Here is a 112583-nt window from a genome sequence, read left to right as displayed (position 1 = left end):
GGCTTCGAGTAGTCCGTAGGGGAATCGAACCCCTGTTGGTAGAATGAAAATCTACTGTCCTAACCCCTAGACGAACGGACCAAATACCCAAAGCCGGAGCGTGTTCCGTTTTGGTGATGCAAAGATAGACAGCCGAACATTCGGCGCAATACCTGGTTTTGAAAAAGAATCCTCGTTTCGGGTAAATAAGCTGATTTTCAGGCAAAAATTTTTTGCCTTTCCGAAAGCCGGCAGCAGGGAAGGGGCGAAAGGACCTGCCAAAAACCCCGGCTACGGCAGGGAGTTGTGGTTTGATTTGGCGAAGTACCCCCAGCCCGTTACCTTCGCTCCGCGTTTTCACCCGGCCCTCCCGGACCGATAAACCTCCCATTTCCCCAATCCACTATGGCTAAAATCAAAGTTGCCATCAACGGCTTCGGCCGCATCGGCCGGCTCACGTTCAAGGCGCTACTCCAGCGCGAGAACGTAGAAGTCGTGGCTATCAACGACCTGACGGATAACAAAACGCTGGCGCACCTGCTGAAGTACGACTCCGTACACGGCCGCTTCGACGGCACCGTAGCCTACGACGAGGAAAGCCTGACCGTAAACGGCAAGCGCATTGCTGCCTTGGCTGAGCGTGACCCCAAACTGCTGCCCTGGGGCGACATGGGCGTTGACGTAGTGCTGGAATCGACCGGCCGCTTCGTAGACGAGGCTGGCGCTGGTCAGCACCTCACCGCGGGTGCTAAAAAGGTTGTTATTTCGGCTCCCGCTACCGGCAACATTCCCACGGTAGTACTGGGCGTGAACGAAGACATTCTGACTGGCTCAGAAACCATTCTCTCCAACGCTTCGTGCACCACCAACTGCCTGGCCCCCATGGCCAAGGTGCTGGATGATGCTTTCGGTATCGAGAAAGGCTACATCACCACGGTGCACGCCTACACTTCCGACCAGAACCTGCAGGACGCGCCTCACAAAGACCTGCGCCGCGCCCGCGCCGCTGCTTACAGCATCATCCCCACTAGCACGGGTGCTGCCAAGGCTGTTGGCCTGGTGCTGCCCCAGCTGAAGGGCAAACTGGACGGTATTGCCATGCGCGTGCCCATTCCAGATGGCTCGACCACGGACCTGACCGTAATTCTGAAGCGGGAAGTAACCAAGGAGGAAATCAACGCCGCCGTGAAGGCTGCCGCTGAGGGCCCGCTGAAAGGCATCCTGGAGTACACCACCGACCCCATCGTGAGCATCGACATCGTGGGTAACCCCCACTCGTGCATTTTCGACTCGGAGCTGACTTCGGCCAACGGTACGCTGGTGAAAGTGGTAGGCTGGTACGACAACGAAACCGGCTACAGCACCCGCACCGCCGACCTCATCCAGAAACTGGGCGAGAAAATGAACGGCTAAGTCTTCAGACTTTTGCGTAAAGTAAAAAGCCGCCTGTTCGGGAAACCGGGCAGGCGGCTTGTATTTTGCGGCCTGAGGGAAGCGCCTTGGCTTTCCAGATGCTTAGGAACACGTTTGAGTGCTTAACTCACCATTTCACCACATCACCATTTCCCCGCCCGTGCGCATCTGCTTTATCCTGAACCCCACTTCCGGCACCAACCGCACCCAGGATGTGCCCGCGCTGCTCACGCGCTACGCCACGGCCGCCGGGGCCGACTTCGAGATTCAGCTAACCCAGCGCGCCGGCCACGCTACTGAGCTAGCCCGTGAGGCGGCGGTAGTGGGTTGCCGGGTAGTGGTGGCCGTGGGCGGTGATGGTACCGTGAACGAAGTGGCCCGGGGTCTGCTGGGCACTGAGGCGGCGCTGGGTATTGTGCCGCGGGGCTCTGGCAACGGCCTGGCCCGCCACCTGCGCCTGCCGCTGGATTTGCCGGGAGCTGTGCGCCGCGTGTGTCAGCCCACGTTTCAGCGCATGGATGCGGGCCGGATTAACGGGCACTGGTTTTTCTGCACGGCGGGGTTGGGGTTTGATGCCCACGTGAGCAAGCTGTTTGCCCAGGCCGGCACCCGCGGGCTGAGCACCTACGTGAAGGTAGCATTGCGCGAGTACCGCCGCTACCGCCCCACGCCCGTGCAGATGGAGCTGGAAAACCAGGTGCTCGTGGATACACACTGCTACGTGCTGGCCTTCGCCAACGCCGCCCAGTACGGCAACAACGCCTACATAGCCCCTCAGGCCAACATTCAGGATGGGTTGCTGGATGTGTGCCTGATTGATGCGCTGCCCATGCTGCGGGCCGTGCGGGTAGGGGTGGGGCTGGCCCTGGGCACCCTGGCTACTTCCAGCAGCGCCGCTTACCACACCAGCCGCCGCATCCGGGTGCACGCCGCTCAACCCCTGGGCTTCCACGTGGATGGCGACTACGTAACCGACGCCACCGACTTCGAAGTGGAACTGACGCCCCTGGCCTTGGAGGTAGCCGTTTGATAAAGGTGAAGTTGTGAAGGGTGAAATTGTGAGTGGAATGGCGGACCTGTCGCTCTCAATGGTGCTACAGGACCAGTTTGCCCTTGACAATTGTACTCTATCCAACTTCACCCTTCACAATTTCACCCTTCACAACTTCACCATATGAAAGCCGATAAAAACCGCCGGGAAGGTGTGGTGTACTCCACCAACCCCGATTTTGAGTACCAGGATACCCACGAGCCCGCCGCCGTTACGCTGCCCCCGCAGCAGCAGAACCTGCGCGTGCAGCTGGATAAAAAGTCGCGCGGCGGCAAGCAGGTGACGCTGGTGACGGGCTTCGTGGGCCAGGATGCTGATCTGCAGACGCTGGGCAAGCTGCTCAAAACCAAGTGCGCCGTGGGCGGTAACGCCAAAGACGGTGAAATCATCATCCAGGGCGACTTCCGCGACAAAGTGCTGGCCGTGCTTCTGGAGAAAGGCTACAAAGCCAAGAAAGCCGGCGGGTAGCCGGGCAGGATGCGCCGGTCCGGCGGGCGGAGCCCGTCGGGCCGGTTGTCGTTAGCTGACGCCTGAACATTAGCATACCAACGACGACGCCACAACCTCAGCACGCGGCAACCGGCCCGACGGCTTCCAGCCGCCGGACCGGCGCGCTGTCATTAAAATCAATACCGTGGGGGAATTGGGTAACGGCAGCGTAGCGGATTCAGTGGGAGAGTGGCAACTTGCGACGCATAACTCTTTCCCGGCCGCTGGGGCCGCTACGCACTTCTATTTCATCCGCATGAACCCACTCCGTAATTCTGTTTCCCGCCGCCGCCTGGGCTTGCTGGGGCTGCTGTGCCTGCTCTGGGGCACGCTCCGGGCCGAGGAAGTTAAGTCGCCCAACGGGCAGCTGACGCTCAACGTCACGCTGGCCGAGGGTGGCGTGCCCACCTATTCGCTCACCTACAAGGGCCGGCCGGTTATCAAACCCAGCAAGCTGGGCCTGGAGCTGAAGAACACCACCAGCCTGCAAACCGGCTTCACCCAGACCGACAAGCAAACCCGTTCCTTTGACGAAACGTGGACGCCGGTGTGGGGCGAGTCGAAAACCATTCGCAACCACTACAACGAGCTGGCCGTGACGCTCACGCAGGCCGCCACCCAGCGCACCATGCGCGTGCGGTTCCGGGTGTTCGATGACGGGCTGGGCTTCCGCTACGAGTTCCCGCGCCAGCCCAAGCTGGATTACTTCACCATCAAGGAAGAACGCACGCAGTTTGCTTTGGCCGGCGACCATAAGGCCTTCTGGCTACCCGGCGACTACGACACCCAGGAGTACAGCACCGTTACGTCCAAACTCTCGGAAGTGCGCGGGCTGATGAAGTCGGCCGTAACCGGCAACGCTTCCCAGACCACGTTTTCGCCTACCGGCGTGCAGACGCCGCTCATGCTCAAAAGCCAGGACGGCCTATACATCAACATCCACGAGGCCGCCCTCATCGATTACAGCTGCATGCACCTGGAGCTGGATGATAAGAGCATGGTGCTGGAAAGCCACCTGACGCCCGACGCCGTGGGCGACAAAGGCCTGATTCAAACCCCGGCCAACTCGCCCTGGCGCACCGTCATCGTGAGCGACAAAGCCGGGGATATTCTACTCTCCAAGCTGGTGCTCAACCTCAACGAACCCACCAAATTCCAGGACGTGAGCTGGATTAAGCCGGTGAAGTACGTGGGCGTGTGGTGGGAGATGATTACGGGCAAAAGCTCGTGGTCGTACACCAACCAGGACAACATCAAGCTCGATTCCATCGACTACAAAACCGTGAAGCCTAACGGCACCCACGGCGCCAACACGGCCCACGTGAAGGAGTACATCGACTTCGCCGCCAAACATGGGTTTGATGCCGTGCTGGTGGAAGGCTGGAACACGGGCTGGGAAGACTGGTTCGGCAAGCACAAGGACTACGTGTTCGACTTCGTGACCCCGTATCCGGACTTTGATGTGGTGGAACTGAACCGCTACGCCGCCTCCAAAGGCGTTAAGATCATCATGCACCACGAAACCTCGGGCTCAGTGCGCAACTACGAGCGGCACCTGGACTCGGCGTTTCAGTTCATGAACAAGTACGGCTACAACGCCGTGAAAACCGGCTACGTGGGCGACATCGTGCCCCTGGGCCACCACCACTACGACCAGTGGGTGAACAACCACTACCAGTTTGTGCTGGAAAAGGCCGCCGAGTACAAAATCATGGTGAACGGCCACGAGGCCGTGCGCCCCACCGGCCTGGCCCGCACTTTCCCCAACCTCATCGGCAATGAGGCCGCCCGCGGCACCGAGTACGAGTCGTTCGGGGGCAACAACGCCGACCACACCACCATTCTGCCCTTCACCCGCCTCATTGGCGGCCCGATGGACTACACGCCCGGCATCTTCCAGACCAAGGTAAGCGCCTATAATCCGCAGAACAACTCCTTCGTGCACAGCACCCTGGCCCGGCAGCTGGCCCTGTACGTGACCATGTACAGCCCCCTGCAAATGGCCGCCGACCTGCCCGAAACCTACAACAAGCACCTCGACGCCTTCCAGTTCATCAAGGACGTGGCCGTAGATTGGGACGACACCAAAGTGCTGGAAGCCGAGCCCGGCGACTACATCACCTTCGCCCGCAAAGCCAAAGGCAAGAGCAGCTGGTTCATCGGCAGCACCTGCGACGAAAACGGCCGCACCTCCAAAATCGACCTGAGTTTCCTGGAGCCCGGCAAAAAGTACACGGCCACTATCTACGCCGACGCCAAAAACGCTCACTACGAGAAAAATCCCCAGGCTTACGCCATCCGCAAGCAAACGGTAACCAGCAAAACCAAGCTGACCCAGCTCTGCGCCCCCGGCGGCGGCTACGCCATCAGCCTAATGGAGACGAAGTAGAAAGGCAACGCCCGTCATTGCGAGCATGTGGCGCATCAAGCCAGTGTCGAAGCAATCCTTCCTTTTCAGGGTGCGAATCCTTGACCTACAAAAAAGCCCCTGACGCCAGTACGGCCGTCAGGGGCTTTTCGCATTCCAGGGCTTTGCGCTTCGTGAAGGAAGGATTGCTTCGACACTGGCTTGATGCGCCACATGCTCGCAATGACAGGTTGGGCTTTTACTTTTTTCCTTCTACTTCACGCAAGTGCCGCAACGCCCGCTCCACATCCTCCGGCGTATCGATGCCGATGGTTTCCAGCTCGGTTTCGGCGGTTCGGATGCGGTAGCCGGCTTCCAGCCACCGCAGCTGCTCCAGGCTTTCGGCCAGCTCCAGCGGCGAGGGGGGGAGCTGGGTAATAGCGTGGAGCACGTCGGGGCGGTAGGCGTAGAGGCCAATGTGGCGCAGGTAGCGGTGGTGTTGCAGCCACTCAGCCTGCGGGTGCTGGCGCTGGTAGGGCAGGGGGTGGCGGCTGAAATACAGTGCCTCGGCCCGGGCGTTGAGCACCACCTTGGGCAGATGGGGGCTGAACAGCTCCTCCTCGCTCACCACCGGCTTCACCAGCGTAGCCAGCTGGGGCGGCTCGGGCGTGGCAAACAGCTGTACCAGCGCGTCAATCTGGGCGGGGTGGATGAAGGGTTCGTCGCCCTGAATGTTGATGATGCAGTCGGCCTGCACCTGCAGCTGCTCGTAGGCGTCGCGCACCCGGTCGGTGCCGCTGGGGTGGTCGGGGCTGGTCAGCACGGCCTCGCCCCCGAAGCCGAGTACGTGGTCCAGAATGCGCTGGTCGTCGGTGGCCACTACCACCCGGCTCAGGCTGGACTGCCGGGCCTGGCGCACCACCCGCTCAATCATCGACTGGCTGCCCAGGTCCACAAGAGGTTTGCCGGGCAGGCGGGTGGAGGCAAAACGGGCAGGAATGATACCGATGGCAAGCATGGCAGGCAGGAAATGGAGTGAGGGATGCGGCGCAAAAAACGGGAAAAACCCGCAGACCAACCGGCATTAGGACAGGCCCGAATGCCCGGCCGCTGGATTTCTCCCCGAAAATTACTGGGTAACTACTGCTACTGTCATAGAAAGGCGGTGGCTTCGGCCCGAATCCGTAACTTTCGGCCACTTGTATGCAAGCGGGGCATGTGGTACCGATAGTGTTCCGCGCCCGCTTTGCGTCTGCCGATTAGTATGTTCCGATTTCCGTTGCTGACTGCCGCGTTTGTTCTCACTGGTATTTCTGCCTGGGCGGCCCCCGGCCCCATTACCCCGCCCGACTCCATCGGCGTGGAGTACCGGGGTAACAAGCTGCTCATCAAACACCGCGTAACCCCCGGCGAAACGCTCTACGGCGTGGCCCGGCGCTACAAAGTGCCCGTGGAGGACATCGTGGAAGCCAATTCCGGGCAGAAAGGCGCGCTGGTAACCGGACAGGTTATTCTGGTACCCCGCAACCGGGTGGTGCTCACCCAGCCGGCCGCGCCCAAAGCCACGGCCGCCGCGCCGGCCGCTACCCGCGCCCTGGCCACCGATGCCCGCGGCAACAAAGTGTACAAAGTAGAGCCCGGCGTGACTCTGTTCGCCATTGCCCGCCGCTTCCAGACCACGCCCGCCGAACTGGCCCGCCTCAACGGTTTTGCGGCCAACTACAACGTGCGCGTGGGCGAATCGGTGATTGTGGCCGGCGCAGCCGTAGCAGCTCCGGCAACGCGGCCCAGCACGCCGGTGGCCGCCACGCGCCCGGCCCCCACGGCCCGCCCCGAGCGGGATGAGGAAGCCGAGCGGGACGCCCGCGAAGCCCGGGAAAAGGAAGCGCGCGAACGGGCCGCCCGGGAGCGGGCCCGCGACTCGGCCAACTCTCCGGCCGTAACGCCCACCACGCCAACGCCCACCACGCCGGCCCCCGAGCGGGAGAAAGCCCCCACCCGCGCCAGCGAAATCGTGCGGCGCGTGTCGGAAAGCGGCCTGGCCACGGCCATCCAGACGGACGCTTCCGACAAGTACCTGGCCCTGCACAAAACCGCGCCGGTGGGCACCATCATGGAGGTGAAAAACATCATGAATGGGCAGTCGGTGTACGTGCGCGTAATTGGGCAGCTGCCCGATACAGGCGAAAACACCAACATCCTGGTGCGCCTCTCCAAGCGGGCCGTGCAGCGCCTCGCCACCCCCGACCAGCGCTTCCGCGTCGAAACCAACTACGTACCGTAACGGTGAAATAGTGAGGTGGTGAAATGGTGAGTTGGATGTTCAATTCGCACAAACTGCGCAACCAGAACGTCCAACTCACCATTTCACCACCTCACTATTTCACCTTATGAACCACGCCCAGGTTCGGGCTTTGCTCGACGAGAAGTACCGGCATTACGACCAGCCCGGCTTTATTACCCTGGACCCCATCAGCATTCCGCACCAGTTCACGCAGCGGGCCGATGTGGAAATCAGCGGGCTGTTTGCGGCCTTGCTGGCCTGGGGGCGGCGGCCCACCATCATCAACAAGTGCCGGGAGCTGCTCCAGCGCATGGATAACGCGCCCCACCAGTTCATCCTCCAACACCACGACGAGGACCTGAAGCGCCTGCTGGGCTTCTGCCACCGCACCTTCTGCGACACCGACCTGCTGTACTTCGTGCACTGGCTGCGCTGGTACTACACCCGCCACGATTCGCTGGAAGACGCTTTTTTGGTGGGTAGCACCCAGAAAGAGCGGCTGGAGAACTTCCACAACCTGTTCTTCAGCCTGGAAGATGCGCCCCAGCGCACCCGCAAGCACGTGGCTACCCCGGCCCGGGGCTCGGCCTGCAAGCGCGTGAACATGTACCTGCGCTGGATGGTGCGCCCCGACGCCCACGGCGTGGATTTCGGCCTCTGGACGCGCCTCTCGCCCGCCGACCTCATCTGCCCCTGCGACGTGCACGTGGAGCGCGTGGCCCGCCGCCTGGGCCTGCTGGAGCGCAAGCAAGTAGACTGGTTGGCCGCCGAAGACCTCACCGCCCACCTGCTCACCTTCGACCCCCAGGACCCCGTGAAGTACGATTTTGCCCTGTTCGGGCTGGGCGTGGAAGGGGAGATGTAGCGCGAAGCCTTTGCTTCGCGTATCGCTGCTAACGGTCGCCCAACTGCATATAGCTGCTACGCGAAGCAAAGGCTTCGCGCTACTGAATCTTTCCGGCCCCATCTACTGTTTATCTTCGCATCCCATTCCGATTTCCAAGACTCCCCGATTTGATTTTACCCCAGAATTTCGAGCAGAAAATTGGCTTCACGCAGCTGCGTGAGCTGCTGGACGGCCTGTGCCTGAGTGCGCTGGGCCGGCAGTTTGTGGCCAAGATGAGCTTCCTGACCAAGCACGACCAGCTGGAAAAGCTGCTCCTGCAAACCGATGAATTCCGGCAGCTGCTCAACAGCGGCGCCGAGTTTCCCGGCGCCCACTACCACGACGTAAACCAGCACCTGGTGCGGGCCAACCTGCCCGGTTCCTATCTGGAAGTGGCCGCGTTTTACGCCATCAAGATGAGCCTGCGTACCATCCGGGAGGCGCTCATGTTCTTTACCCGGGCCGAGGAAGAGCTGTATCCCACGCTGCGCCTCCTGGGTATTGGCGTGCAGGTAGACCGTAACCTGCTGGCCGCGCTGGACAAAGTGGTGGACGATGAAGGCTTGGTGCGCGACGATGCCTCGCCGCTGCTGCGCCAGATTCGGCAGGAGCTGATTGCCCGGCAGGTGCAGCTGCGCAAGCAGATTGCCGGCATCCTGCGCCACGCCCGCCAGGAAGGCTGGGTGCCCGAGGGCTCCGAGCCCACTATCCGGGGCGGGCGGCTGGTGCTGCCGGTTATTGCCGAGCACAAGCGTCGGGTAAAGGGCCTGATTCACGATGAGTCGGCCACGGGCCAGACGGTGTATATTGAGCCGGAAGCAGTTTTCGAGCTGAACAACGACATCAAGGACCTCGACAACGCCTACCACCGTGAGCTGGTGCGCATCCTCACCCAGCTCACGGCCCAGCTGCGCCCCCATATTCCGGATCTGCGTAAGGCATACCAGTACCTCGGATTGCTCGACTTCATCCGGGCCAAGGCCCAGCTGGCGCGCCGCCTCGAAGCCTCGCTGCCAGTGCTGAACCCGCGCCCGATGATGCGCTGGCAGCAGGTGCGCCACCCGCTGCTCTACCTTACCTTCCTCAGCCACGCCAAGGACGACCCCCGCGAAGTGGTGCCGCTGGATATTGAGCTGACGCCCGAGCAGCGCATTCTGCTGATTTCGGGACCCAACGCGGGCGGTAAATCGGTGAGTATGAAGACGGTGGGGCTGGTGCAGTACATGCTGCAGTGCGGCCTGCTGATTCCGGCCGGCGAAACTTCCGAGGCGGGCATGTTCGATGAGATTTTCCTCGACATCGGCGACGAGCAGAGCCTGGAAAACGACCTGAGTACCTACTCTTCGCACTTGCTGAGTATGAAGCAGTTCGTAACGCTGGCCGGCAAGCGCAGTCTGGTGCTGATTGACGAGTTTGGCACCGGCACCGAGCCTAGTCTGGGTGGGGCCATTGCCGAAGCCGTGCTGGAGCAGCTGAACCGGGCCCGGGCCTTCGGCGTCATCACCACCCACTACACCAACCTCAAGAACTACGCGGAGCGCACGCCCGGCATCGTGAACGGAGCCATGCGCTACGACCCCGACCAGCTGCAGCCGCTCTACCGGCTGGAAATTGGGAAGCCGGGCTCGTCGTTTGCCATCGAAATTGCCCGCAAAATCGGCTTGCCCAAGCAGTTGGTGGAGCGTGCCACTCAGCTCGTGGGCAAGGATAAAATCCGCTACGACCGGCTGCTGGAGGGCCTCGAAAAGGAGAAAACCGAGCTGGAGCAGCGCACCGCCGAAGCGGCCAAGGCCGAGCGGCGCATGAAGAAAGCCGCCCAGGAATACCAGGACCTCAAGAAGTATCTCGACGATACTACGCTGGAGGTGCTGCGTGACGCCAAAGCCAAGGCCAAGCTCATCCTCAAGGATACCAACCAGCAGATTGAGGCCACCATCCAGGAAATCCGCCTGGCTCAGGCCGAGAAGGAGCGCACCAAGGATGCCCGCGTGAAGCTGGATACCTTCGTGCGCGAAAAGCTGCAGATTGAGCCGCCCAAGCCCCGCGCCACCCGCGAAATGGCCGACCCCAACACCCTCAAGCCCGGCGACAAAGTAGCGCTGCTGGGCCAGGAGGGCCACGGCGAAATCATGAGCGTGAAGGGCAAAACGGCCGAGGTGAGTTTCGGGGGGCTGAAAACTATTGTGAAAGTCAGCCAGCTGGAAAAACTCACCCGCTCCGAAATTCGGGAGCGGGAGAAAACGGCCGCTCGCAAAGCCCCGGCCCAGCACGCCACCCTGGATATTACGGGCCGCATGGCCGGGTTCAACACTACTCTCGATTTGCGCGGGGAGCGGGCCGAAGATGCGCTTAATAAAATCATGGCTTACGTGGATGATGCCGTGATGCTAGGCGTGCCGGAAATCAAAATCCTGCACGGCCGCGGCAACGGCGTCCTGCGCCAGATTGCCCGCGACTACCTGCACCGTACTCGCGCCGTAGCCAGCGTAGCCGACGAGCACGCTGACCGGGGTGGCGACGGCGTCACCATTGCCGTGCTGAAATAAACAGTTTACTTACTTGTCATTCCGAGTGTGAGCGAGGAATCTGGAGTTGACCATCGGACGGCTATTCCAGATTTCTCGCTCACGCTCGGAATGACAGTTTTTACCAACGTATGCATCCTCGCAACCCCCATAACGCCCGCTACGATTTTCCCCAGTTGCTCAGCCACAGCCCCGAGCTGGCCGCCTTTCTGGTACCCAACCCCACCGGCGACCAGACCATCGACTTCAGCAACCCCGCTGCGGTGAAAGCCCTGAACCAGGCGCTGCTGCGGCAGTTTTATGGCGTGAGACACTGGGATATTCCGGCCGGCTACCTCTGCCCGCCCATCCCCGGCCGCGCCGATTACCTGCACTATGCTGCCGACCTGCTGGCTGAAACCAACGGCGGAGAGTTGCCCAAAGGCAAAGCGGTGCACGTGCTGGATGTGGGCGCGGGAGCCAACTGCATCTACCCCATTATCGGCTCCCAGGCCTATGGCTGGCGCTTTGCCGGCTCCGAAATTGATGCCGTGGCCCTGAAAGCGGCCCGCTCCATGGTGGCCGCCAACCCCGGGCTGGCCGGCCGCATCGACTTGCGTCTGCAAACCCACCAGGCCTTTATTTTCGAGGGTATCGTGAAAGCGCGGGAGGAGTTTGACCTAGTGGTGTGCAACCCGCCGTTTCACGCCTCGGCAGCGGCGGCGGCCGAGGGCAGCAAGCGTAAAAACCGCAACTTGGGCTACGCCAAAGCGCCGGAGCCGGTGCTCAACTTCGGGGGGCAGAATACCGAGCTGTGGTACGAAGGTGGGGAGGAGAACTTCCTCAAGCGTATGGTAGCCCAAAGCGTACCCCTGGGCTCGCAGGTGCTGTGGTTTACCACCTTGGTTTCCAAGAAAGAAACGCTGCCCAGCATCTACCACTTCCTAAAGCTGGCCGGCGCCGTGGAGCAGCAAACCCTCAGCATGGAGCAGGGCCAGAAAATCAGCCGCCTCGTGGCCTGGACCTTCCAGACGCCCGAGCAGCGCCAGGCTTGGGCCGCGCGGCGGTGGAAATGAAATACCATCGGCTTTTCATTGGGTATGATAAGCCCGGTTTTGAAACCTATGATGCTATAACCCAACTGCTGGGCGTAACGCCTGAGCCTTGGGAAAAGCACTGGTTTGGTCCTGATAAACCGGCTTCCTGGTCTTATCTGGTTGTCTCAGATGAGGAAGACCCTTATTTCGATTTCATCAATGTGTTTCTCGACCTGCTGGAACCAAAGCTCGACACGTTGTTGCAGTTGGGTGTCAAGAAGGAGAACATCAGCTTAGGCCTTGCTTATCTGTACACGCATCAGTGCGCTCTGGGATTCGATGCACAAGAGATGTTAAGGCTAGGTAATAGCGGCTTTGGCTTATCCATTGATTGTCACGAGGAACACAAGTAACCTTAGTAAAAGAGAAAGGCGGCTCCCGATATCGGGAGCCGCCTTTCTGCTGTATGAGAATTCTAACTTCTAGCTTCTCATATCTCACTTCTCAAAAAAAACTACTCCACCACTACGCGGCTAACCTGCGTGGCTTCGGCAGTTTCGATGTGTACCAAATACAGGCCGGCGCGGATGCCAGAGGCGTCTACGCTAACGTCTTGGCCGGTGAGGGGTTTGGTCTGGTCGAGCACTACACGGCCGGTGGCGTCGCGCAGGATAACGCGGGCCGTGCGGGCAGCACCCGACTGCACCCGCAGCTGGAACTTGCCGCTGGTGGGGTTGGGGTACACCTGCACGCTGCTCTGCTGCACCGTGAGGGCCTTGCTGCTCAGCACGAGGTTACACACCTGCACGCCGTTTTTCTGGTCGGCAATGCGCTGGGCGAATTCCTGGTAGTACTGGTTGGTCACGCGGGCATCGTGCACGATGAGCGTGTTTTCGTCATTTTCGGTGTTGGCCGAGAGGCTCCAGTTGTGCGAGCCCACGAATACCTGCGGGTCCGATTGGGCCGCGCCGGCGTCGATAATAGCGGTTTTGTGGTGCATCTGGCCCGAGACGTTATCCACCATGATGCGGTTGCCGAGCACGCCCTGAATGTTGTCGAAAATGCTCTGGGCGGCCGTGTTGGCGGTGATTTCGTCCAGCAGCACTTCCGAGCAGGTGGCTATGTTTTTAGCCTGAATCTGGTCCCGGATGGCACGGCCAATGTCGGTCTGGGTGATGAGCATGGTGGCAATGTGCAGGTCGTTGTCGGCGGTTTGCACGGCCTGAATCAGGCGGCCGTTTACGTTGTCCGTCGGCGAGAACCACGACTCCACCAGCTTGCCCCCAATGTTGAGGTAGTGGGGCGTGTTGTCGGTTTTGCGCGAGCCGAACAGGGCCGTGGCTTGGGTGCCGGAACCCCACATTTCGTTGAACTCAATGGCGTACACCTTGGCCAATGACTGGTCCTGGATGGCAATGGAGTTGTTCTGGTCGGTGCTGAGCTGGGCGGGCGTCCAGTTGGTGGAGCCGGTCCAGACCCAGGGCTGGTTGGGGTTGGTGCTGTTGGCGTCAATCACCACAAACTTGTTGTGCATGATGTTCTGCTGGGTCTGGCGGCCCAGGCTGGGGATGCCGGCGGCCAGGCCCGCAATGCTGGCGTTGGAGTTGTCGTTTTCGTAGAGTACCCGAATGGCTACGCCCCGGGCCTTGGCGGCGTTAACGGCCGTGAGAATAGACGGGCTGTTCCAGTTGTAGATGGCAATATCCAGCGTCTGCTGGGCGCGGCCGATGTAGCGGGCAATGGTGTCGGCTACGGCCCCGCCGGGCAGGTAAGTAGCGTTGTTGCCGGGGCTGGCCAGGGCCGTATTCACCGGGCGGGTGAAGTAGGTGCGCATCTTGCCCGTTGACTGGGAGGCCGTAATCATGGGTATCACCCGCGACTCGGAAAGGCCCGTGGCGTTGGTGCTGCTGGCCTTCACGTAGTAAATGGTGGCCGGCTGCAACCCAGTAATGGCGAGGCTGTGGCTGGTGCTGCTGGTGGCGTTGCTCACGGCCGTGAACGGGCCGGCAGCCGAGGTGGCGTACTCCAGCTTGGTGTCACCCGCGTTCTGGGTGGTGAAGTTTACCGTGAAGCCCGTGGTGCTGATGCCGGTAGGGTAAGGCGTGCTGGCCAGGTTGGGCGTGTTGCCCTGGCGAAAATCAGCGTAGAGGCGGGGCAGCAGCTGGTAGCCGGTGCCTGCGCCCGTAGGGGCCGTGTTGGTGAACTGGCTCATAATACCTACCACATCGAACGTGCCGGTTGGGGAGGGTTTGCCAATCAGGCCATCGGGGCCCGTGGAGGCCGCATTGACGTACAGCACGGTGGCCGCGTTGCCACTGATGCGGTACGTAGTGCTGGAAAACGCCGTAACGGCCGCGCCGGCCGTAGTAGTTACCGTGGTGGCATTAGCCAGTTTCACCAGCTGGCCTTCGTACTGCTCGGCATACGCGGCCGCGGCGTTGGCCGAGGGAAACGTTACCGGCGCGGGCAGCGGCCGGTTGCCCGCCAATACCGTCAGCGAAGCCACCGGATCCAGCTCCAGTAGGCCGCGGTAGTCCTTGAGTGTGCCGGTTACCTGAATAGAGTCGCCGGGGCGCACATTAGTCGTAAGCGTGGTGGAATACACGGCAATACCGGCCGTGCCATCCTGCATGTAGCGAATAACGCCCAGCTCGGGGCCGTTGGTAACCACCCCGCGCACCGTTACGGTAGCGCCGGAGGCATTGAAAGCCGGTGCCTGCGCCCGGGCCTGGGCAATGGTAATGGCGGTTTGGGCCTGGGCCGGCAACCATGCGGCCGCACCCAGCAGGGAAGCCAGCAAGAGTAATTTTTTCATCAAATGAGAGAAAGATTGGGGGGAAGGGGGGCAACTGAAAAACGGAGGTAAATATCCTGATTTTCAGTGGTAAGTTCTGCTTCCGGCAGGTGAAGAGTCGGTGATGCTCCGGCGTGGAGCCGTGGGTAACTTAGCGGCCCGCGGGCTTCTTTTTGTTATCGGTGAGCATGAGCACGGCGGGGGAGGAGGAGGTGCCGGCCGCGTTAGTGGATGATACCCGCACATAATAGCTGGTGCTGGGCTCAAGGTCGTTGATTTCGAGGGTGTGCTGACGGGTAGCGGCTTTGAGTTCCGCCACGCTGCCCAGTGCCGACGTTTTGCCGTACTCCACCTTAGTCGTGCCCGGGTTCAGGGTCTGAAAAACTACCGTGAAGCCGTTGCGGTAGATGTTGGTAGGCACAGGCTCTCCCTCAATAGCAGGCAGGCCCCCGGCCACCACAAAATCGGAGTAGAGGCGGGGCAGCAACTGGTAGCCGCCGGTGCCGTTCTGGGTAAACTGGCTGACGATGCCCAGCAAATCAAAGGAGCTGGAGGGGGGCGTTTTATCCAGCAGGCCTTTCTCCCCGGTGGAGGCCACGTGAATACGGATAGGCGTGGCGCGCTGCCCGTTAAGCAGGTAGTTGGTATTGCCCTTGAGTGCGTCAAGGGGCGTGCCGCTGGCCGTGGTAATGCCGCTGAGACCCTTCACCCGCACCAGTCGCCCTTCGTAGGTATCATTGAACACGGAGCTAAGGTCGGCGGCCGCTACTTCCACGGCTTGCACGGGCCGGCCGGCGGCCAGTTTCGTTACGCTGGCTACAGGGTCCATTTCCAGCAGCCCATTGTAGTTCTTGAGCGTACCGGTAATCTGCACACTGTCGCCGGGCACCAGGGAGTGCAGGTCGGTATTCGTGGTCGAAAATACAGCCAGGCCGGCCACCTTGTCCTGCACAAAGCGCAACTGGCCCAACTCGGCTCCATTGCTGACGGTGCCCCGAATGGTAACCGTAGCACCGGGGCCCGCTGCCCGGGCCGCCGTGATGGTGGGAGGCGCCGGAGCCGGAGCAGCGGAGGCCACAGCCGTTGGCGCTGTCTTGGGTCGGACCGCCTTACGCTGGGCCTGGGCAGTTAGGGCCGTAGAAAGTAAAAGTGCAGAAAGCAGAACGTGCTTCATGTAAAAGAGGGTGGTTGTGTGTGGGGGCTGAAAGAAAGCAAATCAGGTCGGGAAGCAGAACGGTAGAGCCGCCAACGAGGGCTAAAAATACGGGAATCGGCTGCGAGTTGGATGTGCTTTTTTTCCAGGGATGGGAAAAAATCCGTAAACAGGAAGGCCCGACTACCGTGGCGGTAACCGGGCCCGACAAACTGCTTACAGAATGTTGACTTCGGGATGCAGCTCAATGCCGAATTTCTCGCGCACGGAGGCAATAATATCGTAGGCCAGCTCCCGAATGTCCTGACCCTGGGCCCCGCCGTGGTTGACCAGCACCAGGGCCTGTTTATCGTGCACGCCGTGGGCCCCACGCCGCTGCCCTTTCCAGCCGCACTGCTCAATGAGCCAGCCAGCGGGTACCTTTACGCCGCCGGGCACCGGGTAACCCGGGATGCCCGGGTGCTGGGCCTGCAGCTCGTCAAATTTGGCCTGTGATACCTCGGGGTTTTTAAAGAAGGAGCCGGCATTGCCAATCTGGGTCGGGTCGGGGAGCTTGCTGCGGCGAATGTGCATCACGGCCTCGCTCACCTGCCGCGGGGTAGGTTCCCCGCCAATGCCCATATCCTCCAAGGTAGTCTGGATGGCGCCGTAGCTGACGTTGGGCTGGGCCCGGCGGTGCAGGCGCAGCACCAGGCCGGTTACTACGTACTGGTTTTTGAGCGGGCCTTTGAACACACTCTCGCGGTAGCCGAAGCCGCACTCCGTGGCCGTGAAGGTGCGCACGTGGCCGGTGGCCAGCTCCAGGGCCTCCAGGTGGTCGAAGGTATCCTTCAGCTCGGCTCCGTAGGCCCCGATGTTCTGGAGCGGCGCGGCCCCCACCGTGCCCGGAATCAGGGAGAGGTTTTCGATGCCGTTCAGCTCGTTGTCGAGGGTGAACTGTACCATCCCGTGCCACGACTCGCCGGCCCCGGCCCGCACCAGCGCTGAGTCGTCGTCCTGGCTTACTACCTCCAGCCCCCGGATTTCGTTTTTGAGCACTACGCCGTCGAAATCCTGGGTGAAGAGCAGGTTAGAGCCCCCGCCCAGAATCAGCTTCTCGGCCTGCTGCACCTCGGGCAGGGCCAGCAGGCCCCGCAGCTCATCAGTGGAAGCAAAGCGAGCAAACAGCCGGGCCTTTACATCGAGCCCGAAGGTGTTGAAGGGACGCAGGGAAACGGAGTGTTCAAGTTGGGGAGCCGAGGCCATAACGCAGGAAAACGGATGATGCAGGCGCAAAGGTAGCCGTTTGCCGCCTCGTTGAGGAGGTGCCTGCCACTCTTGCGCATCGGCCCCAAAAGCAAGCGGCCGGCTTCCTGCGAAACCGGCCGCGCCGCCATTAAAAAACGGAAGTAGTTACCGCACGCGGTAGCCGCTGAGGGAATAGTAGAGCAGGTAGGCATAGCAAAGCAACGGGATGCTGAACGCCACGCGCAAGCCCCCGCCATGGGTGGCCAGCCAGCCCATCAGGGGCGGAATTATGGCTCCGCCCACAATGGCCATAACCAAGTAGGAAGAACCCTGCTTGGTAAAGCGGCCCAGACCCGTAATGGCCAGCGGAAAAATCACCGGCCACATAATGGAGTTCATCAGCCCACAGAGCACAATAAGCCACAGCGCCGTTTCGCCCTGGCTGAGGATGGAGGCGCCCACCAATACCACCCCGGCCGCACAGACTGCTACCAGTAAGGCACGGTTATGAAACCTGAGTAGCAGTGGAATACCCACCACCCGGCCCACCAAAGAGCCGAACCAGTAAGAGGATACCAACACCGCACCGACTGCCTTGGTGAAACCCGCCGTGGTGTCGATGGGAGCGGGGCTTTGCCCGAATAGGACGCCCACGTAGTTCGTAGCCACATTGAGGCCCCGCACCAGGTTCTGGGTAAAAGCAGAGAGCTGCTGAATCCCCTGTGCCTCACCGTAGCGAATCAAAAACGACCCCAGGCCTACTTCCACGCCCACATATACAAAAATGGCCGCTATACCCAGCACCAAGTGCGGAAACTGCAGAGCGCTTTGGCGGCGACTGACCACCAGTTGGCCTTCCTCACTCCATTCAGCTCCGCGTACATCGTCCTCGGCCGGAATGCCTTCGATTTCCGGGAGCTTTACAAAAAAGAAGAACACGCCGGCCAGAACAACCAGAAAGGCGGCCAGCCCCAGATAAGGAGCTTTAACCAGTTGAGACTCTTCGCTTAGCCGCTGAGCCAGTGGCAAGGAAGCGAGGCGGGCCTTCAGAGCCACCGAACCGCCGAACAACACCAGTCCGCCTACCAGCGGCGACAACGCCCCGCCGAAGTTGTTGGCTACGCCCACAATGCTCACCCGCGCCGCCGCGGAGCGGGCCGGCCCCAGCACGCTCACATACGGATTAGCCGCCACCTGTAGCAGTGTAACGCCCGCCCCCAACACGCCCAGGCCCAGCAGGAACATGGCAAAAGCCCGCGAGTTGGCCGCCGGAATAAACAGCAATGCCCCCACTGCCATAATGAGCAGCCCGACTACAATACCGCGCTGGTAGCCGAGCTTTTTCAGCAGATAGCCGGCGGGCAACGACATCAGAAAATATGCCCCGAAAAAAGCCGACTGCACGGCCGACGACTGCAGATCGGTAAGCTGGCACACGTCCTTGAGATAGGGCATGAGCACGTCATTGAAGTTGGTAACGGCCCCGAACAGGAAAAACAGGCTTGTCATGGCCACCATGGGTAGCGCGTAACTCCGGGAGGTAGCCTCAGTGGTTACGGGAGAAGAGGAAGTTGGAATGGCCATAACAGGCGGGGGTGAGAGAAACAAAAAGCCGGCCCGAGAGGCCGGCTTGACAATGCTACGGAGTTTTTCCGGGAAAATGGCACTACCCAAATTGCTTAAACAGCCACAAATTGAGTGTTTGGTAACACTTGTTAACCCGCTGCTACTGACTTTGGGCGCTCTACAAAATAAAACAGGTCCCGCTCTAGGTCATTGACCATTTTCTGCATGCCACGACGTGCTTTGTAGTATGGCAAACCAACAAAGAAGATTCCCTGGAGCAGGAAGGCAAACAGCATTATACTAATGGAGAGCAAACTTATCTCCCCGATTTGCGAGACTAAGCTTGTCAGGCCAAGAAGCACGAATGCTGAATAGAAGAGTGCCGGTGCGAATACAAATAGAGAAACACCGTTCAGTTCTCCCTGTACTCGCACTCCCGAGGGTTCCGTGGAAAGAGTTGCTCGAAACGAGGGTGCGAAAGTCAGGTTTTCAGCTGCCCGGGGCTTTATGCGGATGGTATCGGCCGTAACCACCCCGGCGTAAGGTGCAACTTCGGGGGAAAAGATGCGGCCAAGTCGCCCGAATGGGTTGGTGTGAGGCGGTGCAACGTGCGGCTGTAGACGTTGTACAAACTGGCTTTTATCAATAGGGAAATGCAGAACGAGAGGAGTAATCAAGCGAACCTTTCGAAATAGCTCCTGCATGTAAGAATACGCTATGGTTATCTGGTAAAGAGGGGCACGAATATAGCAGCCGGAGCCGCCGCACCGTACCTTTGCACGACTTTTCGCGCTTACCAGCCCAACTTATGCCCCAGCCCAGCCGCCGCTCCATGCCGTTTTACATGACTGCCACCACCCAGTTCGGGCTGGAAGAGGTGCTGGCCGAGGAGCTGCGCCAGCTCGGGGCTAAGATTGAGAAAGTGGGCCAGCGGGCCATTGAGTTCGTGGGCGACACCCAGCTGCTCTACGAAGCCTGCCTGTGGTGCCGCACCGCCATGCGCATCCTGCGGCCCTTCGCCGGCTTCTACGCCCGCGACGAAAAAGCACTCTACCGGGAAGTTGGCCGCATCGACTGGAGCCGCTACATCCGGCCCGACCAGACGTTTGCCATTACGGCCGTGGTCAACAAATCCACCTTCGACCACTCCCTGTTCGTGGCCCAGCTCACCAAGGATGCCATTGTGGACCAGTTCCGCAACCGCACAGGCTCGCGCCCCAGCGTAGACGTGAAGAACCCCGATATCCGGCTGCACCTGCACATGATTGAGAACGACGTGGTGCTCAGCCTCGATGCCTCCGGCGAATCCCTGCACAAGCGTGGCTACCGGCAGCAAACCAATGTGGCCCCGCTCAATGAGGCCCTGGCCGCCGGCCTGCTGCTGCTGGCTGGCTGGGACGGCAAAAAGACACTCATCGACCCCATGTGCGGTTCGGGCACGCTGCTTACCGAGGCCGCCCTCATTGCCCAGCGCATTGCCCCCGGCCTCTACCACCAGGGTAAATTCGGGTTCGAGAACTGGGCCGATTTCGACGCCGCCCTTTGGGAATCGGTGCAGCTGGATGCCCGTCAGGCCCGCATCGAGGAGCCCCAGGCCTACCTGGCTGGCTCCGACCTCTCGCGCGAGTTCATCGAGCTGGCCCGCGAAAACGTGGCTGCCGCCGACCTGGAGGACTACATCCGCTTCGGGGTGCGCGACGTGAAGGAGGCCAAGGCCCCGGCCCGTGAGGAGCCCGGCATCGTCATTATGAACCCGCCCTACGGGGAGCGAATCGGGGAGGAGGCCGAAATGGATGCCCTCTACAAAACCATCGGCGACACGCTCAAATCGGGCTTCCAGGGCTACGACGCCTACATCTTCACCGGCAACTTGGCGGCCGCCAAGCGCATCGGCCTGAAAGCCAGCCGCCGCATCCCACTCTACAACGGCCCCATTGATTGCCGCTTGCTGAAATACGAGCTGTACCAGGGCACCCGCAAAGTAAGCAAGCCGGAGTAGTCGGTAGCATAATAGGGGAATGGCGTGCCGGTCCGGCGGCTGCAAGCCGTCGGGCCGGTTGTCGTTCGGGCAGTTAGCACGATGACGTTCCAACGTCAGCTACCTTAAACCGGCCCGACGGCTTGCAGCCGCCGGACCGGCAGATCCGCCATGATGTTCTTATTATCTCAGCGGCCCCGTATCTTCCGCTCCCCAATTTCCCTGCTATTATGAAAAAAACGCTCTATACGCTTCTACTGGCCGCCGCCCTGCCATTGACCGCCGCGGCCCAGTCCATCACCCGCCTGAACCCCACCAACTGGTGGGTGGGCATGAAGCACAACACCGTACAGGTGCTGGTGTACGGCCCCCAGGCCGGCACGCTCACCTATACCGTGAACTATCCCGGCGTGAAGCTGGTGAAAACCAACACCGTCGAGAACCCCAACTACGCCTTCCTCGACCTGGTAATTGCGCCCACGGCCAAACCCGGGCAGGTGGCGCTGGTGGGCAAGAAGGGCGCGAAAACCGTGACCCAGAACTGGGAACTTAAGGTCCGCGACAACGCCGTGAAGGCCCAGGGCGTCACGCAGGCCGACTTCATCTACCTGGCCATGCCCGACCGGTTTGCCAACGGTGACCCCTCGAACGACAAGTTTGCCGACATGGCTGACCCCAGCTCCGACCGCGCCAACCCCTTCCTGCGCCACGGCGGTGACCTGCAGGGGGCCGCGCAGCACCTCGATTACCTCAAAGAGCTGGGCGTGACGGCCGTGTGGTTTACGCCCGTCATCGAAAATAACCAAGGCCTCACCGACGAGGGCGGGGCCAAACGCTCGGCCTACCACGGCTACGGCTTCACCGACCACTACGCCGTGGATAAGCGCCTGGGCGGCAACGCTGCCTACAAGGCCTTCGTGCAGAAAGCCCACAGCATGGGCCTGAAAGTGGTGCAGGACGCCGTGTACAACCACATCGGCAACAACCATTGGTTTATCCAGGATTTGCCCATGAAAAGCTGGCTGCACCAGTGGCCCGTCTACACCAACACCAGCTACCGCCAGCAGCCCATCACCGACCCCCACGCCGCCCAGATTGACCGCAAGGTGACGCTGGATGGCTGGTTTGTGCCCTTCCTGCCCGACCTCAACCAGCAGAACCCGTACGTGGCCAACTTCCTCATCCAGCACGCGCTCTGGACGGTGGAGAACTTCGGGGTGGATGCCTGGCGCATCGACACCTACATGTACAACGACCAGCCCTTCATGAACCGCTGCAACGCGGCGCTGCTCACGGAGTACCCCAAGATTCACATTTTCGGGGAGTCGTCGGTGACTAGCATTGTGGACCAGGCCTACTACGTGCGCAACAAGATTAACTTCCCCTTCAAGTCCAACCAGCCCGGCGGCCTCGACTTCGTGCTGGAAAACGCCATGCTGGCTGGCCTGAAGGAAGTGGGCACGCCCGGCGCCACCGGCTGGGACAATGGCGCCCAGCGCGTGTACCAGGCCCTGGCCCAGGACGCCGTGTACCAGGACCCCACCAAGCTCGTGACCTTCATCGACAACCACGACCACAACCGCTTCCTCTCGGAAGTAGGCGAGGACGTGGCCAAGTATAAGATGGGCCTGACTTGGCTGCTGACCACCCGCGGCATCCCGAGCATGTACTACGGCACGGAAATCCTGATGAAGAACTTCAAAGACCCCTCCGACGCTGAAGTGCGCCGCGACTTCCCCGGCGGCTGGGCCGGAGACGCGCAGAACAAGTTTACGGCCGCCGGCCGCACCGAGGCCGAAAACGACGCTTTCCGCTTTGTGAGCACCCTAGCCAACTACCGCCGCACCCACCCAGTGCTCAGCTCTGGCCAATTGATGCAGTACCTGCCCGAAAACGGCCAGTACGTGTACTTCCGTTACGCCGACGCCGGTACCGTGATGGTGGCCTCGAACACCACCGACAAAGCCGCCAGCCTGCCCACCGTCCGCTTCTCCGAGCGCCTGACCGGCTTCACCAAAGCCCGCAACGTACTTACTGGTGAAACCTTGAATGACCTGAAAACCCTGCAGCTACCTGCCAAAACCGCCGTGGTGCTGGAGCTGATGAAGTAACCAAAAACCGTCATTGCGAGCGGAGCATTCCGCGCATCAAGCGGCGTCAATCCTTCCTCCACAAAGCGCGCAACCTCAGCCTATTCGAAAGCCCTTGGCGTATGCACGTCAGGGGCTTTTGTGTGTAGAGACGCGACACTTCGCGTCTCTGCTTGAACGGTAATGTATATCGTTCTGACGGGAGACGCGAAGTGTCGCGTCTCCCGTCTACGGTCGTTCTGATATCTAGGAAGGTTAACGTAGGTCAGCGCTGGGAGCACGGAAAAGGAAGGATTGACGCCGCTTGATGCGCGGAATGTCGCACCTCCTCGCAATGATACTTGGCTTACCCCGCAAACTCCCGGCACGCTTCAGCGCAGGCGCGGCAGGCGGCGGCGCACTGCTGGCAGTGGGGGTGGTTGTGCTTGGCGCACTCGGTGGCACACTTGGTACAAACCTCCATGCACTCTTTTATGAGGTGCCGGGCGTGCTCGGAACCCCGGGCTACTAAACGAGCGACCAAGGCGCAAATGTCGGCGCAGTCCCGGTCGAGGCGGATGCAGGCCGCCATGTGCTGCACATGTTCCTCGCCCAGGCAGGCGGTAGCGCAGTACTCACAGGCGGCTACGCAGCGGTTGAGGGCGTCGAGGATGGTTTGATTTTGAGTTGCGGAAGTAGGGTAGTCAGGCATGGGATGGAGTAGATGAGAAGGTGAACTGTTGAGCAGTTGTACGCGCCCGTCACCGGTCCCGGCCGTGTACGATTCGGGCCGACAGGGTGCACCATTTTCGCGTGGTCAAGGTTATGTTCCTGCTTTCACCCCGCCCGCTTTAGCCGTATCTTTACCCCATGTTATTTGCCGCCGAACCACTCGCTCCCACGCTCGAATCAGCCCGTAAAGTCCTTAAGCAGTACTACGGCTACGATTCCTTCCGGCCCATGCAGGAGGACATCATCAGCAACGTGCTGGCCGGGCAGGATACGGTGGTGCTCATGCCCACGGGCGGGGGCAAATCGGTGTGCTTTCAGGTGCCGGCCGTGGTGCAGGAGGGCACGTGCGTGGTCGTGTCGCCGCTCATTGCCCTGATGAAGGACCAGGTGGAAGCGCTGAAGGCCAACGGTATTTCGGCCGCCTACATCAACAGCAGCGTGGGCCAGAGCGAACAAAACAACATTGCCGCCGACTGCCTCAACGGCTACCTCAAGCTGCTCTACGTGAGTCCCGAGAAGCTGCTCTCGGAAGGTTTTATGTCGTTTCTCAAGCGGCTGCGCATCAGTATGTTTGCCATTGACGAGGCCCACTGTATTTCCAGCTGGGGCCACGACTTCCGGCCGGAGTATACCCAGCTGCGGGTGCTGCGCGAGCAGTTTCCACAGGTGCCCATCATTGCCCTCACCGCCACCGCCGACCGCCTCACCCAGCGCGACATCCAGACCCAGCTGCGCCTGAGTGAGCCCCGGGTGTTTCTCTCGTCCTTCGATAGGCCTAACCTCAACCTGATTGTGCGACCGGGCCAGGACCGGGTGGGAGGCATTCTGGAGTTTCTGGAGCGCCACCCCGGCGAGTCGGGTATCGTCTACTGCCTCTCGCGCAAGCAATGCGAAACCCTGGCCCAGAAAATTCAGGCCAAGGGCGTGAAGGCCGGTTTTTACCACGCCGGCATGACGCCCAACCAGCGCGCCAGCGTGCAGGAAGGTTTCCTCAAAGACGACTTGCAGGTGATTGTAGCCACCATTGCCTTCGGCATGGGCATCGACAAGAGCAATGTACGCTGGGTGATTCACTACAACCTGCCCAAGAACATTGAGGGTTACTACCAGGAAATCGGGCGGGCTGGCCGCGACGGGGCCCCGGGTACGGCCGTGCTGTTCTACAGCTTTGCTGATGTGATGAGCCTGCGCGACATGCTCACCAAGGAGAATCCCAACCTTACTCAGCTCAACCTCACCAAGCTGGAGCGCATGCAGCAGTTTGCCGAGGCCGCTGGCTGCCGCCGCAAAATCCTGCTCAACTATTTCGGCGAAACCCTGCCCCAGGACTGCGGCAACTGTGACATCTGCCGCAACCCACCCACTACTTTCGACGGCACCGAACTGGCCCAGAAGGCCTTGTCGGCCGTGGTGCGCGGGCGGGAGCGGATGAGCCTGACCCTGCTGATTGACGTGCTGCGCGGCATGCGCAACCAAGCCGTGCTCAGCCAGGGCCTCGACCAGATTAAAACCTACGGTGCCGGCCGCGACCTGCCGTACCTGGATTGGTATAGCTACGTGCACCAGATGCTGAATGACGGGCTGCTCTATATTGCCTATGAGGAGGGCTACGCGCTGAAGATGACTGATTTGGGCCGGGAAGTGCTGCAGGGCCAGCGCCCGGTATCCATGAAGAAATTCCAGCCCGCCGAAAAAGCCGAAAAGCCTACCCGGGGCCGCAAGGCTGCCGCGGCCAAAGCAGCTCCATCTACGCCCGAAGCGGGCTTGTTCGAGGCCCTGCGCGCCCTGCGCAAGCGCATTGCCGACGAGCAGGGCGTGCCGCCCTACGTTATCTTCACGGATACTACGCTGCAGGAAATGGCTGTGGAGCGCCCCGTCAACCGCAACGCCATGCTGGCTATTTCGGGGGTGGGTATGAAGAAGTTTGAGAATTACGGCGAGGCCTTTATCCGTGAGGTGCTGGCTCACGGCGGCAACCCCGCCGCTCAGGCCGAGCTGGACGAGGATGAGGATTTGCTAGTCGGTTTTGAGCCGAGTGGTGCGGCGTCTGCCCGTGCCCCGCGCAAGCGTGCCCCCAAAACCGCCTCGGAGCCCGTTACCGACGTGAATGGCACGATGGAAACCACGTTTCAGCTGCACCGCATGGGCCTGAGCGTGGAAGCCATTGCCGAGCGGCGCGACCTAGCCGTATCTACCGTGCAAACGCACCTTACTACCGGCTATACTAAAGGGTTGGAGCTGCGCCTGGAGGAATTTCTGAAGCCCCAGGAGTTAGCTGAAATTCAGACCGCCCAAGCTCAGTTGGGCGGTAGCCCTATGCTCCGGGACCTGTTCGACCACCTGCGGGAAAAGTATGATTACTTCCGACTGAGGCTGGCTTTGCTCTATTTCAAGCGCCTGAGAGGGGAGTAGGCAACCGAAGAGGCGCAAGGCTAGGGCAGGCCAAGGGCTGTTACTTGCTTTTCGATTTGATGAGTCGCCTAAAATATTAGTAAAAATTTCAGCTAATTGAATTAGTATTCGCGTAAACGGGTTCGTATCTTCGTGAGCCGGTACTTGCTTGCCGTCGCAGCCCTATTCCCCGGCTCCCCTGCGTTATGATTAACACCAACCTCAAATTCTGGCGGCGCGAGCTGAGCCTCACGCAGGCCCAGATGGCCGAAAAACTTGGCATTAAACGCTCCCTGGTAGGGGCTTACGAAGAAGGCCGAGCCGAACCTAAGCTAACTACGCTGGTAAACATGGCCCGCTTGTTCGGTATTACCCTGGACTCCTTGGTAACCACTGACTTCACCAAGAAAAAGAACGCCAAAACCGCCGCTCAACTGCAAGCCCAAACGGCGCAAACGGCCGCCGATGCCTCGGCTAACCGGGCCGGGGGGCTCCGCATTCTGGCCCTTACTGTTGACCGGGAGCAGAATGAGAATATTGAGCTGGTGCCCCAGAAGGCGGCGGCCGGCTACCTCAATGGCTACGCCGACCCCGAATACCTAGAGGAACTGCCCAAGTTCCGGCTGCCCATGCTGGGCACCACCGGCACCTACCGGGCCTTCGAAATTGCCGGCGACTCTATGCTCCCCATTGCCAGCGGAACCGTTATTGTGGGCCGCTACGTGGACGACTGGATGAGCATTAAGGATGGCACGCCTTGCATTGTGGTATCGGGTAAGGAAGGCATTGTGTTTAAGCGCGTGTACAACCGCCTGAAGGATGCCGCCCGCCTGACGCTGCACTCAGATAACACCTTGTACTCGCCCTACGAAATTGAGGTGGAAGACGTGGTGGAAATCTGGGAGGCCAAGGCCTATATCAGCAGCACCTTCCCTATTGCCGACCTTTCCCTGAACCGTTTGGCCAGCATTGTGCTGGACTTGCAGCAGCAGGTGAGCACCATGAAGAAAGTATAGATTCTCAGGTCACAGAACTCAGCACAAGAAAAAGCCTCCGCCTGCGGGGGCTTTTTTGCGTGTTGGCCCCTACCTGACTGCAGATAGAACGGCAGGCGGTATCAACCCCTGCCGCCCGGCTTGCGTAAGTCTCTGCTAAACCTAGCCTGACTCCCCGATGCTCAAACTTATTCCTGCAACCGACCGACATCATGCAGCCCCTGTGGCTTGGCTGAATAGCTACTTCCTGTTCAGCTTCGCCGACTATTATGACCCCGGAAACGTGCATTTTGGGCCACTACGAGTTTTCAATGATGATACGGTGCAAGGCAGCGCGGGCTTTCCGCAGCACCCGCACTCCGAAATGGAGATTGTAACGCTGGTGTTGGAGGGGGAGTTAACCCACGAAGACACCATGGGCAACCGCCGCACCATTACCAAGGGTGAAGTGCAGCGCATGACGGCGGGCACTGGCTTGGCGCACTCCGAGAAAAACGAAACTGATAAGCCGGTCCACCTGTACCAACTGTGGTTCCTGCCAAACCAGAAAAGCTTAGCCCCCAGCTACGAACAGAAGGACGTTAATTTCCTGGACACCAAAAATGAGCTGGTGCCGCTGGTTTCCGGACAGAAAGTGCTGGAAGACGTGGTGTACATGAACTCCAACAGTACAGTGTACTGGTGCAACTTGCGCGAAGGCAAAACGGTTTCGTTCAAAACGTTTCCCATTCGTAACACCTTTGTGTATGTGACGGAGGGCAAGCTGTACGTGAACGGCGTGGACATCGGGCCCAACGACCAAATCCGGGCTACGGATGAGCACGTACTGGAAATACAGGCTTCGATGGATGCCCAGTTCATCCTGATAGATTTGCCCGGCAGCGAAGCCAATTACTAACTCCGCCTCATGACCCAAGAATTCCCTGACAAGCTGGTACCCTCCGACGAAGCAGCCCGCTTACGGACGCTGCACGTGTACCAGATTGCCAACACCACGCCCGAGAAAATTTTCGATGAGTACGTGGCTTGGGCCGCCCAGTTGTTTGGTACGCCCATCTCCCTGATTTCGTTGGTAGATGAGGAGTACGTGTACTTCAAAGCGGTAGCTGGCGCCGAAGGCGTGCCCGGTTTGCCACGTGCGGAAAGCATGTGCTCGGCGGCCATTCTGGTTGATGCGCCCATCATTACCTCCGACTACAAAGCCGAAAGCTGCCGCCTTATTAAGCCAGATGTAGCTCAGGCGATGGGGCTGAACTTTTACGCTGGCTCCGCCCTTAAAATGCCCGATGGGGAGCGTATTGGCATGATGGCCGTTATCGGGCGGGAGTACCGTACGCTCTCGGCAGCGGAAGAGGACGTGCTGAAGCGGCTGGCGAACTTAGTGAGCCGCACAATTGAACTGCGCTTCCAATACATGAATGGTGATTTAGCCGAGCAGTGGGAAGCTGCCCAGCATGAGCTATCTGGTACCCTGGACGATAACGCCGCCCTGACCCGCTACTTAGCCACCCGTAACAACGGCATCAACCTCGACGACGATGAAATTCAGGACTTGGTGCTTCGCCGTTTGGTTGGGGTAGATAAAGTGCTGGACCGCCGCCTGAAGGGCCTTCCACAAGCAGCCTAAAAATCAGGCTGTATCTGAAATGTTGGGCTGCGCTGCTGATGAAGAACCAATGCTTATTCAACAGATAACCCCGCTTACTAATAAAAAAGAGCCGGACCCACCAGGGCCGGCTCTTTCTTGTTGTTGGCAGATATGTGTACCAGCACCTTCGGCTACATCGTGTACTTGCGGCCTTTGTTCTGCTGCTTGAGGTAGGTCATCAACGGCTGAAAATACTCCACCATAGCGCGGGCCGAAAGGTCCTCCCCGGTTTTCTCGCGGAGCACGGCGCGCCAGTCTTTGCTGGAGCCGGGGCGCATGATATCCGCCAGGAACGTGCCCACTTCCTTGTTGCCATAGTAGTTGGTGGCATGCGGGTCCTGCTTCAGGAATTTCTTGCTGATGTGGTCGTGCAATTGGAACAGGATAACGTACGACAGCGCGTAGTCATAATATTGCGCGGGGTCGTCATTGATGTGGGTTTTGGTAGCAGGGTCGAGGTACTGCTCGCCGCGGGTGGTGGGCGGCACAATGCCCTGGTACTGCTTAGCTAGCTGCCACCAACGGGCATTCAACTGGTCGGCGGGCAGCTTATCGGCGTAGAAGCTATTTTCCCATTCACTCATCACCCCGGAGGCAAACGGAATGAATACGGCGTAGTTCAGCGCCTCCTTCAGCAGCGTCTGGGTCTGGTCAGTTTGGGTTTTGGCATCTACCAAGCCCAGGCCAGCAAGGAAGGGCTTCTGGGTGGCCGCCAGACCCATAAGGGAGCCCATAGCCTCGTGATAGGCGCGGTTGGCCCCGCCGCGCAGCAGCGGCGGCACTTCGGGGTTGGTGTAGGTGAGGTAGTAGTAAATGTGGCCCAGCTCGTGGTGGGTGGTTTCATACCACTCGGTATTGCCCTCCACGCTCATCAGGCTGCGCACATCCTGGTTTAGGTCCATATGCCAGGCCGAGGCGTGGTTGTTCTTCTTGTAGGTAGCACCCTTGGGCAGCGGGTAGAGGCTGGATTTCTCCCAGAACACGGGCGGCAGTGCCTGGAACCCGAGGCTCTGGTAGAACCGCTCGGCCTGCTGTACCTGCCACTCCGGACCTTTTTTGGCCAGGATAGGGTCAATGTTCAGGCCTTTCACATCCACCATAGCACTCCAATCCTGGCCCCAGCGGTTGGGCAGCCAGGAGGCGGGCAGGTAGTCGGGCACCTGTTTCACGTTGTACTTTTTGGCCAGCTCGTAGCGGGCGTAGGTGTGCAGCTCCCGGTAGAGGGGCCGCAGTTCCTCGTTGATTTTGCGCACCAGCGTCATCATTTCCTCCCGACTCATGCCGTAGTCGGAGGCCTGGTAGCTGAAATAGTCGGGGTAGCCCAGGGCCTGTACCGTCTGGTTGCGCAGGTCGCGCAGGTGCAGGAGGCCGTCTTTCAGGGTAGGGCCGATGGCCTTGCTGGCTTCCCAGATTTGCTGGCGCTTCAGCGGGTTTTTCTCCTTGCGCAGCAGCTCGTCTAGGTCATTGGTGGTTACCGACTTGCCTTGGTACTTGTAGTCGAAGCCGTAGAGCTTTTCGGTTTGCTGGGTTTCGGCTTTGATGCGCTGCTTCACCACGTCGGCAATGGTCTGGGGCGAGTTGGCGGCGTTGTAGAGGGCCGTTTGCAGCTGCTTTACCTGAATTTCGGAAAGGTCGGCTTTGTGGTCCAGCAGCTCGCGCAGGCGCTGAATATTTTGGGTGGAACCCGCAAAGGCGGCCATCCGCTCATTGGCCCGGGCCGTGGCTCCGGAGTTGGCAGTATCACCGGCCACAATGCGCGTGTTGGAGCGCCACTCCGCCTCGCTCGACTGGGTATACAGACGCACATACTGCGCTGAGTACTCTTTCAGGAACGTATCGGCCTGCTCTGCCCAGGAGGGGGCAGCGGGTTGAGTGGCCGGTTCGGGTTGGGCTGTGGCGGGGGCAGTAGCTACGGGTGTGTTGGCCGTGGGGGCGCAGGAGGCCAACACGGCGGCCGTGAGGGCAGGCAGGAGGTAGTGCTTCATAGTACGGAAAAGTAAGCGGAACGACAGTAAAGATACACCGCCAGAATCTGACCAAAAGAGTAGGGCCTTACCACCCCAAACCTGCCCGAAGACGACGAAGCCTGGACCACGCTGCTGCGTTCAGCCTCGCCGAGACAGACAGAGCCGCGCCCCTTCTTTACCCGCCTCCAGGCCTGCCTGGCAGCTCCGCAGCCTCAACTACCTACTATGCCTACTTGGCTACGCCGCTCCGTCTTCGCCTTGTCCGTGGTGGCCCTAGGATTGGCTCTGAATGCAGATATTGCCTTGTACGGCGTGCGGTAAATCTGTGTAATCAGATAATTGATGGGTGCCTGTGGTGTACTTTATGCGGCTTCCTGCTGCAGTAGATGACACTCTTTATACTTTTTGCCGCTCCCGCAGGGACAGGGTGAGTTGCGGCCGAACTTCTGCCGGCTGCGCATTTCCTTGAGCCACTGCCGCGGGTCGGTGGCCCAGCGCTGAAAGCGGCTCTTGGGGTTCTGGCGAAATGCTAATAGCAGCAGGCCATACAGCTCAGGGTGGTGCTCCTGCAGCTTCTCGGGCTTCTCAAAGAAGTATTCCGTTACCACGGCAAAAAATTCGGCCTCGTTGGTGCCGGCGTAGTCGTTGATTTCGGAGTTGCCGGCCCGGATGGCTTCAATTTCGCGGTGCATCACGGCTTCCCACTCGGGGCGTAGGGCGGCGGGTAAAGCCAGGCCGGGTACCCCGTCAATCACGCCATCGGCCTCATCCAGGAGGTGGGCAAATTCATGAATTCCCACGTTCTGCCGGTCCATGGAATCCTGGAATCCCTGCTCCAACGACGACTTGGAAAGCCGCATGTAGTGGGACGTCTGGAAGCCTTGCACCGAGCCCAGCAGGGTGCCTTCCAGCCCCACAAACTCTTTGTTCGGGTCCCGTTTCAACGTCCAGGCGTCGGGTACTACCAGCACTTCGCTCAGGTTGCTGTACTCCCAATCGGGAAAGCCAAACACCGGAATAACCGCCGAGGCCGCCACCAGCACGCGGGTGGTATCGTCAATGTCCGTCTGGATGCCGGTAATGCGCGTTTGGGCCAGAAACACCTGCAAACGGCGCTCAAAGCGGGGCTTATCCGCGTCGGAAAGGGAGAGGTAGAAGGCCACGCGCTGCTGAAGGGTTTGGCGCCATTCTGCCGGAAATTCCGCCTCCAGGGCCTGCTGTTTCAGGCGGGCGTCGCGGGTGAGGTAGCGGTAAAAGAAAAAAGCAACTACCGCTACCAGCGCGGCAAACAAGAGGTACTGCATGGTGTGCCTCAACGCAGGGCGGCGGCGGAAGGTTGGTGCAAGCGGAGCAGCTCAGGCGGTTGGGTACGCAGGCTACTCCGCTTCACTTTCGCACTCAGGCCATTACCAGCCCGTCAGATTACCACGCAGGCTACCGACGGCGGCGCAACGCCAGATAATCCAGGTAGTACAGCACCTTCACGGAGAGGGAGTTATTGTGGGGCGTATTGATGGTGTTGTTGAAGTTCTCAAAATACAGCGGGGTAGCCTGCTCGCCCAACAGATAGGTGCTGCCGGCATTCTTCCACACAATGCTTACCTGCGAGCCGGGCGCAAACCACCACGAGTACACCGCGTCCACGTTGAAGGCATTGTAGGTGTTGTCCCGGTTGCGGCGGTAATCAGCCAGGGTTTCCTGTCCATCTGGCTGCAGCACCGCAAAATCCTGGTAGCGCACATTGCTGGTGTAGTGGCGCACCCGCAACGTAAATGACATGCGGTTGGTGAAGGTGTAGGCCACGGAGGCCACGTTGGTAACCGTGGCCACGTTGCGGCGGCCTAGTAGTATCTGGCCCATAAACGGCTGGTCTAGCACCTCCGCCGCGCTCAGCCCCCCGTTCACGTAGCCAATCTGGTGGCGCTGCAGGCTCCAGTCGAGGCTGTAGCGGAAGGTCAGGTGGTCGTTGACGCGGAAGCGGGGATAGAAGCCAGCCCGGTAGCGCAAGCGGCGGGGGCGGAGCAGGCGCTCATCCTCAGCGTAGTAGGTCAGGCCCGCATTTACCCCCAACGACAGGCGTTTGCGCGTATCGGAGTTCAGAAAGCCCAGCCAGTCGGCATTGGCCGGCACCCGCACAAAATACTCGCCCAACGGGTAGGTGCGGGGCTCAAAAAAATCATGCGTAGTGGGCGAGTACATAAAGTCGTAGCCCACCTGCAGGAAGTTCTTGGTGAAGGTGGTATTGAAGCCGTTGTAGAGGTACATGCTCTGGTAGCGGGTGGGCCGGTACAGCAGCGTGTGGCTTACTTCCGAGTAAAAACTCATGTTGTTTACCTTCCAGAACGGCTTGTAAATGCGGTAGTTGGCGTAGGCGTTCTGGGTGATGTTGTTGTTGCCGAACAGGATGCCCAGGTCGTTGGGGTTGTAGTGGTCCGACTCGATGCGGTGGTTGAGGCCCCAGGTGAAGTTGCCGCTGATTTTGCCTACGCCCAGGGTGTATTTGTAGCCGTTCTGGTCGTCGATAGCCTGCTCGGAGCCAAACACGTTGCCCCGCCGCCGCGAGTACACCGCGCTGCCATCCACGGCGTAGGAGTTTTTCTTATTGGCGAAGCGGAACAGCCCGCCCGTCACGTTGGCATCGTAGGTGCGGCCCCAGCGCGTGACGTTGGTGTTGATGAGCGACACGTAGCTGTTGTTCTTGAGGCTCTGATCCAGCACCGCAATGTTGTAGTTGCTAAAGGGTTGGGTCAGTACGGTGTGTTCCTGGCCGGTTTCGGTGTTGCGCACGGTGGCGTACACGTCATTGCTGAGGGCGTTGAATAGACCAATACCCAAGCCGTTCTTGGTACGACCCGAAATTTTGGTGGCGTTCAGCAGACGCGTTTCGGCCGGGTTGCGCACCACTTTTTCGTTTTCGGCCAGGCCCACCCCGTAGAAGCCGATGGGTGTGGCCCCCACCCGCCGGGAGTAAAACAGGTTGCCCTTGTTGAACAGCTCGGTGCCCTCGGTGAAGAACTGCCGGTTTTCCTGAAACTGTACCTCAAAGGGCGAGAGGTTGAGCACCTGGTTGTCGCTCTGCACCTGCCCGAAATCGGGTACCAAGGTAGCATCCAGGGTGAAGCTCTCGTTGATGCCCCATTTCACGTCGGCCCCGCCGTTGAAGCTGGTAGTGGTCCGGCGCGTGCCCTCGGCGTTCAGCGGGTTGTGGTTCACGTACCCCGACACGTAGGGCGTGAGGGAAAGGCGCAGCGGCGGTTTCAAACCTTTCAAGCCCGTTAGCTCGCCCCATTGGTTTACAAACCCATCCACCTCCGGCTTCACCTCGCTCCAGAAAAAATCCTGGCGTAGGGCCTGGCGGCGGCGCATAAACTGCAGGCCCCATTGCTGCACCTCGGCCGTGCTGAAACGGATGGCCGAGTACGGAATGCGCATCTCACACACCCAATCGGTGCCGCGCTGGGCGGTGCGAGCGTCCCACACGGCGTTCCAGGCGAAATCTTCACCGCTGGCCGGGGAGTAGCGGGCATCGGCCTGCACCCCGCCCGCCGTGACAATAAAGCCGTAGCCGTTCAGCTTGTCGTGGTACGTGTCCAGGAAGATGCCGAAGAAATCGGTGTTGGGCAGGTTGTCCCGGGCCGATAATTCCCGCTTGATGGAGTCGGCCGCCACGTCGTGCATCACGGCGCCCACGTACAGGGCGGCATCATCAAAGAGGATACGTACTTCGGTAGGATGCTGCTCGTGAGGGCCGGGTTTGGGGCGGTTCTGAATAAAATCAGTCGCCAGCGGGGCCTGCTGCCAAACGGCCTCATCCAACACCCCGTCCAGCTTAACGGCCTCCGTGATGCGAATGGCCTGCAGCTGACGTTTAGGGGCATTGGTAGCCGCCGGAGCCGGGCTGGGTTGGGCCTGAGCCACGGGCCGCAGCAACACCAGCTGGAGCAGGGTAACCACCAGAAGTAGAGAAGTTTTCATAGCGCACAAGTGGGAGGGCAGCGGAGAAACGAATAGGCAAGGCAGGGGCGGGCAGCCGCAACAGCAGCGCTATACCAGAAGCCAGAAAAGGGTGAGAAGTGCGTTGCTGCGCCCAGCCTGACCGGCAACCAGTCGGCGGGAGTCACTCACCACAGCTACCCGCATGGAGGCAGCCAGGGCTGGGCGCAGAGCGCACGCCGGTTACTTGGCCCGGCGGATGTAGATGTTGCCGTTCAGGGTTTTTACCATGAATTCAGGGCCGCCGCCGTTGATTTTACCGTAGGTCCAGGTGTCCTGGGCTACGCGGTAGAGGCCGTCTTTGGCCGTGCGCGTTACTTTGGCGGGCGTGCTATCCGCCGTCAGGTCAAAGTCGCTGTAGATTTCGCCGTGGTCCGATTTCAGCTTTACCGAGACTTTGGCCCGGGCCGGTAAAGTCACATCCACCTTGCCGTTGATAGTGGAAAAGGCCATGGGGGCCCCAGCAGTTACGTCTTTAAAGTCAGCAATCAGCTCCCCGTTCACCGTGTTTAGCACCGCTGAGCCCGCCACATCATTGAGGCGGATGGAGCCGTTTACGTTCGATATTTCCAGCTCGCCCGCTACGTTATCCACCGTAATGTCGCCGTTTTGCACGGTAGCCAGCTGCAGCGAGAACTGGCGCGGGACCTTGATGGTGAAATCCACCGGGGTTTGCCACGACTGAGTTTTGATGTACACATGGTTGGCACGCTCCTGAGCCGTCACATCCAGGCCGCTTACCTGGGAGATGCGGCGCATGCCGGAGGAGTTTTCGGCGGAGCTAGTTTCGCGCCGCTCGTTGCGGTTTAAGTAGCCATACAGAAGTAAGCGTATAGTGCGCAATTGGTAGCTTGCGGCATGCGACGACCTGCCACCGAGTTGAGTTCGGAAGAAGTGACGTGTTTGGAAGCGTGCAGTCAGCACGGACCGCACCCGCGCATGCGGCGGCGGGCGCTGGCCGTGCTGGGCCACCACCGGGGCCAGACGTTGCCGCAACTGGCCGCGCTGTTTGCCGTGCGTTACGCGACGGTACACGGGTGGGTGCAGGCCTGGCACCGGGCCGGCCTGGCGGGGCTAGCCGAGGGCCGGCGCGCCGGACGGCCGCCCAAACTGGCCCCGGCGGCGCAAAAAAAATAGTCGCCTGGCTCGGGTCGGCCACCCAGCAGCTACGCCGGCTCGTGCCCCGCGTGGCAGCCGACCTGCAGGTGCGCGTAAGCGTGGGCACGCTGCGCCGGCTGGCGCGGCGGGCGGGCTATAGCTGGAAGCGCACCCGGCGTAGTCTCAAGGCGCGGCGCGACGCGGTGCTGTTCGGTTTTTTTCAGCAGGAGGTCCAGGCCCTGCACGCGCTGGAAGCGGCCGGCGCGCTGCGGGTCGTGTACGTAGACGAGTGCCGCTTCTCACGCCTGGCGCCGGTGCCCTATGCCTGGCAGGTGCGCGGGCAGGCGCCGGTCGCGCTGCCGGCCGAGCGCGGCGGCGGGGGCCACACCGTGCTGGGCTTGTGGCAGGCCAAGGCCCCGGGCCAGCCGCTGACCAGCTACGTGCTGCCCGGCGCGCTGACGGCCGACCTATTCGTGGCCGCGCTGGACGAGTACAGCCAAGCGCTGTCCGGTCCGACCGTGCTCGTGCTCGACAACGCCTCGGTGCACCGCGCCGCCTGCGTGCAGGCCCGCCACGGGGTGTGGGCCGCTGCAAGCACTACTGGCTCACCCCGGACGACTATCGCACCGAGCAAACCCTACGCGACAAGCTCGACTACCTCATGCCCAGAGTCGGAACTGAGTATACGGTTACTTTTAGCTGACCACTTAGTGTGGCAGAATGTGGAGGAAAGGTGATAAAGGATTTTTCTCGGAAATAGATATGAAAAGGCCCGTTTTCCTACTGGAAAGCGGGCCTTTTCTTTGGGCTGATGAAAAAAGTGAAGCTATGTGTTCAGCGCATTACTCACAGTGCAACCACATTCTCCATAGTACCAATTAGTAGTCGTCGTAATCAGAGTTGCGGTTGCTATTGCGGGAGCTGCCGCTGCTGCCGTACTCGTCAGAGTCGTCGTCCGAGAATTCGTCGTCATCCAAGTCATCCAGGGAGCTGAAACCGCGGCTACCATCGGGGTCTTCGGCGGCTTCGGCGGTGGTGTATTCGTCCTCCGTCATGCTGGCCAGGTCCAGGGCCTCGTCGTGGGAGGAGCCGGTATCACGCCACATCAGGTAGTCGGCATACTTGGCCGAAAGCTGGTCTTCGAAGTTGCCGCGGGTAGCACTGCCGCCGGTAGCGGCAAAGTTGTCCAGCTCATCGTCATCGAAAAGGTCGTCGTCGAGGTCGTCGTGTTGTCTCATGGCCTTGCCAAGGTCAGAAAAGGTTGATAAAAAGCAGCGGAAAAAGCCAGAGTGCCGCTGCCGCAAAGATACGTAGTGAGGCTTTGCAAAGGTTCCCCTCACATAGCCAAGGCGCACATTTTGCCCCCGAAAATCTAGTGGGCGGCCTTTGCCCCGAAATCCGTAATGTTGATCTGCGCCGGACAAAAATCGTATTCCTCGGGCACGTTGCTGGATATCAGTACGGTGCGGCCGACCAGCGTGGCGTGTATGTGCTCCAGATACCACGCCACCCCAGTACGGTCGAGGTTGGTAGTGGGTTCATCCAGCAGCAGCAGGGGCGTATCGGCGTAAAGGGCCAGGGCCAGCTTCAGGCGCTGCTTCATACCGCTGGAAAAGTCGCGCACCAACTTGTGGCGGGATTTTTCCAGGTACATCAGCGTAATCAACTCCTCGGCCGAAACCCCTGGCCGCAGCGGCTTAAAGCGAGTATGAAACCGAATCAACTCCGTCAGGCTCAACTCCTCAATCAGCTCCAGGTAGGGTGCGGCGTAGGCCAGGCGGGCGGGTACGTCTTCCACAGCTACTGCCTGCCCCCGCAACTCGTACACCAGCGTACCCGCCGTGGGCAGAATCTGGCCCGACAGGGTGTTCAGCAGCGTACTTTTTCCGGCCCCGTTCGGCCCCAGAATAGCCGTGGCCGTACCCGCCTGAAACGTGTGCGTGAGGTCCCGAAAAATCCATTCCCGGGCAAACCGCTTGCTCAGGCCCGTGGCGGTAATCTGCATGGTAATTAAGCTGTTGGCTGATGGCTATTGGCTGTTAGCTTTTTGAAAAAAGGTACTAACAGCCAATAGCCATCAGCCAACAGCTTAAGTCAAACTATTCCCCGCTGGCGCTGCTGTTACGGCCATAGCCTTTGATAACGCCCCGGCCAGAGTTGCGGATAAAGTTGACTACCTCGTCCCGCTCCGGGGAAGGGGCCAGTTCCAGCTCAATCTGGTCGAGGGCGGCGGCGTTGTTCAGGCCACTCAGGAACAGCAAGCGGTAGAGCTGCTGGATTTCGGCAATTTTCTGATCCGAGAAACCCCGGCGACGCAGGCCGATGCTGTTGATGCCCACATAGGTGAGCGGCTCACGCCCGGCCTTCACAAACGGCGGCACGTCCTTCCGAATCAGGGAGCCGCCCGAAATCATGGCGTGGGCCCCGATGTGCACAAACTGGTGGATGGCCGAGGAGCCGCCTACAATGGCGTAGTCCCCGATTTCGACGTGGCCCGCTACCTGCACCGTGTTGGCCAGAATGCAGTTGTCGCCAATCACGCAGTCGTGGGCTACGTGCACGTAGGCCATCAGCAGGCAGTTGGCCCCGATGGTGGTTTTAAGCTTGTCAACTGTGCCTCGGTTCACCGTCACGCACTCCCGAATCACGGTATTGTCGCCGATGTGCACGGTGGTTTTCTCGCCGGCAAACTTCAGGTCCTGGGGCTGGGCGGCAATAACGGCGCCGGGAAATACCTTGCAATTCTTGCCGATGCGCGCCCCCGCCATAATGGTCACGTTGGGGCCAATCCAGGTGCCTTCCCCGATTTCCACATCCTTATCAATGGTAGTGAAAGGCTCCACTACCACGTTTTGGGCAATTTTGGCTTCGGGGTGAATATAGGCGAGCGGCTGGTTCATTCTTGTCAATTAAAAATTGAGAGGTAAGAATCACAAAAGGAAGACAGCGGCCCTGGGAAACGAGGAAAGCCACTCTAAATTCTTCAGTTTCCGGATTTTTAACTCTTTTTCACGATGCTGGCCGACATTTCGGCTTCCATTACCACTTTCCCATTCACGTAGGCCTTGCCGCTCATTTTGGCAATGCCGCGCTTGATAGGAGCCGTCAGCTCGCATTTGAACAGAATCGTGTCGCCGGGTTTAACCATCCGACGGAACCGGCAGTTTTCAATTCCCAGGAAATAGGTCCAGTAGTTTTCCGGATCGGGCACGGTGCTCAGCACCAGGATACCGCCAGTCTGGGCCATGGCCTCAATCTGGAGTACACCGGGCATCACGGGGTTGCCCGGAAAGTGGCCCGGGAAGAACGGCTCGTTCATCGTCACGTTTTTCACGCCGGTTACCGTGTTGGCATCCAGGTGAATAATCTTGTCGATGAGCAGGAAGGGGTAGCGGTGGGGCAGGGTGGCGGCAATCTTGTTGATGTCCATCACCGGTTCCCGGGCGGGGTCGTAGGTAGGCACCGCGCTGGCGTGAGCCTCCATCATCTTCTTCTTAATGCGCTTGGCGAAGGCCACGTTGGCCGCGTGGCCGGGGCGGGCCGCCAGAATCTGGCCTTTCAGGGGGCGGCCTACCAGGGCAAGGTCGCCTACCAAATCCAGCAGTTTGTGGCGGGCAGGCTCGTTTTTATAGCGCAGGTCTACGTTGTTGAGGATGCCTTCCTTCTTGACGGCCACTTTAGGCTTGCCCAGCATGGTGGCTAAGTCGCCCAGTTCTTCGTCGCTCACCACGCGGTCAACTACTACAATGGCATTGCTCAAATCACCACCCTTAATCAGGTTGGATTTGTAAAGCGCCTCCAGCTCGTGCAGAAAGCAGAACGTGCGGGAGGACGCAATTTCGGAGGTGAACTGGTCGATGTGGGTGAGGGAGGCGTGCTGGGAGCCCAGCACCGGGGAGTTGTAGTCCACCATCACCGTCAGGCGGTAGGAGTTCAGCGGCAGGCCGGCAATTTCCACGGCCCGGGCGTTGTCCACGTAGCGGATTTCGTCGGGTATCTCGAAGTAGTTGCGCAGGGCATTCTGCTCTTCCAAGCCCGCTTCCAGCAGGGGTTTGATGAACTCGTAGCTGCTGCCGTCCATAATGGGGGGCTCGGGCCCATCCAGCTGAATCAGCACGTTGTCAAGCTGCAACCCCACTAGCGCGGCCAGCGTGTGCTCCACCGTATTTACGCGGGCCCCGTTCTGCTCGATAGTGGTGCCGCGGCTCAAGTCCACTACGTTGTCCACGTCAGCATCCACAATGGGTTGCCCGGGCAAATCAACGCGCTGAAACTTATAGCCGTGGTTGATGGGAGCGGGGCAGAACGTCATGGTGGCCTGCACGCCGGTATGAAGGCCAATGCCACTCACGGTGACGGGGGCCTTAATGGTATGTTGCTTGTCGTTCATGGAAGAAGTTGTCAGTTGCCAGTTGCCAGTTGTCAGTTATTGGACCATCGAAAGCAGGATGGGACTAACAACTGACAACTGGCAACTGGCAACTCAATAGACTGCAAAGCTAGGGCTTTTCCGGTTCGGTGCGGGCACGCTCTAGTTGAGTTAGGCGGCGCTCCAGGTCGGGGAGGTGACGGAATACGGCGTTGGCCCGTAGGGAGTCGCGCAGGTTAAAGGCCGGGGAGCCCTGCAGCAGCACGCCTTCTGCCTTGATAGATTTGCCCACGCCCGACTGCGCCGTAACAGTAGTACGGTTGGCCAGGGTGAGGTGGCCAGCCAAGCCCGTTTGGCCCGCCAGCACGCAGAAGTCCCCGATTTTGGTGGAGCCCGAAATGCCTGACTGGGAGGCTACCACCGTATGGCGGCCGATTTCCACATTGTGGGCAATCTGCACGAGGTTGTCGATTTTGGCGCCTTCCCGGATGAGGGTGGAACCCATAGTGGCGCAGTCGATGGTGGCGTTGGCCCCGATGCTCACGTTATCCTCGAGTACCACGTTGCCAATCTGCGGAATGGTGCGGTAGGAACCGTCGGGCTGGGGGGCAAACCCAAACCCATCGGATCCGATGACGGCCCCGGCGTGCACAGTGCATCGGTTACCAATAACGGTTTCAGCGTAGATTTTAGCCCCAGCGTACAGAATGGTACCATCGCCAATCTTCACCCGGTCGCCGATGAACACGTGGGGAAAAATTACCACGTCCCGGCCAATTTCGCAGTTCTCGCCAATGTAGGAAAACGCGCCGCGGTAGTGATTCTCGCCGATGCGGGAGCCGCTGCCCATGTAGGCCGGTTCCTCTACGCCGCGCTTGCCGGTACGGGTAGCCTGCTGGTAAAACTCCAGGAGGGTGGTGAAACTGGTGTAGGGGTCCTCTACCCGGATGAGGGCAGTGGCCGTGGGCTGGCGTAGCTCCAGCGAGTGGCTGACAATAACGGCCGAGGCGCCCGTAGAATACAGGTGCGGCTCGTACTTCAGATTGGCTAGGAAGGAAAGGGCACCCGCCTGGGCCTCCTCAATCTTGGCTAGTCGGTCGATGCGCAGGGAGGCGTCGCCTTCCACAGTTCCGCGCAGTACTTCTGCTATCTGGCCTACGGTGAATTCCATCGGGCAAAAGTAGATAAATATTCAGTTGTCAGTTGTAAGTTGCCCGTTGTCAGAAGGTGCAAAATGCGGGTAAAGGCTAATTCGCAGCGTGTTACTGGCAACTAACAACCGACAACGAGCAACTACCAACTAATACTCACAGAATCTCCTTGGGGTAGCAGATGTAGTGCTTTTCCACGCGCTGGCTGATGGCCCGGATGTTGGGCAAATCGGAGGCCTCCGCCACGTTGACCACCCGCCCGCGCTTGGTCAGCACGTCAATCGGGTCCTGGCCGCCGATGTCGTAGGCGTTGTTGCTGATGCGGCCGGTGAGCATGAGCTGGGCCGCGTCGTCGTGGGGTAGGCGGAAGTGCTCGGCAATCAGCTCCACAATGCCCAACTGAAACTCCTCATCAAACGGCTCGGTCTGAAGCGTGATTTTGAACAGGTGCCGGTCGAGCAGGCTTTGGGCCAGGTAGTTGAGGACTTTGTCGGGGTGGTCGGCCCAGAGCTTCACGGCCCCCCACACGTCGGTATCATCCAGGCGGGTAAAGCGGCGCAGAATCTGGTCGTCGTGCTCGAATTCCCGTTGGGTGACGTTGCGCGAGAGGAAGAAGTGCAGGTTGGGCGCGGCCGGCACCTGCACGCCCGCCCGCACCAGGTCGCGGGCCCGCTCCATAATCCGGATAACCATCTGCTCGGCCGAGGTAACGGTTTTGTGCAGGTATACCTGCCAGTACATCAGGCGGCGGCTCACCAGAAAGTTCTCGATGCTGTAGACGGCCTTTTCCTCCAGCACCAGCTTCTCATCCACCACCGTCAGCATTTTAATGAGACGGTCGGCGCCGGGGCGGCCTTCCTGCACGCCGGTATAAAACGAGTCCCGGTTCAGGTAGTCCAGTCGGTCCATATCCAGCTGGCTGCTCACCAGCTGGTGAAAAAACGGCCGCGGGTAGGTGCCCTCGAAAATCTGAATGGCCAGGTCCAGGGCTCCGTTGAACTGGGCGTTAAGCTTGCGCATGAGGTGCAGGCTGATGGCCTCGTGGTGCACATCATCGAAAATGCTGCGCTCCAGGGCGTGGGAGAGGGGCCCGTGGCCGATGTCGTGGAGCAGAATGGCCGCCATAGCCGCCTCGCCCTCCTTGGCCGAAATCTTGATGCCCTTGTCCTTGAGCGTGCGCAGGGCCAGCGTCATCAGGTGCATGGCGCCCAGGGCGTGGTGAAAGCGCGTGTGCAGGGCCCCGGGGTACACAAACATGGTGAGGCCCAACTGCTGAATGCGGCGCAGACGCTGGAAATACGTGTGCTCAATGAGGTCAAACAACAGCTCCGTGGGGATGGTGACAAAGCCATACACCGGGTCGTTGAAGATTTTCTTTTTGTTCATGAGAAGGAGAGAGGCCAAGGCCTGGGAAGCATCCGGAGCCCAGCGGGAAGGAACGGTAAAATGGTTTTGGTGTTGTTACTGCTACGCATGGTACCCCCCGTGAGCCGCGCCGCCGCCGCAGGTGTCACCAAATTTCGGCTACTTTACCGCCGAGTTGCTGGGAAAGTATAGCGGAAGCAGAATTTTTTAAATCAAAAACCACGGATTGGGAGTAAAGCTACTTACGAAACCTCAGTTGCATTTTGCAGCCGCTACTTGCAGCTTCTGCGCAGGTAGTGGTATCTGTAGTTCGTGAAGTGCGTTTAATGACGCGCCGGGCCAGTGCCGGGCGCTACACCCCAAGTCCCCCCCACATGCAATATTCGATTCTCTGGGCCGATGACGAAATCGACCTCCTGAAACCCCACATTCTCTTCCTCAAAGACAAAGGCTACGATGTAACCGGCGTCAACTCCGGGGCCGATGCTATTGAGGAAATTCAGGAGAAGACTTACGACATCGTATTTCTGGATGAAAACATGCCCGGCCTGACGGGGCTGGAAACCCTCACCGAAATTAAAGCCCTGCGTCCCACCGTGCCCGTGGTGATGATTACCAAGAGCGAGGAGGAGCACATCATGGAATCGGCCATCGGGGCCAAAATTGCCGACTACCTCATCAAGCCCGTAAACCCCAGCCAGATTTTGCTGGCCGTGAAAAAGGTGCTGGACAACAAGCGCCTGGTGAGCGAAGCCACCAACAGCGGCTACCAGCGCGACTTCCGCCAGCTGGGCATGCAGCTCTCCGACCGCCTCAGCCCCTCCGAGTGGGCCGATGTATACAAAAAGTTGGTATACTGGGAGTTGGAAATCAACGAAACCGAAGGCAAGAGCATGGCCGACGTCTTCAACATGCAGAAGGACGAGGCTAACACCTACTTCGGCCGCTTCATCACAGAAAACTACGAGGATTGGGTAAACGGCGACGATGACGAGGCCCCGCTCATGTCGCACCAGTTGTTCAAGGAGCGGGTGTTCCCGATGTTGAAGGAAACCGGCGACACGCCCGTGTACTTCGTGCTCATCGACAACCTGCGCTACGACCAGTGGAAGGTGCTGGAGCCCATCATTGCCGAGCTGTTCACCGTCGATTCGGAAGAAACCTACTACTCCATTCTCCCTACTACCACGGCTTACGCGCGCAATGCCATCTTCTCGGGTATGATGCCGGGCGACATCCAGAAGAAGTACCCCAACCTGTGGGTGTGGGACGACGACGACGAGGGCAAGAACATGCACGAGGCCGAGTTCATGGAAATCATGTTCCAGAAGGCCAACCAGAAGCATAAGTTCAGCTACAATAAGGTAACCAACCTGCAGGCCGGCAAGGACCTGCTGGGCAAGATGGCCAACCTGCACAATAACTACAAGTGCAACGTCATCGTCTACAACTTCGTGGACATGCTCAGCCACGCCCGCACCGATATGGCTATGATTCGGGAGCTGGCCGCCGATGAGTCGGCGTACCGCAGCATCACCAAGTCGTGGTTCCTGCACTCCCCGCTGTACGAAATGCTCCAGCAGATTTCGGAGCGCAAGGGCAAGCTCATTATCACCACCGACCACGGCACCATTCGGGTGAAACGACCCTACAAGATTGTGGGCGACCGGAACACGAACACCAACCTGCGCTACAAGCACGGCAAAAACCTGGGCTTCGACGACTCCCGCGACGTGTACACCGTGCGCAAGCCGGAGCGCATCTTCCTGCCCCGCGAAAACGTGAGCACCGCCTACGTCTTCACCGTCGGCGACTACTTCTTCGCCTACCCCAACAACTACAACTACTACGTGAACTACTATAAGGACACGTTCCAGCACGGCGGCATTTCGCTGGAGGAATGCATCATCCCGTACGTAGTGCTCAGCCCGAAAGGGTAGGAATTGACACTATTTGTTTAGCTTACAACGGCAGCTTTCCGGAAGGAGGCTGCCGTTTTTTTGGAAAAAAACTGAAAAAATGGGAAAGTCTTTCGGGCTGTATCTGCTATCCATCCTATTGGTAACAAGTTGTCAGAACAAGAAGGTGGAAGGCCAAACGCATCAACGCGTAGAATTAGAAAAGCCAAATTCTGATCTGCCTCCAGCACTATTAAAACCTAAAGGAAAGGCCAGAGAATACGTTGTTTTACCTTTCAGTGAAAAGCATTCGCATTCACTGGTAGGTGCAACGCCAGCAACACTGACGGAAAGGGAGATAAGCCAAGTATACACGTTGGTACAAAAGGCTATTGCAGAATATAATGCTAGTAATACTTATACAGGTGAATCTAGAGACGTAAGTGAGCAAATTGATATTGTGAATTACAGGCTTCAATTGATACCAGGGATATCAGTTGCTGGGGAGAAAATAGTCTGGGTGCAAGGCTTCTGCTCTGATATGCACACAGACTGGAAGACGACGCGGTTGCAAGTATCTGATGGAGGAACCTGTTATTTTCTAGTAGAAATCAACCTGATGCAAAGAAAATGGGTAAAATTCAGAGTACATGGTGAAGCATAGTAGAAAGCAGAAAAGGCCGGTCATTCGACCGGCCTTTTCTGCTTATGCAAAAAGCGCTTTGTAAAAATATATATAACTCCGTTCAGACCGGGTGTACCATACTTCCTGACGGCTCGGTAACCTTGCAAAAATCTCAATTTGCGAATCTGACTCGGTGCGATAGTTCTAAAATCTTCTTCTGTTACGCTATTACCGTTTACGATGAAGAGAGGAGTATTTTTTGCTGCAACAAACTTGTGTACAAGTGGTAAGCGGAACACGTGCGTAGTGGGCCCGGATAGAAGCACATCGGCGGTAGGGGGCATAGTGAGAGGTATAGTCCTGGGAGGCAGACGTTGAGTAGTTACCTGGGCAGAGCTGGTGCCTCCGCTCAATAGCAATGCGAGAATGGTATATATGATGTGTTTCATGAAGCAAGAGTACTGAATGGTGGAGTTGTTGGATGATGACAGCAACCAGCAGATTCCATATCAGATAACTCAGATTCTTTACTTCCCACTACCATTCCGCTCCGACGATTCCCGCACCAGCAAATCGGGCTGGAGGACTACGCGGCGAGGAGAGAAGGTGCTGCTGTGCTCCTCGCGCATCTCCAGAAACAACCGCACGGCCGACTGGCCCATCTGCTCGCAGCGCTGATCCACGGAGGTAAGCATGGGCTCGGTGAGAGAAGTGAAGGTTTCGTTGCTGAAACCGGCCAGGGCAATATCCTGGGGTACGCGCAGCTTGCGGCGCTTGAGTTCCTGCAAGGCCCCCACCACCGAAAAATCGGAGGCTGAAAATACGGCGTCGGGCGGGTTAGGTAGGGCCAGCATCTTTTGCATACCGGCAATGCCGTCTTCCAGGGTCATGTCGCAGTAGAAAATCAGTTCCTCTTCCAAGGGCAAGCCGGCTTCCAGCAGGGCATCAATGTAGCCCTGGCGGCGGTGCTTGTAGATGTTCAGGTGCTGGGGGCCGCCGAAGTGGGCAATGCGGCGGCACCCCTGTTTGATGAGGTGTTTGGTGGACTGGTAGCCACCTTCCCGGTCGTCGAGCACCACGGCACTCACATCCAGCCCGTCCAGTACCCGATCAAAAAACACCAGCGGAATTTCCTGCTTGCGCACTTTTTCAAAGTGCTTGAAGTCGCGGGTGGTGCGCGACATGGATACCAAAATACCTTCTACCTGCGCGCTGAGCAAGGTTTCGATGTTCTTGCGCTCATGCGTCACATCCTCGTTCGACTGGCAGATCATGATGTTGTAGCCCGCCTTGGAGGCAATGGTTTCAATGCCTTTGACCACCAGCGTAAAAAAGTGTCCGTCGATGTGGGGTACCAGCACGCCCAGCAAATTGCTGCGGCCCTTGCGCAAGCCGGCCGCCATGTGGTTAGGCTGGTAGTGGAGCTCCTTGGCCAGCTTCCACACCCGTTTCTTGGTCGTGTCACTGATGCCCGGATGGTCGCTTAGCGCCCGGGACACCGTGGAAACGGAAACGCCGAGCTGCTGCGCCAGGTCGGTAATAGAAGCTTTTGTACGTGCCAAAGTTCGGCTGATTAAGAAGGGATGGTCGTGCAAGTAGTTACGCAAAAACTACGCAACTACTTATGCAAAGCTACGCTATACAAGTGGTAACCTCGTCAGTAATTGAAATGCGCCGGAAACGCGTGCTGTCGTGGCTAGGGCAGGGGTTGCGGCGTGTAAGTAGGGCCCTGGCAACGCGGGCCCTGGGCCGTCCAGGCTAGCTTATCAATGCAGAGTTGCCGCTCGGTCATTTCCGGGTTCCAGGCATGATATATCAAGTATTCACTCTTGCCGTTGGGGCTCATCACGTGGGAATGGTGGCCCGGTCCGCGCACATGGCCTTCAACGGCGTGCAGCACCCGCGGGCCTTTGCCATCACCCGTGTCGGTGTAAGGACCCATCACGCTGTCGGCCACGCAGTAATCCACGCCGTAGCGGGGCGTGAGGAAGTTGGCGCCACTGTAGAAGCAGTAGTATTTGTTGCCGCGCTTGCGCACGAAGGGACCTTCCAGGGTATGCCACTCCTTAAACGTCTGGCCGCCGTACAGGGGCATGGTGCGGTTCTTCTCGAATACCGTCCAGTCGTGGCGGGCGCGCATGACGGTGCGGCTCTCTCCCGCCAGGCGGGTCATGTCCAGGAGCCTGTCAACTACTAAGCCGGTGCCGGGGCGGTAGCCATTATCGGAGTCAATAAAGTCGCGGGCGTAAAACAGGTACCATTGCCCGTCGGTATCCTGGAAGGGGTGGGCGTCGATGGTAAACTTGCTGGCTGGCACATCCAGCAGGGCCGCCTGCGTGTAGGGGCCCTGGGGCGTTTTGCTGGTGGCCACGTGCAGGCGGTGGCCCACGGAGGCCCCGATAGCGCCGCCGCCCATGGAGTAGTACATATAAAAAGTGTCCTTATGGTACACTACTTCGGGCGCCCAGAAGTCGGCCCCCTCGGCCCCGGCGGGTGGAGTAAGGGCTCCGCCGGCCGGTTTCCAGTCAACCAGGTTATCGGAGGTGAGCAGGGTGAAGATGCGCCCGTCGGGGGTGCGGCCCTGCCCGGTGGTGCCAAACGCGTAGTAGCGGCCCTGGTGCTTGAGCACGAAAGGGTCGGGAAACTGGCCGGCGTACACGGGGTTGGTGTAGGTGCGGGCAGCCGTGCGGGCAGCGGCTTGGTTCAGCAGCGCCAGAGAAGCCAGGCCAGCAGTGGCTTGCTGCAGAAATGTGCGGCGGGAGTAGGGCATGGTGAAGGAGAGAGAGTGGACGGATAGTATAGAAGAATGTTCAGGGCAGGCAGCTTGCCACGTTATTCGGTACCGCACCTGTTCCGGTTGGCGGGCAGAGGGGGCTTTGTGAGCACGCGGCCAGTGCATAGCGGGGCAGGCGGCTTGCCACGTTCAACTCAGTAAGAAGGGTGGGGCATGGGCAAGGAACTGGCGAGGCCAAACGCTAGAGCTAGGCCTTACATAAGTGGTGAGTAAGTACTCAAAAGGAACCCCGAATCGGGCTTGCAGGCAAGATGCAGATAAATGTGCAAACGTTTGCGTTATTTCGATACTAAGATTAGCTTGCACCGCCGCAAGTATCCAAGGGCCCACTGCTCAACCGTCGGTCAACCACCCGAATTCGCCAGATACGGTCCCCAGTTAGCCGTTGCTGTTGGCCCTGGTTAGCCTTAGCCGGCAGTGGCACTTGGCTGTACTTCGGGTGTGCAGGATTGCAACCCCGTAAGTGCTTTCTCCCTTAAATACAGCCGCTGCCCGGAATTGCACTTCCGTTCCCGTCTGCGTTGCTCCTCCCCATACTACCATGAACATTGCTACTCGTGTTTGCGCCGTACTGCTTGGGGCCAGCTTCACCGCTGGCTTGGCCTCACCGGCACTGGCCCAGCAGAAGCCCGCTGCTACCTTCCGCAACCCCCTGCGCACGGAAGGCCCCGACCCTTGGGTAACCCGCCACGGTGGCTTCTATTACTACACCCACACCACCGGCCGCAACATCACACTTTGGAAAACCCAGGCCTTAAGCGCCGTGCCCCAGGCGGCGGCCGCAGTGGTCTGGACGCCGCCCGCTACCGGCCCCAACTCCGCCGAAATTTGGGCCCCGGAACTGCACCGCCTCGACGGCAAGTGGTACCTCTACTACACGGCCACCGATAAAGCCCGGGCCGGCGACAACAGCCGCTACGTGTTTGTGCTGGAAAATGCCGCTTCTGACCCCACCACGGGTACCTGGGCGGACAAGGGCCGGGTAAATACCAAGCACACCGGCCTCGACGGCTCGGTGTTTGAGCAGGACGGCAGGCGGTATTTCCTGTATTCGGCGTACGTGGGGCCCCAGAGTGTGCTGGCCATTGCTCCCATGACGAATCCGTGGACGCTGGCCCCCGAGAGAGAGGTAATTATTGCCCGCCCTAGTTTTGAGTGGGAGAAAGGGGGCGGCCGTCAGATTTTGGAAGGCCCCGAGTTTCTGGCCGGCAAGCAGGGCCAGCTGCTGGTAGTGTACTCGGCCAGTGCCTGTTGGGATGATAACTACTGCCTGGGAATGCTCACGGCCCGCAAAGGCAGCGACCCACTCCGGCCCGAGTCCTGGACTAAAGTACCCCAGCCCGTGTTCAAGCCCTCGGCTGAAAACCAGGTGTGGGGCACGGGTCATAACAGCTTCACAAAATCGGCGGACGGGCGCGAGGACTGGCTGGTGTACCACGCCAAAGCCGCCGCCGACGGCAAGTGCGAGGGCCGCAGCTCCCGCATGCAGCGCTTCACCTGGAACCCCGACGGCACCCCCAACTTCGGCGTACCCGTGTCGCTGACGCAACCCCAGCCCAAACCCTCAGGCGAGTAGGCGCCCGGTACCCATGCCTGCGGCGTCATGCAGGTATTGTCGACCCCTCCCTGTAAGCGGGCGGGATACTAATTGTCAAGGGCCGCTTTCACTAGAATTCCATCCTTCCACCATTTCCTTGTTCATGAAAAAGCTGCTGCTCTTTCTTCTGCTGCTGAGCTCCACCACCAGCACGTTCGCCCAAAAAACCAAGATAAAAACCAAAGGCTCGGCGGCTATGGCCGCCACCTTGCAGGGCCAACGCTGGTCGGCGGAGAAGGCCCAGGCCTGGTACCGGCAGCATCCCTGGATGTCGGGGGCCAATTTCACGCCTAGCACTGCCATCAACCAGCTGGAAATGTGGCAGGCTGATACGTTTGACCCCCAAACCATTGATAAAGAACTGGGCTGGGCCGAGGGCATCGGCTTTAATACCATGCGCGTGTTTCTGCACAGCCTGGCCTGGCAGCAGGATCCGCAGGGCTTCAAAAAGCGCGTGGGCGACTACCTGGCCCTGGCCGACAAGCACCACATCAGCACTATTCTGGTGTTTTTTGATGACTGCTGGGGCAAGGATCCCAAAGCCGGCCCCCAGCCCGCACCCAAGCCCGGCATCCATAACTCCGGTTGGGCCCAGGACCCCGGCGACCCGGCCTCCCGTGACTCGGTTACATTCGTGAAGCTCAAGCCCTACGTGCAGGACGTACTGCGCAGCTTCGCCACCGATAAGCGCGTGCTGCTCTGGGATTTGTACAATGAGCCTGGCAATAATAACAAGGGTAATGCCTCGCTGCCCTTGCTGCGCAACGTGTTTGCCTGGGCCCGGGAAGTAAACCCTAGCCAGCCCCTGAGCGTGGGCCTCTGGAACTGGGGGCTTAAGGAGCTGAATACCTTTCAGGCCCTGAATTCTGATGTAATGACCTACCACAACTACGACGAGGTGCCGGCCCACGAGCGGGTAATTGAGCTGCTCAAAACCCACGGCCGCCCCATGATTTGCACCGAGTACATGGCCCGTCCCCGCAACTCCCGCTTCGTAAATATGCTGCCCTTGTTGAAAAAATACAATATAGGAGCCATCAACTGGGGCCTGGTAGATGGCAAAACCAACACCAAGTACCAGTGGGATGTACCCGTAGCCGATGGTGGCGAGCCGGGCGAGTGGTTCCACGAAGTATTCCGCAAGGACGGCACGCCCTACCACCAGGACGAAACCGACCTGATCCGGAAAACCAACGGTAAATAAGGTCAATTCCTCCTTTGCCCGCCTTTCATCCTCTTCCTGCGCGAGCCAAAGGGAAAGTGAAGGGCGGGCTTTAGATGTGCCCATGAAAAACGTACTCTACGCCAGCCTGCTGCTGGGAGCTTCGGTGCTGTTCGCGGGGCCACTTCAGGCCCAGCAGCAGCCTGCCTCTACGGCTGCCACCTTCACCAACCCGCTGCTGCCAGCCGGCGCCGACCCCTGGAGCGTGTACCATAACGGCTTTTACTACTACACCCACACCACCGGCCGTAACATCACGCTCTGGAAAACCCGGTCCCTGAGCCAGTTGCGCACCGCCCCGAGCAGGGTAGTCTGGACGCCGCCGGCCGCCGGCCCCAACTCCCGCGAAATCTGGGCCCCGGAGCTGCACCGCATTCAGAGCAAATGGTACCTGTACTACGCCGCCGATGCCGGCCGCAACCCCGACCACCGGCTGTTTGTGCTGGAAAACAGCTCGGCTGACCCTTTGGAGGGCACCTGGGTGGATAAAGGCCAGATAACGGACGCCACCAACAAATGGGCCATTGATGGCTCGGTATTCGAAAACAACGGACAGCTGTACTTCGTGTGGTCGGGGTGGGAAGGCGACACAAATGGGCGCCAGGATATCTACCTGGCCCGCATGCAGAACCCCTGGACCATTGCCGGTCCCCGGCTGAAAGTCTCGACGCCAGTGTACAGCTGGGAGCGAAACGGCGACCTGAACAACCCCAACGACGTACCCCACGTGGACGTGAACGAGGGGCCCGAAGTGCTCAGCCACAATGGCAAGCTCTACCTTATCTACTCGGCCAGCGGCTGCTGGACCGATACGTATGCCCTGGGTATGCTCACTGCCTCCGCCAGCGCCGACCTGCTCCAGCCCGGCTCCTGGGCCAAGTCGCCCACGCCGGTTTTCCAGCAGAATGCGGCCAACAAGGTGTACGCCCCCGGCCACAATTCCTTCTTCAAGTCGCCGGATGGCACCCAGGACTGGATTCTCTACCACGCCAACGACGAGCCTGGCCAGGGCTGCGGCCGGTTCCGCACTCCCCGGGCCCAGCCCTTCACTTGGAATACCGATGGCTCACCCAATTTTGGTAACCCACTCCCCATTACCCAGCTAATACCACGGCCCTCCGGCGAGAAGTAGGATAAAAACAAAAGCGCCCGTAGCTCATTGCTACGGGCGCTTTTGTTTCAACTAAATCTGTTGCTCAGGATGACGGCTCAAAGCATAGCTTCGCCCAGGAAAGAGCCCTACTACGGCTGAGCCTGTTTGTAGTGGATTTCGGGCAGCTCCCGCAGGCGCTGGGCGGCATACTCGGGAGTGATGTCGCGCTGGGGGCTGCCTAGTAGCTCGTAACCCACCATGAACTTGCGCACCGTGGCCGAGCGTAGCAGCGGTGGGTAGAAGTGCATATGCAGGTGCCACTCGGGGTGCGCGGCCCCGTCGGTGGGGCGCTGGTGCAGGCCGGCGGAGTAGGGGAAGGAGGTCTGGAACAGGTTGTCGTAGCGGATGGTGAGGCGGCGCATGGCGTCGGCCAGCGCGTCACGCTCCGTTTCCGTAAGTTGGGTCACGTCCTGCACGGCGCGGCGCGGTAGTACCAGCGTCTCGAAGGGCCAGGCTGCCCAAAAGGGCACCAGCACCACCCAGTGCTCGTTTTCCAGCACCACGCGCTGCTGTTCTTTCAGTTCAATAGCCAGGTAGTCGGCCAGCAAGGTGCGGCCGTGCTGCTGGAAATGGGCCAGCTGCTGCACGGTTTCCTTGGCCGGGTCGGTGGGCACGGTGCGCTGGGCCCAGATCTGGCCGTGGGGGTGGGGGTTAGAGCAGCCCATTACCGCGCCCTTGTTCTCGAAGATTTGCACGTAGTTGATATCGGGCCGGGCCCCGAGCTCGGCAAACTGCTCTGCCCACACGTCCACCACCCCCCGTATGGCCTCCACGCTCATTTCCGGCAGGGTCAGGTCGTGGCGGGGTGAAAAGCAGATGACCCGGCCCACGCCCGATTCGGCCTCGGCCCGCAAGAGTCCGCCCTGCTCCACCGTACCGGTGGGTGCATCGGGGGTGAGGGCAGCAAAGTCGTTGTCAAAGACGAAGGTGCCAGTGTAGGCGGAGTTGACGGCCCCGTTGGCGCGGGTGTTGCCAGGGCAGAGGTAGCAGGTAGGGTCGTAAGTGGGGCGCTGGCTCCGGTCGGGGGCTTCCTGCTGGCCCTGCCAGGGGCGCAGGGCGCGGTGGGGCGACACAAGCAGCCACTCGCCCGTGAGCGGGTTGAAGCGGCGGTGCGGGTGCTGGGCTAGATCAAAGGCGGCCATCGGAAAAAGAAAAAAGACGGCAAGCCGTCAAGGAGTTGAAAAAGGGAAAGATCAGGCAAGTAACCGGTACAAATCATACTGCAGAACCAGCCCTGGGTTGCCCCGCCTGAACACTGGTTGCTTCGGACCGGGGCGGCAGACGGCAATTCCCACGCTACCGCCTACCGCTTACCCGGCCCAAAACAAACAGGTACTAACTTACTACAAGCACTACCTGCACGAGTATTATGGCTCCTACCTACGCCGCTGGCGCCTTGCTGCCCAGAGCGGAAGAAGGCAGCCGGTCTAAGCCGGTATACTGGTTGGCTCCAGAGCGGACACGCCCCCCACAATAGTAGTTTGATAAGTTTCCAGCTTCAGGCCTAGCTGCTGCTGATAGGCCGCCTGCATGGCAGCCACAAAGGCAGCCACCTGCTCCGGCGCTACCAAGTTGATGGTACAGCCCCCGAAGCCGCCGCCCATCATGCGGGCACCGTACACCCCCGGTAGGGCCCGGGCGGCTTCAACCAGTACATCCAACTCTGAGCAGCTAACGGCGTAATCGTCGCGGAGGCCGGCGTGGGAGGCGTACATGGCCTGCCCGAATGCTACCAGGTTGCCAGCGGCCAGGTGCTGGCAGGCTAGTTCCACGCGCTGATTTTCCTCTACTACGTAGCGGCAGCGGCGGTATACTACCGCGCCCATCTCGGCCTGGTGAGTTTCCAGCTGGGCCAAGGTTGCGTCGCGCAGGCTCGTTACCTCGGGGTAGTACCGCCGTAGTACGCTCACGCCCTGCTCACACTCCTGGCGGCGGGTGTTGTACTCCGAGCTGGCCAGGCTGTGCTTCACCCCGGAGTTGCACAACACAATATGGCAGGCCTGGGTATCGAAGGGAAAGTACTCATACTCCAGAGAGCGGCAATCCAGCCGCACTACCTGATTGGGCTGGCCAAACAAACTGGCAAACTGATCCATGATGCCGCACTGCACGCCGGCAAACTCGTGCTCGGCCAGTTGGGCTATGCGCGCCAGCTCCATGCGGCTCAGCGTGGTGCCCAACAGCTCGTTCAGGGCAAACGCCAGCCCGCACTCCACCGCCGCCGACGACGACATGCCTGCCCCAATGGGCACATTGCCCCCAAACACGCAGTCGAAGCCTGGTACCGTAATACCGCGCTGCTGAAACTGGGCCACCACGCCCTTCAGGTAGTTGGCCCAGTGCGGTTTGCCCGGCTGCAGGCCCGTTAGCTCAACGGTGCAATGTGCCTTGTTGTCGTAGGAATAGAGCCGGGCCTTGCTCGTGTTGTTCAGGGCCACGGCAAACACGATTTCCTTGTCAATGGCGGCGGGCAGCACAAAGCCGTTATTATAGTCGGTGTGTTCCCCGATAAGATTCACGCGCCCTGGAGCGCGCACTAGCAGGGGAGTAGCCGAAAAGTGTTTCTGAAAAGCAGCGAGGATGCGGGTAGACAGCATGAGGCAGAAAGTGGAGCAGGGGTGAAGGGCGGCCGCAACGAGTACCCGTAGCAAGTACTTGTGCAAACGTTTGCAAATCTAAATCAAAAATCCGGCATATACAGTACAGTCGAGCTTGATTTGAGCAGGAGGAATGAGATATAGCAGGGAGAAACTTGCACTATGGTAGCTGCGAGTGGAGGCAAGAATTTTTTAATTTCTTGACAATTGAGTGAATACTCACTATTCTTACGCAGTCGAATGAGCCAGTAGTTGCTTAATTCGGCGGCTGGTAGCTGCTTAGAACACCTTGGCAGGCCGAATTAACGCGCTTTTCATCCATAGCCGCAAACGTTTGCACTTGCTTTCCATACGCAAACGTTTGCAATTCCTACTTCTTCACCCACCTTTCTACTCCCCATGAAGAACTCCTTACAACGCATGCGTCGGCAAACAGTACCGGCGCTGGTAGCCTGTCTGCCCCTGCTGGCTCCCGTGGCCGGGCAGGCCAGTGAGCTGCCCACCACGGCCGCCCACCGGGACGCGGTGCTGGCTACTACTGTATCCGGCCGCGTGCTGGACGAAAAAGGCCAGGGCATGCCCGGCGTAACGGTACTGGAACGAGGAACCTCCAACGGCGTTACCACCGACAGTGACGGGCGCTATACCTTGGCAGTGGCCGATAACGCTACCCTGGTTTTCTCCTTTGTGGGCTACACTACCCAGGAAGTGCCAGTGAACGGCCGCAGCAGCGTGGATGTGCGCCTGGATGTGGACAGCAAGGTGCTGAACGATGTAGTAGTAGTAGGCTACCTGACCCAGAAGCGGGAGGACGTAACCGGCTCAGTAGCCAGCGTAAGTGCCCGCGAAGCCCAAAAAGCCCCCGTAGCCACCATTGCGGAGGGTATTCAGGGCCGCCTGCCCGGCGTGCAGGTTATCAACTCCGGCGTGCCGGGCCAGGCTCCGCTGGTGAACATCCGGGGGCTGGGCACAGTGGGTAGCAACAGCACCCCGCTTTACATTATTGATGGGCTGTGGGTGGATAATATCCGGGACTTCAACCCCGCCGATGCCGAGTCGATACAGGTGTTGAAAGATGGGGCTTCCCTGGCACCCTACGGCTCACGTGGGGCCAACGGGGTTATCATCATCACCACCCGGAAAGGCAAATCGGGCGCGCCGGCTATTAGCTTCAACGCCTATCGTGGGGTCCAGAAAATTAATAAAACGTACGATTTGATGAATGCCCAGGAATGGGCTGTTATCAACCGGCAGGCCTACGAAAACGCCGGCCGCCCCGTGCAGCCCTACGTGGCCAACCCCACCGGCGTGGATACCGACTGGCAGAAAGAGCTGATCCGAACTGGCCGGGTGGAGGACTATAACCTGAGCTTCTCGGGTGGCGGCCCCAACTCCAACTTTCTGCTTTCGGGCGAATATTTCAACCAGAAAGGCACCACGGTAGGGCCCAAGTTTGAGCGCTACAGCGTACGGTTGAATTCGGGCTTTAACCGGGGCCGCCTGCGCGTGGGTGAGAACCTGCAGCTGGCCCGCACCAACTCCACGGCCATCAACGGGCTGCCCTTCCTGGATGTGTTGCGCATGCTGCCGGTTATTCCCGTAACGGATGCGGCCAACCCCGGCGGCTTTGGCTTCGGCAACAACAACGCCAGCACCTTTGGTACCAACCCCATTGCCCTGCAGAAGCTGCTGAACAACACCACTGAAAACAACCGGATTCAGGGCAACGTGTACGGGGAGCTGGATATCTTCAGCTTCCTGCGCTACCGCCTCAACCTGGGCGCCGAGTACCTGGCCTTCCACGACCGGGAGAAGCGCCAGTACGGGCAGTGGCGCCAGAACGACCCGTTGAACCCCTCGTACTACGCCGAAAACCAGGGCAACAGATTCTTCTCGATGGTGGAGAACACGCTGTCTTTTGATAAGAGCTTCGGGAAAAACAACGTGACGGCCGTAGCCGGCTACACCGAGCAGCACCAAACCGAAGACTTTACCCGAGGCCGCAATAATGACTACGGCGTTGGGCCAGTGTATTACTGGGCCCTGGATGCGGGCAGCACTGCCCCGCAGGTAGTGGGCTCCTCCTATACCTACAACAAACGCTCCTACCTGGGGCAGGTAACCTACGACTACGACCAGCGCTACCTGCTCACCGGGGCCATCCGCCGCGACGGGTCCTCGCGCTTCAGCCCCGAAAACCGCTACGGTACCTTCTACGCTGGTTCGGCGGGGTGGCGCATCTCCCAGGAGCAGTTTTTCGCTGACTTCACCGATAAAGTGAGCAACCTGAAGCTGCGGGCCAGCTACGGGGTGCTGGGCAACGAGCAGATTGGCGGACCCTACGGCGGGGCCTACCGCTGGCAGGGCGTAGTGAACCCCAATGTGAACTACCCATTTGGGGGTGACAACACGCAGAACGGTAATGTGCAGACCCAACTACCCAGCACGGACATTGCCTGGGAAGAGCGCCGCACTGCCAACTTCGGAGTAGATTTCGGCTTCCTGGAAGACCGCATCACGCTGTCGGTGGACCACTACCGCTCGGAAACGCGCAATGCCCTGGTGGATCCGGCCATTCCGTTGGTGCTGGGCAATGCGGGCAGCAACCCGTATCAGCGCATTGGGCGCATCAAGAACCAGGGCCTGGAACTGGTGCTGGGCTACAATGAAAACCGCCGCGACTTCAAGTACAGCGTTACGGGCAACCTGACCACCATCAAAAACGAAGTAACGCGCCTGAGCAATAGCGAGCGGCAGAACTTCTTCGTTGGTGGCCCCGGCGAATCGACCCGCACGGAAGTAGGCTACGAGCTGGGGTCTTTCTTCCTCTACCAGTTTGACGGTATTTTCCAGACCGGCGACAACATTGCCGGCAGCGCCCAGCCCACGGCCCAGCCCGGCGACGTACGCTATAAGGATATCAACAACGACGGCCAGATTACGGCGGCCGACCGCGCGCACATTGGTCGGGTGTTCCCCAAGCTCCAGTACGGCCTGAACCTGAGTGCCAGCTACAAGGGTGTCGATCTGTCGGCCTTCTTCCAGGGTGTGCAGGGTAACGACATCCTGAACACCGGCCGCTACTGGCTGGACCGCACCGACGACAACGGCAACTACCGCAAGGATTTCAGCCCCTGGACGCCCTCCAACCCCTCTACTACCACGCCCCGGGCTATTATTGCCGGTGGGGGTGGGCAGGCCGGGGAAGCGGCCATCAACAACTCACGCCTCAACTCCTCGCGGTGGCTGGAAGACGGCTCCTACCTGCGCCTGAAAAACCTGCAGATCGGCTACACCATTCCTAAGTCCCTGACGGAGCGGGTGAAAGGCATGAGCAGCCTGCGCTTTTATGTAACGGCCCAGAACCTGTTTACCGTGACGGACTACACCGGCTACGACCCCGAAGTAGTAAGTGGCAACCTCTCGCGGGGCGTAGACGAGGGTAGTTACCCCAACCTGCGTACCGTGTCGCTGGGCCTGCAGCTGGGCTTGTAATACGAGCCCCATTTTCCCCATCCTTCCCATCTGATATTCCCATGAAACTACATACTCTCCGCTTCGCCGCTCTGGCCAGCAGCCTGCTGCTGACGACGGCCTGCGACAAGGATTTTCTTGATCAAGTAAACCCCAACCAACCCACTACCGAATCGTTCTGGAAAACGGAGAGCGACGCTGTGAAAGGCATTAACGCCTGTTACAGCGGCCTGCAACAGTTGGGCACCTACCGGCGCTGGTTGCACTTTGCCTACGATTTGCGCTCCGACGACAGCTTCAGCCAGAGCCCCTGGGGCGAGCTAGCCGATTTCACGCGCTTCACCCAGGCCAACTACGACTTTGAGGTGTCGCAGAACCTGTGGCGGGACCATTACCGGGCCATTTGGCGCACCAACCAGGTGCTGGCCAACGTGCCTGCTATTCAGATGAACGAAACGCTGAAAAAGCGGGTGCTGGCCGAAGCCAAGTTTTTGCGGGCCCTGTACTACTTCAACCTGGTAACGCTGTACGGCAACGTGCCCCTGGCCCTCACGCCTTCCGACCCCAATGCCCTGCCGGCCCAGGCTACTTCGGAAGGGCAGGTGTGGGAGCAGATTGTGAAAGACCTACTGGATGCTAAGCCCGACCTGGACGTGTCCTACGGGGGCGGTAACGACACTGGCCGCGCTACCCGAGGTGCCGCTACTACGCTGCTGGGCAAAGCCTACATGCAGCAGCGGCTCTGGACACAGGCCTCGGCGCAGTTTGCCGAAGTTATTAGCTCCAACCGCTACCGGCTCACGGCCAACTTCACCGATAACTTCCGCCATACCACGGAAAACAACTCCGAGTCCATCTTTGAAGTCCAGTTCTCGGATGCCAAGCTGGGCGGTAACGACGGCGACGATGCTACTTCCTCGGAAGGTGGGCAACGCTCCCAATTTTGGGGGGTACCCGGCGCGGGCTTCGTAGATGGGGAAGTGCGGCCGTGGGTGGTAAATGAGTTTCTGCGGGAGCCTACCGCTACCGGAGCCCGCGACCCACGTCTGGCCTCTACGGTATTCTATAACCGCCGCCAGTTTACCTCCTCGCTGCCCGTGGATGGCGATACGCTGGTGTACGGTAACGGTTTCCTGCGCCGCTTCCGGGGCAACGCCCGCGACCTGAGCCGCGTGTACTGGCGCAAGTATCAAACCGACTACTTCCGCACCTTTGAGAACTTCGACTCGCCCATCAACCACCGCGTGATGCGCTACGCCGATGTGCTGCTGCTGCAGGCCGAGGCACTCAACGAGCAGGGCGTGACCAGTGATGCTATTCCGTTGATCAACCAGGTGCGTAGCCGCTCTGGCCTGGCCCCGCTTACGGCTGGCAGCTTCACGCGTGAAACGCTTCGGGCCCAGCTTATGCACGAGCGGGTAACGGAGCTGACGGGGGAGGGCCTGCGCTTCTTCGACCTCAAACGCTGGGGCCTGCTGGATAACCAGGCCGGCATCGACCAGCTGAAAGCCCGGGATACTGACTTTAACACCTTCCGCCTCGACCGTTCCCGCCTGCTGCCCATTCCGCAAACGGAAATTGACCTGGCCCGCTACCAGCAAAACCCCGGCTGGTAATTGACAAGTAAATGCCTGAAAATAGAGCCGTTCCGGCCTGGTGCCGGAACGGCTCTATTTTGCTGACGGGGAGCCGGTGGCTTGCTTTCCGCTGCCGGCCTTTTGCAAGTATCTTACTTTCGGCCCTTATCTATTCTGCTAAGCACTTTCCTTTCCAGTTTTTACCTTCCGCATGACCTGGTATCCCACCCGATTACTGCCTTTGGCGCTGCTGGCCCTGACGCTTTCCTGCAACAGTGGCTCTTCACCCACCCCCGCGCCGCCTACGCCCCCGCCGCCCGCGCCGCCTACCTCTACCACCTTCACCAACCCGCTGCTGAGTGTGGGCCCCGACCCCTGGGTATACCAGAAGGATGGCACGTACTACTACATGAGCACCACCGGCGGCAACATCGTCATCCGGAAAACGGCGAAGATGACCGACCTGGGCTCGTCCGTGAGTACGGTGGTCTGGACGCCCCAGCAGGCCGGCATCAACCAGCGCGACCTGTGGGCTCCCGAGCTGTTTTTCCTGGATGGGAAGTGGTACATCTACTACTCCGCCGACCCGCTTTGCTGCGCCGGCCACCGCGTGCACGTGCTGGAAAACGCCTCCGCCGACCCCACTACCGGCACCTGGACCTACAAGGGCCGCATTGCCAACCCCACCGCCGATTTGTGGGCCATTGATGGCACCGTGCTGGAGCAGAACGGCAAGCGGTACCTGATCTGGTCGGGCCACCAGACGGAGGGCGCCGGTACCCAGCGCCTCTACATTTCGGAGATGAGCAACCCCTGGACGCTGGTAGGCCCCCGGGTAGAACTCTCGCACCCCGAGTACAACTGGGAAACCATTGGGGAACCCGACGTGAACGAGGGTCCGGAAATTCTGAAACACGGTAACAAAACATTTCTGGTGTACTCGGGCAGCCACTGCAGCACGGATGACTACGCCCTGGGTATGCTCACGGCCTCTTCCACCGCCGACCCCATGCAGCTCTCTTCCTGGACCAAGTCCAGCACGCCGGTATTCACCAAGAACACCAGCGGGCAGGCATTCGGGCCGGGCCATAACGGCTTCTTCAAGTCCAAGGATGGCAGTGAAGACTGGATGATCTACCACGCCAACCCGCTAACGGGCCAGGGGTGCGGCGACAACCGCAGCCCCCGCATCCAGAAAATTACCTGGAAGGCCGATGGTACCCCCGATTTCGGCACGCCCGTGGCCCTGGGTACTGCGCTGACCAAGCCGGCCGGCGAGTAAGGCTGCCCTGATTTCTCGTTTAACGCCTTCACTACCTTGCAACAAAACTCTCTGCGTACTTCTGTGCGGCGGTTTAGCAGTCCGGTGCTGCTGAGCCTGGGTTTGCTGGCGGCCTGCCAGCGGCCAGCCACTATCACCACCCGTACTGGTAAGATGGGCAGCACCAGCAGCCCAGCCGCTGCAACGGCGCCGGCCGTTATTGCCAATCCCGTGCTGCCCGGCGACTTCCCCGACCCCTCCGTGGTGAAAGTCGGTGACACGTACTGGGCCACGGCTACCAGTTCCAACTGGGGCCCTACGTTTCCGCTGCTCAAGTCCAAGGACCTCATGAAGTGGGAGCTGGTGGGGCACGTGTTTCCGGGGGAGCGGCCGGCCTGGGCCGACTACTACTTCTGGGCCCCGGAAATCAGTGAAGAAGGCGGCAAAATTTACGTGTACTACACGGCCCACAAGCGCGGGGGCAACCTGGCCGTGGGCGTGGCCAGCGCCTCTAACCCCGCCGGCCCCTACACCGACCACGGCCCCCTGGTAGGTCAGCCCCACGGCTCCATCGATGGGTTTCCCATGCGCGACGAAAACGGCCAGCTCTACCTCATCTGGAAGGAGGACGGCAACAGCGTGCAGCAGCCCACGCCCATCTGGGCCCAGCGCATCAACGAGGCCCGCACCGCGCTGGTAGGGGAGAAGCAGGAGCTGTTCCGCAACGACCCCGCCACCTGGGAGGGCAACCTGGTGGAAGGCGTGTCGATAGTGCGCCGCGAGGGGTACTTCTACGCTTTTTACGCCGCCAACGGCTGCTGCGGCTCCGGCTGCACCTACGCCACCGGCGTGGCCCGGGCTAAAACCTTGCTGGGGCCCTGGGAGAAGTACGCCAAAAACCCTATCCTCATCAACAACGACGCCTGGAAGTGCCCCGGCCACGGCACGGCCGTGCAGCACCAGGGCCGCTGGTTTATGCTCCACCATGCCTACGCGGGCAACAGCCAGCAGTTTGTGGGCCGCCAGGGCGTGCTAACCGAGTTTACCTGGGCGGCCACCGGCTGGCCCGAGTTTCGGGGGGGCACCACGGCCGTAGCGCCTACGCCCGTGCCGGCGGTGAGCTTCACGGATGAGTACACCGGCAAAACCCTGGCTCCTTCCTGGCAGTGGCCCGTGGAGGAGCGCCCCACTTTCGCGTTGCGCGGCGGCCAGCTTTACCTCACTGCCCGCCCCGAGCACACCGGAGCTGCCCTGGGCCAGTCGACCACGGCTCCGGCCTACACGGCTACTACCACGCTGCTCAACCCCGCCGCCCTGCCCGCTGGTAGCCGTGCCGGCCTGGCTGCCCACGGCGACCCGGACAATACCCTGGCCGTGGTAGCTGGCGGGGGCAAAGTGCAACTGCTACAAACCGAAAAAGGCCAAACCAAAACCCTGGCCGAAACCACCCTGCCCGCCGCCAAAACCCTGCAGCTGCGCCTCCAGGCCCAACAAGGCAGCCAGTTTACCTTTGGGTGGAGCACGGACGGCGGGGCTACCTGGCAGCCCCTGCCCGCCGGCGGAGCGACCGTAAATGGTAGCTACCTGCCGCCCTGGGACCGGGGCATTCGGGTGGGGCCTCTGGCTCACGGCCCGGCCTCGGCAGTAGCCGTGTTCGAGAATTTCAAGCTGGAGCCCCAGCAGTAAGCTCTCATGCCGGGCGAAGCGAGGAAGCTGGATCAATCGTCAAGAGCCACCCCAACTTCTGCGCTTCGTCCGGCCGCTTGCTGCCGACAACCAACAACTACCAACCAACAACCAATATGACTTCATCTTCCCGCGCGGGCTTGGTGGCCAGTGGGCTGGCCAGCCTGTTGCTCACGGCCGCCTGCCAGCAGTCTGATAAGGCCACTACCGCCGAAACTGGTGCTACATCTGCCGCCGCTTCTTCCGATTCCACCCAGTCTTCTTCCGCAACCATGCCTACTTCCAGCGTCTTTGGCAAACTGGCCGATGGTACCGAGGTGCAACTCTACACCCTCACCAACGCCCACGGCCTAAAGGCCACCATTACGACCTACGGGGGCACGCTCACCAGCCTGCTCGTGCCCGATAAGGATGGCAAGATGGGGGATGTAGTGCTGGGTTTCGATGACTTGGCGGGCTACCTGGCCCCGGTGTACAAGCAGGAAGGCCCCTACTTTGGGGCCTTGATTGGGCGCTACGGTAACCGCATTGCCAAGGGCAAGTTCACCCTCGACGGTAAACAGTATTCCATCCCCACCAACAACGCGCCCAACACCCTGCACGGGGGCAAGGAAGGCTTCGACAAAAAGCTGTGGACGGCCGCGCCCGGCACCTCGGCCGAGGGGCAGACGCTCACGCTCACTTACCAGAGCAAGGACGGGGAGGAAGGCTACCCCGGCACGCTGACGGTAAAAGTAGTGTACACCCTGACCGAGGGCGACGCGCTGCGCCTCGACTACACGGCCACCACCGACAAGCCTACGGTGCTCAACCTCACCAACCACAGCTACTTCAACCTGAACGCGGCCTCCGGCAAGGGCATTCTGGACCACGAGCTGACCTTGAACGCCGACCGGTTTACGCCCGTGGATAACACGCTGATTCCGACGGGCGTGCTGCAGCCGGTGCAGGGTACGCCCATGGATTTCCGCCAGCCCCACCGCATCGGGGAGCGAATTAAGCAGGTGCCCGGCGCGGCCCCCGGCGGCTACGACCACAACTGGGTGCTGGCCGATACGCAGCGCAGCCGCCCGGAAAAGGCAGCCACCGTGTACGAGCCCACCACCGGCCGCGTGATGGACGTGTACACCGACCAGCCGGGAGTGCAGTTCTACTCCTCCAACTTCCTGAAGGGCAACCTGAAAGGCAAGGGCGGTATTACCTACAACCAATACGCGGGCCTCTGCCTGGAAACCCAGCACTTCCCCGATTCGCCCAACCGGCCCAACTTCCCCAGCACCACGCTCAAGCCCGGCGAAACTTTCCGCTCCACCACCGAATACCGCTTCAGCGCCCGCAAATAAGCTGTAGCGGCGTCAGAGTATCAACAGCCCGTCATCCCGAGCCTCCGAGGAATGACGGGCTGTTTTTCAGCTAGGCCTCAGGGCTTTTTTTACCTACTCTTCCTTTCCGATTTTCTTTTCGCATGCGCAACGCATTCAATACGCTGGACCTGGCGGTTTTTCTGTTTTACCTGGTACTCGTATCGGCCTACGGCTTTTACGTGTACCGCAGCAAGCAGAAAGCACAGGTTGATTCCAAGGACTATTTCCTGGCCGAAGGCTCGCTCACGTGGTGGGCCATCGGGGCCAGCATGATTGCCTCCAACATCTCGGCCGAGCAGTTCATCGGCATGTCGGGCTCCGGCTTTACGGTGGGCGTGGCCGTGGCCGCCTATGAGTGGGTGGCGGCCATTGTGCTGATTCTGGTGGCCGTGTTCTTCATGCCCATCTACCTGCGCCAGAAGATTTATACCATGCCCCAGTTTCTGGAGCAGCGCTACAACTCCACGCTGAGCCTGGTAATGAGCATTTTCTGGCTGTTTCTGTACGTGCTGGTTAATCTCACGGCCATTCTCTACCTGGGCGCGCTGGCCATCAGCAACCTCATTGGGGGCGGGGAGAGTTTTCACCTGATTCTGGTAGCGCTGGCCGTTTTTGCCCTCATTATCACCCTGGGCGGCATGAAGGTGGTGGGCTATACCGATGTCATTCAGGTGACCGTACTACTCATTGGGGGGCTAGCTACCAGCTACCTGGCCCTCACGCTGGTTAGCCAGAAATTCGGCCTCGGCAACGATGTAGTGGCGGGCTTCAACGTGATGATGCGCGACGCGGGCGACCATTTTCATATGATGTTCGACAAGCCCGCGCCCGACTCCAGCCAGGCCTACATCAACAAGTACTTGGCCCTGCCCGGCTTGGCCATGTACGCCGCCGGCCAGTGGGTGGCCAACCTCAACTACTGGGGCTGCAACCAGTACATCACCCAGCGCGCCCTCGGGGCCGATTTGCCCACGGCCCGCACCGGCATTCTGTTTGCTGCGTTCCTGAAGCTAATTATGCCGGTGATTGTGATGCTGCCCGGCATTGCCGCCTACGTGCTGCACAAAAACGGCTCCTTGCAGGCCGAAATGGCCTCTACCGGCGCCTTCAACCCCGATAATGCCTACTCCGCCATCCTCACCTTTCTGCCCAACGGTCTGAAAGGCTTGTCGTTGGCGGCGCTTACGGCGGCCATTGTGGCCTCGTTGGCCGGCAAAGCCAATTCCATTTCCACCATCTTCACCCTCGACATCTACCACCGCTACCTCAATAAAGAAGCCACCGAGCAGAAGCTGGTGTGGGTGGGCCGCGTCACCATTTTCGCCGCCATGTTCATGGCCGTTTTGCTGACCTGGAAAGATTTGCTAGGCATCAGTGGGGAAGGCGGATTCCAGTTTATCCAGAAGTATACGGGCTTTATCTCGCCCGGTATTGTGGCCGTGTTCCTGCTGGGCATGTTCTGGAAGCGCACCACCGGTACGGCCGCCGTGGCCGGTATTTTGTCGGGCTTTATCCTGTCGGTGTTCTTCAACAACTACGCCCCGGCCCTGTTCGGCAACGAAACGCTGCTCTATACGGCCTTCCCGAACGGGCAGGGCAGCTACGAAATTCCCTTCCTGATCTGCATGGGTTGGTCGTTCTTCTTTACCCTGCTGCTGATGGTGGCCCTGAGCTTGGCCGGCCCCGCCATCAACCCCAAAGGCCTGAACCTGGATGCCCGTATGTTTCGGGTGGCTCCGCGCCAGCTGGTACTCATCGTGGTTATCCTGCTGCTGATTTCGGCCCTTTACGTGAAGTTCTGGTAACCAAAACTTGCCTGCCTAATAGAAAAGGGGCAGCTCAAATGAGCGGCCCCTTTTCTGGTTAGTCACATAGCCAGTGGCCATTGTTTTTGTGATGGTAGGGGAAATGCACCTCGGTTTCCTCCGCGCCTTGCCGTAGCTGAGCAAGGGCCGTGCGCGTTTGGCTGCGGTGCCGGGCCCACAGGAGGCGGATAAAGGCCTTGCCGGGCTGATACAGATGATAGGTCCAGCTGCTGTAAAGCCGGGTGCGGCCACGTTGGCGGGGCGTCCAGTCCCAGCGCTTTTTGGGTTGTTTCATGGGAGCTATAGGTTGAGTACCTACAGCTCATGACAGGTTGCGAAGAAGCGAATCATAAGAAAGTGGCCTGGATGTGCCAGCCCCGCCAAGATGCTAAGAAGCGGCTAAAAATCCTGCTAAAGTGTGGCTGCGCAAGTACACACTGCAAGCGTAGCTCAGGTATAACGTAATAGAAATCAGTTGGCTATTGCGCAAGCGGCAGCCAGTGTGTACCTTAATTTCCCCGCAACCCCAATGCCCTATCGTTATGAAGCCAACCACTACTGCCGTCCTCCTGATTGAGTTTCAGAACGATTTCACGACGCCGGGCGGCTCCCTGCACGATGCGGTAAAAACCGTCATGAAATCGACGGATATGCTGGCCAACGCCGAGGAGCTGGCCCGGCAGGCCCGCAATGCCGGGGCCCTTATTGTGCACGTACCCATCAGCTTCACCGAAAACTACCGGGAGCTGCATCCCCGGCCCTACGGCATCCTCAAAGGCGTGGTCGAGAGCAACTCCTTCCGCAAAGGCTCCTGGGGTGCCGATATTGTGGACGTGCTCAAGCCCCAGCCCGAAGACATCATCATCGAAGGCAAGCGGGGGCTGGATGGCTTCGTGAGCACCAACCTGGACTTCATCCTGCGGCAGCGCGGCATCACCCACCTGGCCCTGGCCGGCTTCCTGACCAATTGCTGCGTGGAATCCACCATGCGCACGGCCTACGAGCTGGGCTACCAGGTGTACACCCTCACCGACTGCACCGCTACCGTGAGCGAGGAGGAGCAGCGCTTTGCCTACGAAAAGAATTTTCCCATGTTCTCCCGGCCCTGCACGCACCGGCAGTTTTTAGAACAGCTCTCCGCCCTGGAGCAACCCGAAACCGTGGACGAAAGCCGTAGCTACCACTAAGAACCTCTTCAGAGCTTGTTTGGGAATTTAAAAAGAACGTCATGCTGAGCTTGCCGAAGCATCTCTCCCGCTTCGTATGGGGCTTTTTCAATGAAGCGGGAGAGATGCTTCGGCAAGCTCAGCATGACGGAAAAGGCGTTTTCATGAATTCCCAAACACGCTTTTAGTTGATGCACTGTCTGTCATCCCTCGCGTTGCCCGGAATGACGGTTTTCAGCCCGTTACTGGCCGCCGGCGCGGCGCTTTTCGTCCTCGGCCCCGCCGCCCCGGCGCTTGGCGGGGGCCAGCTTATCGTTGCCGAAGCGGTAGGTGAAGGCCAGGGTGCCCTGCCGCGAATCCTGACGCTGGTAGAACCGCTCCACGTAAGTATCATACTCCGACACGGCATTGATGGGGCTGGTGAAGAAAATATCGGCCATGCTGAGCTTCAGAGTGGCTTTGCGGTTCCAGAAAGTTTTCTGCACGCCGGCGTTTACCTCCCCATTGGGCCGCACTTTCAGGAAGCCGTAAATGTCGCGGGCCTGGTAATCGGCGTTCAGCTCGGCGCTCCAGCCCTTGCCCAGCGTGAAGGTGTGGTTGGTGGTGAGGGTAAAAGAGCCCCGGCCCCGGTTCAGGTCGGTGCCGGCCAGGCTGCCCTCGAAGCGGCTGTAGTAAAACACGGCGTTGTTGTACATCGTCCACCACTTGCTTACTTCCACCGGCACCGTGAGCGTGAGGGCGTAGTAGTGCTGGCGGCGCAGGTTCTGGGTGGTGGATAGCACGGTGCTGTCTGTTTCGGGCTGCACTACGCTGATGAGGGGCAAGTTGGTAAGGCTATAGCTCAGGCCCAGGTTGTATTTCTGGCGGAAGGTGTGCGTGAGTTCCAGGTTGTAGCTGGTCTGGGGCCGCAGGTTGGGGTTGCCGCCGCCGGAAGTCGTTTTGTCGATAATCACCCGAAACGGGTTTAGCTGCCCATACGAAGGCCGGTCGATGCGGCGGCTCAGCGAGAGGCTGGTTTCATGCTTTTCAGAGAATACCCGTTTCAGGGCCGCACTCGGAAACAGCTGGAAATAATGGCGGGTAAAATTGGCCAGCTGGCCCGCTTGCACCACGTCCTGTTGGCCCTCGGCATTGGTTTGCTCCCCGCGCAGGCCGGCTTGCAGCGTGTACTTGGGTTGGGTATAATTTAGGTTAATGTAGCCCGCGTTGATGTTCTCATCATACCGGAACCGGTTGGAGCGGTTCTGGTCCAGTGTTCCATTCGTGAAAAACTGCACGTCGTTATCCGCCGATACCAGGCTGGTTTTGGCCCCGGCGTCCAGCCGCAGCTGCTTGCTCAGAAACTGGGTGTAATCCACCTTCGCCGACTGAATAGTGAGCGTGCCCTGCTGGTCGCCGGTAATGACCTCGCCCACCTGCTCGGCCCCGTTAAAACGGGTTTCCAGGCGCTGGTCCCGGCTGGTACGGTAGCGGGCGTAGTCGGCATCGGCCGTCAGCTCCCGGGTGCCCATCGTATCCTTGAAAGTATGGCGCAGGCTGAGGTTGCCGGCTATATTGGGCGTGCGGCCCACGCGCAGGTTATCGGAGTTGTAGCGCTGGGTCTGGTTACGCAGTAAGTCGTTGATGGTAGTGCTGTTGCGGCCCTTCTGGACGTTGCGGTTAGCCAGCCCACTCAGGCCCGCACCCAGCACCGTGCGCTCCGTGAGGTTGTAGTCAATACCCGCTTTCCAGGAGTGGGAGCGAAGCTGGAAGGGGGAGCGGTTGGCCTGGTCCGTCACCTGAATCAGCTGGCGGCCGGTTTCCCCACTCGCGCCGGGGCGGTAAAAGTCCCGGTGAATGGTCAGGCGCGGCTCCCCGGCGCGGTCGGTGTAGTTATAAGAGCCAAACAGGTTGTATTTCTGCTGGCGGTGGTTGAGGCTCAGGCCCGCGTTGTACTTGTTGTATTGGGTGCGGCCGTAGCTGGTATTCAGGCTGCCGTTGGTGCCTATCCGCTGGTCTTTTTTCAGGTTGATGGCAATGATGCCGGCCCCGCCCTGGGCGTCGTACTTAGCCGGTGGGTTGGTAATCAGCTCGATGCTCTTGAGCTGTTCCGCCGGCAACGCCCGCAGGTAATCGGCTAGCTCGGTGCCCGTCATAGGTTGGCGCTTACCGTCAATGAGCACCAGCAGGCCCTGTTTGCCGCGCAAAGCCAGGTTGTCGTTGCCGTCGATGGTTACGCCCGGGGAGCGGCGCAGCACATCCAGGGAGGTATTGCCGGCCGCCAGGGTCGAGCCCTCCACGTTTACGATGGTGCGGTCGGCTTCCCGCTCGAAGGTGGGGCGCTGGCCCGTAATAGTGACCTCCTTAAGGGCCGTGGCCGCATTGGGCTGCAGCGTGAGCTCTACCGGCCGGCCGGCGCCACCCGCCACCAATTCCAGCGGCCCGGCCCAGGCGCGCCCAAAGCCCACCTGCGAAGCCGAAATCAGGTAGCGGCCCGCGCCCTGCTCAAAACGAAAGTTGCCTTTCCCGTCGCTGAATTCGGTTTTGATGGCGACGGAGTCGGTGGCGCGGTGCAGCACGACTGTGGCAAATTCCACCGGCGTACCCGCCGCCGACTTTACCTGCCCATCAATGCTTTGTGCTAGTACCGGCGTGCTGCCCAGTAGGCTAAGCCCCAGCAGCCATTGTACCATTTGCCTAGAGCTGCTGCTGTGTAGTGTATTCATATATAGAGAGGAGAGAGGGTGAAGCATATCGGCAAAGCTGCTCCAGCGTCCCCGTAGGGTCGTTTTTGCGTCCTGCGAGAACAGGATTTATAGGTAGTACGAATTATTTCGTAGTAAACGTACGAATAATTTCGTATATAAAAATAGTGTTATCAATATTTTCTTAGCCATTGGCTTGCTCAGGCGCAGAGGTGCAATTCCCGGCAATCTGCTCCAGCAGGAAGCGGAGGGTATTTAAGTCGTTTTCGCTCAAACCCTGCAGGGCCTTAGCGCGGTTGCTGAGCACTACTGGTTCCACGGCTGCCAGGGTCCGTAGGCCTTCGGGGGTCACGCGCAGCTGGGTGCGGCGGCCATCGTGGGGGAGGGGCTCGGCACTCAGCAGCCCCCGTTGCAACAGCAACCGGATAATGCGCGCCACCGAAGCCTGGTCCTTGAAAACCCGCTCTGCAATTTCAGTTTGGGTTAGGTCGTCGGTTTCCTGAATTACCCGCAGCACCAGCCATTGGTCAATGGTAATGACAACGCCAGCCCGGTCGATGTTGGCTTGAGCCATGCGGCGGTACTGCCGAATGGCCTTGTCCAGGGAGTAGAATAGAATGGAAGAAAGCATGGTTAATGATATATCATATAGATGCATGATATATCATAATGGTTGCCTGCGCGTCAAAATTTAGTGTAAAAACTGGCAGTCAGCAGTGCTGGCTTTGCTTGAAAGTAGCGGAGGGTAGCAGCCTGATTGCAGGCTGCTACCCTCCGCTACTGGTTGCGGTATGGCCCTTGGGCTATTGTACGCCGGCGGCCCGGCGTTTTTCTTCGTCGGCGCTGCCGGCGCGTTTGCGGGCTGCCGTTACCTTATCGTTGCCGAAGCGGTAACTAACGGAGGCTGTAAGCACCCGCGAATCCTGGGCTGAGCGGAAGGTTTCGGTGAGGGGCTGGTAGCGGGAGGTTACGCGCAGGGGTGTAGTGTAGAGGATATCCGTGGCATTCAGCTTCAGCGTAGCCCGCCCCACCGATTTCTGCACGCCCAGGCTCAGCTGCCCAAAGGAGCGCACCAGCTGGTAGCCGTAGCGCTCCAGGGAGTTGTAGCTGCCGTTCAGTTCGGCGCTCCAGCCCTTGGGGAAGGTAAAGGAGTTGCTCAGGCTCAAGATAGCGCCGGGCTGGCTGGCCGGCAGCTCGGAGCCATTGACCTCACCCCGAAACCGGATATAAAACACCTCGGCATTGGCGTAGAGCTTCCACCACTTGGCGGCCTCCAGCGGCGAGGAAACCGTAAATCCCCAGTAATCCTGGGCGGTAAGGTTTACATCAATAGCAGCCAGCAGGCCCTCCGCATCCAGCAAGTACACGCTCAGGATGGGGCGGCGAGTGTGGGTATAGCGTAGGGCAGTGCTGGTTTTGTGCCGGAACGTGTGCGTGAGCTCCGCCTGACTGCTGATCTGGGGCCAGAGGGCGGGGTTGCCCACGCGGTAGGAGGTAGGGTCCACGTAGGAGCGGAAGGGGTTGAGCTGGTTGTAAGTCGGGCGGTCGAGGCGGCGACTAAGCGAGAGGGCCACCTCGTGGGCTTCGCTCAAGGGGCGCCGCAGGGTAAGGTTGGGAAAGAGCTGGAAGTAGTTGCGGCTGAACTGCTCTGCACCTACTGCCTGGCGGCCGTAGGTGCTGGTTTGCTCGGCCCGCAGCCCGGCCGTAACCTGCAGGGTGGGCCGGTTGCGGCTCAGGCTCAGGTACCCGGCCCGAATGTCTTCCTCGTACCGAAACTGGTTGGTCAGGCCGGCATCAACCTGCCGGCTGCCCCCGTTCAGCTCCCGCTCAAACAGCACGTCGTTTTCGGAAGTGACCCGGCTTACCTTCAGCCCGGCTTCCAGGCGCAGGCCGTGGCGCAGGGTTCGGAGGTAATCGGTTTTGCCGCTGAGTAGGGTAAGCTCTCCGCTCTGGTCGCCGAGCAGGCGGCTGGCAAAAGCGGCGGGGCGCAGCCCAGAGTTGGCACTCAGCTCCAGAGTGCGAGTCAGGTCGTAGCGGGCCACGTCCACATCGGCGGTCAGCTCTGGGGTACCCAGCGAATCCTTCGGGAATTGGTGGCGCAGCAGCGCGGTGGCCGTGAGGTTCGGTGTGAGCAGGTTGCGCCGGTTCTGGGCCTGCACCACTTCCGTAAGCTGGTACTGGGCATCGTAGAAGCGGGATTCATTCAGGCCCTGGGAAGGCAGGCGGCTTTCCAGCCCGCTCAGCACCAGCCCCAGCGTGGTGCGGGTGCTCAGCGTCACATCGGCCCCGGTGCGCCAGGTATGCGACTGGAGGTGCCCGCGGGGCGTGTTGTACTGCTCCAGAAACCGCTCCGGGCGGCCGTCCTGCAAGTACGTGCGGCTGATGGCCAGCTCCTGAAACGTCTGACGGTCGGCGTAGGCGTAGGTGCCGTAGAGGTTGAGGTGTTTGCGGCGGTAGTTGAGGCTCAGGCCACTGGTGAATTTGCCGTAGCGGCCTCGGCCGTAAGCGGCGTTGGCGCTGCCATTCAGGCCCAGGCGCTGGTCTTTTTTCAGGTTGATGCTGATAACGCCGGCCCCGCCCTGGGCGTCGTACCTGGCCGGCGGGTTGGTAATCAGTTCCATGGTGCCCACCTGTTCGGCGGGCAGGGCCCGCAGCAGCGCGGCTAGCTCCGCGCCCGTCATGGGTTGGCGTTTCCCGTCAATGAGCACCAGCAAGCCCTGGCGGCCGCGCAGGGCCAGGTTGTCGTTGGCATCCAGAGTTACGCCGGGGGCGCGGCCGAGCACATCGAGGGTGGTGTTGCCGGCGCTTAGTATGCTGCCTTCCACGTTCACCACGGTGCGGTCGGGCAGGCGCTCATACAGGGGGCGCTGGCCGGCCACGGTTACGCCTTTAAGCTGGGTAGCCGCTCCAGCCACCAGCCGGAACTCCAGCGGCGCTACGGGCTGCGTGCCGACTGCCAAGGGGCCCTGCCAGCTGCGGCCGTAGCCAAGCTGGCTGACCGAAACCAAATAGCGGCCCTCGGCTGGAACCGGCAGCTGGAAATGGCCCGCCGCATCACTGAACTCCGTTTTGACTACGGCCGAATCGGTAGTGCGGTGCAGGGTAACGGTGGCAAACTCCAGGGAGCCGGCCGCGGTACGCGGTACGAACGGTACCCGAAATAGGGGCGGGGCGGCTCTGGGCCAGGGCCACCGCGGAGGTCAGCACCAGTATGGAGCAACAGGTGAAACCGGCTACTGGCCGGGTAAAGAAACATAGCATGAATACACGTTCCGGTTGGTTGTGAAAATCGGAAAGTGCAATAGGAGCAGGAAGCGGGACGGCAGGGCAAACACCGTCGTAAACAGAGCAGATGCTACCGTTGTGCCAGAGCAGCAGCAAGCGGTAACCGGCGTAAGATAGCAGGATTGCGGGAGTGCGAAGCGAAAATATTGCCCCTGCACCGGCGCGGCTCCCGACCTGCCGGGCACGAAAAAGCCGGCTACTAGGCGGCAAAGCGCCTCCTGACAACCGGCCTCCTCAGGCAGCGCCGGCGCTATGCCGGCCGCCGCTACCGCAAGGCTTCCAGGGCGGCGCGCAACCGGGGCAAAGCCGCTTCAATGGATTCCAGGGAAGCACCGCCCACCGACATCCGGAACCAAGGAGAAGTACCATCCGTGCCAAAGGCGCTGAACGGCACCAAAGCCAGCCGGGCCTCACTAATCAGGTAGGAAGTCAACTCCTTGGTAGAGGTGAGCACCTGCCCGCCGGGGGTGCGGCGGCCCAGCACGTCCAGCTTAGCCGTGAGGTAAATAGCGCCCATCGGCACCATAGAGTCCACGGGCAGGCCGTCGGCTTTCATAGCTTGCAGGCCCTGGTGCAAGGCTTCCAGGCTGTGCTGCACTTTCTGCTTGAACGAGTCCAGGAAACCATCTACGGCGGCCGTCTGGGGCAGATACTGGGCCGTGGCTATCTGCTCGGCTTTGGGGGCCCAGGCACCCACGTGGCCCAGAATGGCCTTCATCTTGTCAATCACCGCAGCCGGCCCGAAGGCGTAACCTACCCGCACGCCAGTAGCGGCCAGGCATTTGGAAATCCCGTCGATGTACACGGTGTAGTCGCGCAGCTCGGGGCGCAGGTTTACCGGATCGTAGTGCTCGGTGTTGCCGAAGGTCAGCAGCCAGTAAATCTGGTCGTAGAGCAGGTACAGGGGTTTTTCCCCGGGGCCGCGGCGCTTGTTTTCGGCCACTACCAGGTCGCAGATGGCTTCCAGATCCTCGCGGCTGAAGACGGTGCCGGTGGGGTTGAGCGGGGAGCACAGGGCCAGCAGCGTCGCCCCGGCCAGGTGGGGCGCCAGCTCGGCGGCGGTGGGCATAAAGTTGTTCTCGGGGCGGGTTTCTACCATCACGGCCTCGGCCGAGGAGAGGTGGCAGTAGTGGTTGTTGTTCCAGCTAGGTACCGGAAATACCACCTTGTCGCCGGGGTCAACCAGGGCCAGGTAGGTGGCATAAATCAGCGGGCGGGAGCCGCCGGCCACCAGAAAATCGTTGGGGGAGTAGGCGAGCCCCAGGCGCGACTTAGTAAAGGCTGCGGCGGCCTCGCGCAGGGCGGCCATGCCGTTGGCGGGCGGGTAGTTGGTGTGCCCGGCCTGGTAGGCAGTGGTAATTTCGGCCTCCAGCTCCGCCGGAATGGGGAAGATGGACGGGTCAAAGTCGCCGATGGTGAGGTTGCAGATTTGCTCCCCCTTGCGAATCATATCATTGACTTCGTTGCCGATTTTGATGATTTCGGAGCCAATCAGGCTGCCGGCCATTCTCGAAACTTGCATGGGGCGTCGTGGTTAGGATCGGCCAAATATAGAAGACAGCCGTTGCCTCACCCGGTGTGGTGGCCAGAAACATGCGAAAAAACCGGCTGGTCAGCGCGGTGTCACTTCCACGCGGCGGGGTGCTTCGGGCCAGAACCGGACGGTGGTGGAGTCGCCGGGGCGGAGCCGTTTCACCTGGTTCCGGTGCTGCTCGGTGTAGCGCGCCACCAGCGTATCGGGGCTGTAGGAGTAGCGCAGGGTCAGGATATGGGCACTTCGCTCCTGGTGGTTCTGCACCACCAGGGCGGGCCGGGCTATGCCGTGCCGGCGCTGCCGGGCCTGCTGGTACAGGCCGGCAGTAAGGCCACCGAAAATCAGCAGGACAAGCAGCAACCACAGCAGCAGGAAGCGGCTGGAAACAGTGGGCGAACCGGGCGTGTCCGAATGGGGAGCAGTCATAACAAAACCGCCTTTTCTGCGGCAGATTAACCAAATTTGCGGGCTCAAGTTATTCAGGCGAATTCACCCGGCTTTTTCAGATGACGACCCAGACCATCGAAATTTCTTCCCTTGAGGCATTGCCCGCCGCCGCCGGGCAGGTGCGGGCCGCCCTTCAGGGGCACACCATCATCTGCTTCGAGGGCGAGATGGGGGCCGGCAAAACCACGTTCATCAAGGCCCTGTGCCGCAGCCTGGGCGTGGCGGAGGACGTGAGCAGCCCTACGTTCTCCCTGGTAAATGAGTACCGCACGGCCGCCAATGAGCCCATCTACCACTTCGATTTCTACCGCCTCAACGACCCTCGCGAAGCCGAAGGCATTGGGGCGCTTGAGTACTTCGATTCTGGCTATCTTTGCCTGATTGAGTGGCCCAGCCGCATTGAGGTCCTGTTGCCCCCGGATCGGCTGCTCATCACCCTCACCGTCACCGGACCCTCTGCGAGAGAATTAAGAATTGAGAATTAAAAATGGTCAGTGCTGCTTACCGCAAAATTGACCGTGTGCTCAATTCATAATTCATAATTTTTAATTTAAGAAGATGCCCGACGCAGTACCCTCCGGATTTGAGCAGCTGGCCACCAGCCGTGCGTATTTCACCCAGGAATCCATGCTGGCCGTGGAAACGCGCAAGCGCAAACTGTTTATTGGGCTGCCCCGGGAAACCTCCCTGCAGGAAAACCGCATCTGCCTCACGCCCGAGGCCGTGAAGCACTTGGTGGAATCGGGCCACGAAATTCTGCTGGAAAGCGGAGCCGGGGAGCCCAGCAAGTACTCCGACCACGACTACTCCGAAGCCGGCGCCACGGTGGCCTACTCGCAAAAGGAGGTGTTTGAGGCCGATATTATTCTGAAAGTGGCCCCGCCCACTTACGACGAAATAGAGTACATGCGGGCCGGCCAAACCCTGATTTCGGCCCTGCAGTTCGGCTCCCTTACGGCCGAGTACATCACGGCCCTGCTGCGCAAGAAGATCAACGCCATCAGCTTTGAGCTGATCAAGGACCCCTCGGGGGCGCGGCCGGTAGTACGGGCCATGTCGGAAATTGCCGGCTCCACCGTCATGCTCATTGCCGCTGAATACCTGGCCCGCTCCAACGAGGGCAAGGGCATTATTCTGGGCGGCATTACCGGCGTGCCGCCTTCCCAGGTAGTGATTCTGGGAGCGGGCACGGTAGCGGAGTACGCCACCCGGGCCGCCATTGGGCTGGGGGCCGAGGTGAAAGTGTTTGACAATCACCTGTATAAGCTGCGGCGGCTCAAGCAACACCTGGGCCAGCCCCAGCTCTACACCAGCACCCTCGACACCTTCGCCCTCAACCAGCAGATTCGTCGCGCCGACGTGGTAATTGGGGCCCTGAATGCCGAGGAGGGCCGTATTCCGTTCATGGTGTCGGAGGATGCCGTGTCGATGATGGCGCCGGGTTCCGTGATTATCGACGTGAGCATTGACCAGGGTGGCTGCTTCGTGACCAGCGAAATGACCAGCCACAGCAAGCCCGTCTTCCGCAAGTACGACGTGATTCACTACTGCGTGCCCAACATTGCCTCCCGGGTGCCGCGCACGGCTACCAACGCCCTCAGCAACATCTTTACGCCTATTTTGCAGGAAATCAGCCAGCACGGCGGCATTAATGAGGTACTGTTCACCAACGAGCATTTCCGCTCGGGCGTGTACGTGTACAAAGGCTCCCTCACCAACGCCAGCATTGCCCGCAAATTCAACATGCGCTACAAAGAGCTGGCCCTGATGATTGCCGTGCGCAACTAAGCCCACTGATTACACGGATTATACCGCGGATTCAACGAATTTCGTGGATGGATTCAGGTGGCGCGAATATTGCGCGGGCACGATACACCTCTTCCGATTCGCTTTATGGTCCGCTTTATACTCGTATCCACGGCTGGCTTTTACCTGGCTGCAAGCACCAACTTGCGCGCGCAAGCCACGCCCCCTCACTCCGACCTGAGCACGGCCCGCTACGACCGGTCGGATACTCTGCGGGCGGTGCAGCACCTGTTTATGCAGCGGAGCAAAGCCACGCGCGGCTGGCTGCAAGCCGGGGTGGGCCTCACGGCGGCAGCCGTTACGGAGAAAACCGTGCTGACGGCCTCCGGAGTCAGGAAGATTGATAAGCGCTACTACCAAAGCCGTCAGCAGGATGCCAACGGGAACCTGATGATGGGCACTTTGATGACCGGGTACGGGGTTTTTCGGCTCAGCCGGTTTGGCCCCCAGCAGTATCAGCGGGTGGTGGAGGCCTACGCGCAGGACGGTTCATTGCCGCGCTACCTCACGCACCGTTTGAAACCCAAGTATTTCCGGCTGCTTCCGCTGTAACAAATGAGTGCGGATAGCTCAGGCCGCCAGCAGCAACACCTTCCAGGCGTCCAGCAGCCGACCTTCTTCCAACAGTTGCTTACCCAGCTGCACCAGAGCGGCTTTTCGCTCCACGGCCTCGGGGTGCTTGTTTAGGGTGTAGCTCACAATGGGTTCCTGACGGAAGGCCTGTACCTGCTCAGAGGTAGGAATCGACTGAACTTCGATGTTGGCGAGGCGGCCCAGGTTGTTGCCGGTGAGAATATCAGAGGTGCGGATGTGCTCTGGGAGCTGGTCGATGCCGATGCCGAGGTTGCGGTTGGGTTTGGGTACTTCGAACAGCGTTTCGGCGGAGCGGCTGTACCAGTCACCGCCGAGGCGGGCAATGGCGTCCAGCTTCCGTGGGTCGATGCCAATGCCGGAGGGCAGGATGGTGTCCTCGCGGAAGTGCGCCAGCACCACCCGGCACAGCACTAAGTTGCCAGCCCCGTTGTTCTGGCCCAGCTCAATCACCTGCTCCACCACGCACTCAAAGGCGGCCGGGGCTTCCAGCACCCGGGGCGGGCGCACCTGCTGGCTGGGCACGGCGGTAAACCCGGCCTTCACGAACTCATCCACGCCCTTGGCGTACTCGCTGCTGGCCAACGACATCTGCTCCACCATGGCGTAGTCACAGATGTGAACCACGCACTCGGCCACCTCGCGCACGTTTTGCAGGGTGTGTTTCTGGGAGTTGTCGCGCACCCGGTTGGCGGGGGAGAAGGCCAGGATGGGCGGGTTGGAGCCGAAGCAGTTAAAGAAGCTGTAGGGGCTCAGGTTCACGCTGCCATCGGCGGCCATGGTACTCACAAAAGCCACCGGGCGCGGGGCAATGGCACCCACCATAAACGGGTGCCAGTCGGTGGGTGAGAGGTCGGAGGGGACGATGCTGCGGAACGGGGTGGGAGTAGGCATGGGTGGGTGGCAGGGGAACAATACCGGCGGTAATGCGGCCGTTTTGTAGCTTGAGGCCCGCAAATTAGCCTAATAATCCTTGATCCGATGCAGAATATAGACCTGAGCAAGCTCCTGAGTTACGCCCTGCGCCACTACCCCACCGAGCTAGGCCTCACGCTCGATGCCCAGGGCTGGGTACCGGTTACGGAGTTGCTGACCGCGCTGCAAGCCCGCGACGCCAGTATCAGCGCGCAACAGTTGCAGGCAGTAGTGGCCTCCAACGACAAAAAAAGGTTTGCCTTCTCCGAAGATGGCCAGCTGTTGCGGGCCAGCCAGGGTCATTCCGTGGAAGTTGACTTGGGCCTGACACCTGTACAGCCCCCCGAAACCCTCTACCACGGCACCGCTACCCGGTTTCTGGATGGTATTCTGCTCGAGGGGTTGCGGCCTGGGAGCCGGCAGCACGTACACCTCTCGCCCGACCAGCTCACGGCCGATGCAGTAGGTCGGCGCCACGGCAAACCCGTGATTCTGCTGGTGAAGGCGGGTGAGCTGCACCGGGCAGGCGGACAGTTCTTTCTGTCGGCCAACGGAGTGTGGCTGACGGCCGCCGTGCCCCCGCAGTATCTGGCGCTTGAAAACAGTCACTCGGCAGCCCTGTGAGCAGGACGCTGTACTGTGTGGGCCTGTTGGCGCTGCTGGCAGGGGAGCTGCGCGCTCAGCCGCTACCCGCCGATACGGCCCGCCTGCGCCACCACATCGTGGCCCTTACCACTACGCCCGAGCCCCGCAACTACCTCCACGAAGCCAGCCTCAACCAGGCCGCCGACTACATCAAAGCAGAACTGGCAGCGGCCGGCGCCCGGTCCACCGAGCAGCCTTATCAAGTACAGGGCCGCACCTACCGCAACATTATCGGCTCTTACGGTCCTGAAGCGGGGCCGCGCCTCATCATTGGGGTGCACTACGACGTGTGCGGGGAGCAGCCGGGCGCCGATGACAATGGGAGCGGCGTGGCGGCGTTGCTGGAGCTGGCGCGGTTGTTAAGTCAGCAAAAACAATTACCCTACCGCATTGACGTGGTGGCCTACACGCTGGAAGAGCCGCCGTTTTTTCGCACCCGAAGCATGGGCAGCTACGTGCACGCGCAGTTCTTGCACAAAGCCGGAATAGCCGTGCGGGGTATGGTGGCCCTGGAAACGCTGGGCTATTTCGACGACCGGAAACACACCCAGGACTACCCGTTGGGGCCGTTGAAATGGGTATATGGCAGCCGGGGTAATTACGTGACGGTGGCCCAAAAATTTGGCAACGGCCGCTTCGGGCGGCAATTTGCCCGGCGCTACCGCACGGCGGCCCACCTGCCGGTAAAGCGGTTCAAAGCGCCCGCCTGGCTGCCCGGTATCGACTTTTCGGACCACCTTAACTACTGGTACTTCGGCTACCCGGCCGTGCTGCTTACTGATACTGCATTCTACCGCAACCACCACTACCACGAGCCTACTGACACCCTCAACCGCCTGGATATGCGCCGCCTGGGGCTGGCCGTGGATGCGCTACTGACTACCGTGCTGCAGCCCTGACCCCGCCAACCCGCGCCCGGACGCCGGCGTACTGCAAAGAGGCCCTGCTACCACGGGGCCGCTCTTGCATGAAAAAATATCTGTGTTTGCTGGGCTGCGGCCTGTTGCCCGTAGTCGGTTTCGGCCAGTCGCCTCGCCTCCTCGACCACAATACGCTGGCGTGGTTTGTGTACTCCGGCGACCATCAGCTAACCAAAAAGTGGGCCCTGCACACCGAATATCAATGGCGGCGCATCAACTGGGCGCGCGCTCCGCAGCAGCAGCTGGCCCGCCTGGGCTTGGTGCGCCAGCTGTCGGAGCGGGTGACTGTCTCGGGCGGGTACACGTATTTTCAAACGCACCGCTACGGCGAGTACCCCACGGTGCCGGGTCGCCCGGAGCCGGAAAATCGATTATACCAGGATGTTTCGCTGCGTGATGCGCTGGGGCGGCTGGCGCTTACGCAGCGGCTGCGGCTGGAGCAACGCTGGCTGGGTACCCGCGCCGAGCAGGGGCAGGGCGAAGTAGAGCAATGGGAGTTCCAAAACCGTATCCGCTATCAGCTTTCGGGGCAGTGGCCATTGCAGGGCCCCTCGGTAGACGACCGGGAGTGGTACCTGAACGCCTTTGACGAGCTGTTTATCGGCTTCGGGCGCAATGTAGGTGACAACGTATTCAACCAAAACCGCCTATCTGGGGGGCTGGGCTACCAGTTCACGGACAAGGCCAAGGTGGAGTTGAACTACCTCTACCAAGTCAGCCAGCACGCCGAGCCGGAGCCGGTTTCGGGGCGGCCGGTATTCGAGATTAACCACGGTTTCCGCCTAAATGTGCTCTACGACCTGGATTTTGCGGGGCGGGATTAGGCAGGCAGTGCCGCCGGAAGTGTGCCCACCCACACCCAGCCGGTTTGCACCAGCAGGTACTCATCGTTGTCTTCTGGTTGGCATGGATAGTTCGGTTTTTCGAGAGCCCACGCTGGCCAGCCTTCGGGGTAATCGACCGAGTCAACTAGGATGTGCCAGGGGTGCGTCTGCCACGTCAGCTTATTGGCGTTGGGCAGCTCCCGATATTCTGCCGGCAGGGGTGGGCCATCGGGGTCTGCCTCCCCGAAAATAGTCCGGTAGTAAGCTGTTCGTTCGCCGATTCCTGCTACTACCTGGGAGCTATGCGCAAACTCCGGACCCACCAGCCACACGGCGGAGTAAACGGGTTCGGATAGGGCAGCCAGGGCCGGTTGCCAAGCGAAGAAGGTAGTGAGCAGATGCTGAGCAGCCAACTGCCGCACCAGCTTTGGTGGCTGGCGGTGCCCGTGCCACGGATGCAGGCCCAGCTTGGCGTAGTAATACTGTCGTGCCAGCAGAGCATCTATGGAAAGCAGAGCAGCACAAGTACTTTCTGCTTGGAGCCTGCGCAGATGCCGCTTACCGCCGCGTACTTTCTGATTAGGCCGGTAGCAAGTGCCACGACGATATTTGAGTTGTTGCACGGAAAGTAGTAAGTAATGAAACCTGTTTTGTTGCTAAAATACTATATCTTTACTAATTAGCTATAGATTGTCTGTAAGTCCTTACTCACCCTGGTATGTCTCAGTTGCGTTGTCCCAAGTGCGAATCGATGGAAGCTACCAAAAGTGGGGTAGTAGGCGGGCGGCAGCGGTTCAAGTGCAAGAACTGTGGCTACCACTACTCGGTAGCCAAAACGGGCAAGGAAACCAGTCCCTACTATGTAATTAAGGCCTTGCAGCTGTACGTGGAGGGTGTGAGCTACCGGGAAATTGAGCGGCTGCTGGGCGTGAGTCACGTATCGGTGATGAACTGGGTGAAGAAGTACGGGGTGAAGGCCCCGCGCCAGACGGACTATCACCCCACCTACAAGATCCTCAATCAAAAGGAGCTGGCAGAATTTTTTCAGCATCCCGAAAATCTGAAGGAAGCTGGCCTGATGGTAACCGAACTAGGGGATAAGTATATGATGATCAAGTGGGAGCGGTTTAAACAGGCTTAGTGCTATAGGTGGTTAGCATTACTATAGCCCCGGTGTGGCTTCTTGGGCAGGATTGCTCTACTTGGGTTACCCCTTCGGCGCCCTGGTGGCGGCGGGTGGGTGCCGCTAACCTGTCCCACTCCCAACATCCACCCAACTCATGCAAAAAGCCCGTTACGCCCTCACGCTAAGCGCGCTACTGGCGGCAGCCGGAGCCTCCGCCCAGGTTACCCCGCCGCCACCTGCCGAGGCCCCGGCTCCACCGCCGGCGGCGCCGGTTCCGGTGGTAGCGGCCCCCGCTCCGCCGCCCACCGAGTCGGCCCCCTACGGGCCGGGCATGAAGGTGAACATCTCGGCCGACGGCTCCAAGTACATCCGCTTCATTACTTGGCACCAGATCTGGACGCGCTACACGGAAAACAATACGGGCACGTTGCGCGCGCCCGGCAAACCCCAGTCCGACCAGATTGATTTCTCCCTGCGTCGCTCCCGCCTGATTGTATTGTCGCAGCTGAATCCGCGGTTTTTGGTGTACACCCATATTGGCATCAACAACCAGACGGCCGTGAGTGGGGGTACGGCCCCCACCGTGGATGGCAAGAAGCCCCAACTGTTCGTGCACGAGGCGGTGGTGGAATACAAGGTGAACAAGTACCTGAACCTGGGGGGCGGTATGCATTACCAGAACGGCCTTTCGCGCATGACGCGCTCCAGCACCATCAACTACCTCACCCTGGACGCGCCGCTCACCAACTGGCCCGTTATTGAGGCCATCGACCAGTTTGTGCGGGGCATTGGGGTGTACGGCAAGGGGCGCGTGGGCAAGCTGGACTACGTACTGTCGGTGAATGAGTCGTTCCTGACCAACCAGACCGGCGCATTCAGCACGCCGCTGGGCCTGGGCACTACCACCGGCACCGGCACGGCGCGGGTAAATACGGGCAGCAACGTGGCCCAGTACAACCCCCAGGGTACCAACCATATCTACCAGGGTTATTTCAGCTATGAATTCCTGGATCAGGAAGCCAACCTGCTGCCCTTCAACGTGGGTACCTACCTGGGCTCGAAACGGGTGTTCAACATCGGGGCCGGCTTCTTCTACAATAAGGACGGCATGTACTCCCGCTCCACGGGCAGCGTGCTGAATGCGGCTGCCATTGATGCCGCCACTGCCGCCGGTACCGGCTCTCTGAACACCATTGGCACCAACAAGCACGATATTGCCCTGTTCTCGGCCGACGTGTTTTTTGATACGCCCATCAACAAGGAAACCGGCACGGCCTTCACCGCCTACGCCGTGTACTACAACTACGACATGGGCCCCAACCACGTGCGCTTTATTGGGGCGGCCAACCCCGGCTGGGGTACCGATGCCCGCCGCGGCAACGCTGTGCCGCACTCCGGCACCGGCAACGTGGGCTATGTGCAGGCCGGTTACCTGCTGCCCAAAAGCCTGCTGGGCCCCAAGCTGCGGGTGCAGCCCTACGCCTCCCACCTGCTGGCCGGCTACGAGGGCCTGCGCACCAGCGGCGGCGAGCAGAAAAACGTGAACATCTTCGATGCGGGAGCCAACTTCTACATCGACGGGCACAACGCCAAGTTCACGCTCAACTACCGCGCCCGTCCCGATTTTACGGACGTGAACAACGTGAACTACAAGCCGGAAATCACGCTCCAGACGCAGGTAGCCCTGTAACTAAACCCCTTAATCCAGGCGGTGGCAACGTAGGAATCGGCGGCTGAAAAGCGGCTGATTCCGGCGCCGTACGTGGTTTGCACGCTTCTTCTGACATCTTCCCACTTTACTTCTCACCCTCTTATGCACCAGAACCTACCGCAGCGCGACGCCTACGCCGGTGCCACGCCCCTGGGCGGCTCGGCCCCCGCCGATGAGGCCGTTACCCACGACAACAACGCGGTTTCCTCCAGCAAAATCTGGCAGGTAATTACCGCCTCCTCCGTTGGCACCGTCATTGAGTGGTACGACTTCTACATTTTTGGCTCTCTGGCCGCCATCATCGGGCCGGTGCTGTTCGGCTCCACGGGCAAGCTGGAAGATTCCTTGCTCGGGGCGCTGGCTGTGTTTGGGGCGGGCTTTGTGGTACGGCCGTTCGGGGCGCTCTTTTTCGGCCGCATCGGCGACATGATTGGCCGCAAGTACACCTTCCTGGTAACGCTGCTGATTATGGGTGGGGCCACCTTCGTAACGGGCCTGGTGCCCAGCTACGATACCATTGGCATTGCCGCGCCCCTGATTGTGGTGGTGCTGCGCCTGCTGCAGGGCCTGGCCCTGGGCGGCGAGTACGGCGGGGCCGCTACCTACGTGGCCGAGCACGCCCCCGATAAAAAGCGGGGCTACTTCACCAGCTTCATCCAGATTACGGCCACTGGCGGCCTCATCCTGAGCATTTCGGTGATTGTAATTACCCGCAAAATTCTGGGCGAGGATGCCTTCAAAGAGTGGGGCTGGCGCGTGCCGTTCCTGCTGTCGGGCTTGCTGGTAATTGCCTCGTACTACATCCGTCGGAAGCTGCACGAGTCGCCGCTGTTTGCCAAGGCCAAAGCCACCGGTACCACCAGTACCAACCCCCTGCGCGACTCCTTCGTGAATCCCGTAAACCGCCGCTTGGTACTCATTGCCCTGTTCGGGGTGACGATGGGCCAGGGCGTTATCTTCTACACCAGCCAGTTCCAGGCCTATTCCTTCATGAATAACACCCTGAAAATGGACCTCGTGGATTCCAGCACCATTCTGGTAGTGGCCATGCTGCTGGCTACCCCGCTGTTCGTGTACTTCGGGGCCCTCTCGGACCGCATCGGCCGCAAGCGCATCATCATGACGGGCATGATTTGCGGGGCCCTGTTTACCATTCCGCTGTTCTACGGCATCAAAGCCTTTGCTGGCCCGCTCACCGAAATTACCCCCGCTACCGTGGATGCCGCCGGTAAAGCCGTACCGGCCGTGATGAAGGCTCTCACGCCCAATATTCCTGCCATGATTGCCTTGACCTTCATTCTGGTGCTGTTCGTGACGATGGTGTACGGGCCTATTGCGGCTTACCTGGTGGAGCTGTTCCCTACCAAAGTGCGCTACACCAGCCTCTCGGTGCCCTACCACATTGGCAACGGCGTATTCGGGGGCTTCGTGCCACTGGTGGCTACTTGGATTGGGGTGTGGGCTACCACCCAGCCGGAAGGAACCTTCGCCAAAGACCACAGCAGCCTCATTGGTTTGGCCTACCCCTGCATCATTGCCCTAATTTGCTTCTTCATTGGGGTAGCCTACATGCGTGACGTGCGCAATGTGCGCATTATGGACTAACAGCCAGTTGCTTACCGACGGAAGTCCGCCGCGCCGCTGGTTCGGCGGACTTCTGCGCGAAATAGTTATTCCGCCCACTCTTTCATTGGATGGGAAAATCAGGCCGCTTGCGTAAACTGGCACTACTTTTCACCTTTCTATATGGCTGCACCTTCCTCTCCTGAGCGTACCGAGCAGCGCCGCGGGCAGCGGCTGTTGTTTGTGGCCGTGCTGTTTGCTGTGTTGCTCAACTTTCCTTTCCTGGGAGTTTTCAACTTTGATGCGCGCGTGGCCGGCATACCCGTGCTCTACCTGTACGTGCTCGGCATCTGGGGGCTGCTGGTGCTGCTTACCGGCTGGCTGGTTAAAGTGAAGTTGTGAAATGGTGAAATTGTGACTTGACGTTCTGTCTGGGCCAACTGCACGGAAAACACATAGTACACGACTCCACCACCTCACAACTTCGCGCTTCACAAATTCACCTTTTCCCCGCATGCCCACGCTGCTTGTTATCGGCTTTTCCTTCGGCTACCTCGTGCTGCTGTTCGGGGTGGCGTATGCGGCGGAGCGTCGGTCGGCGGAGCGGCGCAGCCTGGTGAGCAACCCCTACGTGTACGCCCTGAGCATGGCCGTGTACTGCACCGCTTGGACGTACTACGGCTCAGTGGGGAGGGCCGCGCATTTCGGGCTGGAGTTCATCGGGATTTACTTAGGGCCTACGCTCATGGCCCCGGCCTCCTGGCTGGTGCTGCGCAAAATCATCCGCATCTGCCGCGGGCAGCGCCTCACCTCCATTGCCGATTTTATTTCGGCCCGCTACGGCAAAAGCGCTGGGCTGGGTGCCCTGGTGACGGTGGTGTGCGTGCTGGGCGTGGTGCCCTACATTTCCTTGCAAATCAAGGCCATTGCCGCTTCCTTCGACATTCTGACTCGGGACGTGGCTACCCTGAATCTGCCGGTGCAGGATGCCTCGGCGGCGGCGGGCTCGGCCTTTTATACCACCGTGGCGCTGGCGTTTTTTACCATCGTGTTCGGGGTGCGCTCCATTGAGGCCACCGAGCGGCACGAGGGCATGGTGCTGGCCGTGGCCCTGGAAAGTCTGGTGAAGCTGGTGGCGTTTCTGGCGGCCGGGCTGTTCGTCACCTACGGCCTGTTCGATGGCTTTGCCGATGTGTTTGAGCGGGCTGCCGCCCTGCCCGAGCTGCGCCGCCTGTTCACGCTGGACGGGGCCGGCACCACGCCGGGGCAGTGGTTTACCTTGCTGCTGCTGAGCATGGCGGCCATCCTGCTGCTGCCCCGGCAGTTTCAGGTGTCGGTGGTGGAGAATGTGAACGAGGACCACCTGCGCAAGGCCATGTGGCTGTTTCCGCTCTACCTCATCATCATCAACCTGCTGGTGCTGCCCCTGGCTTTCGGGGGCCGGCTGCTGGACCCCACCGGCCGCTTCGATGCCGACACGTTTGTGCTGGCCTTGCCCTTGCAGGCGGGCCATCCGTGGCTGGCCTTGCTCATCTACCTGGGCGGGCTGTCGGCGGCCAGCAGCATGATTATCGTGGAAACCATTGCCCTGAGCGTGATGATGAGCAACCACCTGCTCATGCCCCTGCTGGTGCGCATTCCGGCGGCCCGGGGGCAGGCGGCCCGCTGGTTTGCCCGCCTGGGCCAAGTGGCCCTCAACAGCCGCCGCATAGCGGTGGTGCTGGTGTTGCTGCTGGCATTCGGCTACTACGTGGCCGTGGGTCACCTGCTGCCGCTGGTGAACATCGGGCTGGTGTCGTTTGCGGCGGTGGCGCAGTTTGTGCCGGTGGTGCTGGGCGGGCTCTACTGGAAAGGGGGTACCCGGGAAGGGGCCACCGCCGGTATTTCGGCTGGCTTTCTAGTGTGGTTTTTCACGCTGGTGCTGCCCACGATGGTGGGGCCTGACATGCTGCCCGATGCGCTGCTGACCAACGGGTTGTTCGGCCAAAGCTGGCTGCGGCCGTTTGCCTTGTTCGGGCTGGAAGGACTCGACTACCTCTCGCACGGCTTGTTCTGGAGCTGGTTTTTCAACCTGGGACTGTACGTGGGCGTGTCGCTGCGGCGGCAGCCCTCGGTCTTGGAGCAGCGCCAGGCCGAGCTGTTCGTGGATGTGTTCCGGCACGGCACCGGCTTCGAGGGGCCCACCGGCTGGCACAGCGCCGCCGCCCTGCCCGATGTGCGGACCCTGCTGGTGGGCTTCCTGGGGAAAAAACGCACCAACCAGGCCCTGCGGGTATTTGAAACGCGCTTTCCTGATGCCCACGTGACCGACGCCGTGGCCCCGCCCCAGGCCGACCCGCGCCTACTGGCCTACGCCGAAAAGCTGCTGGCCGGCTCCATTGGCCCCGCTTCGGCCCGGCTGCTGCTGCGCTCCTCAGTAGGGGTGGAGGATATCAGCTTCGACAACGTGGTGGGCATTTTGCGGGAAAGTCAGCAGCTGCTGGAAGCCAACCGCCAGCTCCAGAAGCAGCAGCGCCAACTCCAGCGCCTCACCCAGGAGTTGCAGGCCGCCTATGACCAATTGCAGGAGCTGGACCAGCATAAGGACGAATTTCTCTACACCGTCACCCACGAGCTGCGCACCCCCCTCACCAGTATCCGGGCCCTGGCCGAAATCCTCTCCGACAACCCCGACATTGAGGAAGAGGAGCGTCAACGCTTCCTGCTCACCATCACCAAGGAATCGGAAAGGCTGAGCCGGCTGATTACCCTGGTGCTGGACCTGGAAAAGTACGAGTCGGGCAAGGCCACCCTGGACCTGGCCCCGGTGGACGTGGCCGACGTGGTAACCGACGCCCTGGAGGCCGTGGGCCAGCTCCTGCGCGACAAGCAGATTCAGCTGGACCTGGCCGTGCCGCCCGCCCTGCCCCAGCTCCCCGGCGACCGGGACCGGCTCATGCAGGTGCTGGTAAACTTGCTTAGCAACGCCGTGAAATCGTGTCGGGCCGATGGTTCGGGGCGGATTGCGGTAGGGGTAGAGGTATTGGCGGAAGCCTTGCGCCTGACGGTGCAGGACAACGGCAAAGGCATAGCCCTTGAGTTTCACCAGCTCATCTTCGACAAGTTCTTTCAGGCCCGCAACCAAACCATCCGCAAGCCCGAGGGCTCGGGCCTGGGCCTGGCCATCACCCGCAAAATTGTGGAGCTGCACGCCGGCCGCATCTGGGTGGAAAGCCAGCCCGAGCAAGGCGCCCGGTTTTCGGTGGAGCTGCCTTATTTAGTTAATGATGAAAAATAGGCTGAACGTCGTGCTGAGCGCAGCCGAAGCATCTCTACCGCTTCGTTGCACTACTATTTATCTACCCCCGGTAGAGATGCTTCGGCTGCGCTCAGCATGACGTTCAGCCTGTCCCGTGCTGCTGCTACCGTCTCCGCTAGTTGTAAAAAACCGCTCTTCTCCCCGAAAACAGACTTCTCCCATGTCAACGACGCCCCACATTCTCATTGTCGATGACGAACCCAACATCGTCATGTCCCTGGAGTTTCTGATGCGCAAAAGCGGCTACCAGGTCAGCATTGCCCGCAACGGTACCGAGGCCCTGGCCGCCGTGGACGCCACGGCTTTCGACGTGGTGCTGCTGGACGTGATGATGCCCGACGTGGACGGCTACCAGGTATGCCGCCACCTGCGCCAGCGCCCCGACCGGGCCGGTACCCGCGTCATTTTTCTGTCGGCCAAGAGCAAGGAGGCCGACATCCAGAAGGGCTACGAGGCCGGCGCCGACCTGTACGTTCCCAAGCCTTTCAGCACCCGCCAACTCATGACCACGGTAAAAAACCTGCTGAACACGCCCGCCTAAAGGCCGTCAGCCATTCCAAACCCGTATCTTTTGCCAACTCAAGCCCCCATCATAACCCCCGTGCCACCCATGCCCGAACACGCCCGCATCCGTAGCATCGAAGGCTACCACGAAGCCTACCACCTCAGCATCAATCACCCCGAAGAGTTCTGGGCCTCCGTGGCCGCGCCTTTCACCTGGCGCCGCAAGTGGGACAAAGTCCTCAGCTCCGACATGCCCGCCGGCCGCAATGAGTGGTTCCAGGGGGCCCGCCTCAACATCACCGAGAACTGCCTGGACCGCCACTTGGCCACGCGCGGCAACAAGCTGGCCCTCATCTGGGAGCCCAACGACCCCAAGCAGCGCCACCTGCGCCTGACCTACCGTGAGTTGCACCAGCAGGTGTGCCAGTTTGCCAACGTGCTGCACAACAACGGCGTGGAGAAGGGCGACCGGGTGTGCATCTACATGCCCATGATTCCGCAGCTGGCCGTGGCGGTGCTGGCCTGTGCCCGCATTGGGGCGGTGCATTCGGTAATTTTCGCCGGCTTCTCAGCCACGGCCATTGCCGACCGGGTGAATGATGCCCAGGCCAGCGTGGTGCTCACCGCCGACGGCCTCAACCGCGGCCCCAAGCAGATTCCGGTGAAGCGCGTGGTGGATGAGGCCCTGGAAACCTGCCCCTCGGTGCGCCGCGTGATTGTGGTGGAGCACCTGGGCTGGCCCGTGCAGATGGAGGAAGGCCGCGACGTGTGGTACCACGAGGAAGTGGAGGGCGTGGCCAAAACCTGCCCCGCCGAGGAAATGGACGCCGAAGACCCCCTGTTCATCCTCTACACCTCGGGCAGCACCGGCAAGCCCAAAGGCGTGGTGCACAGCACCGCCGGCTACATGGTGTGGGCCGATTACACCTTCCGCAACGTGTTTCAGGTGGAGGAAAATGACATTTACTGGTGCACCGCCGACGTGGGCTGGGTTACGGGCCACAGCTACCTGCTCTACGGGCCGCTGCTGGCCGGTAGTACCTCCCTCATGTTCGAGGGCGTGCCCACGTATCCTGATGCCGGCCGCTTCTGGGAGGTGATTGACAAGCACTCGGTCAGCATTTTCTACACCGCGCCCACGGCCATACGCAGCCTCATGGCGGCGCCGCTGGACAACGTGCTCAGCTATTCGCTCGACTCACTGCGGGTGCTGGGCTCAGTAGGGGAGCCCATCAACGAAGAGGCTTGGCACTGGTACCACACCCACGTGGGCAAGGAGCGGTGCCCCATTGTGGATACCTGGTGGCAGACGGAAACCGGCGGTATCATGATTTCGGCGCTGGCCGGCATCACGCCCAGCGTGCCGGCCCGGGCTGGGTTGCCGCTACCCGGCGTACACCCCGTGTTGCTCACCCAGGAAGGCCAGGAAATCGAGGGTAACGACCAGGAAGGCTACCTCGCCATCAAGCAAAGCTGGCCCGGCATCATCCGCACCACCTACGGCGACCATGAGCGGGCCGTACAAACCTACTTCAGCACCTATCCCGGCTACTACTTCACCGGCGACGGTGCCCGCCGCGACGAAAACGGCCTCTACCGTATCATCGGCCGCGTCGATGATGTAATAAACGTATCGGGCCACCGCTTCGGTACGGCCGAAATCGAAAACGCCATCAACCAGAACCCCAACGTGGTGGAAAGCGCCGTGGTGGGCTACCCGCACGACGTGAAGGGCCAGGGCATCTACGCCTACATCATCTGCCGGGAAGGCGCCTTCCGGAACGAGGCCGATAAGCCCCGGGTAGAAGCCAGCATCATCGAAACGGTAGTGGCCGAAATCGGCAAAATCGCCAAGCCCGACAAGATTCAGCTGGTATCGGGCCTGCCCAAAACCCGCTCCGGCAAAATCATGCGCCGCATCCTGCGCAAAGTAGCCGAAGGCGAAACCAGCTCCCTCGGTGACACCACCACGCTCCTCGATCCGGCCGTGGTGGACGAAATCATCAAGGGTAAGAAGTAGGCTAAAGCAGCAGCAACCAAGAGTAGTACGATAGATGGCGAATCCGTCATGCTGAGCGCAGCCGAAGCATCTCTACCGCTTCGTGTGTACGATTGAGTTAGTCAGAGGTAGAGATGCTTCGGCTGCGCTCAGCATGACAGGTTTAGAGGACAGCAGTATTTCTTTCTGATTCCTGCTTAGCCTTTAAGTCTACCGTTATCTACGAGCATACAGAAAGGGCCTCCACTTTTCAGCGGAGGCCCTTTCTGCGTGTGGTAGAATTTAGATAAATGTCTTAAAAGCGGCTCAGGTAGTCTTTCTTGACGTTCTTCTTATTCTTCTTGCCATCCGAAGCCAGCCACACAACTACACCGGCCGTGACGGCCCCGATGATGGACATTTTGGTGATAAAGGCGGTGCGGTTGTGTTTCCACTCCACATTGTAGCCTTTCTCAGCCCAAATATTCGGGACTTTGCCGTGGGCCAAGTCTTCCACGATGCCTTCTACCACACTCACCCGGTCGGCCACGATGAGCGGCAGCCAGTGGCGGTAGCGGTTTTCGCTGTAGTGGAAAGCTGCCCGCCGAATCAGGCCGCTGAGGCCGCGCGGCGGGGCCGGCGTGCCGAATACGGCCGATACGTTAGGCCGCTCGATGGAACGCAGCACCTCCGTATCCACGGGCTGCAGCGAGTCGGGGCGGTGCTTGCTGTCGGGGTCCTCGCCCACGTTCATCCGCTCCCGCATGGGGTAGGTCGGGTCGTTTTTGGGGTCGGCATCTATGCCCCAGCCTTTGATTTGCGTGGGGTCGATTCGTTGATTTTCCATGATGGAGCGGCGTTACTGGTTGGCGGTGGGAGGGAGCAGTACGGTTTTGATGTTGTTGTCCAGTTTGGCGGAGAACATGCGGTAGCCATCGGCCACTTCTTCCAGCGGCATGCGGTGCGTAATCAGCCCTTTGGGGTTCAGGACGCCATTCTGCACGTGGTCAATCAGGCGCGGCAGCAGGCGCTTCACCGAGGCCTGGTTGGCCCGAATGGTGAGGCCCTTGTTGAGCACATTGCCGATGGGTACTAGGTTGTCGGTGGGGCCATACACGCCCACAATGCTCACCACGCCGCCTTTTTTCACGGAGTTGATGGCCCAGTGCAGGGCTGTGGCCGAGCCGGCCTGCAGCAGCAGCTTGCGGCCCGTAATAGTTTGCATGGCGTTGCCGGCGGCTTCGGCGCCCACGGCGTCAATAACGCAGTCGGCCCCCATCCAGTCGGTAATCTTCTTGATGAACACCACCGGGTCGTTCATTTCCTTGAAGTTGTAGGCCTCGCAGTAGGAGTAGTTGCGGGCAAATTCCAGGCGGTAATCTTCCTGGTCGATGATGATGACGCGGCCGGCCCCAAACAGCCAGGCGCAGCGGGCGGCCATAATGCCAATCGGCCCGGCCCCGAATACTACCACCGTGTCGCCGGTCTGGATGCCGGCCATTTCAGCGGCTTGGTAGCCGGTGGGCACCACGTCGGTGAGCAGCACGGCATCGTCCAGGTCCATGCCTTCCGGAATGACGGTCGGGCCCACGTTGGCATAGGGCACGCGGGTGTACTCGGCCTGCCCACCATCAAAGCCGCCCGCCGTGTGTGAGTAACCGAAAATAGCGCCCACGGCCGAGGCCTCCGTATTGGATTCGTGGCAGTTGCCAAACATGCCCTGGCGGCAGAAGTGGCACTCGCCGCAGGCAATGTTGAAGGGCACAATTACCCGGTCGCCGGTTTTGAGCTTGGTAACTTCGGAGCCAACTTCTACTACCTCGCCCACAAACTCGTGGCCGAAGGTAGAGCCCACGCGGGTATCGGGCACGTTGCCGTTGTAGAGGTGCAAATCGGAGCCGCAAATGCAGGTACGCAGCACCCGCACAATGGCATCCTGCGGGTGCTTGATTTCGGGCATGGGCTTTTGCACGGCGCGGACCCTCTTGGGGCCCCTGTATTCCATTGCGAGCATAGAATTGTAGTTTAGGAACGGATGGGTGTTTGTTTTCGCCGACCTCACGCTTGCCTTAAAAAGCAAGCGCCTTCTGGCTGAGTGGGTAGTCGGTAAGAGAAGTAAAGTGTACTTGCCTGTGCCGGTAAAGTTGTAAATAGGCCAATACAGGAGTTTAAATGGGTATTTATACGAGGTGCTCTGCTATAAATACGTAGGACGGATGGAGGCGTAATGGTAGGATAAAGGGCAAAAACAAACTACCCGGCCTCTTGATGGAAGCCGGGTAGGTAAGCTGAACTATAAAGTGGTTTTGTGCTAAAGCGAGGGGGCCGGCAGAATTTTACCTTTCACCTCTCCAAAGCCAATCCTCAGCCCGTCCTTTTCGCAGTAGCCGCGCATGGTCACGGTGTCACCGTCGAGCAGAAATTTGCGCTCCGAGCCGTCGGCCAGGGGCAGGGGGCGGGTGCCGCGCCAGGCCAGCTCCAGCATGGAGCCTAAGGAGTCGGGCGTAGCGCCCGAGATAGTACCCGAGGCGTACAGGTCGCCGACCTGCAGGTTGCAGCCGTTAGAGGCCTGGTGGGTGAGCTGCTGGGCCATGCTCCAGTACATCAGGCCAAAGTTGGAGCGTGAAACGGTAGTTTCCGGCCCTGCCTCGGGCTGGATGGCTACCTCCAGGTTCACGTCGAAGTTGTGCTTGTCCAGTTGGCGCAGATACAGCAGGGGCTCAGGCTCCTGCACAGGGCCGGCCACCCGGAAGGGCTCCAGCGCATCCAGCGTCACCACCCACGGCGACACGCTGCTGCCGAAACTCTTGCCCAGAAACGGCCCCAGCGGCACGTATTCCCAGCTCTGAATGTCGCGGGCGCTCCAGTCGTTGAACAGCACCAGCCCGAAGATGTGCTCCTCGGCGTACTGAATCGGCACCGTCTCGCCCAGGTGCGTGCCCTTGCCCACGATAAAGCCCACTTCCAGCTCAAAATCCAGCTGCTGCGAGGGGCCGAAGGTGGGTGCGGCGGCATCAGGAGCCTTGCGCTGCCCGTTGGGCCGGCGGATATCGGTGCCGCTCACCACGATGCTGCTGGCCCGGCCGTGGTAGCCAATCGGGATGTGGCGCCAGTTGGGCAGCAGGGCGTTAGCCGGGTCGCGGAACATGATGCCCACATTGGTGGCGTGCTCGATGCTGCTGTAAAAATCGGTGTAGTTGTGTGATTTCACCGGGCGCAGCATCCGCACCTCGCTCTGGCGCAACAGACACTCGGCCATTACCTCATCCGAGCGCAGGGCGGTGCTGTCGTGGCGCAGCAGCTCCGATACGCGCTGGCGCACGGCCCGCCACGTCGGCCGGCCCAGGGCAATAAACTGGTTGAGGGAGCGGCGGCGGAACACCTTGGGCATCTTCGCGCCCAGCTCCACATCCTCAAAAAAGCCGAACTGCGACACGGCGTACAGATCCAGCACGTACTCGCCTATGGCCACGCCTAGCCGTGGCCCGCGCTCCTCCGTCTCGAACACGCCAAACGGCAGGTTCTGAATTGGGAAGTCGCTGCCGGGGGCAATATCAATCCAGGAGTGCAGGGCGGGGTCGTTGGGGTTAGCCATTCGGGAAGGGTGGTTGATGGTAGGAGCGGCAAAGGTAACGGGGCCGGCGGAATGCGGCCGTGTGCAGTATTTTAGTGAAAATGTTACCTTAAAACCCACAGAACAGCAGGCTACATTCGGATATGAAAGAATGCGGATGCCAATTCCTGTTCCTGTCCAAGTGATTGGATAAGAGCTTAACCTAAGATGAATAATCTAGACTCCTTCTCAACTATCATTTACAAAAAGTTGCAAAGCAGCTTCGCTGACCAAGATTGCGCCTACGAAATTGACAAAGAGCAATTAGTAGTAGATTTTCCTTGCCCTGATATGGCAGAAATGGGTGGCATGATCGTGCAAACTACCAGCGACCATCATATCTGGCTCCGGATCCATCCCGGTTGCTCTGCTTATTTAATAGATGGGCTCGAAGAGTTGATTAGTGTAATGCAAGAGGTGATGGCAGACAGAGTGTGTTGGGTAATCGGCTTTGCTGGCGACGAGTGGATTGAAACAACTCTGATCAGAAATAAAGATGATCTTGAATTAGAGCAAGGAGCTGAATATCATCTTTACTCTTGGAGCGGCAACTTAGACGAAGTTCTGAAGGCCTAGTGACGCAAGTATTAAACGGTAATTCACCATCAAGAATGCCAAACGATGTTGCAGAACAATCTTTTTTTATCCCCAAACACCACAGCGCCCCGCCCCAACCGGAAAACCGGCAGGAGCGGGGCGCTGTTATATATATCCTAAGAAACTTAGAACTGCGGCGTGGGTACCGGCGCGGGCGACTGAGGGTGGCCGGTTTGGCCGGCGGGCTGGGCCGACATGGGCGTGAGGTTGATGGCCTCCACGGCCCGGATTTCGGGCACGGCCTTCTTCACCGATTCCTCCACGCCGGCTTTCAGCGTCATCGGCGACATGGGGCAGGTGCCGCAGGCGCCGAGCAGCTCCAGGCGCAGCACCATGTCCGGGGTGATGTCCAGCACGCGCACGTTGCCTCCGTCGGCGGCCAGGTAGGGCCGGATGGTATCCAGGGCCTGTTCGATGCGGGGCAGGAGCGGATGGGTTTCCACGGTGGGCGATACGGTCATAACGGGAATTTCACGGGTTGTACGCTAGGTGGGCGGCAAAGTGCCCGCCAGCGTCGGCAATACGAAAGCAAAGGTAGAACATTCGGCCGACGCTACGGTAAACCGGCCGGGGCGGGGAGAAGTTCAGGGAAAACGCAGCTACGGATGACGGGAAAAATTGCCCGTCATGCTGAGCGAAGGCGGAGCCGTAGTCGAAGCATCTCTACCTCTGGCTAATTACTAGCCTTGCAACGAAGCGGTAGAGATGCTTCGACTACGCTGCGCTTCGCTCAGCATGACGTTCTCAATTCTGCACGGCTCAGCTGGCTACGACTTCATCTCCACGATGTTCGTTTTGGGGGCCATGGCGTTGCGGATGCTCACCTGGCGGGCCAGATCCTCGGCCAGCTGCGCAAATACGGCGGCGGCCGGCGTGTTTTCCTGCAGGATGGCGGGCGTGCCCAGGTCGCCGTTTTCGCGGATGCTCTGCACCAGCGGAATCTGGCCCAGCAGCGGCACCTCGTGCTTTTCAGCCAGGGCCACGCCGCCACTTTCCCCGAAGATGAAGTACTTGTTATCGGGCAGCTCGGCGGGCGTAAACCAGGCCATATTCTCCACAATACCCAGCACGGGCACGTTGATTTGCGGCAGGCGGAACATTTGCAACCCTTTCTCGGCGTCAGCCAGGGCCACTTTCTGGGGCGTGGTCACGATGAGCGAACCGGTGACGGGCACGGTCTGCACCATCGTGAGGTGAATGTCGGAGGTTCCGGGAGGCATGTCCAGTAGCAGGTAGTCCAGCTCACCCCAGTCTACCTCCGTGATAAACTGCTTGAGGGCCGAGGAGGCCATGGGCCCGCGCCACACAATGGCCGACTCGGCGGGAGCCAGGAAGCCAATGCTCATCAGCTTCACGCCGTGGGCCACAATGGGCTGGATGAGGTTTTTGCCATCGGGCCCTTGGAATACGTGGGGGCGGGAGTCCATCACGCCAAACATCAGCGGCATGCTGGGGCCAGAAATATCGGCGTCCACGAGGCCCACTTTCGCGCCGGTTTTGGCCAGCGCAATGGCCAGGTTGGCCGTAACGGTGCTTTTGCCCACGCCGCCCTTGCCCGAGGCAATGGCAATGATGTTTTTCACGCCGGGCAGCAGGTCCCGGTTCTGACGCATGGTAGTCACGCGTGAGGTCATTACAATCACCACCTCGGCGTCCTGGGCCACCATCGTGTGGATGGCCCGCTCGCAGGCATCGTGGATAAGCTGCTTGAGAGGACAAGCGGGTGTGGTGAGAACTACAGTGAACGAAACGGTGCGGCCGGTAATCTGCACGTCCTCAATCATGTTGAGCGTGACGAGGTCTTTGCCCAGGTCGGGCTCCTCCACGTAGCTCAGGGCCTTGAGGACGGCTTCTTTGGTGATGGGTTCCATTATAGTCGGCGAAGAAAGTGCGGGTGCAAAGCGCAAAGATAACCCGGAAACCGGGCCGGTGGTTGTAGCGCATATGTCGCCGGCAGACAGTGCCCCGTTAGTATCTCGGGCGAAGTAGTTGATGGATAACGGTAGCACTGGCTGGTCCAGGAGGCAGCAGTGGATACTATTGTACCTCCAGCCTGATTATCCGCGGCATTATGGCGCACCTGCCTATCTTGGTGGCCTCGTCACTATCCTATCCAGACAGATTTTATGTTTGATTACTCTATTTGCTGGTTGATTCGCCTGACTGCCGCCGTTTTGCTGGCGGTCTGCAGCTTGCCGGCCCGCGCCCAGGCTCCCGCCGATACCACTTTTCAACGCCTGCTCCGCAAGTACCAGTTTCCGCTGACTCAGGCCGGCACCCAATTCAGCGGCCCCGGCTGGGAAAAATTGCAGCAGGATATCCGGCAAAGCACCGTGGTGCTGCTGGGCGAAGACCACGGCATGGCCCAGATTCCGCCTTTTGTCCAGGCCGTGGCGGAGGTGCTGCAACCCAAGGTGTATGTAGCCGAAATTGACCGGTATCAGGCCCAGGACCTTACCCGCTTGGTTGCGCAGCCCGGTTTGCCCTCGGCCTTTCTGCAGCAGTACCCCATGAGCTTGTCGTTTTACAGCTGGGCCGAAGAGTTTGAGCTGGCCCGGGCCCTGCGGACCCGGAACACCACCATTGTGGGTATTGACCAGCTGGGCTTCGCATCCGTAGGGCGTACGCTGGCCCTGATGGCCGACAAAACCAAGAGCAAAACCACCCGCGCTTACCTGCGCCAACAGTCCGCCGCCCTGCAGGCCCGCGACCGGGCCGCGCTGGTAGCCGGCAACTACGGCGGCGTCAGCATCAACGGCCTGCGCCCCACGCTGCTGGATAGCCTGCGCCTGCTCACCCGCACCGAGTCGCCACAAGTGCGGCAACTGCTGCAGGATCTGGAAGCCAGTGAGGCCATCTTCCGGGTTAACATTGCCGGCAAGCCGGGTGGCCACCAGACGCGCATCAACCTGATGAAGCGTAACCTGCTGCAGGAGCTACAGCCGTATCAGTTGGCGGGCCAGCCGCTGCCGCCCATGCTGTTCAAGTTCGGGGCCTACCACCTGGGCCGGGGCCGCAGCATCTGGGGCGACATCTACGACGTGGGCAACCTGGCCGTGAACCTGGCCGACGCCCACGACCAGAAAACGCTGCACATCTTCGTCATCGGCAAGCAGGGCCAGCAGGTGCAGGGCCAGAATCCGGATGATTTCAGCAAGAATGCCGCGAAGTACTCCAACGTCGACGCGGCCATGGTGTTACCATTTATGGCTGCCACGCCCGCTGGGGCTACCTGGCAGGTATTTGATCTGCGCCCCCTGCGCCGGGCCATGCTCTACAAAGCCATGCCCGTGGCCTCTCAGGAACTGCAAGCTACTATCCTGGGATACGATTACATGGTTATCATTCCTGAAACCACCGCCAGCCGGAATTTCTAGTCCGGTGGTGCCCCGGCTGTAGAGACGCGACACTTCGCGTCTCATCGTTGCGGACATTGCGGATAGTATGGAGTCGGCGCAAGCTTGGTCGTTCAACGACGAGACGCGAGGTATCGCGTCTCTACAGCCGGGACGTACCACTTCGCGGCGGTTCCTGCCTACCTTTGGGGCTCCGTTCTGCCGCTACCCTGTTGCCCGCACCGCCTTGGCCCGCATTCCTAAAGAAACCGTTGATCAGATTATTCACCACGCCGACATTGTAGAGGTGGTGGGCGACTTCGTTTCCCTGAAGCGCAAGGGCCAGAATATGTGGGCCTGCTGCCCGTTTCACCACGAAAAGTCACCGAGCTTCTCGGTGGCGCCGGCCAAGGGTCTGTACAAGTGCTTTGGCTGCGGCAAGGCGGGCGGGGTGGTGCAGTTCATCATGGATATTGAGGGTACCAGCTACGTGGAGGCCCTGAAATACCTGGCCAAAAAGTACGGTATTGATGTGGAGGAGGAAGAAAAAACTCCCGAGCAGCAGCTGGCCCAGAACGAAAAGGACTCCCAGTACATCGTATCCAACTGGGCCAAGGACCATTACCACCGCCTGCTGCTGGGCACCGACGAGGGCCAGGGCATCGGGCTGAGCTACCTGCGCCAGCGGGGTCTCAACCAGACCACCATCAAAACCTTTGAGCTGGGCTACTCCCTGGACCAGTGGGATGATTTGCTGAAATCGGCCACGGCGGCGGGCTTCGAGCAGAAATACCTGGAGAAAACCGGCCTTATCATCCGCCGCGAAGACGACCAGGGCCAGGACACCGGCCGGCGCTACGACCGGTTCCGGGGCCGCGTGATGTTCCCGATTCACAACGTATCGGGCCGCGTCATTGGCTTCGGGGCGCGCACGCTCAAGCCCAACGACAAAACGGCCAAGTACCTGAACTCTCCGGAGTCAGAAATCTACCATAAGTCCGATGTGCTGTACGGGCTTTACCAGGGGCGGCAGGCCATCCGGACGGAGGAGCTGTGCTACCTGGTGGAGGGCTACCTGGACGTGCTAAGCCTGCACCAGGGCGACATCAAGAACGTGGTGGCCTCCTCGGGAACCTCCCTCACGGATGGGCAAATCCGGCTGCTGAAACGCTATACTGATAACGTAACGGTACTCTACGACGGCGACGCGGCCGGCATCCGGGCCTCCCTGCGCGGGATTGACATGCTGTTGGAAGGTGGCCTGAACGTGCGCGTGGTGCTGTTTCCGGACGGTGACGACCCCGACAGCTACATCCGTAAGGTAGGCGACCAGCGCTTCCGGGACCACCTGGAAAACGCCAGCCAGGACTTCATTCAGTTTAAAACCGACCTGGTAAGCCGGGAGGCCGCCCACGACCCGGTAAAGAAGGCCGAGGCCATTCGGGAAGTGCTGCAGAGCATCAGCAAAGTGCCCGACCCGATTAAGCGGCAGGTGTTTTTGCAGCAGACATCCCAGGCTTTCGGTATTGATGAGCAGGTACTGATTACCGAGTACAACAAGCTGGTACGCAACGCCACCCAGAAAGCGCCCGGCGGCCAGAGTAGCAGCGGTGGGAGCGGGGCCGGCCCAGGCAGCGGGAATAATTACGGCGGCAGTCAGCAAGTACCGAGCGGCGGTGCCAGTCAGCGCCCGGCCCCGCGGCCGATGAGCCCCGAGGAGGAGGCCGAGGCCCTGATGTACGGCGCTTCGCCGGAGGACCTGATGGGTGGGGGCGGCGACCTGCAAACCCTCACCCGGGAGGAGCTGGAGCCGGTGCCCGATGTGTTGGAGCAGTGCGAGCGGGAGGTAGTGCGCCTGCTGCTGCTGTACTCGCCCCAGCCCCTGGCCCCGGAGGTTTCGGTGGCCCAGTACCTGCTGGAGCAGCTGGAAGATACGGCCTTCAAAACCGGCCTCTACGCCGATTTACTGCACCTGTGCCGGGAGGAGCTGGAACAGGGCCGCTGGCCCGAGGTGCGCACCCTCATTCAGCACGGCCGCTCCGATATCCGCAGCCTGGTGGCCGAGCTGGCTACCGAGAAATACGAACTCAGCCCCAACTGGACTACCCACCAGATTTACGTACCCCGGGAGCTGGACCTGCTACAAACCGCCTGCGACAATGCCATTCTGCGCCTGAACAAGGTAAACGTGGAACGGGCCCTGGCCGAACACATGGAAGCCCTGCGCCGGCCCATGGACGAAGCCGCCCTGGATGAGCATCTAACCACCATCCGGTTGCTTAAGCAAATGGACAATCAGCTGGCCAACATGCTGGGCACCGTTATTCCGCGCGCTTCCCTGTAAGGTGCCCATTGGCGGGGGCTGGTTGGCGGCCGGAATTAGGTTCACGGCCTGCGCTTCGTAGTTTTGTGGGCCTACCAGCTTGTTTTCAGCCCGTGCATATTCTGCAGCTTTGTCCGCGCGTACCGTACCCGCCCCACGACGGGGGCGCCATTGCCATGTACGACGTGGCCGCCGGACTGGCCCGGGCCGGGCACCGCGTAACGGTGCTGGCCCTCAACACGCCCAAGCACCACCAGCCCGCTACCGCCCTCGACCACCTGGGCCCCAATGTGCGCCTGGTTACGGTAGAAGTAGATACCAACCTTTCGCCGGTGAAGGCCCTGCGCAATTTGCTGCTGGGCAAGCTGCCCTATAACGTGGAGCGGTTTGTAAACCCCGCTGTGGAGGCTAAACTAGCCGAGTTGCTGAAGGCAGAGGCGTTTGACGCCGTGCAGGTAGAAGGCACCTTTGTGGCTTGGTACGTGGATACGATAAAGCGGCTGGCCCCTGCGCTGCCGGTGGTGCTGCGCGCCCATAACGTGGAATACACCATCTGGCAAATGCTGGCTGAACGGGAAAACAACGTGCTCAAGCGGGTGTACCTGCGCCACCTGGCGCGGCGGCTCCGCCAATTTGAGCACGCCGTATTGCCCCGTTTCAGCGCCGTAGCGGCCATTACCGAGCCCGATCAGAAGCGCCTGCGCCAGCTGGGGTGCCAGGAGCCGGTGGTGTTTGTGCCCGCCGGCGTAGACCCGGGCCGGTTCCAGCGCGACGCCCGCATCCGGCCCCGGCCGCGTACCCTGTTCATGATTGGCTCCTTGAACTGGCTGCCCAACCTGGAAGGCCTCGAGTGGTTTTTGCGGGAAGTATGGCCCCAGGCCAAGGCGAAATATCCCGAGCTGGAACTGCACATTGCCGGCAAAGACACGCCGGAGCGCATCCGGCAGCTGCAGTTGCCCGGCGTGACGGTTCACGGCTTCGTGGAGTCGGCTCAGCAGTTTATGCAGGAGTATGAACTGATGCTGGTGCCCTTGCTGAGCGGGGGCGGTATGCGCATCAAAATTATTGAAGGCATGGCCCTGGGCAAGTGCATCATGAGCACGGGCCTGGGCTCAGAGGGTATTCACGTGCGCGACGGATTTGATATTGTGCTCTGCGACGAGCCCTCGGAGTGGGTAGAGCGCCTGGGCCGCTACTACCGGGGCGAGCTGGACCAGCAAGCCATTGGGGAGGAAGCCGCCCGTACCATTGCCCGCCTCTATGACAACCGGCGCGTGGTGGAGAGCTTTCAGGATTTGTACACTATTCTTCAGCCCGCGCCCCGTGCCACCGCTCGTTGAGGCCGTGGCGGCGGCCGGCCTCTGGGGCGGGCTGGGGCTGGTAGCACACACCTACGTGCTGTTTCCGGTGCTGCTGAGCCGTTTGGCCCGGGGCCGCCACCAAAACCGGGAGGTGTACGCGCCCGGCAGCCCCGAGCTACCCCGGGTAGATATTCTGCTGGCCGTGTACAATGAGGAGCAGGTGATAGAGGAGAAAATCCGCTCCACTTTCGCCACTACTTATCCGCTGGAAAAACTCACCTTCTACATCGGCTCTGATAATTCCTCGGACCGCACTAACGCACTGGTGGAGCAACTGGCCCGGCAGTACCCGCAACTGCAGTTCCGCCCGTTCGGGCAGCGCACCGGCAAGCCGGGTGTAATAGAAGCGTTGTCCCAGCAGGCTACCGCGCCGGTGCTGGTGCTCACCGATGCCAACGTGTTCTTCACTCCCGATACACTTTACGAGCTGGTGAAGCACTTCCGCAATCCGGCTATTGGGCAAGTGGGCGGCAACATCCTCAACCCCGACCACCGCAAAGAAGGTATTTCGGGCCAGGAAAAGGCTTATCTGGAGCGCGAAAACCTGATTAAGTACCAGGAAGGCGTAGTGTGGGGCAGTATGATTGGGGCCTTTGGGGGCTGCTTTGCCGTGCGGCGCAGCTGCTACCACCCAGCCCCGGCCTCCTTCATTGTCGATGATTTTTTCATTTCGATGGCCGTGCTGCAGGATGGGTTTCAGGCCCTCAACGAGCTGGCGGCCGTCTGCCACGAAGATGTATCGGACAAGTTGCCGGAGGAATTCCGGCGTAAGGCGCGCATCTCGGCGGGCAACTTCCAGAATCTGGTGGCCTTCCGGCGCCTGCTGTGGCCACCCTGGCGGGGCGTGAGCTTTGCCTATTGGTCGCATAAGGTGCTGCGTTGGCTTACGCCGCTGCTGCTGCTGCTTATGCTGCTGTGCAACGCGCTGCTGGTGTTGCGCGGGGCCGGCTGGTTTTACCAGCTGCTACTGGCTGGGCAGCTGGCCGCGCCAGCTTTGCTGCTGTTTGACGGGGCCTTGCACCGGCTGGGTGTACACCTGCGGCTGCTGCGCTTTATCACGCACTTCTACAGCATGAATGGGGCTCTGCTGCTGGGGCTATGGCGCTTCCTGGGCGGCGTAAAAACCACCGTCTGGGAGCCCACGCAACGCTTTCAGCACAAGCGGTAACTTTTAAAATTTAGATAGGAGAGCTGAGAAGTAGAGCCGAGAGCCGAAAAGATGAACCGTCATCCTGAGCGGAGCGAAGGACCTTATTGCGAATAAACGGCTTTCGTAACACCGACTCGTTTAACTGGCAGAAAGTTCTTTGCTCCGCTCAGGATGACAGTTCATCTTTTCGGTCTCCCTTCTCAGCTCTCAGTTCTTACTTACAATTCTGCCAGTTTTTCCAGCTGCATCTGCTTGGCTACCGATTCTACCAGTTCCGTATCTGGCTGCTTGTCAGCGGTTACTTTGATGAGGAAGCGGCCCCCCACGGCCAGCATTAGCTCGGCTTGGCGGTCTTTCTTGCGGTAAGTTTCCATGCCCGAGGCTCCGTCGATGCCCAAGGAAGCCGACTTGGTGAGTTGCTCATCATCCTCGCTTTCTAGGCCCAGACCCAGCATAGCTGAGGCACCCTGGTACAGCTGGTTGGCTCCGTTGTAGTCAATAATTTCCGTTTTTACCGTTACGCTGTCTTTGGTGAACTCGCGGCCAACGGTGGAAAAGGCAATGCCGCTCATTTTCATCGACTGGCCGGTGGGGTTGGCTGCCGTGTAGCCGCTTACTTCAGTGGGCAAATAGGCTTGCAGCTCTTTGTAGGGCATGGATAGCGTATCGCCGCGCTTCTCGCGCTCCTCCCGCCGGCTTTTGGCCGCGTCCATGGAGGCTTCCATCTTCTCACCGGCGTCTTTCAGCTTGGAAATGGCCGAGTATGATTCTTTAGCTTTCTGCGCCTGTTCGCAGGCGGTGGTGAGTAGGGCGGTGCCGAGCACTGCCAATACCAGTTTGTTCATAGCGTGGGGAAAGAGTGAATATGCGAGCCGAAATATATAGGTAAAAACCCGTTGAATGAGTAGCCGCTACGCTGAGCCGGTAATGTAAATCCCATTTTTTAGGGCCTGAACTGGGCTGGTTACGCTGGGTTTGCCGGATTCCTGCTTATGTTGGGCTGGCAGCCGGGCTCTATTCCGGGTGGCCGTTGCTGCTATGAAACCACTGCGCATTGCTATTCTGGGCTGCGGAAACATGGGTATGGCCTTTGCCAAAGCCTTTCTGCACTACAACCTGGTAGCCCGCCCCGACCTGCTGCTGCTGGGCCGCCACCCCGACCATTGTCAGCGCCTGGCTGCCACGCACCCCGGTTTGCCCGTGGCCGAGGTCGGCCCCGCCGTGGGCGACTACGACGTGGTGTTTGTAGCCGTGAAACCCCAGGATTTCGGCAAAGTGGCCCCCGGGCTGCAACCCGTGCTGCGGCCCGGGCAGGTGGTGGTATCCATTATGGCCGGTATTCCTATTGCCCGGCTGCAGCGCGAGCTTGGGCACCGGCAGGTGCTGCGGGCCATGCCTAATACGCCGGCCCTGCTGGGTATGGGCATCACCGGGTTTTCGGCCTCGCCGGAGGTGGAACGCAGCCGCCTGCACCAGGTTGAGAACCTGCTGAATGCCACCGGCCGCTCCATTTTCTTGGAAGATGAAAGCCTGCTGGATGCCGTGACGGCCGTGAGCGGCAGCGGCCCGGCCTATTTCTACTACATCGTGCAGGCCATGATGCGGGCCGGGCAGGAGCTGGGCTTCTCCGAGTCGGTGGCCGGGCTGCTGGTCAAGCAAACCATGCTGGGGGCTTACCACCTGCTCAATACCTCCGACAAAACGCCCGACGAGCTGATTGCCGCCGTAGCCTCCCGGGGCGGCACCACCGAGGCCGCTCTGCGCGAGTTTCGGGCTGGCGGCCTGGCCGAAACCCTCACGGCGGGCATCAAGGCCGCCCAGCACCGCGCCACCGAGCTGGCGAAGGAGTAAGGTGAAGTTATGAGGCTGCAAAGTGGTGTCATCCTGAGCAGAGCAAAAGGCCTTATCACGTTGAAACTATGTATTTACGCGTGATAAGGTCCTTCGCTCTGCTCAGGATGACAGCTAGTTAACCATTGCATCTTTCACCACTTCACAATTTCACTCTTCACAACTTCCCCGCTTCGTAACTTCGCGGCGTCGCTGCTGGTTGTAGCGGCAGTAAGGCGCGGATTCCTGCCCAGGAAATTCGAAATCCGCGCCCTTCACACTCCATCCGTTTAATCCGCGCTCCATGCTGGATTCTATTGAAGACGCCATTGCCGACATCCGCGCCGGCAAAGTTGTAGTAGTCGTTGACGACGAAGACCGTGAAAACGAAGGCGACTTTATCTGCGCCGCCCGCTGCGCCACGCCCGAGGTTATCAACTTTATGGCCACCCACGGTCGCGGCCTCGTATGCGCCCCGCTCATTGAGCAGCGCTGCGAAGAGCTGGGCCTGGAGCTGATGGTGGGCCGCAACACGGCCCTGCACTCCACGCCCTTCACCGTGAGCATTGACTTACTGAAAAACGGCGTTACCACCGGCATTTCGGCCTCCGACCGGAGCAAGACCATCCTAGCTCTCATCGACCCCGACACCAAGCCGGAGGAACTGGGCAAACCGGGTCATATTTTTCCGCTCAAAGCCCGCAAGGAAGGCGTATTGCGCCGCGCCGGCCACACCGAAGCCGCCATCGACCTGTCCCGCCTGGCCGGGTTTGAGCCGGCCGGGGTGCTGGTTGAAATACTCAAAGAAGACGGGGAAATGGCCCGCCTGCCCGAACTGCGCGAAATTGCCGATAAGTGGAATCTGAAGCTGATTTCGGTGCAGGATCTGATCAAGTACCGCCTCGAAAAGGAAAGCCTGATTACCCGCGAAATTTCGGTGAAGCTGCCCACCGACTACGGTGACTTTGACCTAGTAGCTTATACCCAGCGCACCACCAACGCCCAGCACCTGGCCCTGGTGAAAGGCGATATTTCGGGCCCCGAGCCGGTGCTGGTGCGCGTGCACAGCTCCTGCGTGACGGGCGACATCTTCGGGAGCTGCCGCTGCGACTGTGGCCCCCAGCTGCACCGCGCCATGCAACAGATTGAGCGCGAAGGCCGGGGCGTGATTGTGTACATGAACCAGGAGGGCCGGGGAATCGGGCTATTGAACAAGCTGCGGGCCTACAAGCTGCAGGAGCAGGGCCGCGACACGGTGGAAGCCAACCTGGAATTGGGCTTTGGCATGGACGAGCGGGACTACGGCGTAGGTGCCCAAATCCTGCGCGACCTGGGTATCAGCCAGATGCGCCTGCTCTCCAACAACCCCCGCAAGCGCACGGGCCTCATCGGCTACGGCCTCGAAATTGTGGACTCCGTGGCCATTGAGGTGGAGCCCAATCAGCATAACGAGCGGTACCTCACCACCAAGCGCGACAAGCTGGGCCACACCATTCTGCACAAGGACCGCACTCCGCACCCGGATACTACGGCTACTACCACGGCCGAGTAGCACGGAATTTTGCTATTTTACCACGGTTTGCCCGCGGTTCCGCAGTGTACTGCCGGAGCCGCGGGTTTCTTATTCCTTAGCCATTAGCCGCGCCTGCAATTGAAAAACTACTATTCTCGCTTCCTCTTACCGGCCGGCCTGTTAACCGGTGTTGCAACCGCTCAGGCTCAGATACCAGTGCAGCTTAAAGACCTGCATTTTGCGCAGGATTTTACGTGGGCCGAGATAATTCTGGCGAATGGGGATACAGTACGGGAATCGGCCACGCTGTATTGGCCCGAGGATGTGCTGGTCATGCAACCCAGCCTTCAGACGTTGCCGGCAGTGCTTGTAAAAAGCTTCTCGGTACGGCAGCTCCAAGCGGCCTCCTTCGACAGCAAAAAACGCTACGATTTTCAGTTGATGCGGCAGGGATATTTCCCGGGCAACGTGCTTTTTCCAACTGAGCCGGAATTACAACGACCTAACCAACCATCCGAAGGGGTAACCCGGGTGTTTCATGTTTGTCGCTGGAGCAGAAGCCCCGGCAGCAGCGGATTTCAAACGCTGGGTTTTTTTGAGCAGCTGAGTATGGGGCCTGTTGTGCTACTGAACCGGCTGGCCCTGGAGAAACAAACGCACTATGTGTACCCGGCGGGAGGCGTTACCCAGCAAGTGAAACGGGACGGGCTTTATCTGTCGCAACCTGATGGTCGCTTACTGTTTCTGCAGAACCCGGAAAAGGATGTATACGCGTACTTTCAACGGTGCGCGCCACAACTACGGGAGTTTGTGCGCCAGCACAAACTCCATTTTTCCAGGGCCCATGAGCTAGCCTACCTGGTAAATTATGCCAACTCATTGACGGCCAATCAGCAGCCGTAAGCCTTGCTCCATCGATTTGGTACATTACCGTTCCGTCCTGTATTTCTGCCTGATAGTCATCGGCAGGCTGCTCTTCACCTCAACGGCGTTGGCCCAGGCGCCGGCCCGCAAGCCACCCACCGCCAACGAAGTGAAGTGGGCCGTCGAGTACCTGGCCAGCCTCACCGGAGAGGGGGATGATGGTAGAGCAGAAGGCGTAGCCAGGAAAGTAGTGGCGTATTTGAAAACGCACAAGCTCAGCACCGCGGAGGCCACCAAGCTGGGTCTCACGTTGGGGCCGGCTGCCCAGGATGCCGCTCAACTGCGGGTCGGCAGCTTTTCGCACGATTCGGGCGGTACGCGCGGCACAGTCGATAATGTGGTGGTGCAGTGGCAGAATGCAAGGGGGGAACTGTTTGCGTACCACTTGCCCGTAGAGTGTGCCTTCACCGAATTGTATCCGCTTAGGGCTGCGGGCCGCAACATGTATCTGCTGCTGGGCAACGAAAAAGGCAGCGGCATCTGTCTGGGCTACACGGCGTATGTGCTGGAGTTGAAAGGCAATTACCTGATTCTGGATAATCAGGTATTTAGCGTCGAAGACCACAGCCGCAAGAATGAGCTGACCATCTGTAACGTGGCCATGACGTTTGACACGGGGCGGCAGGTTTTATCCCTGGAGGCAGACGGCGGCCCGGAAAGAGCTGATGTGTATTCGGATGAGCCCTTCACGCCGTGTAAGCTGGCGTTCCGGCAGGGGCGGTTTGTGCGGTTGCCGTAAGCATTGTTCCATCGAATTTCGTATTCTTCCAATATGAAAAAAATGCTCGGCTGCCTTCTGTTGCTATTGCTGCCCCTGGCTACGCGGGCCCAGCGTGGGGGTGAGGGGTTTACCCAGCAATTCAACCGAGCCACGGTACTGCTGAGTACCGGCGATACGCTGGTGGGGCCCATTATGCTCCACCGCGCCGAGGAAACCCTCACCATGAACCTGGCCGATAATACCGTGCGTACCCTACCGGCCGTGAGTGTGCAGAGTTTTGCCGTGCAGGGCGAGCGGTACGACCGGAGTCGGGAGCGGTTTTACTACGACGATTTTTACGCCATGCGCCAGGGCTACTATTCGGGCAATCCGCTCTACACCATGCCCGCTCCCCGCCGCCGGGAGCGGCCCGATACAACGCTGGTACGGGTATTTCGGGTGTACCGCTGGAACCGGAACAACGACTACAGCGACTTTCGGGCCCCGGGCTTCTTTGAACAGCTGAGCGGTGGCCCGGTTATTTTGTTGCGGCGCGAGCGGCTGGTGCAGCGGCCTATTTCGGCGGGGGCGAGCCCATACGGTTATGGCTACGGCTACGGTGGGGCCGGGCGCACCGTTGGTTTCTATACCGATGTGCAGGATTCCTTTTTCCTGGGCTTGCCCACCGGCACGGTGCTGGCCCTGCGCAGTCCAAAAAAGGATGTGTTGGCCTATTTCCAGGGCCACTCCCGCCGCATTGAGCAGTACGCCAAAGACAATAAGCTGAACTATACGGATGCCCGGGAGCTGGCTTATATCGTGAACTATGCCAACTCCCTGCCTGCTGAAAAAAAGTAACCAGGTGTGAAAAGAACGACATGCAGAGGCCGGAGGCCGAAGCATCTCGCGTGCTGAGGTTGTGGTACGAGTTCTAGCGTCAGCACGCAAGATGCTTCGCCTCCGGCTCTGCATGACAGGTAGCTTTCATGTATCAGCCCAGCAAAACGTTTTACTTCTGTATACTGCTTTCTTCTGAAAAAGGACTGAACCCTATAGCACCCGCAGCACGGGGTAGCGCAGGTGGCTGGCTTCGTAGTGCTCCGACTGACGGTATACCCAATCAAGCTGGGCGGCGGCGCTGGCGGCAAAGGCAGGGTCAGCTTTTTTCTTTACCTCTAGTTGGGCGCGCAGCTCGGGCTTGCGCCGCAGCAGCTCGGCGGCCACGTCCTCGAACACGTAATCCGAGAAATATTCCTTCTGCTGCAATATGCTGTCGAAAAACCCCCAGGCAAAAAACGAGTCGGTGGCTTGGGGCTCCAGGGTTTCGATGAGGTAGCGCGCGGCGGGCTGGTTAAGGCTCACCACGTAGTCGCCGCGCAGGAAGGGGCGGGGCTGGCGCACGGTGCGCACCTGCACCTGGTTGTGCAGGTAGTGGCCTTCGTAGGGCCGCTGGCCGGTTTTATAGTCCTGGATGTAATAGGTTTCGCCGCTGATGATGGTATCGGCGGAAAGGGGCCGCATCTGCACGCCCGACAGGCGCAGGCGCTCTACCACCTCGCCCCAGGCCTGGGGAATTACGTAGGCCCGGGGCCGCTGCACGGTAGCGGTGGGCCGGAAGGTGTTGTAGTAGGGAATAGATTTGGTATAGGGTGCTTGCCGGTCGTAGGCGAGGCGGGGCAGGCCGCTAACTTCGCTGGGCTTCATCTTGCCCGCGTAGCCCCGGAAGCGGAACTGCTCGGCCTGAGTGGTATCCAACTTCCAGCCGAGGGTAAATTGCTGCTGGGTGCGGGTTTGTTCGGTGGCGGCGGCCCGGGCTTGGGCTAAGGCCGCCCCATCCTGGTGCACCTGGCGGATAAGCAGGTCCAGAAAATCGTAGGTGGCGCGCACCCGGGGCGTGTAGGTTTTGAGCATGTGGGTTTCCGTCACAAACCCAATGGTGTTGAACAAGGTGGTGTAGCCGGTAGAATAGCGGGGCGTTTCCAGGAACCCCACCAGGCCCCGGGCATCGGGCGTGCGGCCCTCAAAATCCACGTAGGGCGTCAGATACCACTTTTTTCGGTCCATGCCACCGTAGAGGGCCGGCAGTAGCCGTTGCTGCATATACTGGCTTAGGGCCGGGTGCAGCTTGTCTTTCTGGGTGGCAATGAGCGTCATGGTGTACTGGTAGTCGGCCCCGTTGGAGGTGTGGGTGTCCACGTACACATCGGGCTGCCAGCGCTGAAACAGCTGGGCAAAGCTGCGGGCATTGTGGGAGTCCTGCTTGATGTAGTCCCGGTTTAGGTCGAGGTTGCGGGCGTTGCCCCGGAAACCGTAGCTCTCGGGACCATTCTGGTTGGTACGGGTGGTGGAGTTGCGGTTAAAGGAGCCATCCACGTTATAGATGGGAATGAGCACCAGCACCACGTCGGCCAACTGGCGGCGCAGTTCCTTTTTCTGCACGTAGTCGCGGGCCAGCATCATGCTGGCGTCAATGCCCTCCGGCTCGCCGGGGTGAATGCCATTCTGAATGAATACCACTCGCCGGCCTTTGGCCCGCAAGGAAGCCGGGTCAAAATCTCCATCCAATGATACAACTACCTCGTGCAAAGGCCGGCCGCTGTCGGTAAGGCCCGCTTCGCGTAGCTGAATCTCGGGGTAGGCTGCGTCCAGCTGCTGATAGTAGGCAATGCACTCGGCGTGGGTAGTGGTAGTGTTGCCGTTGCCTTTCTCGAAGGGGGTGCGCCAGTCGGGGGTAGGGGTAGCAACAGCAGTGGTAAGGAAAAGAGCGGAGAGAAAAGTAGCCGACATAGAAACGGGGTTAAGCAGCGCAAAGACGCGGCCAGGGCGTAAAGGTGGCCTAAAAAACAGCTGCCACTCCATGCGGCGCACAGAATGGCTTGCTTTTCAGGCTCCAGAAAACCAGGTAGCGCGAATTAGTACAGGCGGCGCGGGGCGGGAAACAGCATCTGATCGAGGCTGTACTTGCCAGGGCCGATTAAGGCCAGGCTCAGAAATAGAATGGCCGATTCAAGGGCGTGGGAGTACTGGCTAAATCCATCGCCGCTGTGCAGGTGCACGAAGGTAGCCACCAGCATGGTAGCCAGCAGCAACAGGCAGGCTACCCGGAAAAACAGCCCTATGGCCAGCAGTTGGCCGCCTATTGCCTCGGCCGCCGCCGCCATAAACCCCCAGAAAGCCGGCGCAAACTTGATACCGAGCAGGCCCATGGAGCCGCCTATCTGCGTCCAGGTCTCCATACCGCCCGTGAGCTTGGGGTAGCCATGAATGGTAAACATCACACCTATCCCAATCCGCAACAGGAGCAAGCCTACATCGTGCGTACGGTAGCGGTTTTCAAACAGGGCCATAGACAGGCAGGATTTTGGACCAGGGGCAAAGACAGAAACAAACTTGGCACCAAACGCACCAGCTTCGCCAAAGTACAATATTTACAGCTAAATGCAACCCGTAGGTATCAGGCCCTAGCGGTAAAGTAATACCCCTGTGATGCGGGCGGCCGGCGGAATTTCGCTGGATTGAATCTGTTCTGCGGGTTTATTGGGCAAGGAATTGGGGTCGACAACCCAGGCCATCTGGACTTGCCCCGATACGGCGGCCAGCCCGGCTGGCGTGTTCCGGATGCGGGTAAGGCCCAGATTCTGGCGGGCGGCCCCGAACGGGGAGCCCACTCCAATGCCCTCGGCCGTGCGGTAGCGGGAGGAGTAAATGCGGATTCGGCGCAGCCGGAAGCCGCCCTTGCCATCCTCTATCATGTGCAGGGTGGAAGCTGGGTCATTGGGGTACTGGGCATCCCGGAGCTGGTAGGCCGGCAGGGTGCGGCCCTGGTCCTGGTAGGTGGTGTCGGTAAGCAGCTGGGCCGGCACCACGCGCTTCAGGCGGCTTTCCGACATACCCAGTCGCAGGCGGCCAGCCTGGCCGGGGCTTATCAGGTGCAAGGAGTCGGGCAGGGGTGCCCCGCTTTCGGCCGAGGGTAAGGAGGCCGTCCGTGCCACCGAAGCGGAGCCGGGAGTAGTGGGCCCCGGCTTACCGTTGGCGGTGGCAAACGGAGGCGTGCCCGGGTCGGTGGCTGAGCGGGCAGCCGGAGTGGAGTCGCAGCCGGTAAGGCCGGCGCACAAACAAGCCGTAACCGGCAAAACAACGGACAATAAACGAAGTCGCATGCAGCCTATACGGGTGCAGCGCCCTGCTTGTTAACAACTCTGGGCCGGCTGCGGGCGTTAGCACAGTGGGCGCTGGCTACGTGCGTAGGCCACAAGCTTACCTACCTTTGCCCGTACCCATTTGTGCATTTAACTTCCTGTTGCCCGTGACTACACCTGCCCGCAAACCCCTGATTCTGATTTCCAACGACGACGGTATTACCGCCCCCGGTATAGCCACGCTGGTGCGCGTGATGCGCCGCATCGGCGAGGTAGTAGTGGTAGCGCCTAACTCGCCTCAATCGGGCATGGGCCACGCCATAACCATTGGCCACCCCCTGCGCCTGGATGAAAGCCGGATTTTTGAGGACGTGGAAGCCTATGAGTGCAGCGGCACCCCCGCCGACTGCGTGAAGCTGGCCAAGCATCAGGTACTGAAAAACCGCCGGCCCGACCTGGTAGTGTCCGGCATCAACCACGGCTCCAACTCCGCCGTGAACGTGCTGTACTCCGGCACCATGTCGGCGGCCATTGAGGCGGCTATTGAGGGCCTGCCCGCCAT

Annotated in this window: 92 protein-coding genes and 1 tRNA gene (1 of these 93 running past the window's edge); 54 read left to right on the top strand and 39 right to left on the bottom strand. The window is 60.2% G+C overall.

Annotated elements, in window-relative coordinates:
- Positions 1-9: 9 nt before the first annotated feature.
- A tRNA-Glu gene (locus tag ROI90_RS08110) sits at positions 10-81 on the bottom strand.
- 19 nt (positions 82-100) lie between these two features.
- Between ROI90_RS08110 and ROI90_RS08105 the strand changes: the two genes are divergently transcribed.
- The 5 genes from ROI90_RS08105 to ROI90_RS08085 all read left to right on the top strand — a co-directional run bounded on the left by ROI90_RS08105 (position 101) and on the right by ROI90_RS08085 (position 5321).
- Positions 101-361, top strand: a complete 261-nt coding sequence (locus tag ROI90_RS08105; RefSeq protein WP_315997829.1) for a hypothetical protein — start codon at positions 101-103, stop codon at positions 359-361.
- A 23-nt stretch (positions 362-384) separates the two neighbouring features.
- Positions 385-1392 carry a type I glyceraldehyde-3-phosphate dehydrogenase gene (gene gap, locus ROI90_RS08100; RefSeq protein ID WP_315997828.1) on the top strand — a complete coding sequence of 336 codons (1008 nt, stop codon included), beginning with the start codon at positions 385-387 and terminating at the stop codon, positions 1390-1392.
- A 160-nt stretch (positions 1393-1552) separates the two neighbouring features.
- Positions 1553-2422, top strand: coding sequence for a diacylglycerol/lipid kinase family protein (locus ROI90_RS08095; RefSeq protein WP_315997827.1), 870 nt, complete (start codon positions 1553-1555; stop codon positions 2420-2422).
- 144 nt (positions 2423-2566) lie between these two features.
- Positions 2567-2911, top strand: coding sequence for a translation initiation factor (locus ROI90_RS08090; RefSeq protein ID WP_315997826.1), 345 nt, complete (start codon positions 2567-2569; stop codon positions 2909-2911).
- A 277-nt stretch (positions 2912-3188) separates the two neighbouring features.
- The gene (locus ROI90_RS08085; protein ID WP_315997825.1) at positions 3189-5321 is read left to right on the top strand and encodes a glycoside hydrolase family 97 protein; all 2133 of its coding nucleotides are present in this window, start codon (positions 3189-3191) and stop codon (positions 5319-5321) included.
- Positions 5322-5538: 217 nt separating this feature from the next.
- Here ROI90_RS08085 and kdsB read toward each other — a convergent pair whose 3' ends face one another.
- Positions 5539-6297, bottom strand: coding sequence for a 3-deoxy-manno-octulosonate cytidylyltransferase (kdsB, locus tag ROI90_RS08080; protein ID WP_315997824.1), 759 nt, complete (start codon positions 6295-6297; stop codon positions 5539-5541).
- Between the two features lie 246 nt (positions 6298-6543).
- On the opposite strand from kdsB, the gene ROI90_RS08075 reads away from it, so the two are divergent.
- The 5 genes from ROI90_RS08075 (at position 6544) to ROI90_RS08055 (ending at position 12403) form a co-directional block, all read left to right on the top strand.
- A complete protein-coding gene (locus ROI90_RS08075) occupies positions 6544-7563 on the top strand; it encodes a LysM peptidoglycan-binding domain-containing protein (RefSeq protein WP_315997823.1) in 1020 nt (339 codons plus the stop codon).
- A 106-nt stretch (positions 7564-7669) separates the two neighbouring features.
- Entirely contained in the window at positions 7670-8428 is a 759-nt protein-coding gene (locus ROI90_RS08070; RefSeq protein WP_315997822.1) for a TIGR02757 family protein, read from the top strand.
- A gap of 149 nt (positions 8429-8577) precedes the next feature.
- Complete coding sequence (locus tag ROI90_RS08065) at positions 8578-10995, top strand: endonuclease MutS2 (protein WP_315997821.1); 2418 nt, start codon at positions 8578-8580, stop codon at positions 10993-10995.
- Between the two features lie 110 nt (positions 10996-11105).
- Positions 11106-12029 (top strand): 23S rRNA (adenine(1618)-N(6))-methyltransferase RlmF, encoded by a 924-nt coding sequence (gene rlmF / locus ROI90_RS08060; protein ID WP_315997820.1) that lies wholly within the window; start codon positions 11106-11108, stop codon positions 12027-12029.
- On the top strand, positions 12026-12403 hold the full coding sequence (locus ROI90_RS08055) for a hypothetical protein (RefSeq protein ID WP_315997819.1): 378 nt from the start codon (positions 12026-12028) through the stop codon (positions 12401-12403). The genes rlmF and ROI90_RS08055 overlap by 4 nt, the downstream gene beginning before the upstream one ends.
- Before the next feature lie 101 nt (positions 12404-12504).
- On the opposite strand, the gene ROI90_RS08050 is transcribed toward ROI90_RS08055, so the two are convergent.
- The 5 genes from ROI90_RS08050 to ROI90_RS08030 all read right to left on the bottom strand — a co-directional run bounded on the left by ROI90_RS08050 (position 12505) and on the right by ROI90_RS08030 (position 19407).
- Positions 12505-14805 carry a phospholipase D-like domain-containing protein gene (locus tag ROI90_RS08050; protein ID WP_315997818.1) on the bottom strand — a complete coding sequence of 767 codons (2301 nt, stop codon included), beginning with the start codon at positions 14803-14805 and terminating at the stop codon, positions 12505-12507.
- Positions 14806-14935: 130 nt separating this feature from the next.
- Complete coding sequence (locus ROI90_RS08045; RefSeq protein ID WP_315997817.1) at positions 14936-15958, bottom strand: hypothetical protein; 1023 nt, start codon at positions 15956-15958, stop codon at positions 14936-14938.
- A 195-nt stretch (positions 15959-16153) separates the two neighbouring features.
- On the bottom strand, positions 16154-17182 hold the full coding sequence (gene murB, locus ROI90_RS08040) for a UDP-N-acetylmuramate dehydrogenase (protein WP_315997816.1): 1029 nt from the start codon (positions 17180-17182) through the stop codon (positions 16154-16156).
- A gap of 147 nt (positions 17183-17329) precedes the next feature.
- Positions 17330-18748, bottom strand: a complete 1419-nt coding sequence (locus ROI90_RS08035; RefSeq protein ID WP_315997815.1) for a sugar MFS transporter — start codon at positions 18746-18748, stop codon at positions 17330-17332.
- A 131-nt stretch (positions 18749-18879) separates the two neighbouring features.
- Complete coding sequence (locus tag ROI90_RS08030) at positions 18880-19407, bottom strand: hypothetical protein (protein ID WP_315997814.1); 528 nt, start codon at positions 19405-19407, stop codon at positions 18880-18882.
- A 131-nt stretch (positions 19408-19538) separates the two neighbouring features.
- Between ROI90_RS08030 and ROI90_RS08025 the strand changes: the two genes are divergently transcribed.
- Both ROI90_RS08025 and ROI90_RS08020 read left to right on the top strand, forming a co-directional pair.
- Positions 19539-20729 carry a THUMP domain-containing class I SAM-dependent RNA methyltransferase gene (locus ROI90_RS08025; protein WP_315997813.1) on the top strand — a complete coding sequence of 397 codons (1191 nt, stop codon included), beginning with the start codon at positions 19539-19541 and terminating at the stop codon, positions 20727-20729.
- Positions 20730-20938: 209 nt separating this feature from the next.
- Entirely contained in the window at positions 20939-22819 is a 1881-nt protein-coding gene (locus ROI90_RS08020) for a glycoside hydrolase family 13 protein (RefSeq protein ID WP_315997812.1), read from the top strand.
- Between the two features lie 325 nt (positions 22820-23144).
- Here ROI90_RS08020 and ROI90_RS08015 read toward each other — a convergent pair whose 3' ends face one another.
- Complete coding sequence (locus tag ROI90_RS08015; protein WP_315997811.1) at positions 23145-23489, bottom strand: four-helix bundle copper-binding protein; 345 nt, start codon at positions 23487-23489, stop codon at positions 23145-23147.
- A 158-nt stretch (positions 23490-23647) separates the two neighbouring features.
- Between ROI90_RS08015 and recQ the strand changes: the two genes are divergently transcribed.
- The 4 genes from recQ (at position 23648) to ROI90_RS07995 (ending at position 28522) form a co-directional block, all read left to right on the top strand.
- A complete protein-coding gene (gene recQ / locus ROI90_RS08010; RefSeq protein ID WP_315997810.1) occupies positions 23648-25921 on the top strand; it encodes a DNA helicase RecQ in 2274 nt (757 codons plus the stop codon).
- A 185-nt stretch (positions 25922-26106) separates the two neighbouring features.
- The gene (locus ROI90_RS08005) at positions 26107-26916 is read left to right on the top strand and encodes an XRE family transcriptional regulator (RefSeq protein ID WP_315997809.1); all 810 of its coding nucleotides are present in this window, start codon (positions 26107-26109) and stop codon (positions 26914-26916) included.
- A 157-nt stretch (positions 26917-27073) separates the two neighbouring features.
- Positions 27074-27793, top strand: a complete 720-nt coding sequence (locus ROI90_RS08000; RefSeq protein ID WP_315997808.1) for a pirin family protein — start codon at positions 27074-27076, stop codon at positions 27791-27793.
- Between the two features lie 9 nt (positions 27794-27802).
- The gene (locus ROI90_RS07995) at positions 27803-28522 is read left to right on the top strand and encodes a GAF domain-containing protein (protein ID WP_315997807.1); all 720 of its coding nucleotides are present in this window, start codon (positions 27803-27805) and stop codon (positions 28520-28522) included.
- 152 nt (positions 28523-28674) lie between these two features.
- Here the strand turns inward: ROI90_RS07995 and ROI90_RS07990 are convergent, their stop codons facing one another.
- The 4 genes from ROI90_RS07990 to ROI90_RS07975 form a co-directional block, all read right to left on the bottom strand.
- A complete protein-coding gene (locus tag ROI90_RS07990; protein WP_315997806.1) occupies positions 28675-30528 on the bottom strand; it encodes a M2 family metallopeptidase in 1854 nt (617 codons plus the stop codon).
- Between the two features lie 344 nt (positions 30529-30872).
- Positions 30873-31814, bottom strand: a complete 942-nt coding sequence (locus tag ROI90_RS07985; protein ID WP_315997805.1) for a zinc-dependent peptidase — start codon at positions 31812-31814, stop codon at positions 30873-30875.
- Between the two features lie 130 nt (positions 31815-31944).
- Positions 31945-34485, bottom strand: coding sequence for a DUF5916 domain-containing protein (locus ROI90_RS07980; protein WP_315997804.1), 2541 nt, complete (start codon positions 34483-34485; stop codon positions 31945-31947).
- Positions 34486-34686: 201 nt separating this feature from the next.
- Positions 34687-35262, bottom strand: coding sequence for a DUF4097 family beta strand repeat-containing protein (locus ROI90_RS07975; RefSeq protein ID WP_315997803.1), 576 nt, complete (start codon positions 35260-35262; stop codon positions 34687-34689).
- Between the two features lie 99 nt (positions 35263-35361).
- On the opposite strand from ROI90_RS07975, the gene ROI90_RS07970 reads away from it, so the two are divergent.
- Together ROI90_RS07970 and ROI90_RS07965 are read left to right on the top strand one after the other, a co-directional pair.
- A complete protein-coding gene (locus ROI90_RS07970; protein ID WP_089334549.1) occupies positions 35362-35640 on the top strand; it encodes a helix-turn-helix domain-containing protein in 279 nt (92 codons plus the stop codon).
- A 50-nt stretch (positions 35641-35690) separates the two neighbouring features.
- Complete coding sequence (locus tag ROI90_RS07965) at positions 35691-36338, top strand: transposase (protein WP_315997802.1); 648 nt, start codon at positions 35691-35693, stop codon at positions 36336-36338.
- 141 nt (positions 36339-36479) lie between these two features.
- Here ROI90_RS07965 and ROI90_RS07960 read toward each other — a convergent pair whose 3' ends face one another.
- From ROI90_RS07960 to ROI90_RS07935, 6 genes are all read right to left on the bottom strand, one after another.
- Positions 36480-36839, bottom strand: a complete 360-nt coding sequence (locus tag ROI90_RS07960; RefSeq protein ID WP_315997801.1) for a hypothetical protein — start codon at positions 36837-36839, stop codon at positions 36480-36482.
- 134 nt (positions 36840-36973) lie between these two features.
- Positions 36974-37606, bottom strand: a complete 633-nt coding sequence (locus ROI90_RS07955) for an ABC transporter ATP-binding protein (RefSeq protein WP_315997800.1) — start codon at positions 37604-37606, stop codon at positions 36974-36976.
- A gap of 94 nt (positions 37607-37700) precedes the next feature.
- A complete protein-coding gene (lpxA, locus tag ROI90_RS07950) occupies positions 37701-38501 on the bottom strand; it encodes an acyl-ACP--UDP-N-acetylglucosamine O-acyltransferase (protein ID WP_315997799.1) in 801 nt (266 codons plus the stop codon).
- Positions 38502-38599: 98 nt separating this feature from the next.
- Positions 38600-39991, bottom strand: coding sequence for a bifunctional UDP-3-O-[3-hydroxymyristoyl] N-acetylglucosamine deacetylase/3-hydroxyacyl-ACP dehydratase (locus tag ROI90_RS07945; protein ID WP_315997798.1), 1392 nt, complete (start codon positions 39989-39991; stop codon positions 38600-38602).
- A gap of 109 nt (positions 39992-40100) precedes the next feature.
- A complete protein-coding gene (gene lpxD / locus ROI90_RS07940) occupies positions 40101-41141 on the bottom strand; it encodes a UDP-3-O-(3-hydroxymyristoyl)glucosamine N-acyltransferase (protein WP_315997797.1) in 1041 nt (346 codons plus the stop codon).
- Between the two features lie 136 nt (positions 41142-41277).
- Positions 41278-42507, bottom strand: a complete 1230-nt coding sequence (locus ROI90_RS07935; RefSeq protein ID WP_315997796.1) for an HD domain-containing protein — start codon at positions 42505-42507, stop codon at positions 41278-41280.
- Between the two features lie 353 nt (positions 42508-42860).
- On the opposite strand from ROI90_RS07935, the gene porX reads away from it, so the two are divergent.
- Entirely contained in the window at positions 42861-44426 is a 1566-nt protein-coding gene (gene porX / locus ROI90_RS07930) for a T9SS response regulator signal transducer PorX (RefSeq protein WP_315997795.1), read from the top strand.
- A 13-nt stretch (positions 44427-44439) separates the two neighbouring features.
- Positions 44440-45048: a hypothetical protein gene (locus ROI90_RS07925; RefSeq protein ID WP_315997794.1), complete on the top strand. Its 609-nt coding sequence runs from the start codon at positions 44440-44442 to the stop codon at positions 45046-45048.
- A gap of 488 nt (positions 45049-45536) precedes the next feature.
- Here the strand turns inward: ROI90_RS07925 and ROI90_RS07920 are convergent, their stop codons facing one another.
- Both ROI90_RS07920 and ROI90_RS07915 read right to left on the bottom strand, forming a co-directional pair.
- Positions 45537-46571 carry a LacI family DNA-binding transcriptional regulator gene (locus tag ROI90_RS07920; protein WP_315997793.1) on the bottom strand — a complete coding sequence of 345 codons (1035 nt, stop codon included), beginning with the start codon at positions 46569-46571 and terminating at the stop codon, positions 45537-45539.
- A 134-nt stretch (positions 46572-46705) separates the two neighbouring features.
- Complete coding sequence (locus ROI90_RS07915; protein ID WP_315997792.1) at positions 46706-47779, bottom strand: glycoside hydrolase family 43 protein; 1074 nt, start codon at positions 47777-47779, stop codon at positions 46706-46708.
- 565 nt (positions 47780-48344) lie between these two features.
- Here ROI90_RS07915 and ROI90_RS07910 point away from each other — a divergent pair.
- The 3 genes from ROI90_RS07910 to ROI90_RS07900 all read left to right on the top strand — a co-directional run bounded on the left by ROI90_RS07910 (position 48345) and on the right by ROI90_RS07900 (position 51754).
- Complete coding sequence (locus ROI90_RS07910; protein WP_315997791.1) at positions 48345-49379, top strand: glycoside hydrolase family 43 protein; 1035 nt, start codon at positions 48345-48347, stop codon at positions 49377-49379.
- Positions 49380-49503: 124 nt separating this feature from the next.
- Positions 49504-50604, top strand: a complete 1101-nt coding sequence (locus ROI90_RS07905; protein ID WP_315997790.1) for a cellulase family glycosylhydrolase — start codon at positions 49504-49506, stop codon at positions 50602-50604.
- Positions 50605-50686: 82 nt separating this feature from the next.
- On the top strand, positions 50687-51754 hold the full coding sequence (locus ROI90_RS07900; protein ID WP_315997789.1) for a glycoside hydrolase family 43 protein: 1068 nt from the start codon (positions 50687-50689) through the stop codon (positions 51752-51754).
- Positions 51755-51864: 110 nt separating this feature from the next.
- Here the strand turns inward: ROI90_RS07900 and ROI90_RS07895 are convergent, their stop codons facing one another.
- Complete coding sequence (locus ROI90_RS07895) at positions 51865-52917, bottom strand: UDP-glucose--hexose-1-phosphate uridylyltransferase (RefSeq protein WP_315997788.1); 1053 nt, start codon at positions 52915-52917, stop codon at positions 51865-51867.
- 285 nt (positions 52918-53202) lie between these two features.
- A complete protein-coding gene (galK, locus tag ROI90_RS07890) occupies positions 53203-54372 on the bottom strand; it encodes a galactokinase (RefSeq protein WP_315997787.1) in 1170 nt (389 codons plus the stop codon).
- Between the two features lie 399 nt (positions 54373-54771).
- On the opposite strand from galK, the gene ROI90_RS07885 reads away from it, so the two are divergent.
- The 6 genes from ROI90_RS07885 (at position 54772) to ROI90_RS07860 (ending at position 65539) form a co-directional block, all read left to right on the top strand.
- The gene (locus ROI90_RS07885; protein WP_315997786.1) at positions 54772-57867 is read left to right on the top strand and encodes a SusC/RagA family TonB-linked outer membrane protein; all 3096 of its coding nucleotides are present in this window, start codon (positions 54772-54774) and stop codon (positions 57865-57867) included.
- A 41-nt stretch (positions 57868-57908) separates the two neighbouring features.
- Complete coding sequence (locus ROI90_RS07880; protein WP_315997785.1) at positions 57909-59462, top strand: RagB/SusD family nutrient uptake outer membrane protein; 1554 nt, start codon at positions 57909-57911, stop codon at positions 59460-59462.
- 172 nt (positions 59463-59634) lie between these two features.
- Complete coding sequence (locus ROI90_RS07875; RefSeq protein ID WP_315997784.1) at positions 59635-60705, top strand: glycoside hydrolase family 43 protein; 1071 nt, start codon at positions 59635-59637, stop codon at positions 60703-60705.
- Positions 60706-60741: 36 nt separating this feature from the next.
- Positions 60742-62370, top strand: a complete 1629-nt coding sequence (locus tag ROI90_RS07870) for a family 43 glycosylhydrolase (RefSeq protein WP_315997783.1) — start codon at positions 60742-60744, stop codon at positions 62368-62370.
- 116 nt (positions 62371-62486) lie between these two features.
- Positions 62487-63713 (top strand): aldose epimerase family protein, encoded by a 1227-nt coding sequence (locus ROI90_RS07865; protein WP_315997782.1) that lies wholly within the window; start codon positions 62487-62489, stop codon positions 63711-63713.
- Positions 63714-63835: 122 nt separating this feature from the next.
- Positions 63836-65539: a sodium:solute symporter family transporter gene (locus tag ROI90_RS07860; protein WP_315997781.1), complete on the top strand. Its 1704-nt coding sequence runs from the start codon at positions 63836-63838 to the stop codon at positions 65537-65539.
- 58 nt (positions 65540-65597) lie between these two features.
- Here ROI90_RS07860 and ROI90_RS07855 read toward each other — a convergent pair whose 3' ends face one another.
- Positions 65598-65834 carry a hypothetical protein gene (locus ROI90_RS07855; protein WP_315997780.1) on the bottom strand — a complete coding sequence of 79 codons (237 nt, stop codon included), beginning with the start codon at positions 65832-65834 and terminating at the stop codon, positions 65598-65600.
- 247 nt (positions 65835-66081) lie between these two features.
- On the opposite strand from ROI90_RS07855, the gene ROI90_RS07850 reads away from it, so the two are divergent.
- Complete coding sequence (locus tag ROI90_RS07850) at positions 66082-66726, top strand: cysteine hydrolase family protein (RefSeq protein WP_315997779.1); 645 nt, start codon at positions 66082-66084, stop codon at positions 66724-66726.
- Between the two features lie 221 nt (positions 66727-66947).
- On the opposite strand, the gene ROI90_RS07845 is transcribed toward ROI90_RS07850, so the two are convergent.
- From ROI90_RS07845 to ROI90_RS07825, 5 genes are all read right to left on the bottom strand, one after another.
- Positions 66948-69410: an outer membrane beta-barrel protein gene (locus tag ROI90_RS07845; protein ID WP_315997778.1), complete on the bottom strand. Its 2463-nt coding sequence runs from the start codon at positions 69408-69410 to the stop codon at positions 66948-66950.
- A 163-nt stretch (positions 69411-69573) separates the two neighbouring features.
- Positions 69574-70020, bottom strand: coding sequence for a MarR family winged helix-turn-helix transcriptional regulator (locus ROI90_RS07840; RefSeq protein ID WP_315997777.1), 447 nt, complete (start codon positions 70018-70020; stop codon positions 69574-69576).
- A 172-nt stretch (positions 70021-70192) separates the two neighbouring features.
- Positions 70193-72349, bottom strand: coding sequence for an outer membrane beta-barrel family protein (locus ROI90_RS07835; RefSeq protein ID WP_315997776.1), 2157 nt, complete (start codon positions 72347-72349; stop codon positions 70193-70195).
- Positions 72350-72939: 590 nt separating this feature from the next.
- Positions 72940-74196: a pyridoxal phosphate-dependent aminotransferase gene (locus ROI90_RS07830; protein ID WP_315997775.1), complete on the bottom strand. Its 1257-nt coding sequence runs from the start codon at positions 74194-74196 to the stop codon at positions 72940-72942.
- A 90-nt stretch (positions 74197-74286) separates the two neighbouring features.
- On the bottom strand, positions 74287-74634 hold the full coding sequence (locus ROI90_RS07825) for a DUF3592 domain-containing protein (protein WP_315997774.1): 348 nt from the start codon (positions 74632-74634) through the stop codon (positions 74287-74289).
- Between the two features lie 80 nt (positions 74635-74714).
- On the opposite strand from ROI90_RS07825, the gene tsaE reads away from it, so the two are divergent.
- From tsaE to ROI90_RS07810, 3 genes are all read left to right on the top strand, one after another.
- Entirely contained in the window at positions 74715-75140 is a 426-nt protein-coding gene (gene tsaE, locus ROI90_RS07820; protein ID WP_315997773.1) for a tRNA (adenosine(37)-N6)-threonylcarbamoyltransferase complex ATPase subunit type 1 TsaE, read from the top strand.
- A gap of 73 nt (positions 75141-75213) precedes the next feature.
- Positions 75214-76443, top strand: coding sequence for an alanine dehydrogenase (locus ROI90_RS07815; protein WP_315997772.1), 1230 nt, complete (start codon positions 75214-75216; stop codon positions 76441-76443).
- Positions 76444-76548: 105 nt separating this feature from the next.
- Positions 76549-77013: a hypothetical protein gene (locus tag ROI90_RS07810; protein WP_315997771.1), complete on the top strand. Its 465-nt coding sequence runs from the start codon at positions 76549-76551 to the stop codon at positions 77011-77013.
- Between the two features lie 18 nt (positions 77014-77031).
- On the opposite strand, the gene ROI90_RS07805 is transcribed toward ROI90_RS07810, so the two are convergent.
- Positions 77032-77946, bottom strand: a complete 915-nt coding sequence (locus ROI90_RS07805; protein WP_315997770.1) for a flavin reductase family protein — start codon at positions 77944-77946, stop codon at positions 77032-77034.
- 87 nt (positions 77947-78033) lie between these two features.
- On the opposite strand from ROI90_RS07805, the gene ROI90_RS07800 reads away from it, so the two are divergent.
- The 3 genes from ROI90_RS07800 (at position 78034) to ROI90_RS07790 (ending at position 80356) form a co-directional block, all read left to right on the top strand.
- Positions 78034-78591 (top strand): RNA 2'-phosphotransferase, encoded by a 558-nt coding sequence (locus ROI90_RS07800; protein ID WP_315997769.1) that lies wholly within the window; start codon positions 78034-78036, stop codon positions 78589-78591.
- On the top strand, positions 78588-79511 hold the full coding sequence (locus ROI90_RS07795) for a M28 family peptidase (RefSeq protein ID WP_315997768.1): 924 nt from the start codon (positions 78588-78590) through the stop codon (positions 79509-79511). Before ROI90_RS07800 ends, ROI90_RS07795 begins: the two co-directional genes overlap by 4 nt.
- Before the next feature lie 68 nt (positions 79512-79579).
- Complete coding sequence (locus ROI90_RS07790) at positions 79580-80356, top strand: DUF2490 domain-containing protein (protein WP_315997767.1); 777 nt, start codon at positions 79580-79582, stop codon at positions 80354-80356.
- On the opposite strand, the gene ROI90_RS07785 is transcribed toward ROI90_RS07790, so the two are convergent.
- Positions 80353-80979, bottom strand: coding sequence for a hypothetical protein (locus ROI90_RS07785; RefSeq protein ID WP_315997766.1), 627 nt, complete (start codon positions 80977-80979; stop codon positions 80353-80355). The two genes, ROI90_RS07790 and ROI90_RS07785, sit on opposite strands and share 4 nt — an antisense overlap.
- A 95-nt stretch (positions 80980-81074) precedes the next feature.
- On the opposite strand from ROI90_RS07785, the gene ROI90_RS07780 reads away from it, so the two are divergent.
- From ROI90_RS07780 to acs, 7 genes are all read left to right on the top strand, one after another.
- Complete coding sequence (locus ROI90_RS07780; RefSeq protein WP_315997765.1) at positions 81075-81497, top strand: IS1/IS1595 family N-terminal zinc-binding domain-containing protein; 423 nt, start codon at positions 81075-81077, stop codon at positions 81495-81497.
- 139 nt (positions 81498-81636) lie between these two features.
- On the top strand, positions 81637-83172 hold the full coding sequence (locus ROI90_RS07775; protein WP_315997764.1) for a hypothetical protein: 1536 nt from the start codon (positions 81637-81639) through the stop codon (positions 83170-83172).
- Between the two features lie 123 nt (positions 83173-83295).
- A complete protein-coding gene (locus ROI90_RS07770) occupies positions 83296-84798 on the top strand; it encodes an MFS transporter (protein WP_315997763.1) in 1503 nt (500 codons plus the stop codon).
- 141 nt (positions 84799-84939) lie between these two features.
- Positions 84940-85158, top strand: a complete 219-nt coding sequence (locus ROI90_RS07765) for a hypothetical protein (protein ID WP_315997762.1) — start codon at positions 84940-84942, stop codon at positions 85156-85158.
- A gap of 112 nt (positions 85159-85270) precedes the next feature.
- The gene (locus ROI90_RS07760; RefSeq protein ID WP_315997761.1) at positions 85271-88033 is read left to right on the top strand and encodes a sensor histidine kinase; all 2763 of its coding nucleotides are present in this window, start codon (positions 85271-85273) and stop codon (positions 88031-88033) included.
- A 181-nt stretch (positions 88034-88214) separates the two neighbouring features.
- The gene (locus ROI90_RS07755; protein WP_315997760.1) at positions 88215-88595 is read left to right on the top strand and encodes a response regulator transcription factor; all 381 of its coding nucleotides are present in this window, start codon (positions 88215-88217) and stop codon (positions 88593-88595) included.
- Between the two features lie 69 nt (positions 88596-88664).
- Entirely contained in the window at positions 88665-90578 is a 1914-nt protein-coding gene (gene acs, locus ROI90_RS07750; RefSeq protein ID WP_315997759.1) for an acetate--CoA ligase, read from the top strand.
- A gap of 274 nt (positions 90579-90852) precedes the next feature.
- On the opposite strand, the gene ROI90_RS07745 is transcribed toward acs, so the two are convergent.
- The 3 genes from ROI90_RS07745 to fahA form a co-directional block, all read right to left on the bottom strand.
- On the bottom strand, positions 90853-91383 hold the full coding sequence (locus tag ROI90_RS07745; protein ID WP_315997758.1) for a hypothetical protein: 531 nt from the start codon (positions 91381-91383) through the stop codon (positions 90853-90855).
- A gap of 12 nt (positions 91384-91395) precedes the next feature.
- Positions 91396-92550, bottom strand: a complete 1155-nt coding sequence (locus ROI90_RS07740) for a zinc-dependent alcohol dehydrogenase (protein ID WP_315997757.1) — start codon at positions 92548-92550, stop codon at positions 91396-91398.
- Positions 92551-92847: 297 nt separating this feature from the next.
- Complete coding sequence (gene fahA / locus ROI90_RS07735; RefSeq protein WP_315997756.1) at positions 92848-94131, bottom strand: fumarylacetoacetase; 1284 nt, start codon at positions 94129-94131, stop codon at positions 92848-92850.
- Between the two features lie 186 nt (positions 94132-94317).
- Here fahA and ROI90_RS07730 point away from each other — a divergent pair, with 186 nt between their 5' ends.
- Positions 94318-94725 carry a hypothetical protein gene (locus ROI90_RS07730; RefSeq protein ID WP_315997755.1) on the top strand — a complete coding sequence of 136 codons (408 nt, stop codon included), beginning with the start codon at positions 94318-94320 and terminating at the stop codon, positions 94723-94725.
- 146 nt (positions 94726-94871) lie between these two features.
- Here ROI90_RS07730 and ROI90_RS07725 read toward each other — a convergent pair whose 3' ends face one another.
- On the bottom strand, positions 94872-95207 hold the full coding sequence (locus tag ROI90_RS07725; protein WP_315997754.1) for a NifU family protein: 336 nt from the start codon (positions 95205-95207) through the stop codon (positions 94872-94874).
- A 306-nt stretch (positions 95208-95513) separates the two neighbouring features.
- Positions 95514-96617 (bottom strand): Mrp/NBP35 family ATP-binding protein, encoded by a 1104-nt coding sequence (locus ROI90_RS07720; protein ID WP_315997753.1) that lies wholly within the window; start codon positions 96615-96617, stop codon positions 95514-95516.
- Positions 96618-96872: 255 nt separating this feature from the next.
- Between ROI90_RS07720 and ROI90_RS07715 the strand changes: the two genes are divergently transcribed.
- The 4 genes from ROI90_RS07715 to ROI90_RS07700 all read left to right on the top strand — a co-directional run bounded on the left by ROI90_RS07715 (position 96873) and on the right by ROI90_RS07700 (position 102933).
- Positions 96873-98123, top strand: a complete 1251-nt coding sequence (locus tag ROI90_RS07715; protein ID WP_315997752.1) for a hypothetical protein — start codon at positions 96873-96875, stop codon at positions 98121-98123.
- 205 nt (positions 98124-98328) lie between these two features.
- On the top strand, positions 98329-100425 hold the full coding sequence (gene dnaG / locus ROI90_RS07710) for a DNA primase (RefSeq protein ID WP_315997751.1): 2097 nt from the start codon (positions 98329-98331) through the stop codon (positions 100423-100425).
- A gap of 92 nt (positions 100426-100517) precedes the next feature.
- Positions 100518-101744, top strand: coding sequence for a glycosyltransferase family 4 protein (locus tag ROI90_RS07705; RefSeq protein ID WP_315997750.1), 1227 nt, complete (start codon positions 100518-100520; stop codon positions 101742-101744).
- On the top strand, positions 101728-102933 hold the full coding sequence (locus tag ROI90_RS07700; RefSeq protein WP_315997749.1) for a glycosyltransferase: 1206 nt from the start codon (positions 101728-101730) through the stop codon (positions 102931-102933). The genes ROI90_RS07705 and ROI90_RS07700 overlap by 17 nt, the downstream gene beginning before the upstream one ends.
- Positions 102934-103133: 200 nt before the next feature.
- Here the strand turns inward: ROI90_RS07700 and ROI90_RS07695 are convergent, their stop codons facing one another.
- Entirely contained in the window at positions 103134-103760 is a 627-nt protein-coding gene (locus tag ROI90_RS07695; RefSeq protein ID WP_315997748.1) for a hypothetical protein, read from the bottom strand.
- A 202-nt stretch (positions 103761-103962) separates the two neighbouring features.
- On the opposite strand from ROI90_RS07695, the gene proC reads away from it, so the two are divergent.
- The 5 genes from proC (at position 103963) to ROI90_RS07670 (ending at position 108740) form a co-directional block, all read left to right on the top strand.
- Complete coding sequence (gene proC / locus ROI90_RS07690; RefSeq protein WP_315997837.1) at positions 103963-104766, top strand: pyrroline-5-carboxylate reductase; 804 nt, start codon at positions 103963-103965, stop codon at positions 104764-104766.
- Between the two features lie 283 nt (positions 104767-105049).
- Positions 105050-106297, top strand: a complete 1248-nt coding sequence (locus ROI90_RS07685) for a bifunctional 3,4-dihydroxy-2-butanone-4-phosphate synthase/GTP cyclohydrolase II (RefSeq protein WP_315997747.1) — start codon at positions 105050-105052, stop codon at positions 106295-106297.
- Between the two features lie 99 nt (positions 106298-106396).
- Positions 106397-107161: a hypothetical protein gene (locus tag ROI90_RS07680; RefSeq protein WP_315997746.1), complete on the top strand. Its 765-nt coding sequence runs from the start codon at positions 106397-106399 to the stop codon at positions 107159-107161.
- A 16-nt stretch (positions 107162-107177) separates the two neighbouring features.
- Positions 107178-107921, top strand: coding sequence for a hypothetical protein (locus ROI90_RS07675; RefSeq protein ID WP_315997745.1), 744 nt, complete (start codon positions 107178-107180; stop codon positions 107919-107921).
- Between the two features lie 33 nt (positions 107922-107954).
- Positions 107955-108740, top strand: coding sequence for a hypothetical protein (locus tag ROI90_RS07670; RefSeq protein WP_315997744.1), 786 nt, complete (start codon positions 107955-107957; stop codon positions 108738-108740).
- Between the two features lie 192 nt (positions 108741-108932).
- Here the strand turns inward: ROI90_RS07670 and ROI90_RS07665 are convergent, their stop codons facing one another.
- The 3 genes from ROI90_RS07665 to ROI90_RS07655 form a co-directional block, all read right to left on the bottom strand.
- Positions 108933-110669, bottom strand: a complete 1737-nt coding sequence (locus ROI90_RS07665; protein WP_315997743.1) for a M14 family metallopeptidase — start codon at positions 110667-110669, stop codon at positions 108933-108935.
- 125 nt (positions 110670-110794) lie between these two features.
- Positions 110795-111229 carry a DoxX family protein gene (locus ROI90_RS07660; RefSeq protein WP_315997742.1) on the bottom strand — a complete coding sequence of 145 codons (435 nt, stop codon included), beginning with the start codon at positions 111227-111229 and terminating at the stop codon, positions 110795-110797.
- A 114-nt stretch (positions 111230-111343) separates the two neighbouring features.
- A complete protein-coding gene (locus ROI90_RS07655; RefSeq protein ID WP_315997741.1) occupies positions 111344-112042 on the bottom strand; it encodes a hypothetical protein in 699 nt (232 codons plus the stop codon).
- 140 nt (positions 112043-112182) lie between these two features.
- Between ROI90_RS07655 and surE the strand changes: the two genes are divergently transcribed.
- Positions 112183-112583, top strand: partial view of a 5'/3'-nucleotidase SurE gene (gene surE, locus ROI90_RS07650; RefSeq protein WP_315997836.1) — the 5' portion only. It continues 475 nt past the right edge of the window; the window shows 401 of its 876 coding nt (coding positions 1-401); it begins with the start codon at positions 112183-112185; the stop codon falls past the right edge of the window.

This window comes from Hymenobacter endophyticus (genome assembly GCF_032464715.1).
In the GTDB taxonomy this organism is placed as follows: domain Bacteria; phylum Bacteroidota; class Bacteroidia; order Cytophagales; family Hymenobacteraceae; genus Hymenobacter; species Hymenobacter endophyticus.
Note: the sequence above shows the minus strand (reverse complement) of the source record. Positions and strands in the feature narration are given on the sequence as shown.

What these genes read in the sequence shown, in the direction of transcription:
- gap (WP_315997828.1), top strand. Translation starts at nt 385, where the DNA reads ATGGCTAAAATCAAAGTTGCCATCAACGGCTTCGGCCGCATCGGCCGG.
- ROI90_RS08090 (WP_315997826.1), top strand. Translation starts at nt 2,567, where the DNA reads ATGAAAGCCGATAAAAACCGCCGGGAAGGTGTGGTGTACTCCACCAAC.
- ROI90_RS08085 (WP_315997825.1), top strand. Translation starts at nt 3,189, where the DNA reads ATGAACCCACTCCGTAATTCTGTTTCCCGCCGCCGCCTGGGCTTGCTG.
- kdsB (WP_315997824.1), bottom strand. Translation starts at nt 6,297, where the DNA reads ATGCTTGCCATCGGTATCATTCCTGCCCGTTTTGCCTCCACCCGCCTG.
- ROI90_RS08075 (WP_315997823.1), top strand. Translation starts at nt 6,544, where the DNA reads ATGTTCCGATTTCCGTTGCTGACTGCCGCGTTTGTTCTCACTGGTATT.
- ROI90_RS08070 (WP_315997822.1), top strand. Translation starts at nt 7,670, where the DNA reads ATGAACCACGCCCAGGTTCGGGCTTTGCTCGACGAGAAGTACCGGCAT.
- rlmF (WP_315997820.1), top strand. Translation starts at nt 11,106, where the DNA reads ATGCATCCTCGCAACCCCCATAACGCCCGCTACGATTTTCCCCAGTTG.
- ROI90_RS08055 (WP_315997819.1), top strand. Translation starts at nt 12,026, where the DNA reads ATGAAATACCATCGGCTTTTCATTGGGTATGATAAGCCCGGTTTTGAA.
- ROI90_RS08050 (WP_315997818.1), bottom strand. Translation starts at nt 14,805, where the DNA reads ATGAAAAAATTACTCTTGCTGGCTTCCCTGCTGGGTGCGGCCGCATGG.
- ROI90_RS08045 (WP_315997817.1), bottom strand. Translation starts at nt 15,958, where the DNA reads ATGAAGCACGTTCTGCTTTCTGCACTTTTACTTTCTACGGCCCTAACT.
- murB (WP_315997816.1), bottom strand. Translation starts at nt 17,182, where the DNA reads ATGGCCTCGGCTCCCCAACTTGAACACTCCGTTTCCCTGCGTCCCTTC.
- ROI90_RS08035 (WP_315997815.1), bottom strand. Translation starts at nt 18,748, where the DNA reads ATGGCCATTCCAACTTCCTCTTCTCCCGTAACCACTGAGGCTACCTCC.
- ROI90_RS08025 (WP_315997813.1), top strand. Translation starts at nt 19,539, where the DNA reads ATGCCCCAGCCCAGCCGCCGCTCCATGCCGTTTTACATGACTGCCACC.
- ROI90_RS08020 (WP_315997812.1), top strand. Translation starts at nt 20,939, where the DNA reads ATGAAAAAAACGCTCTATACGCTTCTACTGGCCGCCGCCCTGCCATTG.
- ROI90_RS08015 (WP_315997811.1), bottom strand. Translation starts at nt 23,489, where the DNA reads ATGCCTGACTACCCTACTTCCGCAACTCAAAATCAAACCATCCTCGAC.
- recQ (WP_315997810.1), top strand. Translation starts at nt 23,648, where the DNA reads ATGTTATTTGCCGCCGAACCACTCGCTCCCACGCTCGAATCAGCCCGT.
- ROI90_RS08005 (WP_315997809.1), top strand. Translation starts at nt 26,107, where the DNA reads ATGATTAACACCAACCTCAAATTCTGGCGGCGCGAGCTGAGCCTCACG.
- ROI90_RS08000 (WP_315997808.1), top strand. Translation starts at nt 27,074, where the DNA reads ATGCTCAAACTTATTCCTGCAACCGACCGACATCATGCAGCCCCTGTG.
- ROI90_RS07995 (WP_315997807.1), top strand. Translation starts at nt 27,803, where the DNA reads ATGACCCAAGAATTCCCTGACAAGCTGGTACCCTCCGACGAAGCAGCC.
- ROI90_RS07990 (WP_315997806.1), bottom strand. Translation starts at nt 30,528, where the DNA reads ATGAAGCACTACCTCCTGCCTGCCCTCACGGCCGCCGTGTTGGCCTCC.
- ROI90_RS07985 (WP_315997805.1), bottom strand. Translation starts at nt 31,814, where the DNA reads ATGCAGTACCTCTTGTTTGCCGCGCTGGTAGCGGTAGTTGCTTTTTTC.
- ROI90_RS07980 (WP_315997804.1), bottom strand. Translation starts at nt 34,485, where the DNA reads ATGAAAACTTCTCTACTTCTGGTGGTTACCCTGCTCCAGCTGGTGTTG.
- ROI90_RS07975 (WP_315997803.1), bottom strand. Translation starts at nt 35,262, where the DNA reads ATGCGCCGCATCTCCCAGGTAAGCGGCCTGGATGTGACGGCTCAGGAG.
- ROI90_RS07970 (WP_089334549.1), top strand. Translation starts at nt 35,362, where the DNA reads ATGCGACGACCTGCCACCGAGTTGAGTTCGGAAGAAGTGACGTGTTTG.
- ROI90_RS07960 (WP_315997801.1), bottom strand. Translation starts at nt 36,839, where the DNA reads ATGAGACAACACGACGACCTCGACGACGACCTTTTCGATGACGATGAG.
- ROI90_RS07955 (WP_315997800.1), bottom strand. Translation starts at nt 37,606, where the DNA reads ATGCAGATTACCGCCACGGGCCTGAGCAAGCGGTTTGCCCGGGAATGG.
- lpxA (WP_315997799.1), bottom strand. Translation starts at nt 38,501, where the DNA reads ATGAACCAGCCGCTCGCCTATATTCACCCCGAAGCCAAAATTGCCCAA.
- ROI90_RS07945 (WP_315997798.1), bottom strand. Translation starts at nt 39,991, where the DNA reads ATGAACGACAAGCAACATACCATTAAGGCCCCCGTCACCGTGAGTGGC.
- lpxD (WP_315997797.1), bottom strand. Translation starts at nt 41,141, where the DNA reads ATGGAATTCACCGTAGGCCAGATAGCAGAAGTACTGCGCGGAACTGTG.
- ROI90_RS07935 (WP_315997796.1), bottom strand. Translation starts at nt 42,507, where the DNA reads ATGAACAAAAAGAAAATCTTCAACGACCCGGTGTATGGCTTTGTCACC.
- porX (WP_315997795.1), top strand. Translation starts at nt 42,861, where the DNA reads ATGCAATATTCGATTCTCTGGGCCGATGACGAAATCGACCTCCTGAAA.
- ROI90_RS07915 (WP_315997792.1), bottom strand. Translation starts at nt 47,779, where the DNA reads ATGCCCTACTCCCGCCGCACATTTCTGCAGCAAGCCACTGCTGGCCTG.
- ROI90_RS07910 (WP_315997791.1), top strand. Translation starts at nt 48,345, where the DNA reads ATGAACATTGCTACTCGTGTTTGCGCCGTACTGCTTGGGGCCAGCTTC.
- ROI90_RS07905 (WP_315997790.1), top strand. Translation starts at nt 49,504, where the DNA reads ATGAAAAAGCTGCTGCTCTTTCTTCTGCTGCTGAGCTCCACCACCAGC.
- ROI90_RS07900 (WP_315997789.1), top strand. Translation starts at nt 50,687, where the DNA reads ATGAAAAACGTACTCTACGCCAGCCTGCTGCTGGGAGCTTCGGTGCTG.
- ROI90_RS07895 (WP_315997788.1), bottom strand. Translation starts at nt 52,917, where the DNA reads ATGGCCGCCTTTGATCTAGCCCAGCACCCGCACCGCCGCTTCAACCCG.
- galK (WP_315997787.1), bottom strand. Translation starts at nt 54,372, where the DNA reads ATGCTGTCTACCCGCATCCTCGCTGCTTTTCAGAAACACTTTTCGGCT.
- ROI90_RS07885 (WP_315997786.1), top strand. Translation starts at nt 54,772, where the DNA reads ATGAAGAACTCCTTACAACGCATGCGTCGGCAAACAGTACCGGCGCTG.
- ROI90_RS07880 (WP_315997785.1), top strand. Translation starts at nt 57,909, where the DNA reads ATGAAACTACATACTCTCCGCTTCGCCGCTCTGGCCAGCAGCCTGCTG.
- ROI90_RS07875 (WP_315997784.1), top strand. Translation starts at nt 59,635, where the DNA reads ATGACCTGGTATCCCACCCGATTACTGCCTTTGGCGCTGCTGGCCCTG.
- ROI90_RS07865 (WP_315997782.1), top strand. Translation starts at nt 62,487, where the DNA reads ATGACTTCATCTTCCCGCGCGGGCTTGGTGGCCAGTGGGCTGGCCAGC.
- ROI90_RS07860 (WP_315997781.1), top strand. Translation starts at nt 63,836, where the DNA reads ATGCGCAACGCATTCAATACGCTGGACCTGGCGGTTTTTCTGTTTTAC.
- ROI90_RS07855 (WP_315997780.1), bottom strand. Translation starts at nt 65,834, where the DNA reads ATGAAACAACCCAAAAAGCGCTGGGACTGGACGCCCCGCCAACGTGGC.
- ROI90_RS07850 (WP_315997779.1), top strand. Translation starts at nt 66,082, where the DNA reads ATGAAGCCAACCACTACTGCCGTCCTCCTGATTGAGTTTCAGAACGAT.
- ROI90_RS07845 (WP_315997778.1), bottom strand. Translation starts at nt 69,410, where the DNA reads ATGAATACACTACACAGCAGCAGCTCTAGGCAAATGGTACAATGGCTG.
- ROI90_RS07840 (WP_315997777.1), bottom strand. Translation starts at nt 70,020, where the DNA reads ATGCTTTCTTCCATTCTATTCTACTCCCTGGACAAGGCCATTCGGCAG.
- ROI90_RS07830 (WP_315997775.1), bottom strand. Translation starts at nt 74,196, where the DNA reads ATGCAAGTTTCGAGAATGGCCGGCAGCCTGATTGGCTCCGAAATCATC.
- ROI90_RS07825 (WP_315997774.1), bottom strand. Translation starts at nt 74,634, where the DNA reads ATGACTGCTCCCCATTCGGACACGCCCGGTTCGCCCACTGTTTCCAGC.
- tsaE (WP_315997773.1), top strand. Translation starts at nt 74,715, where the DNA reads ATGACGACCCAGACCATCGAAATTTCTTCCCTTGAGGCATTGCCCGCC.
- ROI90_RS07815 (WP_315997772.1), top strand. Translation starts at nt 75,214, where the DNA reads ATGCCCGACGCAGTACCCTCCGGATTTGAGCAGCTGGCCACCAGCCGT.
- ROI90_RS07810 (WP_315997771.1), top strand. Translation starts at nt 76,549, where the DNA reads ATGGTCCGCTTTATACTCGTATCCACGGCTGGCTTTTACCTGGCTGCA.
- ROI90_RS07805 (WP_315997770.1), bottom strand. Translation starts at nt 77,946, where the DNA reads ATGCCTACTCCCACCCCGTTCCGCAGCATCGTCCCCTCCGACCTCTCA.
- ROI90_RS07800 (WP_315997769.1), top strand. Translation starts at nt 78,034, where the DNA reads ATGCAGAATATAGACCTGAGCAAGCTCCTGAGTTACGCCCTGCGCCAC.
- ROI90_RS07790 (WP_315997767.1), top strand. Translation starts at nt 79,580, where the DNA reads ATGAAAAAATATCTGTGTTTGCTGGGCTGCGGCCTGTTGCCCGTAGTC.
- ROI90_RS07780 (WP_315997765.1), top strand. Translation starts at nt 81,075, where the DNA reads ATGTCTCAGTTGCGTTGTCCCAAGTGCGAATCGATGGAAGCTACCAAA.
- ROI90_RS07775 (WP_315997764.1), top strand. Translation starts at nt 81,637, where the DNA reads ATGCAAAAAGCCCGTTACGCCCTCACGCTAAGCGCGCTACTGGCGGCA.
- ROI90_RS07770 (WP_315997763.1), top strand. Translation starts at nt 83,296, where the DNA reads ATGCACCAGAACCTACCGCAGCGCGACGCCTACGCCGGTGCCACGCCC.
- ROI90_RS07765 (WP_315997762.1), top strand. Translation starts at nt 84,940, where the DNA reads ATGGCTGCACCTTCCTCTCCTGAGCGTACCGAGCAGCGCCGCGGGCAG.
- ROI90_RS07760 (WP_315997761.1), top strand. Translation starts at nt 85,271, where the DNA reads ATGCCCACGCTGCTTGTTATCGGCTTTTCCTTCGGCTACCTCGTGCTG.
- ROI90_RS07755 (WP_315997760.1), top strand. Translation starts at nt 88,215, where the DNA reads ATGTCAACGACGCCCCACATTCTCATTGTCGATGACGAACCCAACATC.
- acs (WP_315997759.1), top strand. Translation starts at nt 88,665, where the DNA reads ATGCCCGAACACGCCCGCATCCGTAGCATCGAAGGCTACCACGAAGCC.
- ROI90_RS07745 (WP_315997758.1), bottom strand. Translation starts at nt 91,383, where the DNA reads ATGGAAAATCAACGAATCGACCCCACGCAAATCAAAGGCTGGGGCATA.
- ROI90_RS07740 (WP_315997757.1), bottom strand. Translation starts at nt 92,550, where the DNA reads ATGCTCGCAATGGAATACAGGGGCCCCAAGAGGGTCCGCGCCGTGCAA.
- fahA (WP_315997756.1), bottom strand. Translation starts at nt 94,131, where the DNA reads ATGGCTAACCCCAACGACCCCGCCCTGCACTCCTGGATTGATATTGCC.
- ROI90_RS07730 (WP_315997755.1), top strand. Translation starts at nt 94,318, where the DNA reads ATGAATAATCTAGACTCCTTCTCAACTATCATTTACAAAAAGTTGCAA.
- ROI90_RS07725 (WP_315997754.1), bottom strand. Translation starts at nt 95,207, where the DNA reads ATGACCGTATCGCCCACCGTGGAAACCCATCCGCTCCTGCCCCGCATC.
- ROI90_RS07720 (WP_315997753.1), bottom strand. Translation starts at nt 96,617, where the DNA reads ATGGAACCCATCACCAAAGAAGCCGTCCTCAAGGCCCTGAGCTACGTG.
- ROI90_RS07715 (WP_315997752.1), top strand. Translation starts at nt 96,873, where the DNA reads ATGTTTGATTACTCTATTTGCTGGTTGATTCGCCTGACTGCCGCCGTT.
- ROI90_RS07695 (WP_315997748.1), bottom strand. Translation starts at nt 103,760, where the DNA reads ATGAACAAACTGGTATTGGCAGTGCTCGGCACCGCCCTACTCACCACC.
- ROI90_RS07685 (WP_315997747.1), top strand. Translation starts at nt 105,050, where the DNA reads ATGCTGGATTCTATTGAAGACGCCATTGCCGACATCCGCGCCGGCAAA.
- ROI90_RS07670 (WP_315997744.1), top strand. Translation starts at nt 107,955, where the DNA reads ATGAAAAAAATGCTCGGCTGCCTTCTGTTGCTATTGCTGCCCCTGGCT.
- ROI90_RS07665 (WP_315997743.1), bottom strand. Translation starts at nt 110,669, where the DNA reads ATGTCGGCTACTTTTCTCTCCGCTCTTTTCCTTACCACTGCTGTTGCT.
- ROI90_RS07660 (WP_315997742.1), bottom strand. Translation starts at nt 111,229, where the DNA reads ATGGCCCTGTTTGAAAACCGCTACCGTACGCACGATGTAGGCTTGCTC.
- ROI90_RS07655 (WP_315997741.1), bottom strand. Translation starts at nt 112,042, where the DNA reads ATGCGACTTCGTTTATTGTCCGTTGTTTTGCCGGTTACGGCTTGTTTG.